The 115,343-nt window shown below is 66.9% G+C and carries 94 protein-coding genes and 2 tRNA genes (2 of these 96 cut by a window edge); 52 read left to right on the plus strand and 44 right to left on the minus strand.

All coding sequences use genetic code 11. The features are described 5' to 3' along the window. Window positions 1-126, minus strand: partial view of a penicillin-binding protein 1A gene (locus AC3XQU_RS08890; RefSeq protein ID WP_489873795.1) — the beginning only. It extends 2,277 nt beyond the left edge of the window; only the first 126 of its 2,403 coding nucleotides appear in the window; it begins with the start codon at window positions 124-126; its stop codon lies off the left edge, out of view. Between the two features lie 141 nt (window positions 127-267). On the opposite strand from AC3XQU_RS08890, the gene AC3XQU_RS08895 reads away from it, so the two are divergent. Then, window positions 268-2,547: an OPT family oligopeptide transporter gene (locus AC3XQU_RS08895; RefSeq protein WP_489873796.1), complete on the plus strand. Its 2,280-nt coding sequence runs from the start codon at window positions 268-270 to the stop codon at window positions 2,545-2,547. A gap of 48 nt (window positions 2,548-2,595) precedes the next feature. Here the strand turns inward: AC3XQU_RS08895 and AC3XQU_RS08900 are convergent, their stop codons facing one another. Next, the gene (locus AC3XQU_RS08900) at window positions 2,596-3,519 is read right to left on the minus strand and encodes an NAD-dependent epimerase/dehydratase family protein (protein ID WP_489873797.1); all 924 of its coding nucleotides are present in this window, start codon (window positions 3,517-3,519) and stop codon (window positions 2,596-2,598) included. 105 nt (window positions 3,520-3,624) lie between these two features. Between AC3XQU_RS08900 and AC3XQU_RS08905 the strand changes: the two genes are divergently transcribed. Then, window positions 3,625-4,530, plus strand: coding sequence for a LysR substrate-binding domain-containing protein (locus tag AC3XQU_RS08905; protein ID WP_489873798.1), 906 nt, complete (start codon window positions 3,625-3,627; stop codon window positions 4,528-4,530). Between the two features lie 46 nt (window positions 4,531-4,576). Here AC3XQU_RS08905 and AC3XQU_RS08910 read toward each other — a convergent pair whose 3' ends face one another. Continuing rightward, on the minus strand, window positions 4,577-6,079 hold the full coding sequence (locus AC3XQU_RS08910; protein ID WP_489873799.1) for a peptide MFS transporter: 1,503 nt from the start codon (window positions 6,077-6,079) through the stop codon (window positions 4,577-4,579). 265 nt (window positions 6,080-6,344) lie between these two features. Here AC3XQU_RS08910 and ppnN point away from each other — a divergent pair, with 265 nt between their 5' ends. Next, the gene (ppnN, locus tag AC3XQU_RS08915) at window positions 6,345-7,715 is read left to right on the plus strand and encodes a nucleotide 5'-monophosphate nucleosidase PpnN (RefSeq protein WP_489873800.1); all 1,371 of its coding nucleotides are present in this window, start codon (window positions 6,345-6,347) and stop codon (window positions 7,713-7,715) included. 64 nt (window positions 7,716-7,779) lie between these two features. On the opposite strand, the gene lysS is transcribed toward ppnN, so the two are convergent. The 3 genes from lysS to prfB all read right to left on the minus strand — a co-directional run bounded on the left by lysS (window position 7,780) and on the right by prfB (window position 11,113). Next, a complete protein-coding gene (lysS, locus tag AC3XQU_RS08920) occupies window positions 7,780-9,315 on the minus strand; it encodes a lysine--tRNA ligase (protein WP_489873801.1) in 1,536 nt (511 codons plus the stop codon). Between the two features lie 28 nt (window positions 9,316-9,343). Then, on the minus strand, window positions 9,344-10,003 hold the full coding sequence (locus tag AC3XQU_RS08925; RefSeq protein WP_489873802.1) for an HAD family hydrolase: 660 nt from the start codon (window positions 10,001-10,003) through the stop codon (window positions 9,344-9,346). Continuing rightward, a protein-coding gene (gene prfB, locus AC3XQU_RS08930) for a peptide chain release factor 2 (protein WP_489873803.1) occupies window positions 10,003-11,113 on the minus strand; the annotation gives its coding sequence in 2 pieces (ribosomal slippage) (window positions 10,003-11,031 and window positions 11,033-11,113; 1,110 coding nt in all). The genes AC3XQU_RS08925 and prfB overlap by 1 nt, the downstream gene beginning before the upstream one ends. 154 nt (window positions 11,114-11,267) lie before the next feature. Between prfB and AC3XQU_RS08935 the strand changes: the two genes are divergently transcribed. From AC3XQU_RS08935 to AC3XQU_RS08945, 3 genes are all read left to right on the plus strand, one after another. Then, entirely contained in the window at window positions 11,268-13,280 is a 2,013-nt protein-coding gene (locus tag AC3XQU_RS08935; protein ID WP_489873804.1) for a bifunctional 2',3'-cyclic-nucleotide 2'-phosphodiesterase/3'-nucleotidase, read from the plus strand. Then, on the plus strand, window positions 13,277-13,666 hold the full coding sequence (locus AC3XQU_RS08940) for a tetratricopeptide repeat protein (protein ID WP_489873805.1): 390 nt from the start codon (window positions 13,277-13,279) through the stop codon (window positions 13,664-13,666). The genes AC3XQU_RS08935 and AC3XQU_RS08940 overlap by 4 nt, the downstream gene beginning before the upstream one ends. 102 nt (window positions 13,667-13,768) lie before the next feature. Next, window positions 13,769-14,587: a hypothetical protein gene (locus AC3XQU_RS08945; RefSeq protein WP_489873806.1), complete on the plus strand. Its 819-nt coding sequence runs from the start codon at window positions 13,769-13,771 to the stop codon at window positions 14,585-14,587. A gap of 38 nt (window positions 14,588-14,625) precedes the next feature. Here AC3XQU_RS08945 and AC3XQU_RS08950 read toward each other — a convergent pair whose 3' ends face one another. From AC3XQU_RS08950 to AC3XQU_RS08960, 3 genes are read right to left on the minus strand one after another with little or no spacing between them, the layout of a single operon-like run. Further along, window positions 14,626-14,946, minus strand: coding sequence for a DUF2288 domain-containing protein (locus AC3XQU_RS08950; RefSeq protein WP_489873807.1), 321 nt, complete (start codon window positions 14,944-14,946; stop codon window positions 14,626-14,628). A gap of 12 nt (window positions 14,947-14,958) precedes the next feature. Beyond that, window positions 14,959-15,642, minus strand: coding sequence for an RES family NAD+ phosphorylase (locus AC3XQU_RS08955; RefSeq protein ID WP_489873808.1), 684 nt, complete (start codon window positions 15,640-15,642; stop codon window positions 14,959-14,961). Between the two features lie 2 nt (window positions 15,643-15,644). Next, complete coding sequence (locus tag AC3XQU_RS08960; protein WP_489873809.1) at window positions 15,645-16,082, minus strand: MbcA/ParS/Xre antitoxin family protein; 438 nt, start codon at window positions 16,080-16,082, stop codon at window positions 15,645-15,647. 130 nt (window positions 16,083-16,212) lie between these two features. Between AC3XQU_RS08960 and AC3XQU_RS08965 the strand changes: the two genes are divergently transcribed. After that, window positions 16,213-16,671: a YybH family protein gene (locus AC3XQU_RS08965; protein ID WP_489873810.1), complete on the plus strand. Its 459-nt coding sequence runs from the start codon at window positions 16,213-16,215 to the stop codon at window positions 16,669-16,671. A 17-nt stretch (window positions 16,672-16,688) separates the two neighbouring features. On the opposite strand, the gene recJ is transcribed toward AC3XQU_RS08965, so the two are convergent. Together recJ and AC3XQU_RS08975 are read right to left on the minus strand one after the other, a co-directional pair. Next, entirely contained in the window at window positions 16,689-18,383 is a 1,695-nt protein-coding gene (gene recJ, locus AC3XQU_RS08970; protein ID WP_489873913.1) for a single-stranded-DNA-specific exonuclease RecJ, read from the minus strand. A 35-nt stretch (window positions 18,384-18,418) separates the two neighbouring features. Then, the gene (locus tag AC3XQU_RS08975; RefSeq protein ID WP_489873811.1) at window positions 18,419-19,444 is read right to left on the minus strand and encodes a hypothetical protein; all 1,026 of its coding nucleotides are present in this window, start codon (window positions 19,442-19,444) and stop codon (window positions 18,419-18,421) included. Between the two features lie 146 nt (window positions 19,445-19,590). On the opposite strand from AC3XQU_RS08975, the gene AC3XQU_RS08980 reads away from it, so the two are divergent. From AC3XQU_RS08980 to AC3XQU_RS09015, 8 genes are all read left to right on the plus strand, one after another. Next, window positions 19,591-20,868: a lipoprotein-releasing ABC transporter permease subunit gene (locus AC3XQU_RS08980; protein ID WP_489873812.1), complete on the plus strand. Its 1,278-nt coding sequence runs from the start codon at window positions 19,591-19,593 to the stop codon at window positions 20,866-20,868. A 72-nt stretch (window positions 20,869-20,940) separates the two neighbouring features. Beyond that, entirely contained in the window at window positions 20,941-22,206 is a 1,266-nt protein-coding gene (locus AC3XQU_RS08985; RefSeq protein WP_489873813.1) for a lipoprotein-releasing ABC transporter permease subunit, read from the plus strand. Then, complete coding sequence (gene lolD / locus AC3XQU_RS08990) at window positions 22,199-22,900, plus strand: lipoprotein-releasing ABC transporter ATP-binding protein LolD (RefSeq protein ID WP_489873814.1); 702 nt, start codon at window positions 22,199-22,201, stop codon at window positions 22,898-22,900. The genes AC3XQU_RS08985 and lolD overlap by 8 nt, the downstream gene beginning before the upstream one ends. A 3-nt stretch (window positions 22,901-22,903) precedes the next feature. After that, window positions 22,904-23,716: a TatD family hydrolase gene (locus AC3XQU_RS08995; RefSeq protein WP_489873815.1), complete on the plus strand. Its 813-nt coding sequence runs from the start codon at window positions 22,904-22,906 to the stop codon at window positions 23,714-23,716. Between the two features lie 128 nt (window positions 23,717-23,844). Next, complete coding sequence (locus AC3XQU_RS09000) at window positions 23,845-26,637, plus strand: type VI secretion system Vgr family protein (protein WP_489873816.1); 2,793 nt, start codon at window positions 23,845-23,847, stop codon at window positions 26,635-26,637. A gap of 25 nt (window positions 26,638-26,662) precedes the next feature. Next, window positions 26,663-28,396 carry an esterase/lipase family protein gene (locus AC3XQU_RS09005; RefSeq protein WP_489873817.1) on the plus strand — a complete coding sequence of 578 codons (1,734 nt, stop codon included), beginning with the start codon at window positions 26,663-26,665 and terminating at the stop codon, window positions 28,394-28,396. Beyond that, window positions 28,393-30,129 carry a T6SS immunity protein Tli4 family protein gene (locus AC3XQU_RS09010; RefSeq protein ID WP_489873818.1) on the plus strand — a complete coding sequence of 579 codons (1,737 nt, stop codon included), beginning with the start codon at window positions 28,393-28,395 and terminating at the stop codon, window positions 30,127-30,129. The genes AC3XQU_RS09005 and AC3XQU_RS09010 overlap by 4 nt, the downstream gene beginning before the upstream one ends. Window positions 30,130-30,312: 183 nt before the next feature. Then, a complete protein-coding gene (locus tag AC3XQU_RS09015; RefSeq protein ID WP_489873819.1) occupies window positions 30,313-32,667 on the plus strand; it encodes a DNA internalization-related competence protein ComEC/Rec2 in 2,355 nt (784 codons plus the stop codon). A gap of 3 nt (window positions 32,668-32,670) precedes the next feature. Here the strand turns inward: AC3XQU_RS09015 and AC3XQU_RS09020 are convergent, their stop codons facing one another. The 3 genes from AC3XQU_RS09020 to AC3XQU_RS09030 all read right to left on the minus strand — a co-directional run bounded on the left by AC3XQU_RS09020 (window position 32,671) and on the right by AC3XQU_RS09030 (window position 37,039). Further along, entirely contained in the window at window positions 32,671-34,092 is a 1,422-nt protein-coding gene (locus tag AC3XQU_RS09020) for a sensor histidine kinase (protein ID WP_489873820.1), read from the minus strand. Window position 34,093: 1 nt separating this feature from the next. Beyond that, entirely contained in the window at window positions 34,094-34,780 is a 687-nt protein-coding gene (locus AC3XQU_RS09025; protein WP_489873821.1) for a response regulator transcription factor, read from the minus strand. Between the two features lie 117 nt (window positions 34,781-34,897). Beyond that, window positions 34,898-37,039: a DUF4214 domain-containing protein gene (locus AC3XQU_RS09030; protein WP_489873822.1), complete on the minus strand. Its 2,142-nt coding sequence runs from the start codon at window positions 37,037-37,039 to the stop codon at window positions 34,898-34,900. Window positions 37,040-37,235: 196 nt separating this feature from the next. Between AC3XQU_RS09030 and AC3XQU_RS09035 the strand changes: the two genes are divergently transcribed. The 3 genes from AC3XQU_RS09035 (at window position 37,236) to AC3XQU_RS09045 (ending at window position 39,418) form a co-directional block, all read left to right on the plus strand. Continuing rightward, complete coding sequence (locus AC3XQU_RS09035) at window positions 37,236-38,072, plus strand: alpha/beta hydrolase (protein ID WP_489873823.1); 837 nt, start codon at window positions 37,236-37,238, stop codon at window positions 38,070-38,072. 37 nt (window positions 38,073-38,109) lie between these two features. After that, entirely contained in the window at window positions 38,110-38,676 is a 567-nt protein-coding gene (gene dcd / locus AC3XQU_RS09040; RefSeq protein WP_091876457.1) for a dCTP deaminase, read from the plus strand. A gap of 76 nt (window positions 38,677-38,752) precedes the next feature. After that, window positions 38,753-39,418 carry a cation efflux transmembrane domain-containing protein gene (locus AC3XQU_RS09045; protein ID WP_489873824.1) on the plus strand — a complete coding sequence of 222 codons (666 nt, stop codon included), beginning with the start codon at window positions 38,753-38,755 and terminating at the stop codon, window positions 39,416-39,418. A gap of 49 nt (window positions 39,419-39,467) precedes the next feature. On the opposite strand, the gene AC3XQU_RS09050 is transcribed toward AC3XQU_RS09045, so the two are convergent. The 13 genes from AC3XQU_RS09050 to wrbA form a co-directional block, all read right to left on the minus strand. Next, window positions 39,468-41,729, minus strand: a complete 2,262-nt coding sequence (locus tag AC3XQU_RS09050) for an Orn/Lys/Arg family decarboxylase (RefSeq protein WP_489873825.1) — start codon at window positions 41,727-41,729, stop codon at window positions 39,468-39,470. A gap of 186 nt (window positions 41,730-41,915) precedes the next feature. Next, window positions 41,916-42,554, minus strand: a complete 639-nt coding sequence (locus AC3XQU_RS09055; RefSeq protein ID WP_489873826.1) for a DUF4337 domain-containing protein — start codon at window positions 42,552-42,554, stop codon at window positions 41,916-41,918. Further along, a complete protein-coding gene (locus tag AC3XQU_RS09060) occupies window positions 42,555-43,055 on the minus strand; it encodes a dihydrofolate reductase (protein WP_489873827.1) in 501 nt (166 codons plus the stop codon). Between the two features lie 140 nt (window positions 43,056-43,195). Continuing rightward, entirely contained in the window at window positions 43,196-43,990 is a 795-nt protein-coding gene (locus AC3XQU_RS09065; RefSeq protein ID WP_489873828.1) for a thymidylate synthase, read from the minus strand. A 73-nt stretch (window positions 43,991-44,063) separates the two neighbouring features. Next, window positions 44,064-45,149 carry a threonine aldolase family protein gene (locus AC3XQU_RS09070; protein ID WP_489873829.1) on the minus strand — a complete coding sequence of 362 codons (1,086 nt, stop codon included), beginning with the start codon at window positions 45,147-45,149 and terminating at the stop codon, window positions 44,064-44,066. Between the two features lie 63 nt (window positions 45,150-45,212). Beyond that, on the minus strand, window positions 45,213-47,267 hold the full coding sequence (locus tag AC3XQU_RS09075) for a methyl-accepting chemotaxis protein (RefSeq protein WP_489873830.1): 2,055 nt from the start codon (window positions 47,265-47,267) through the stop codon (window positions 45,213-45,215). 142 nt (window positions 47,268-47,409) lie between these two features. Next, on the minus strand, window positions 47,410-49,245 hold the full coding sequence (locus AC3XQU_RS09080) for an ABC transporter transmembrane domain-containing protein (protein ID WP_489873831.1): 1,836 nt from the start codon (window positions 49,243-49,245) through the stop codon (window positions 47,410-47,412). Window positions 49,246-49,284: 39 nt separating this feature from the next. Further along, window positions 49,285-50,355 (minus strand): lipocalin-like domain-containing protein, encoded by a 1,071-nt coding sequence (locus AC3XQU_RS09085; RefSeq protein ID WP_489873832.1) that lies wholly within the window; start codon window positions 50,353-50,355, stop codon window positions 49,285-49,287. After that, on the minus strand, window positions 50,355-52,904 hold the full coding sequence (locus AC3XQU_RS09090) for an FtsX-like permease family protein (RefSeq protein ID WP_489873833.1): 2,550 nt from the start codon (window positions 52,902-52,904) through the stop codon (window positions 50,355-50,357). The genes AC3XQU_RS09085 and AC3XQU_RS09090 overlap by 1 nt, the downstream gene beginning before the upstream one ends. Next, on the minus strand, window positions 52,892-53,311 hold the full coding sequence (locus AC3XQU_RS09095) for a DUF4124 domain-containing protein (RefSeq protein ID WP_489873834.1): 420 nt from the start codon (window positions 53,309-53,311) through the stop codon (window positions 52,892-52,894). The genes AC3XQU_RS09090 and AC3XQU_RS09095 overlap by 13 nt, the downstream gene beginning before the upstream one ends. 29 nt (window positions 53,312-53,340) lie before the next feature. Then, window positions 53,341-54,750: an FAD-binding oxidoreductase gene (locus tag AC3XQU_RS09100; protein WP_489873835.1), complete on the minus strand. Its 1,410-nt coding sequence runs from the start codon at window positions 54,748-54,750 to the stop codon at window positions 53,341-53,343. After that, on the minus strand, window positions 54,743-55,144 hold the full coding sequence (locus tag AC3XQU_RS09105) for a DUF2069 domain-containing protein (protein WP_489873836.1): 402 nt from the start codon (window positions 55,142-55,144) through the stop codon (window positions 54,743-54,745). Before AC3XQU_RS09105 ends, AC3XQU_RS09100 begins: the two co-directional genes overlap by 8 nt. Further along, window positions 55,141-55,752: an NAD(P)H:quinone oxidoreductase gene (gene wrbA / locus AC3XQU_RS09110; protein ID WP_489873914.1), complete on the minus strand. Its 612-nt coding sequence runs from the start codon at window positions 55,750-55,752 to the stop codon at window positions 55,141-55,143. The genes AC3XQU_RS09105 and wrbA overlap by 4 nt, the downstream gene beginning before the upstream one ends. 76 nt (window positions 55,753-55,828) lie before the next feature. Here wrbA and AC3XQU_RS09115 point away from each other — a divergent pair, with 76 nt between their 5' ends. Then, entirely contained in the window at window positions 55,829-57,202 is a 1,374-nt protein-coding gene (locus AC3XQU_RS09115; RefSeq protein ID WP_489873837.1) for a YihY family inner membrane protein, read from the plus strand. A gap of 9 nt (window positions 57,203-57,211) precedes the next feature. Here AC3XQU_RS09115 and AC3XQU_RS09120 read toward each other — a convergent pair whose 3' ends face one another. From AC3XQU_RS09120 to AC3XQU_RS09130, 3 genes are read right to left on the minus strand one after another with little or no spacing between them, the layout of a single operon-like run. Further along, complete coding sequence (locus AC3XQU_RS09120; protein WP_489873838.1) at window positions 57,212-57,517, minus strand: Mpo1-like protein; 306 nt, start codon at window positions 57,515-57,517, stop codon at window positions 57,212-57,214. A 14-nt stretch (window positions 57,518-57,531) separates the two neighbouring features. Further along, window positions 57,532-58,341: an alpha/beta fold hydrolase gene (locus tag AC3XQU_RS09125; protein ID WP_489873839.1), complete on the minus strand. Its 810-nt coding sequence runs from the start codon at window positions 58,339-58,341 to the stop codon at window positions 57,532-57,534. Window position 58,342: 1 nt separating this feature from the next. Beyond that, on the minus strand, window positions 58,343-59,653 hold the full coding sequence (locus tag AC3XQU_RS09130) for an O-acetylhomoserine aminocarboxypropyltransferase (RefSeq protein ID WP_489873840.1): 1,311 nt from the start codon (window positions 59,651-59,653) through the stop codon (window positions 58,343-58,345). Between the two features lie 190 nt (window positions 59,654-59,843). Here AC3XQU_RS09130 and AC3XQU_RS09135 point away from each other — a divergent pair, with 190 nt between their 5' ends. After that, window positions 59,844-60,296 carry a CBS domain-containing protein gene (locus AC3XQU_RS09135; protein ID WP_489873841.1) on the plus strand — a complete coding sequence of 151 codons (453 nt, stop codon included), beginning with the start codon at window positions 59,844-59,846 and terminating at the stop codon, window positions 60,294-60,296. Between the two features lie 220 nt (window positions 60,297-60,516). Here the strand turns inward: AC3XQU_RS09135 and AC3XQU_RS09140 are convergent, their stop codons facing one another. Then, entirely contained in the window at window positions 60,517-62,823 is a 2,307-nt protein-coding gene (locus AC3XQU_RS09140; RefSeq protein WP_489873842.1) for a GGDEF/EAL domain-containing response regulator, read from the minus strand. A gap of 215 nt (window positions 62,824-63,038) precedes the next feature. Here AC3XQU_RS09140 and aroC point away from each other — a divergent pair, with 215 nt between their 5' ends. Continuing rightward, on the plus strand, window positions 63,039-64,133 hold the full coding sequence (gene aroC / locus AC3XQU_RS09145) for a chorismate synthase (RefSeq protein WP_489873843.1): 1,095 nt from the start codon (window positions 63,039-63,041) through the stop codon (window positions 64,131-64,133). An 82-nt stretch (window positions 64,134-64,215) separates the two neighbouring features. Here aroC and AC3XQU_RS09150 read toward each other — a convergent pair whose 3' ends face one another. Next, a complete protein-coding gene (locus AC3XQU_RS09150; RefSeq protein ID WP_489873844.1) occupies window positions 64,216-65,709 on the minus strand; it encodes an HDOD domain-containing protein in 1,494 nt (497 codons plus the stop codon). Further along, the gene (locus AC3XQU_RS09155; protein ID WP_489873845.1) at window positions 65,706-67,451 is read right to left on the minus strand and encodes a putative bifunctional diguanylate cyclase/phosphodiesterase; all 1,746 of its coding nucleotides are present in this window, start codon (window positions 67,449-67,451) and stop codon (window positions 65,706-65,708) included. The genes AC3XQU_RS09150 and AC3XQU_RS09155 overlap by 4 nt, the downstream gene beginning before the upstream one ends. 360 nt (window positions 67,452-67,811) lie before the next feature. On the opposite strand from AC3XQU_RS09155, the gene AC3XQU_RS09160 reads away from it, so the two are divergent. The 4 genes from AC3XQU_RS09160 (at window position 67,812) to AC3XQU_RS09175 (ending at window position 71,154) form a co-directional block, all read left to right on the plus strand. Continuing rightward, complete coding sequence (locus AC3XQU_RS09160) at window positions 67,812-69,494, plus strand: isovaleryl-CoA dehydrogenase (RefSeq protein WP_489873846.1); 1,683 nt, start codon at window positions 67,812-67,814, stop codon at window positions 69,492-69,494. Window positions 69,495-69,609: 115 nt separating this feature from the next. Further along, window positions 69,610-70,260 carry a uracil phosphoribosyltransferase gene (gene upp, locus AC3XQU_RS09165; RefSeq protein WP_489873847.1) on the plus strand — a complete coding sequence of 217 codons (651 nt, stop codon included), beginning with the start codon at window positions 69,610-69,612 and terminating at the stop codon, window positions 70,258-70,260. Between the two features lie 2 nt (window positions 70,261-70,262). Next, a complete protein-coding gene (locus tag AC3XQU_RS09170) occupies window positions 70,263-70,610 on the plus strand; it encodes an Hpt domain-containing protein (RefSeq protein WP_489873848.1) in 348 nt (115 codons plus the stop codon). Between the two features lie 340 nt (window positions 70,611-70,950). Next, window positions 70,951-71,154: a cold-shock protein gene (locus AC3XQU_RS09175; protein ID WP_027867533.1), complete on the plus strand. Its 204-nt coding sequence runs from the start codon at window positions 70,951-70,953 to the stop codon at window positions 71,152-71,154. A 162-nt stretch (window positions 71,155-71,316) separates the two neighbouring features. Here the strand turns inward: AC3XQU_RS09175 and AC3XQU_RS09180 are convergent, their stop codons facing one another. Next, entirely contained in the window at window positions 71,317-72,222 is a 906-nt protein-coding gene (locus AC3XQU_RS09180; RefSeq protein WP_489873849.1) for a LysR family transcriptional regulator, read from the minus strand. Window positions 72,223-72,381: 159 nt separating this feature from the next. On the opposite strand from AC3XQU_RS09180, the gene aceB reads away from it, so the two are divergent. Beyond that, on the plus strand, window positions 72,382-73,971 hold the full coding sequence (aceB, locus tag AC3XQU_RS09185; protein ID WP_489873850.1) for a malate synthase A: 1,590 nt from the start codon (window positions 72,382-72,384) through the stop codon (window positions 73,969-73,971). Between the two features lie 158 nt (window positions 73,972-74,129). Here aceB and gloB read toward each other — a convergent pair whose 3' ends face one another. After that, window positions 74,130-74,930, minus strand: a complete 801-nt coding sequence (gene gloB / locus AC3XQU_RS09190) for a hydroxyacylglutathione hydrolase (protein ID WP_489873851.1) — start codon at window positions 74,928-74,930, stop codon at window positions 74,130-74,132. 23 nt (window positions 74,931-74,953) lie between these two features. Between gloB and AC3XQU_RS09195 the strand changes: the two genes are divergently transcribed. From AC3XQU_RS09195 to AC3XQU_RS09230, 8 genes are all read left to right on the plus strand, one after another. Continuing rightward, window positions 74,954-75,727 (plus strand): class I SAM-dependent methyltransferase, encoded by a 774-nt coding sequence (locus tag AC3XQU_RS09195; RefSeq protein WP_489873852.1) that lies wholly within the window; start codon window positions 74,954-74,956, stop codon window positions 75,725-75,727. Window positions 75,728-75,730: 3 nt separating this feature from the next. After that, entirely contained in the window at window positions 75,731-76,195 is a 465-nt protein-coding gene (rnhA, locus tag AC3XQU_RS09200; protein ID WP_489873853.1) for a ribonuclease HI, read from the plus strand. Between the two features lie 74 nt (window positions 76,196-76,269). Next, on the plus strand, window positions 76,270-76,977 hold the full coding sequence (dnaQ, locus tag AC3XQU_RS09205; protein WP_489873854.1) for a DNA polymerase III subunit epsilon: 708 nt from the start codon (window positions 76,270-76,272) through the stop codon (window positions 76,975-76,977). 37 nt (window positions 76,978-77,014) lie between these two features. Continuing rightward, window positions 77,015-77,089 (plus strand) — tRNA-Val (locus AC3XQU_RS09210). Window positions 77,090-77,209: 120 nt separating this feature from the next. After that, complete coding sequence (locus AC3XQU_RS09215) at window positions 77,210-78,136, plus strand: LysR family transcriptional regulator (protein WP_489873855.1); 927 nt, start codon at window positions 77,210-77,212, stop codon at window positions 78,134-78,136. Window positions 78,137-78,223: 87 nt separating this feature from the next. Further along, window positions 78,224-79,009 (plus strand): dioxygenase family protein, encoded by a 786-nt coding sequence (locus AC3XQU_RS09220; protein WP_489873856.1) that lies wholly within the window; start codon window positions 78,224-78,226, stop codon window positions 79,007-79,009. 41 nt (window positions 79,010-79,050) lie between these two features. Beyond that, window positions 79,051-79,473 carry a DoxX family protein gene (locus AC3XQU_RS09225; RefSeq protein ID WP_489873857.1) on the plus strand — a complete coding sequence of 141 codons (423 nt, stop codon included), beginning with the start codon at window positions 79,051-79,053 and terminating at the stop codon, window positions 79,471-79,473. Between the two features lie 65 nt (window positions 79,474-79,538). Continuing rightward, window positions 79,539-79,613, plus strand: a tRNA-Val gene (locus AC3XQU_RS09230). Window positions 79,614-79,683: 70 nt separating this feature from the next. On the opposite strand, the gene AC3XQU_RS09235 is transcribed toward AC3XQU_RS09230, so the two are convergent. Beyond that, window positions 79,684-80,733: an AI-2E family transporter gene (locus AC3XQU_RS09235; protein WP_489873858.1), complete on the minus strand. Its 1,050-nt coding sequence runs from the start codon at window positions 80,731-80,733 to the stop codon at window positions 79,684-79,686. A gap of 250 nt (window positions 80,734-80,983) precedes the next feature. Beyond that, window positions 80,984-81,235 (minus strand): helix-turn-helix domain-containing protein, encoded by a 252-nt coding sequence (locus AC3XQU_RS09240; protein ID WP_489873915.1) that lies wholly within the window; start codon window positions 81,233-81,235, stop codon window positions 80,984-80,986. A 240-nt stretch (window positions 81,236-81,475) separates the two neighbouring features. Between AC3XQU_RS09240 and AC3XQU_RS09245 the strand changes: the two genes are divergently transcribed. From AC3XQU_RS09245 to AC3XQU_RS09255, 3 genes are all read left to right on the plus strand, one after another. Continuing rightward, window positions 81,476-83,518 (plus strand): hybrid sensor histidine kinase/response regulator, encoded by a 2,043-nt coding sequence (locus tag AC3XQU_RS09245; RefSeq protein ID WP_489873859.1) that lies wholly within the window; start codon window positions 81,476-81,478, stop codon window positions 83,516-83,518. A 96-nt stretch (window positions 83,519-83,614) separates the two neighbouring features. Beyond that, window positions 83,615-84,574, plus strand: a complete 960-nt coding sequence (locus tag AC3XQU_RS09250) for a diguanylate cyclase domain-containing protein (RefSeq protein ID WP_489873860.1) — start codon at window positions 83,615-83,617, stop codon at window positions 84,572-84,574. Window positions 84,575-84,814: 240 nt separating this feature from the next. Continuing rightward, window positions 84,815-86,797, plus strand: a complete 1,983-nt coding sequence (locus AC3XQU_RS09255) for an MHYT domain-containing protein (protein WP_489873861.1) — start codon at window positions 84,815-84,817, stop codon at window positions 86,795-86,797. A gap of 15 nt (window positions 86,798-86,812) precedes the next feature. Here the strand turns inward: AC3XQU_RS09255 and AC3XQU_RS09260 are convergent, their stop codons facing one another. Beyond that, on the minus strand, window positions 86,813-88,870 hold the full coding sequence (locus AC3XQU_RS09260) for a tetratricopeptide repeat-containing diguanylate cyclase (protein ID WP_489873862.1): 2,058 nt from the start codon (window positions 88,868-88,870) through the stop codon (window positions 86,813-86,815). A gap of 342 nt (window positions 88,871-89,212) precedes the next feature. Between AC3XQU_RS09260 and bcaP the strand changes: the two genes are divergently transcribed. The 4 genes from bcaP (at window position 89,213) to cphA (AC3XQU_RS09280) (ending at window position 95,703) form a co-directional block, all read left to right on the plus strand. Beyond that, window positions 89,213-90,613, plus strand: a complete 1,401-nt coding sequence (gene bcaP / locus AC3XQU_RS09265; protein WP_489873863.1) for a branched-chain amino acid transporter BcaP — start codon at window positions 89,213-89,215, stop codon at window positions 90,611-90,613. Window positions 90,614-90,764: 151 nt separating this feature from the next. Beyond that, entirely contained in the window at window positions 90,765-91,382 is a 618-nt protein-coding gene (locus AC3XQU_RS09270) for an isochorismatase family protein (protein WP_489873864.1), read from the plus strand. Between the two features lie 162 nt (window positions 91,383-91,544). Beyond that, on the plus strand, window positions 91,545-92,993 hold the full coding sequence (locus tag AC3XQU_RS09275) for an iron-containing redox enzyme family protein (protein ID WP_489873865.1): 1,449 nt from the start codon (window positions 91,545-91,547) through the stop codon (window positions 92,991-92,993). A gap of 79 nt (window positions 92,994-93,072) precedes the next feature. Continuing rightward, on the plus strand, window positions 93,073-95,703 hold the full coding sequence (cphA, locus tag AC3XQU_RS09280; protein ID WP_489873866.1) for a cyanophycin synthetase: 2,631 nt from the start codon (window positions 93,073-93,075) through the stop codon (window positions 95,701-95,703). A 165-nt stretch (window positions 95,704-95,868) separates the two neighbouring features. Here the strand turns inward: cphA (AC3XQU_RS09280) and AC3XQU_RS09285 are convergent, their stop codons facing one another. The 5 genes from AC3XQU_RS09285 to AC3XQU_RS09305 form a co-directional block, all read right to left on the minus strand. Then, on the minus strand, window positions 95,869-96,399 hold the full coding sequence (locus AC3XQU_RS09285) for an outer membrane beta-barrel protein (RefSeq protein WP_489873867.1): 531 nt from the start codon (window positions 96,397-96,399) through the stop codon (window positions 95,869-95,871). A gap of 201 nt (window positions 96,400-96,600) precedes the next feature. Beyond that, window positions 96,601-99,189, minus strand: coding sequence for a cyanophycin synthetase (cphA, locus tag AC3XQU_RS09290; protein WP_489873868.1), 2,589 nt, complete (start codon window positions 99,187-99,189; stop codon window positions 96,601-96,603). Beyond that, window positions 99,186-100,067 carry a cyanophycinase gene (locus tag AC3XQU_RS09295; RefSeq protein ID WP_489873869.1) on the minus strand — a complete coding sequence of 294 codons (882 nt, stop codon included), beginning with the start codon at window positions 100,065-100,067 and terminating at the stop codon, window positions 99,186-99,188. Before AC3XQU_RS09295 ends, cphA (AC3XQU_RS09290) begins: the two co-directional genes overlap by 4 nt. Further along, window positions 100,064-100,975 (minus strand): isoaspartyl peptidase/L-asparaginase, encoded by a 912-nt coding sequence (locus AC3XQU_RS09300; RefSeq protein ID WP_489873870.1) that lies wholly within the window; start codon window positions 100,973-100,975, stop codon window positions 100,064-100,066. The genes AC3XQU_RS09295 and AC3XQU_RS09300 overlap by 4 nt, the downstream gene beginning before the upstream one ends. Window positions 100,976-101,103: 128 nt before the next feature. After that, window positions 101,104-101,559, minus strand: a complete 456-nt coding sequence (locus tag AC3XQU_RS09305) for a DUF2244 domain-containing protein (RefSeq protein WP_489873871.1) — start codon at window positions 101,557-101,559, stop codon at window positions 101,104-101,106. Between the two features lie 174 nt (window positions 101,560-101,733). Between AC3XQU_RS09305 and AC3XQU_RS09310 the strand changes: the two genes are divergently transcribed. From AC3XQU_RS09310 to AC3XQU_RS09345, 8 genes are all read left to right on the plus strand, one after another. Then, complete coding sequence (locus AC3XQU_RS09310; protein WP_489873872.1) at window positions 101,734-102,999, plus strand: Hsp70 family protein; 1,266 nt, start codon at window positions 101,734-101,736, stop codon at window positions 102,997-102,999. Window positions 103,000-103,037: 38 nt separating this feature from the next. Further along, entirely contained in the window at window positions 103,038-103,700 is a 663-nt protein-coding gene (locus AC3XQU_RS09315; protein ID WP_489873873.1) for a 3'-5' exonuclease, read from the plus strand. A 49-nt stretch (window positions 103,701-103,749) separates the two neighbouring features. Next, window positions 103,750-104,091 carry a hypothetical protein gene (locus tag AC3XQU_RS09320; RefSeq protein WP_489873874.1) on the plus strand — a complete coding sequence of 114 codons (342 nt, stop codon included), beginning with the start codon at window positions 103,750-103,752 and terminating at the stop codon, window positions 104,089-104,091. Window positions 104,092-104,171: 80 nt separating this feature from the next. Further along, window positions 104,172-105,569 carry a porin family protein gene (locus AC3XQU_RS09325; RefSeq protein ID WP_489873875.1) on the plus strand — a complete coding sequence of 466 codons (1,398 nt, stop codon included), beginning with the start codon at window positions 104,172-104,174 and terminating at the stop codon, window positions 105,567-105,569. 10 nt (window positions 105,570-105,579) lie between these two features. Beyond that, entirely contained in the window at window positions 105,580-106,503 is a 924-nt protein-coding gene (locus AC3XQU_RS09330; RefSeq protein ID WP_489873876.1) for a metal ABC transporter substrate-binding protein, read from the plus strand. 2 nt (window positions 106,504-106,505) lie between these two features. Further along, window positions 106,506-107,270 carry a metal ABC transporter permease gene (locus AC3XQU_RS09335; protein WP_489873877.1) on the plus strand — a complete coding sequence of 255 codons (765 nt, stop codon included), beginning with the start codon at window positions 106,506-106,508 and terminating at the stop codon, window positions 107,268-107,270. A 146-nt stretch (window positions 107,271-107,416) separates the two neighbouring features. Then, on the plus strand, window positions 107,417-108,802 hold the full coding sequence (locus AC3XQU_RS09340) for a tetratricopeptide repeat protein (RefSeq protein ID WP_489873878.1): 1,386 nt from the start codon (window positions 107,417-107,419) through the stop codon (window positions 108,800-108,802). Window positions 108,803-108,949: 147 nt separating this feature from the next. Beyond that, the gene (locus tag AC3XQU_RS09345; RefSeq protein WP_489873879.1) at window positions 108,950-111,121 is read left to right on the plus strand and encodes a prolyl oligopeptidase family serine peptidase; all 2,172 of its coding nucleotides are present in this window, start codon (window positions 108,950-108,952) and stop codon (window positions 111,119-111,121) included. Between the two features lie 95 nt (window positions 111,122-111,216). Here the strand turns inward: AC3XQU_RS09345 and AC3XQU_RS09350 are convergent, their stop codons facing one another. Then, window positions 111,217-111,792, minus strand: coding sequence for a helix-turn-helix domain-containing protein (locus AC3XQU_RS09350; protein WP_489873880.1), 576 nt, complete (start codon window positions 111,790-111,792; stop codon window positions 111,217-111,219). 191 nt (window positions 111,793-111,983) lie between these two features. Between AC3XQU_RS09350 and AC3XQU_RS09355 the strand changes: the two genes are divergently transcribed. The 3 genes from AC3XQU_RS09355 to AC3XQU_RS09365 all read left to right on the plus strand — a co-directional run. Further along, window positions 111,984-113,189 (plus strand): glycine C-acetyltransferase, encoded by a 1,206-nt coding sequence (locus AC3XQU_RS09355; protein ID WP_489873881.1) that lies wholly within the window; start codon window positions 111,984-111,986, stop codon window positions 113,187-113,189. A 34-nt stretch (window positions 113,190-113,223) separates the two neighbouring features. Beyond that, on the plus strand, window positions 113,224-114,180 hold the full coding sequence (locus AC3XQU_RS09360) for an NAD-dependent epimerase/dehydratase family protein (RefSeq protein WP_489873882.1): 957 nt from the start codon (window positions 113,224-113,226) through the stop codon (window positions 114,178-114,180). A gap of 65 nt (window positions 114,181-114,245) precedes the next feature. Beyond that, window positions 114,246-115,343, plus strand: the 5' portion of a protein-coding gene (locus AC3XQU_RS09365; RefSeq protein WP_489873883.1) for an L-serine ammonia-lyase. 291 nt of this gene lie beyond the right edge of the window; only the first 1,098 of its 1,389 coding nucleotides appear in the window; its start codon is at window positions 114,246-114,248; the stop codon falls past the right edge of the window.

Here is a 115,343-nt window from a genome sequence, read left to right on the forward strand (position 1 = left end):
CATCAGGTAGATCGCGGCGCCCGCGCCGAACAGGAGCGCGGCGGCGAGGACCAGGAGGAGGGCGTTGCGCAGGCGGCGCAGGCGCCGGCCGGGTGGTGTGGCGGTGTTGTCGACTTGCTTGCTCACTGCTTGACTCTCGAGGTAAGGCCGGTGCCGCGGGTGGCCGTCGGGGCCAATTCTACCCCCTTAAACCGCTTTCATTCCATTTCGGCATGTGCGATAGTCACGGATTCAGCCCCCTGCCAGTCAGCATTCCGAAGGAAGCCCATGCCTTACGATCCACCGCCCGATCACGCCACCGCCGCGTTCAAGCCGTATATTCCGGCCAGCGCGCAACTGCCCGAGATGACGCTGCGCGCCCTGCTCATGGGTGTGGTGCTGGGCATGATCTTCGGCGCTTCCTCGCTCTACCTGGTGCTCAAGGTCGGCCTGACGGTGAGCGCCTCGATTCCGGTGGCGGTGATCGCCATCACGCTGTTCCATACCGCGAGGAAGTTCGGCGCGCGCGAATCGACCATCCTGGAAAACAGCATCACCCAGACCGCCGGCTCGGCCGGCGAGTCGCTCGCCTTCGGCCTCGGCGTGACCATGCCGGCGATTATGATCCTCGGCTTCGACCTGGAGATATCGCGCGTGATGCTGGTGGGTGTGCTGGGCGGCCTGCTGGGCATCCTGATGATGATCCCGATGCGCCGCACCATGATCGTCGACGCCCACCGCGAACTGAAGTACCCGGAAGGCACGGCCTGCGCCGAAGTGCTCAAGGCCGCCGCCACCGAAACCTCGCGCGAAGCGGCCGGCGAAGTGCGCGAAGCCGGTTCAAGCGCCGCTCTCGAAGCCAAGCGCCGCGCCATGATCATTTTCGGCGGTTTCGGCATCGGCCTGCTGTACAAGACCCTCAGCGTGTCCTTCAAGGGCTGGCGCGACTACGTCAACTTCGAATTCGCCGCCCCGCTCAAGGGCGGGTCGGCCGGCGCCGAAGTCTCGCCGGAACTGCTGGGCGTGGGCTACATCATCGGCCCGCGCATCGCCTTCACCATGGCTGCGGGCGGGGTGCTGTCCTACCTGCTCATGATCCCGATGATCAAATTCTTCGGCGAGCTGCTCACCGTGCCGCTGTCGCCGGGCACGATGCTGATCAAGGACATGGGCCCTGACGACATCCGCAATGCCTACGTGCTCTACATCGGCGCCGGCGCCGTGGCCGCGGGCGGCCTGATCTCGCTGGTGCGCTCGATGCCCACCATCTGGAAGGGGCTCACCGGCGGCCTGTCCGGCATGGGCAAGGGCAGCGCTGCAGGCACGGCTGGCGGCGCGGTCCTGCGCACCGACCGGGACATCCCGCTCAAGTGGGTCGTGATCGGCTGCCTGGCCATCATCGCCATCATTACGGTGGCGACCCCGCTGCACATGAACCTGCTGGGCGCCTTGCTGATCCTGGTGTTCGGCTTCCTGTTCGCGACCGTGTCTTCGCGCCTGACCGGCGAAGTCGGTTCCTCGTCGAATCCGATTTCGGGCATGGCGGTGGCGACATTGCTGTTCACCTGCCTGATCTTCCTGCTGATGGGCTGGACCGGCGGCCAGTATTACGTCACCGCGCTGTCGGTAGGCGCGATCGTCTGCATCGCCGCCAGCAACGCCGGCACCACCTCGCAAGACCTCAAGACCGGCTACCTGGTCGGTTCGACCCCGCGCATGCAGCAGTACGCGATCCTGTGCGGCGCCTTTGCCTCGGCGCTGATCCTCGGACCGATCCTGCTCAAGCTCAACGACGCGGGCACGGTCTATGTGCCGGCGGCCCAGGTGGCCCCCGGCGTCACGGTCGACGCCTCCAGGCTGACCCAGACGGCCCAGCTCCAGGGCCCGCAGGCGGCAGGCGATCCCAATACCTACAAGGTCTGGCAAAAGCGCGACACCGTGGGCGGGCCGGCCGGCAAGTACCTGGTGCGCGACGACGGCAAGCTGGCCTACCTGGTCGATCCGGGTATCAACGGCACCCACAAGACCCGTCCCGACGGCACCGAAGTGAAGAAATACGATGCGCCCAAGGCGGTGCTGATGTCCTATATCATCAAGGGCATCCTCGACCGCGAACTGCCCTGGACCCTGGTGCTGTTCGGCGTGACGATCTCGGTGGTGCTGGAGATGGCGGGCGTGCAGGCCCTGGCCTTCTCGGTTGGGGTGTACCTGCCGCTGGTCTCGACGCTCCCGATCGCCGTCGGCGGCCTGGTGCGCTGGCTGGCCGACCGCGGCAACAACAGGCTGCCGCAGAACCAGAAGATGAGCGACGAGGAGCGCCAGGCCGCGGGCGACCGCAGCTCGGGCACGCTGCTGGCATCCGGCTATATCGCCGGCGGCGCGCTGGCCGGCATCATCATCGCCATCACGGCCGGCGTACTGACCGATTTCGACAGCACCATGGTGAAATGGGCCGAGGCGTCGAACCCGTTCTTCGCGGGCGAGAGCGCGAACCTGCTGACCCTGATCCCGTATGCACTCATCATCGCGCTGCTGTACTGGGTGGCGCGGGAAAAAGCCAAGCGCTAAACGGCAACGGCCCGGAGATCCCGGGCCGTTTCTTTATCCATTGCGCGTTCAGACGTGCGCCAGGTCGTGATGGCGGATCGCGTCCTCCATCCACTCGTCCGTGTGCCCGAAACGGTAGCCGAGCGCCGTGGCGCGCGAGGTATCGAGCACCAGCGGCGCGGCGAAATCGAAGGGCGACAACACGCCTGGCTGCGCGGGCTCGGCGACCCTGAGGGAGCGCGGCGCCTCGTCCAGCACCCGCGCTACCCGCGCATGCAGGTCCAGCGCCGACAGCGCGCCATCGTCCGCCGCATTGACCGCGCCGGTGAAATCCTGCGCCCCGGCCCAGGCCAGGAAATCCGCCGCGCCCGAGGCTTCCATGAACGACACCTTCGCCGCGGCATTGGCGTAGCGCAGGGGAGCGCGCAGCCGCACCAGGTCGACGTAATGCGCGAGCCTGCCGGTAAAGTCTTCGGGCCCGCCCAGCACGTGGGCCAGGCGCACGGTCGCCAGCGGCAGGCTGCCGTCGCGCACCAGGTAGGCCTCGGCCTGGACCTTGCCCGCCACATAGCTCTCGATGGCCAGCGCCGGGTCGTGCCAGGGATAGGCGGTATCGATCCGCCGGGCCTGCACCTGCAGCGCGTCTTCGGGCAGCGCCCCTTGGGTACAGGCCAGCCCGCGGTAGGCATCGATGGTCGACGTCATTACATAACGCCCGACCTTGCCGGCAAAGACCCGCACCGAGATGGCGGCGTCCAGCGGCGAATAGCACATCTGGTCGTAGACCAGGTCGAAGGAGGCGTCGCGGAAGGCGTTGCGCATCGCCGCTTCGCTGCGGCGGTCGACGCGCACGCGGGCGATGCGCGCGCCGAAGGGGTCGGGTGCATAGCCGCGCGTGGCGATGGTCACGCAGTGGCCGGCGCGCAGCAGGCGCTGGACCAGGAGCTTGCCGATAAACCGGGTACCGCCTATCACCAACGTATTCTTGGGCATGACTTTTCCTTGTAGGATCGAGTATATTTTCTGCAAAGCAGCAAAATTCATCAACCGAGAAAAAGCAGTAGCATTGAATAAGAAAAACTTATGCATGGAGGGCGCATGAAGCCCCTGCGCAGCCTGTCCGGGCTCATCGATTTCGACTGCGCTGCCCGCTGGGGCAGTTTCAAGCTTGCTGCGCGCGAGCTGCACAAGACCCCCGCGGCGGTGAGCCTGCAAGTCAAGCAGCTCGAGGAAAACGTCGGTTTCGCGCTGTTCGTGCGCCATCCGCGCCATATCGCGCTGACCGAGAAAGGCCAGGAACTGGCCATCGCCACCAGCCGCATGCTGGGCGAGCTGCGCGCCAAGCTGGCGGCGCTGCAGTGCGGCGACGAGGAAGCGGTGCTGCGGATCTCGACCACGCATTCCTTCGCCATCAAGTGGCTGGTGCCGCGCATGCACCGCTTCACCAAGCTGTACCCGGAACTGGACATCCGCATCGATTCGAACGACGCGCCGGTCGACCTGCAGGCCGACAGCACCGACGTGGCGGTGCGCTATGGGCCGGTGAGCGTGGGCGACCCGTCGGTGCTGTTCCACGAGCGCCTGGTGCCGGTGTACAGCCCCGAGCTGCTGGCGCCCGGGCAGGATGCCTTGACGCTGGCCGACCTGGCCGGGCACAGCCTGCTGGTGGTGCAGTCGCCGCAGGCCTGGCTGCAGCTCCTGAACGAGAACCGCGCGCTCAAGGGCAAGTACGATTTCTCGCGCGGCTATTCGCATTGGGGCGTGCTGGTGCAGGCCGCCGTGGCGGGGCAGGGCGTGGCCCTGGTGCCTTACGGGATCGCCTTCCAGGACATCGAATCTGGCGCCCTGCGCCGGATTCCCTGCCGCAACGCGCCCTTTGACAGCGGCTACCGCTTCCTGGCCAATCCGCACAAGGAGCACATGCTCAAGGTGCAGCGTTTCAAGCAGTGGATGGTGGCCGAGATGGATGCCTTGCGGGCCACGATGGATCGCGACAGTCCATGAAAAACGGCGGCCCGCAGGCCGCCGTTTTCATTAGCAGGTCGGACGCTTACTTCACGCCGTGCATCAGTTTCTGGATCAGCGGTGCGAGCAGGAACAGCAGCACGCCGCCGATCAGCAGGATCCAGAAGCCCGAGGTGTAGCCGTCCAGGGCCGAAGCCACCGACATGCCGGCGTCGCCCGAGACGTGCGAGGCGAAGATGCCCGACAGGTTGTTGCCGATACCGGTCGACAGGAACCAGCCGCCCATGCCCAGGCCCACCAGGCGGGTAGGGGCCAGCTTGGTGACCATCGACAGGCCGATCGGCGACAGGCAGAGTTCACCGATCGACTGGATCGTGTACACCGCCAGCAGGGTCCAGGCCGGGATCTGGCCGACCGGGTCGAGCAGCTGCGACAGTGCGTACATCAGCAGGCCGAAGGCCAGGCCGTTGATGATGATTCCTAAGCCGAACTTGCGTGGGATCGACGGGTTGACGTTGCGCTTGCCCAGCATGACCCAGACCGCGGCGATGATCGGCGCGAAGATGATGATCGCGACGGCGTTGACCGACTGGAAGTAGGCGACCGGGATCGAGAAGCCCAGGAAGTCGCGGTTCACGATCTGGTCGGCCAGGAAGGTGAACGAGCTGCCCGCCTGCTCGAAGAAGCACCAGAACAGGATGTTGAAGAAGAAGATGATCATCATGGCGATGGTCTTGTCGCGTGCGACCTTGCCTTCGCGGACGCCTTCGACGATCAGCATCAGCGCCAGGACGACGAACATCACCGACAGCACGATCTGCAGGGTTGCCGCGCCCAGGCGCAGCAGCAGGTAGACCACCGGGATCACGACCAGCGAGCCGACGATCACGCCGATCAGGCGCTTCGGGCTGGCCAGTTCGCCGACCGGTGCGCCGATGCCCTTGAGCTGCTTGCGGCCGATGAAGAACCACACCAGCGCCAGCAGCATGCCGACGCCGGCAGCGGCGAACACCACCTTGTAGGCAGGGGTCGTGCCGTCGCCGAATTCCTGCGCCAGCAGGCCGGTCACGATCGGCGCGAAGAAGGCGCCGGCGTTGATGCCCATGTAGAAGATCGTGAAGCCCGAATCGCGGCGGGTGTCGTGCAGCGCATACAGCTGGCCGACCATGGCCGAGATGTTCGGCTTGAACATGCCGTTGCCGACGATGATGGTGGCCAGGCCGAGCTTGAAGATGTCTTCGTTCGGCAGCGTGATCATGAACAGGCCGGCCGCCATGAAGACGGCGCCCACCAGGATCGAGCGCTGGTAGCCGATGACGCGGTCGGCCACATAGCCGCCGAAGACGGCGCCGGCGTACACCAGTGCCAGGTAGGAACCGTAGATCAGGTTGGCCTCTTGCTGGCCGCTGGTGGCGCCGCCGTGGAACTGGGCGACGATGTAGAGCACGAGGGCCCAACGGATGCCGTAGAACGCGAAGCGCTCCCAGAATTCCGTCATGAACAGCATCCACAGTGGCGCCGGATGGCCCATGATCTGTTTGAACTCTGGAATGGCTTTGTTGCCAGGTGTAGCAGCTGCACCGCTCATGCGGGTCCTCCCGAAATAGTTATCTGAATAGACGTTTTTTAATGGAGCGATCGGTTGCCCGAAAATTCCAACTGGCACGCATTTTAGTGTAAATCGGTCATCGCAAGCGAACTTTTTCGGGTTGTGGTATTGACGGCCTAAACGCGCGGTGCGGCGCCTGCGTATCGCACCGGGATTGCCCATATCGTGGGGGCAAAAGCTTGCGCTTTGGCGTATATTGGCGATTAGCCAGACTGTTACATCGCCAGATAGGGAAAATAAAATCATGACCCATGAAGTAGTCGATATCCTCATTTCTCCGGAAGGTCGCCTCGAAGTCCTGTCGAAAGCAGAAGTCACCAAGCTCCTGGACACCAGCAAGGCCGGCCTGTACGACATATTCCGCAAGTGCGCGCTGGCGGTCCTCAATAGCGGCAGCTCGACCGACGACGGCAAGGAACTGCTGGAGCGCTACCGCGACTTCGAGATCAACATCCTGCAGCGCGAGCGCGGCATCAAGCTCGAGATCCGCGGCGCCCCCGGCATTGCCTTCGTCGACGGCAAGATGATCCGCGGTATCCACGAGCACCTGTTCTCGGTGCTGCGCGATATCGTGTACGTGCATTTCGAAGTCACCGACAATCCGCGCTTCGACCTGAACCGCCCGGATGGCATTACCGACGCGGTCTTCCATATCCTGCGCAATGCCAACGTGCTGCAGCCGCAGCGCAGTCCAAACCTGGTGGTGTGCTGGGGCGGACACTCGATCAGCCGCATCGAATACAACTACACGAAGGAAGTCGGCTATGCGCTGGGCCTGCGCGAGCTCGATATCTGCACCGGCTGCGGTCCCGGCGCCATGAAGGGGCCGATGAAAGGCGCGGCGATCGGCCACTCCAAGCAGCGCATGAACGGCGGGCGCTACCTCGGGATTTCCGAGCCGGGCATCATCGCGGCCGAGTCGCCGAACCCGATCGTGAACGACCTGGTGATCATGCCGGACATCGAAAAGCGCCTGGAAGCGTTTGTCCGCACCGGTCACGGCATCATCGTGTTCCCGGGCGGCGCGGGCACGGCCGAGGAAATCCTGTACATCCTCGGCATCCTGCTGCATCCGGAAAACGCCGAAATGCCTTTCCCGCTCATCTTCACGGGACCGGCGACCTCGCGCGCCTATTTCGACCAGATCGACGCCTTCATCGGCCTCACGCTCGGTCCGGCTGCGCAGCAGCGCTACCAGATCATCATCGACGATCCGCAAGCGGTCGCGCGCGCGATGTCCGCCGGGATCGCCGAAGTGCGGGCCTTCCGCAAGGCGCACAGCGACGCCTATTACTTCAACTGGCGCCTGAAGATCGATCCGGAGTTCCAGAAGCCCTTCCGTCCCACGCACGAGAACATGCGCAACCTGAAGCTGCACCGCAACCAGGAAGCGCACATCCTGGCCGCGAACCTGCGCCGCGCGTTCTCGGGCATCGTTGCCGGCAACGTGAAGGAAGAGGGCATCCGCGCGATCGAGCAGTTCGGCAAGTACGAGATCCAGGGCGAGAGCGCGATCATGGGGCCGATGGATGCGCTGCTGGCGTCCTTCGTGGAACAGAGCCGCATGAAGCTGCCGGGCAAGGCCTACACGCCTTGCTATACCGTGGTCCAGTGAAGTAAAAAGGCGGCTCCGCTTGCGCGGGCCGCCTTTTTTTGCCTGGGCGTTTGCACGCCCTCGATCAGTCTTCCTTGCGCAGGTGCGGGAACAGCAGCACGTCGCGGATGTTCGGCGAATCGGTGATGAGCATCATCAGGCGGTCGATGCCGATGCCGCAGCCGCCGGCCGGCGGCATGCCGTATTCCAGCGCGCGGATGTAGTCGGCATCAAAGAACATCGCCTCCTCGTCACCGGCATCCTTGGCCGCGACCTGCGCCAGGAAACGCGCTGCCTGGTCTTCCGGATCGTTCAGCTCCGAGAAGCCGTTGGCGATCTCGCGGCCCACCATGAACAGCTCGAAGCGCTCGGTGATGCCTTCGCGGGCGTCCGAGGCGCGCGCCAGCGGCGAGACTTCCACGGGATAGTCGATGATGAAGGTCGGTTCCCACAGCAGGGCTTCGGCGGTTTCCTCGAACAGGGCCAGCTGCAGCGCGCCCAGGCCGGCGGTGGCGAAGGGCTTGACGCCGAATTTCTTCAGTTCCTGCTTGATGAATTCCGGATCGTTCAGCTGCTCCGGCGTATAGCCCGGCGCATACTTGTCGATCGCTTCGACGATGGTCAGGCGCTGGAAGGGCTTGGACAGGTCGAGCTCGCGCCCGCCGTAGCTCAGCACCGCGCTGCCGTTCGAATCGATCGCCGCCTGGCGGATCACCTGCTCGGTGAAATTCATGATCCACTTGTAGTCGGTGTAGGCCGCATAGAATTCCATCATCGTGAATTCCGGGTTGTGACGGACCGACACGCCTTCGTTGCGGAAGTTGCGGTTGACTTCGAACACGCGGTCGAAGCCGCCCACCACCAGGCGCTTGAGGTAGAGCTCCGGCGCGATGCGCAGGTACATTTCCATGTCCAGCGCGTTGTGGTGGGTGACGAAAGGCTTGGCCGCGGCGCCGCCCGGGATCGGGTGCAGCATCGGGGTCTCGACTTCCATGAAGCCGTTTTCTTCCATGAAGCGGCGCATCGAGCTCATCGCGGCGGTACGCGCCTTGAAGGTGCGGCGCGTCTCTTCGTTCATGATCAGGTCGACGTAGCGCTGGCGGTACTTGGTCTCCTGGTCGGCCAGGCCGTGGAACTTGTCCGGCAGCGGGCGCAGGGCCTTGGCGATCAGGCGCAGCTTCGTCACCTTGACGGTCAGCTCGTCGGTCTTGGTCTTGAACAGCGCGCCTTCGACGCCCAGGATGTCGCCCAGGTCATAGGTGCGCAGCGCATCCATGGCCGCTTCGCCGGCCGAGTCGAGCGTCACGTAGATCTGGATGCGGCCGGAAGCGGCCGGGCCCGAGCTGTCCTGCAGGGTCGCGAAAGCCGCCTTCTTGCCGGCTTCGCGGCGCAGCATCATGCGGCCGGCCATCACGACAGGAACCGGTTCGGCTTCCAGCTCTTCGCGGCTCTTGCCCTCGAAGCTGGCGGCCAGGTCGGCAGCCTTGTGCTGGGGGACGAAGTCGTTCGGGAAGGCGATGCCCTGCTGGCGGATGGTGGCCAGCTTGGCGCGGCGCTCGGCCATGATCTTGTTTTCGTCGAAGGCCGGAGCTGGCGACTGGTCTTGGTTTTCCGTAGTCATGATGAAGTGGTGATTCTGATAGGGTTATTCAGGCGAACAGCAGCTCTGCCGGCAGTTCGGAGAAATTGGCGGCAATCGCAATGACGTTGTCGAAGTCGGCGAAGCTCGACGCCGGCAGGGTGGTGGTGAGCACCACGCAGCGCATGCCGGCGCGGCGCGCCGCTTCCACGCCCAGCGGCGCGTCCTCAAAAACGATGCAGTCGGCTGGTAGGACGCCGCACAGTTCGGCCGCTTTCAGGAACACGTCCGGATGCGGCTTGCCGCGCGCCACGTCGGCCGCGCCGACCACCACCTTGAAATGGCGGCGCAGGTCCAGGCCGTCGAGGGTGAACTCGATGTTCGCCGGCGGCGCCGCGGTGGCCACGGCCAGCTCGACGCCCTCGGATTGTGCGCGCGCGATGAGCGCGTCGAAACCGGCGACGGTCTTGCGGTGCGGCGCATAGATCTCGCGGTAGACCGATTCCTTCTCGTGGTTGAGCACCGCGACGTCCTCGTCGCTGAGATCCTCGCCCATCTCGGCGCGGATGATTTCCTTGCCCTGGCGTCCGGCCGTGGCGCGGAAGAATTCGTCCGCATCGATGGCCTTTCCGCGGCGCTCGAAGAAGGTGATCCACGAGCGCGTGTGGAAGTCCATGTTGTCGACGATGGTGCCGTCCATGTCGAACACGAAAGCGCGTTTGGCCTGCATCACGCGCCCACGCCCTGCTTGAGCGACGCCGAGATGAAGTCGTCCAGGTCGCCGTCCAGAACGTTCTTGGTGTTGCCGGTTTCGAAACCGGTACGCAAGTCCTTGATGCGGGACTGGTCCAGCACGTAGGAACGGATCTGGTGGCCCCAGCCGACGTCGGTCTTGGAGTCTTCGAGCTTCTGCTGCTCGCTCATGCGGTTGCGCATCTCGAGCTCGAACAGCTTGGCGCGCAGCATGTCCCAGGCTTCGGCCTTGTTGCGGTGCTGCGAACGGTCGTTCTGGCACTGCACCACGATGCCCGACGGGCCGTGCGTCAGGCGTACCGCGGAGTCGGTCTTGTTGATGTGCTGTCCACCCGCGCCGGATGCGCGGTAGGTATCGATGCGCACGTCGGCCGGGTTGATCTCGATCTCGATCGAATCGTCCACTTCCGGATACACGAACAGCGAAGTAAAGGACGTGTGGCGGCCGTTGGCCGAATCGAACGGCGACTTGCGCACCAGGCGGTGCACGCCGGTCTCGGTGCGCAGGTGGCCATAGGCGTATTCGCCGTCGACCTTGATGGTCGCGGTCTTGATGCCGGCGACTTCGCCGTCGGACTGCTCCAGGATCTCGGCCTTGAAACCCTTGCGTTCGCAATAGCGCAGGTACTGGCGCAGCAGCATCGAGGCCCAGTCCTGGGCTTCGGTGCCGCCGGCGCCGGCCTGGATGTCGATGAAGCAGTTCGCATGGTCCATCGGATTGCTGAACATGCGCCGGAATTCCATCTGCTCGATGATCTTGCCCACGGCTTCGACGTCGCTGCTGACCGCTTCCATGGTGTCGTCGTCGCCTTCTTCGCGCGCCATGCCGAACAGGTCCGCCGCGTCCGCGAGATCGGCCTTGGCCTTCTCGAGCGTGTGCACGACGCCTTCCAGCGCCTTCTTTTCTTTACCGAGATCCAGCGCCCGTTTCTGGTCGTTCCAGACGGTCGGATCTTCGAGTTCTTCGTTGACCTGCTCTAGTTTCTCCGACTTCCGATCGAAGTCAAAGATACCTCCGAAGTTCGGCTTCGCGACCGGTCAGGTCGTTGAGCAGGGCGGAAATGGCGTTGATGCGTTCAGCTTCCATGGTCTGGGCAATCCGGTAAGTAGGTTAAATCGAACCTTCGATTATACCCCAGGACGTCCACAGGCAGGCAGTGCGGGAGGCCCAGCGGGAGCGCGCCTTGCTGGAAGGCCCGGCACTGCCTTATCATCGCCCGGTTCTCCACCCTGGAACCGCCATGGCCACCTTCCTGCGTTATCAAACCTGCATCGCGCTGCTGTCCGCGCTCGTCTGCGTGCCGGCTCTCGCTGCCACGCCTCCCAAGGCCGGCGCCACCGCGCTGCTCGCCGTGCTGGAAACCACCGATCTCCACGCGAATGTGGTCGGCTACGACTACTACAAGCTGGTCGCCGAGCCCTCGCATGGGCTGGATCGCACCGCCACGCTGATCCAGCAGGCGCGCCAGGAATTCGCCAACACCCTGTTGCTGGACAATGGCGACACGATCCAGGGCAATGCGCTGGCCGACTACCAGGCCCTGGTCAAACCGCTGGGCTGCGGCGAGACCCTGGGCATCTACAAGATCATGAACCGCCTCAAATACGACGGGGCGGCGGTCGGCAACCACGAATTCAATTACGGGCTGGCTTTCCTCAACCAGGTGACGGGCAGCCGCTTCCAGGTCGCCGGCATCGGGCAGAAGAAACGCTGCGCCGGCCCGGCCTTCCCGCTGGTGCTGGCCAACGTCTACAGCAGCAAGACCAGGAAACCGCTGTTCAGCCCCTACACGATCATCGACAAGCGGGTCAGCGCTGTCGATGCGAACGGCAAGCCGGTCATGTCGACGGTGCGGGTCGGGATCATCGGGTTCACGCCGCCCACCATCATGTCCTGGGACAAGCGCTGGCTCGAGGGGCGCGTCTACACCACCGGCGTGCGCGAGGCGGCGCAAAAATTCATTCCCGAGATGCGCAGGCAGGGCGCGGACCTCGTCATCGCGATCTCGCACGGCGGCCTGGATAACGGCCCGTACACGCCGGCGATGGAAAACGCCAACTGGCACCTGGCGCAGGTGGCGGGCATCGACGCCATGCTGCTGGGCCACGCGCACCAGCTCTTCCCCAATGCGTCCAGCACCGTCCCGCAATTCAACCTGCCGGGCGTGGACAAGGCCAGGGGAACGGTGCATGGCGTGCCGACCGTGATGGCCAACCTGTGGGGCAAGCACCTGGGTGTGATCCAGCTGCAGCTCAGGCATGACGGCAGGCGCTGGGTGGTCCAGAAGGACAAGACGGTGGTCGAGGCGCGCGCCGCGCAGACGGGCGCCAAGGCCTTTGTCGAGGCCGACCCGGCCGTGATGGCGCTGGTGAAGGAGGAGCACGAGGCAACTATCCGCTATGTGCAGACGCCGGTGGGCGCGACCGATTTCCGCATGGCCAGCTATTTCGCCGACGTGGGCGACGTCTCGGCGATCGAAGTGGTGAACCAGGCGCAGGCCGCCTATGTGGCGGACTATGTCGCCGCCAACCTGCCGCAGTACAAGCACCTGCCGGTGTTGTCGGTGTCGGCGCCGTTCAAGAGCGGCGTGGCCGGCCCGCTCGATTACACCGATGTGCAGCCGGGCGCCCTGGCCTTGAATCACGCGGCCGACCTGTACCTGTACCCGAACGCGCTGTATGCGGTGAAGGTCAATGGGGCCGAGCTCAAGGCGTGGCTGGAAAAGGCGGCGCAGCGCTTCAATACGATCGACCCGGCCAAGACCGAACCGCAGGCGCTCGTCAATGCCGCGGTGCCGAGCTATAACTTCGATACGATTACCTCGCCCGACGTGTCCTACGAGATCGACGTGACGCGCCCCCCGGGCGAGCGGATCCGCAAGCTGTCCTGGCGCGGCAAGCCGGTCGCAGGCGCGCAGGAATTCCTGGTCGCGACCAATAATTACCGCGCCAGTGGCGGCGGCAACTTCCCCGCGCTGGACGGCAGCCGCACCGTGATCGCGTCGCAGGACAATAACCGCGACATCCTGATCGCCTACGTAAAAAAGGCGAAGCAGCTCACGCGCGCAGCGAACGGGGCGGCGCGCAGCTGGCGGTTTGCGCGGGTCGACACCAGCGGGCCGGTGGTATTTTCCTCGGCCCCCGGCATGGTGGGCCTGGCCCGCGACGCGGGCCTGCACAACGTGTCGCAGCTGGCGGCCGACGACGGCCGCGGCAAGGGCATGGCGCTGTACGCGCTGGACCTGTCGAAATGAAGCGCAGCCTGATCGTGGCGCTGGCGGCGCTGGTGCTGGCCCAGCCCGTCATGGCCCAGCCCGTCATGGCCCAGCACGGCGACGAAGGCGATATCGCTTTCCGGCGCGGCCTTGCTTATCGCGGCAACGACCCGGCGCTGGCCGTGCACTGGCTGGGCGTGGCGGCTGCGCGCGGCATGCCGGAAGCCATGTTCCTGCTGGCGAACATGCTGCTGGACGGGCAGGGCCTGCCGCGCGACGAAGCGGCGGCCCGGCGCTGGCTGGAGGCCGCGGCCGAGCTGGATTATCCCGAGGCCTGGCAGCAGCTGGCCTTGATGGAGCCCGATCCGGTGCGCGCCGCGCAGCTCATGCGCAGGGCGGCCCACGCACTCGGCCATCGCAAATAAGTTCCCGCAAACGCCGTTCGCTCCATTGACGGTGGGCGGTGTGGTGCAGGCTGCCGGCCGCTAAGCTGGAAGTTCCAGGGGGCTTGCCGACGGTGGGCGCACATGAACGATGCTGGCGGAAACAACGAGATCCCCATCCTGAAAGAAGGGTCGGTCGACCCTGTCTTCGGGAGAAAGGTCAAGCTGCTGATCCTGCAGACGGAGTCGTTTTTCGTCTACATCGACGAATTCTTCGTCATCCAGTGGGGCTGGGACAGGCCGGCAGGCAAGCAGACCGATATCGGCAAGGTGCTCAACCGCCAGGCCCAGCTCGAAAGCATGGCGCGCTTCATCACCGAGGATGGGCACAGGCTGCACATCCAGCGCATGATCGCCGAGGGTGTGGCCAGGTATATGGACTCGCTGTCGGTGGAGCGCGCCCGCGAGATCCACGACGTGGTCGAGAGCGAAATACGGGAATGCAGCGTCCGGACCTCGTGGCAATGGTATTTCAGCGGCGCGTACATGCTGGCCGCGACTTCCATTGTCCTCATGCTGCTAGGCTGGCTGTTGCGTACCGACCTGCGCGGACTGCTCGGGCCCGCCGCCTTCGACGTCGTGTTCGGCACCCTCATGGGCTCGGTCGGGGCGCTGCTGTCGATCGCCTCGCGCGGCGACCGGATCACGCTGGACGCCAATGCCGGGCCCTTGCTGCATCAAACCGAAGGGCTGGCCCGGGTGCTGGTGGGCATGGCAGGCGCCTTGCTGGTGGCGCTGGCCTTCAAGGGCGGGCTGCTGCTGACCAATTTCGACGCCCGGGGCAGCAGCTTTGCGACGCTGCTCTTCCTGTGCTTCGTTGCCGGTGCGAGCGAACGACTGGTGCCCAGCCTGATCGCCAAGGTGGACGCCGCGCATGTGGGTAACAGGGAAAAAGAAAAATAAGCGCCATCGGCGGGCCGGTCAAGGCCGGCCCGCATGCCTCAATGCAGCTGCTTTTTCTCCGGCTGCACCAGCACGAACGGGCTGACTACCGATGCCCACAGGGTCGCATCCGACGCCGTCCAGGTCTGCGCCTGCAGGTCGCTGACCTTGGCCACGCTGCCGGCCGCCATCCACTTCGCAATACTGTCCTTGTCGTCGTGCGCCACCCGCAGCGCGACATCGATCAGGTCCAGTTCCTCGCTCACGTAGATCACCGAGCCGCTGGCAAAATGGCGTTCCAGCTCGCTCCATTTCACACGGCCGGTTTCGCGGTTGATCTTGTCGTGCAACTCCAGGTCTTTTTCGGGATTGGTCTTCATGCGTGTGCTTCTTCAAATGATCTCGACCGCCGGGTGCGGCGAACCCGCCCATGTTAACCGATAGGTCTGGGCCTTGCGCACATTGCCCACCAGGGCGGGACGGAAGCAGGCGAGGTTGATGCCGCCCGGATGGCGCACGCTCGGGTAGATGATGCCCATCGAGCCGGCCTCGAGCAGCTGGCTGGCCAGGGCCTGCGAGGCGATATAGCTGTCCGGGTCCAGGCAGGCCTTGTGCACTTCCACGCCGCGCAGGTCGTGGAAGGCGGCGCTGAAGTCCGCCAGCAGCGACTGGTAGGTGACGCTGTCGTCGAAGCGGTTGATTTCCTGGTATTCGACGGTCTTGTGGAAGATGACTTCGCACAGCGCCGTCTCGGCCGCGAAGGCGCAATACCAGGCGCCACGCTCGCCGTCGTTGAAGCGGCTGCCTTCGGGGCGGGCATAGGTGTAGGCCGCATTGATGATGCGGAAGTTCGGCACGCCGAACACCAGCTCGTCCATGCCGATGCCGGCCAGCTGTCCGGATTCGCCGCGCAGGCGCTCGTTGGTGGCGTTGTCGAGGTCGAACAGGTCGCGCAGGATGTCGTTGTTCTCCGCCAGCGGGGCGAGGACGGAATCCTCGACGTCGGCAAAGCGCGACGGAATCAGGCGGCAAGTGTCGATCTGGCGCAGCTGGGTCAGTTTATGCAGCACAGGCAAGATCAAAGGCCTCCGCGGCGCGCGTCCAGCAATTTACGCACGGTCTGCATGGCGATCAGGCCGCCCCCCAGCATATAGGCCAGCGGTGTGCGGCCGGCGAAGACGGGATTGGTATTCGGGAGATGGATCCATTCGTCGGCGAGCTTGTCGCCGTACAGGATGTGCAGGGCCTTGTAGATGCCCAGCAGGTAGGAAACACGGGTAATGCGGTCGACCTCGAGCACCCGCTCGGGGTGCTTCTTCCAGTCGTAATACGAAGAGGACGACAGGCCGCCGAGCAGCTCGCGCGCATCGTCGTCGCGCACGCCCCAGGCCGCTGCCAGCTTGAAAAAGCCTTTCAATGCGGAGCTGGACAGCCGCTCGCGCTCGCTGCGCGAATTCAGGTCGACCAGCACCGCCGTTTCAAACCGGCTTTTTGGGTAGCAGTAAGCTAGGCTCATGGAATCCTCCGTAATTGGACTCTTTATACTCCGATTCCGAAATCATTGCAACTACCGGTTGTCATGCGCGTGCACCGGTGACAGAATTATTAATCTTGCAAATTAGAAACGCACTAACAAGGATGAGGCCATGCGCCTGCGTTTGCTGTCTGTTTTTTCCGCTTGCCTGATGCTGCTGGCCGCAGCGTCGGCAGGCGCGCGCGAATCGAACGGCGAATTGAAAAAACAGGTCATGGATGCCGAGCGGGGATTTGCCGCAACCATGAAAATGCGCGATATCGACGGTTTCGCCCGTTTCCTGGCCGACGAAGCCATTTTCATCTCGGCCCAGGGCAACTTGCGCGGCAAGGCTGCGATCGTCAAGGGCTGGCGCCAGTTCTATGCCGGGCCGCGCGCGCCCTTCTCGTGGGAGCCGGAAGAGGTCGAGGTAGTGGAATCGGGCACGCTGGCCTATAGCGGCGGACCGGTCTTCGATGCCGCGGGCAAGCGCATCGGGCGCTTCAATTCGATCTGGCGCTTGAAAGCGCCGGGACAATGGGAAGTCGTATTCGACCGCGGATCGGATTTCGGGCCGCCGCCGAAAAAATAAGGAAACGACGCCGCGTTTTACAGCGATTCGGCGTGCTCGACCAGCAGTTGCACTTTCGTCACGCCATTGTATTCGTTGGCATCAAGCCGGAACGCCACGCGCGCCCGGTCCGCCAGGCTGTCGGTATGGCCGAACCAGATCGCGTCGTAGCGCCGGCCGTTCTTTTCCAGCAGCAGCTTGAGGTGCCGCTCTTTCAGGATGCGCTGGCTGACCACGCGGAATTCGTCGCAGAACACCGGCGGCGCAAAGCCCTGGCCCCAAACCTGGCTGTCCATCTGCTCGATGAAGTGCGTCGAGTAATACTCGTCCTCGAGCGGGCCGTCGGTCTCGACGATGCGCTCGAGCTGGGCCGCGCTCAGCCAGGCATTGCCGACCGCTTCGAAGGCCTGCGAGAAGGTGTCGAAATGGTCGGCGCGGATGGTCAGGCCGGCCGCCATCGCGTGCCCGCCGAACTTGTCGATCAGGCCCGGCACGCGCTTGGACACGAGGTCGAGCGCGTCGCGCAGGTGAAAGCCCGGAATCGAGCGCCCCGAGCCCTTGATCCAGCCTTCCATGCCCGGCGCGAAGGTGATCGTCGGGCGGAAGAATTTTTCTTTCAGGCGCGAGGCGACGATGCCGATCACGCCCTGGTGCCAGCCCTGGTCGAACACGCTGATGGTGCTGCTGCTGGCCGGCTCGAAGCTGTCCAGGTGCAGCAGGGCGGTGTCCTGCATGTCCGCTTCGATCTCGCGGCGCTTGAGGTTGATGTCGTTGAGCTGCTGGGCGATCGCCCAGGCGCGGCCCGGGTCGTCCGTGACCAGGCATTCGATCCCGAGCGACATGTCTTCGAGACGGCCGGCGGCGTTCAGGCGCGGGCCGAGTGCAAAGCCCAGGTCGAACGGCGAGGCGCAGCGCGCTTCGCGTCCCGCCACCCGGAACAGCGCCGCCACCCCGGCATGCATGCGGCCCGCGCGCATCCGCTTGATGCCTTGCGCGACCAGGATGCGGTTGTTGGCGTCCAGCCGCACCACGTCGGCCACGGTGCCCAGCGCCACCAGGTCGAGCAGGCTGTCGAGCTTGGGCTGGGTCTGGGCATCGAACACGCCGCGCCGGCGCATCTCGGCGCGCAGCGCCAGCAGCACGTAGAACACCACGCCCACGCCCGCCAGGTGCTTGCTGGGGAAGCCGCACTCGGGCTGGTTCGGATTGACGATCACGCGCGCCGGCGGCAGCGCCTCGCCCGGCAGGTGGTGGTCGGTGACCACCACTTCGATGCCGCGCCGGTTTGCCTCCAAGACGCCGTCGATGCTCGCAATGCCGTTGTCGACGGTGATGATGATGTCGGGCGCCTTTTCGCGCGCGGTGAGCTCGACGATCTCGGGGGTCAGGCCGTAGCCGTACTCGAAGCGGTTCGGCACGATGTAGTCGACGTTGGCGCCCATCATGCGCAGCCCGCGCAGCGCGACCGCGCAGGCGGTGGCGCCGTCGCAGTCGTAGTCCGCGACGATGGTCATGCGTTTTCCCGCCGCGATGGCGTCGGCCAGGAACACGGCCGCGGCATCGATCTGCATCAGGGCGCCGGGCGGCACCAGCGAGGCCAGCTCGCTGGAGAGCTCGCGCGCGTCGACCAGGCCGCGCGACGCATAGATGCGCGCCAGTACCGGGTGTACGCCGCCCTGGCGCAGCATCTCGGAGGTGCGGAACGGGCAGGGGCGGGTGGTGATGCGGGTCATGGTGCCGGTGGTGCGTTTTTCGGTGCTTGCAGGGTTCAAATCAGTCGATCCAGGGTCGGCCGGCGCCAGAACTTGCGTTGCGCCATGGCGGTGGTGGTGAATTCGGCAAGCGCGTCGCGGTGGCTCAGCACCAGGTGCAGGCGCTTGACGCGGCCCTGGACCAGTGCCGCATGCAGCGGCGCGAACAGCTTGTCTTCCAGTTGGTGAACCTGCTGCAGCCACACGCCCCAGTCGGCGGCGATGGCCGCGTCGGCCAGGGTGCCGACATAGAGCAGGCCGTCCTGGCCCAGGGCGTTTCCAACGTCGTCGAGCGAGCCGGTCTTGCGCTGCGAGAGCGCGCCGATCCAGCCGGGCGCCCCGACGCTGGTGACAGGGGTGAAAGGGGTGGCAGGGCGGGCGCCGCCAGCGGCGGCGCCCCACAGCCAGAAGGCGTTCACGGCCGGCAGGCGCCTGGCTTCGCGCGCGGCGTTCACCGGATGGGTGTGCCAGGCCATCTGCACTTCGTTCTGCAGCTTGCGGTAGGCCAGCGCCCGCGGCCCGCGCGGCACGAAATCGGTCAGGTCCATGCCCACCACGGTGTCCGGGGTCGCGGTGTCGATATGCGCCCAGTCGTCGGCGCGCAGGAACCAGGTGTGGGCGTCGCCATAGCGCAGGGGCCGGTCGATGTCCTCGCACAGCGGCCGGGCCGCCTCGAACAGGGCGCGGCCTTCGTCTTCTTCCAGGCCCAGGTGGCGCAGGTCGGCCATCATCGAGTGGCTGCGCGCGATCTGCACGTGGGCGGGGTTGACGATGAACCAGGCGCCGTCGCCGGGATCGAGCCCGAAGCCGCGCATGGCTGCGGCGGCAAAGGCCGGCTGGCCGTCCTGGGCCAGGCCGAGACTGCGCGCCAGCCATTGCTCGTGTGGCAAGGCGCGTGCGGTATCCACCGCCGCACTGCGCTCGTGCGAACTGGTGCGGGTGAGCAGGGAGGCCAGCATCGGGGTCTGCATGGCGCGCACCAGGTCGGGCGCGAATTCGGGAAACGGGAGCAGGTGGGGCAGGACGAGCGTTATGTGGGACATGCCGCCATTTTAAGGCAAATACGCGCATCGCGAACGGTCGTGCACCCGTTTGACGCAGCCCGGCGGCAGGCCGGCGACATGTTTTTGCGACAGGAAGCGCCGATGTCTGGCAAACTGTCGGGTTGGCAAACCAACAACCGGATTTCATGAGCATCACCCACAAGCTGCCCTACGAGTGGCAGGTCGGCCTGCGCTACACCCGCGCGGGCAAGCGCAGCGGGCGCAACAGCTTCATTTCCTTCATTTCGATGGCCTCGGTGGCCGGCATCGCGCTCGGCGCGGCCGCCCTGATCATCGTGCTGTCGGTAATGAACGGCTTCGAGAAGGAAGTCACGGCGCGCATGCTGTCGGTGCTGGCCCATGTGGAAATATTCGACGCCAGCGGCGCCATGCCGGGCTGGCGCGCGTCGCGCGAGCAAGCACTGCGCAACCCGGAAGTGCGCGCCGCCGCGCCTTTCGTCGAGGCCCAGGCCATGCTGCTCAGCGACGGCGTGATGAAGCCGGTGCTGCTGCGCGGCGTCGACCCTGCCCAGGAACCGACCGTGTCTGATGTTGCCAAGCACATGCGCGAAGGGCGCTTCGACGCGATCGCACCGGGCTCGTACCACATCATCATCGGCCGCGCGCTGGCCACCTCGCTCGACGTGGGCGTGGGCGACCGCATCACGCTCCTGATGGCCTCGGCCAGCGGAGCCATTCCAGGCCAGGCCGCCGGCATGATGCCGCGCACCCGCCCGCTTACCGTGGCCGGCATCTTCGAGGCCGGCCATTTCGAATTCGACTCGACCCTGGCCTTTGCCAACATCCAGGATGCGCAGGAGCTGGCCGGTGCTTCCGCCCCGGGCGGCCTGCGCCTGCGCCTGGCCGACATGCAGCGCGCCCCGCAGGTGGCCAGCCAGCTACAGGCGAGCATGACGGGCGAACTGTTCATCCGCGACTGGTCGAAGGTCAATGCGATGTGGTTCGCGGCCGTGCAGTCGCAAAAGCGCATGATGTTCATCATCCTGACCATGATCGTGGCGGTGGCCGCCTTCAACCTGGTCTCGACCCTGGTGATGACGGTGCGCGACAAGCAGTCCGACATCGCCATCCTGCGCACCCTGGGCGCCTCGCCGCGCTCGATCATGACCATCTTCATGGTGCAGGGCACGCTGGTGGGCGTGCTGGGCGCGCTGCTGGGCGTGGGCCTGGGCGTGCTGGTGGCGCTCAATATCGACGTCATCGTGCCTTTCATCGAACGCAGCTTCAAGGTGCAGTTCCTGTCGCAGGAGGTCTACCTGATCAGCGAGATCCCGTCCGAGCTGCGCTGGCTCGATGTCGGCTGGATCGGCGGCGTCGCGGTACTGCTGGCCTTCCTGGCCACGCTCTACCCGAGCTGGTCGGCCTCGCGCACCAAGCCGGCGGAGGCGCTGCGCTATGAATAAGCCCGCATTTGCCCCTGTCGCTGGCGCGGCGCGTATGGCACACTGCGGCCTCGAACAACAAGGCTGCACAGCATGAGCATCGCCCAGAACCTGCCCTACGAATGGCTGGTCGGCCTGCGCTACACGCGCGCCGGCAAGGGAAGTAGCCGCAACAGCTTCATTTCCTTCATCTCCCTGATTTCCGTCTCCGGCATCGCGCTGGGCGTGGCGGCCCTGATCATCATCCTGTCGGTGATGAACGGCTTCCAGAAGGAAGTCACCGACCGCATGCTGTCGGTACTGGCCCATATCGAGGTCTTCGACAACCGCGGCAGCATGCCGGACTGGCGTGCCGCCGCCCAGGCCGCGGCCCGTAACCCGGCCGTGCGCGGCGCCGCGCCCTTTGTCGAGACGCAAGGCATGCTGGTGGGCGAAGGCGTCATGCGCCCCTCGGTGATCCGCGGCATCCTGCCTGGCCAGGAAGACCAGGTCTCCAGCATCGCCAAACAGGTCAAGGCAGGCAGCCTGGACGCCCTGCAGCCCGGCTCGTTCAACATCGTGCTGGGCTATGCGCTGGCGCGCTCGCTCAATGTGGGCATCGGCGACAAGGTCACCATGCTGCTGGCCAAGGGCCAGGTCACGCCGGCCGGCCTGTTGCCGCGCAGCCGCAGCTTTACCGTCGCCGGCATCTTCGAGGCCGGGCATTTCGAATTCGATGCGGCGCTGTCCTTCGTGCACATCGAAGACGCCCAGCGCATGGAGCGGCTGGATGCGCCCATGGGCCTGCGCCTGCGGGTCGAGGACATGCATGCGGCGCCCATCGTCGCCGCCGAGCTGAAAAAGAGCATGCCGGGCGACCTGGACATGCGCGACTGGTCCAAGCTCAATGCCAACTGGTTCGCTGCCGTACAGACCGAAAAGAAGATGATGTTCATTATCCTCACCCTGATCATCGCGGTGGCCGCCTTCAACCTGGTGTCGACCCTGGTGATGACGGTGACCGACAAACAGGCCGACATCGCCATCTTGCGCACCCTGGGCGCCTCACCGCGCTCGATTCAAAAGATCTTCATGGTGCAGGGCGCGCTGGTGGGCATCCTCGGGACCGTGCTGGGCGTCGGCGGGGGCGTGCTGGTGGCCCTGAACATCGATACCATCGTCCCGTTTATTGAACATTTGTTGGGAGTGCAGTTCTTGTCGAAAGATATCTACCTGATCAGCGCCGTGCCGTCCGAACTGCGCTGGCCGGACGTGGCCAAGATCGGCGGCGTCTCGGTGCTGCTGGCGTTCGCGGCGACCATCTACCCGAGCTGGTCGGCTTCGCGTGTGAAACCGGCGGAGGCCCTGCGTTATGAATAACCCATCCAGCAACGCCCCGGTGCTGTCCTGCCGCGGCCTCGGTAAAACCTTCAAGCAGGGCGACTATACGGTCAAGGTGCTCGACGGGATCGATTTCGCCATCCACCGCGGCGAGCGCGTCGCCATCGTCGGCGCCTCGGGCTCGGGCAAGTCGACCCTGCTGCACCTGCTGGGCGGGCTGGATACGCCATCGACCGGCAACGTGACCCTGCTGGGCGAAGACTTCGCCACCCTGTCGGAAACCCGCCGCGGCGACCTGCGCAACTCGTCGCTGGGCTTCGTCTACCAGTTCCACCACCTGCTGCCGGAATTCTCGGCGCTGGACAACGTCATGATGCCCCTGATGATCCGGCGCGAAGCGCGCGAGTCGGCGCAGCAGAAGGCCGAAGCCATCCTGGGGCGCGTGAACCTCGGCAAGCGCGTCGTGCACCGCCCGGGCGAACTGTCCGGCGGCGAACGCCAGCGCGTGGCCCTGGCGCGCGCCCTGGTCACCCAGCCGGCCTGCGTGCTGGCCGACGAGCCGACCGGTAACCTGGACCACAGTACCGCCCAGACCATCTTCGATCTGATGCTGGAACTGTCGCGCACCCTCGGCACGGCCTTTGTCATCGTCACCCACGACATGGAGCTCGCCCGCCGCTGCGACCGCGTGCTGCGCCTGACCGAACACGGACTGCAAGCGGCCGAAAGCTGAACCATGTGGATCGACACCCACTGCCATCTCGATGCCCGTGAATTCGGCGCCCAGTCGCTCGACGTCGCGGCGCAGGCGGCCAGGGCAGGGGTGTCGGTGATCATGGCGATGGCGGTCGAGCGCGGCAACTTCGGCGCCGTTGCCGAGCTTGCTGCGAACGCCCCGAACGTCGCCTATGCGCTGGGCATCCACCCGATCTGCGTGCCGCAGGCGCAGGACGAAGACCTCGAGGCGCTGCGCGCCGCCGTCGAAGCGGCCTTGGGCGACCCGAATTTCGTGGGCATCGGCGAAATCGGCCTGGATTACTTCATCCCGCTGCTGTGCGAGCCGGCCATGCGCGAGAAGCAGGAGCGTTTCTTCCGCGCCCAGCTGCGCATCGCCCGCGACTTCGACCTGCCCGTAATGACCCATGTGCGGCGCTCGCAGGACCAGGTGCTCAAGCACCTGCGCCAGATCCGCCCGCCGGGCGGCATCGCCCACGCCTTCAACGGCAGCTTCCAGCAGGCGCACACCTTCATCGACCTGGGCCTGCACCTGGGCTTCGGCGGCGCCATGACCTTTACCCGCGCCCTCCAGATCCGGCGCCTGGCCACCGAGCTGCCCCTGTCCTCGATCGTGCTGGAAACCGACTCCCCGGACATCGCGCCGAGCTGGATCCACCCGGGCCGCAATACCCCCGACCAGCTGCCGCGCATCGGCGCCGCCCTGGCCGAACTGCGCGGGATCGCCGAGGCCGACGTGCGCGAGGCGGTGCACCGCAATTGCCTGGCCGCGATTCCGCGGCTGGCGGCCCTCGCGAAACTAGCGCCCGGCTGACCGGTTCCCGACCGTCTCTCGGTCGGGAAGTTCGTTTTTCTTGATGACGGGCCGCAATGCCCGGGCTCTTCCGTTCTGCCAATATGCATTCTTCGCTGCGACGCAGCCACGAGAACAGGGAGACGGACTTGGACAGTGCGAGCGAATTCCTGCGGATGCTGAGGCACGAGAAATCGCTGACCACCGCCCATCGCCCGATCCGGCTGCGGCTGGGCCACGCCGACCACCTCTCCGACGAACTGCTGCTGCCCCAGCGCGTGCAGGGCCACGAATCGGTCTGCGGCGGCTTCGAATACATCATCACCTGCGTCGCCGATACGCCGCGCATCCCGCTCAAGGAACTCATCGCGCTGCCCGCCGAACTGCAGCTGGTGACCGACCGCGGCCAGCTGCGCAGCATCTGCGGCATCGTGGCCGAGGCGCGCGCGGGCGACCACGACGGCGGCCTGGCCGTCTACCAGCTGGTCATGCGCGATGCGCTGGCCATCATGGAAAAGCGCGTCAACAGCCGGGTGTTCCGCTACCAGAACGAGCTCGAGATCGTGCAGGTCCTGTTCGACGAGTGGCGCCAATCCAACAGTGTCATGGCCAGCGCATTCGACTACGAACTCGACCCGCTGTTCGACATGCGCCAGTTCCCGCCGCGCGAACAGACCATGCAGTACAACGAATCCGACGCATCGTTTGTCAGGCGCCTGCTCAAGCGGCGCGGCATCGCCTGGACCTTCCGCCCGGGACGCGCCCGCGCCGGCGCCGCCGAGCAGGAGTCCGACGACACCCCGGTGCACACCCTGGTGATGTTCTCCGACGGCGCTTCGCTGCCGCGCAGCGCGGCCGGCAGCGTGCGCTACCACCGCACGGATGCCACCTCCGAGCGCGACACCGTGGTCTCCTGGTGCGCCGCCCGGCGCCTGCAGCCGGGCAGCATCGGCCGCCACAGCTGGGACTACCGCAACCCCTCGGGCACCCAGTTCATGACCGCCACCGCGCGCGGCATGGCCGACCAGGGCCGCAGCGGCAATGCGCTGGCCGCCACGCTCGACGACTACCTGGTCGAGATCCCGCATGCCGGCAACGACGTCGAAGACCACTGGCGGCTCGGCCAGGTGCGCATGAACCGCCACGAATTCGACACCAAGTGCTTCCACGGCGAAGGCAGCGTGCGCGACCTGTGCGCCGGCGAATACTTCACCCTCGCCGGGCACCCCGAGATCGACACCCATCCGGAAAGCGAGCGCGATTTCGTCGTCACGGCCGTCTGGATGGAAGCCGAGAACAACCTGCCGGCCGATCTTTCCAGCCGGGTGCGCCGCCTGATGGGCCCCTACAGCCCGGAGCGCGCCATGCTCGCTCCCAACGAGCACCCGGTGGCCGGCGACGGCGTGCGCGTGCGCATGCGTTTCGACGCCGTGCGCCGCGGCATCCCGCTGGTGCCGGCCTTCGATCCGCGCCTCGACCTGCCGCATCCCGAGCTGCAAAGCGCGATCGTCACCGGGCCGCCGGGCGAAGATGTGCATTGCGACGCGCTGGGGCGGGTCAAGATCCGCTTTCCCGGCATGCGCACGGCCGACCACAAGCATGCGCATGGGGCGGGGGTGTCGGACACCCCGGCCGATTCGGCCTGGGTGCGGGTGTCGTCGAGCTGGGCCGGAGCCGGCCCTGGATCGAAGCAGCAGTGCGGGACACTCGCACTGCCGCGCGTCGGCACCGAAGTCCTCGTGGCCTTCCTCGGTGGCGACCCGGACCGTCCAGTCATCCTTTCCCAGGTCTTCAATCAACGCGGCGAGCCGCCGCAACTGAGCGCCGGCGGCAGCCTGCCGGGAGACCGCTACCTGTCCGGAACCAGAACGCGCGAGATCGGCGGCCAGCGCGGCAACCAGCTGCGTTTCGACGACACCCGCGGCGAGATCGGCGCGCAACTGTCGAGCGACCACGGCGCGACCCAGCTCAATCTCGGATGGCTGAGCCATCCGAGGGCCAACGCAAGCGCAAGCCCGCGCGGAGAGGGCGCCGAACTGCGCACCGACCATGCCGTGGCAATTCGCGGGAAAAAAGGCGTGCTGGTGAGCGCGGAAGCGTCGCCCGTGGAGGAGGGAAACCAGTTGTCGCGCACCGGCCTGGTAAGCATTGCCGAACTTCTGCACAGCGTCGTCGACGAGATGGCGAAGCTGGCGGAGCAGCATACCGGCGACGAAGCGGGCGCGCGCCGGCTGGCGGAATTGTCCGACAAGCTCAAACGCTGGGACCAGGGTTCCAACGGTGCTGGCGGCGACATGGCTGGCGAGCCGCTGGTCGCCATCTCCGCGCCCGCCGGCATCATGATGGCCAGCCCATCCAATGTCGCGATCGGCTCCGAAAGCCAGGTCGACGTGGTGAGCGGCGGCGACGCGCAAACGACCGCTGGCGGAAACCTTTTCTTGCGGGCGGCACGCGGCATCAGCGCGTTTGCGCAGTCGCTCGGGGTAAAGCTCGTCGCCGGGAGCGGCAATATCCTCGTGCAGGCGCACCAGGGCGCGGTCGAGGTGAAGTCTTCGCGACGGATCAGCCTGATCTCTTCGGAAGCGATCCATATCGAAGCCCCCCTTGTCCGGATTGTCTCGAAGGGTGCGCAAACGGAGTGGGCCGACGGGAAAATCACGCAACAGAGCACCGGCGAGCACCTGATCAAGGCGCGGACGGTGGCGCATGTGGCCCCCGCAGGCGCAGGCCCCTCGGAACTCGATCTGGCCAGCACGCCCTTGCGTACCGACGAGCGACTGGTATTGCGGCACCTGCAGACACGCGAGCCCATCCCTTCCCAGCGCTATATCGCCCATCTGCAGGACGGCAGGACGGTCACAGGCGTCAGCGATGAGCTCGGGCGTACGGCGCTGGTCAAAGGCGACATGACCGGGCCCGTCCATTTCGAGCTTCTCCCGTGAACTTCGCTGAACAGGCTTTGCCGTCATGAGTGAATCAACCAGGCCGCTTCCGTCGCTCATCCCCTTGCCGCACGGCGGATGGCAAGCCGATTCGTTCATGTCGTCGCCGGAATTTACGCTGCGCGGATTGGGGCTCATGCCTCCCAATAACGTTGTCCCCATCATTGTTGTGCCGGGCATCATGGGCACCAATCTCAGGGCGAAACAGAAGCCCAGCCTGGGACGCATCGACGATGAAAGGAACAAGCTTGCCAGGCCCGGCCAGCCCATCTGGCGTCCTCCCAATGGTCCCGGCGAAGGACTCCGGGCTTCCAAGACCTGGGACAGTTATTCCGCGATAGAACGCCAGCGGTTGTTCGATCCTGCCACGCTCGAAGTCGACGATGGCGGCCCGGTGGTCATGCCCGATCCTGTCGACGGCTATATCCTGACCGAGCGCGAGGTGCGCGAGCGCGGCTGGGGAGAAGTGCACGCCGATTCCTATGGCCCTCTGCTGCATGCCTTGCAGATGCGCCTGAACCAGACTTTCGGGTTCGACGACCAGGGAAAAAGACGCTTCATCAAGCCACACTGGAAGGAGGTGATGGCCTGCGATCCCCAGAAATGGGGGCTGCGCGAGTTTGCCCCGCTGACCGAGCAGCACCTCGAAAAACATGCCCGCTACTATTTTCCGGTCTATGCAGTCGGTTATTGCTGGCTATCCGACTGCAAGACGTCGGCGGCGCTGCTGGAAAAGCGCATTCTTGCCATTATCGACTCCTGGACCAGGGCAAAACGGCAGTGCAGCAAGGTCATCCTTGTGACCCACTCGATGGGCGGGCTGGTGGCCAGGGCCTGTGCCAAGCGCATTCCGGGGAAGATCGCCGGTGTCATCCATGGCGTGATGCCGGCTTTGGGCGGGCCGGTGGCTTACCGGCGCATTGCCTGCGGTACCGAGCAATCGAGCCCAAGTAACAATCCTGCCGAGAATTTCTCGGCGTCGAGGGTCGCCAAGATCCTGGGAACCAGCGCCGAGAAGACGACGCCGGTCCTGGCGACCTCGCCGGGCGCACTCGAGCTGCTGCCGAATCATCTCTATCCCCACGCATGGCTCCATGTCCGTGTCGTGAAGCTGGGGGGCGGCGCGCGCACGCCTGCGGAACCGGCTGCCCTCTCCGGGTACCAGGCCAAGCCCTACGACGCCTTGCATTTTCCCAGCGCGAACCTGCAGAACCCGTACGACCTGTACCGGGACACGAAGTCGTGGTTCCGCCTGATCAACCTGTCACTTGCCGACCCCGCAAAAAAATACCGCGAAAAAATCGGGGGCGTGGAAAAAGCCGTGAGGGCTGCCGTCGACACTGCGGAAAAATTTCATCGCTCGCTGGAGAATTACTACCACCCCAATACCTACGCATTTTATGGCGACGACAACGAAAAGCTGTCCTTCGGGAACATTCGGTGGATCGCGCTCCAGCAAGCTGGATCGGCCACGGCCCTGACACCCGCGAACCTTGCTGCTGCTCAGTACATCGGCGATACCGATACCGGCCAACGACGCGTACTGGTCGAGGGGAAGACCGAGTTGCGTTTCGCGCCCGACCAGCAGGAATCCCGTGGCGACGGGACTGTTCCCCATCAATCCGGCGCCGGGCCAGTCGGGCGAGTGAAACAGGTGTTTGCGATGAGGGGATTCGATCACCAGGAGTCGTATGACAATGAGGACGTACTCATGTTAACACTCCGATTGATCACCCAGATTGTCCAGGAGATTTCGTGAAGCAATGGATCCAGACCAGGCTGGCAAGCATGCTGGCCGGGATCCTCTGCGCCGCATTGGCGGCCACCTGGGCTGCGGGAAAAGTCCTGGATAGGCAAGAGGAAGCCCGCCGGGACCAACACGAGGTAGCGCGAATGACCCAGAAGATGAAAACGGTGTGTGTCGGCAGGTTGCTGATCGATTTGCCGGAAGAAGCAGAGGCAGAGCTGACACGGGCCCGCATCGGCGGTTTCGATATCGTGGCGTTCAATGAAACTGCCGATGCATTCGAAAAGCGCGTCCGGGATCGCGAAGCCCAGCTCCGGGCAAAGCCGGATCAACTCGGCGGGAACAGGAATCTCGAATGGGCCAGGAACATACAAACCGACAGTGGGCTGACAGGCAAAATCTTCGTACACGCCCGCACGGTCACCGAAGGTACGGCGGCGAACGGTCTCGAACTGGAACGCTACCGCTACGAAAGCGTCACGGCCGAAGCCCTTGTACACGCCGCTGGCGTCAGCATCGACCTGGAAGCGGACGATTACGACCCGGGCAAGGTCGATGCCTTGGCAAAGCTGCTCACGCAACTCGTTGCCAATCCCGGGAACGCCATTCCCAGTGAACCCGGGTATTGCATCGCCCACGCATACTTCCGGGATCCGCTCACGGCCAGCCAGGGCGAACAAATCATGATGCTCGCCCGCTTGCCAAGTCATCCGGACATCGACCTGATGCTGGTGCTTTCGGCTGGACTCAAGCCGGACAAGCATGGTCTTCTCGCACGATCCGAAGCGGCGGTCGGGCGCCTGTCGATGGCGGAGAAAGCGCGCGTGTCGACCTTGCGGGCAGCGCCGCGCGAGATTGGCGGACTGCCCGGCGAGGAACTGGTCGAATTGTTTGTCGAGGAAAGCGACGCGCGTGTCCACAGCTTCTGGTGGGAAGTGAGCGGGACGGAGAACAACGTGTTCCTGCCCCATCTGGTGTTCAAGATGAATACCGGGATCGGCGCCAACGGACCCGTTCCATCGTCCCTGTCCGAAGGCAGCGCACTGGGCTTGTGGGACAAGCTCGCTTCCAGTATCCGCTTGCGGCCGACGGGCCTGCCGGCAAGTACGCGCGTCGAAGTGCCGCCAGTACCGATCGGTACCTACGCGTCTGCCGGCGAAGAGTGCCCTGAAAGTGGATGGTGGCATTGCGGTGACGGCGGCAAGGGTGTGAACGTCCAGGGCGGCCAGCGCCAATACATCAGGAAGGGCGAGCCGATGCCGCAGGCCCTGTTGCTGCCTCCCCCGACCCTGTGGGACAAGATGCGCGGACTGCAGCCAAGTTTCGAATCGAAGAACCGCACTCCCTGGAAACTTGTCGACAAGCGTGCACGCAAGCGCTCGCCTCCGGCACTTCCACTGGCAATGCCCGTCCTCCCTTCGAACACGGCCGCAGCCGGCAGCAGCCCCAGCCTGGAGGAGGCCCGCCACGTGGCCGTCGGCAGTTTTGCGGCAACGGGTTTTCCTTGCCCGGCCAGTGGCTGGTGGCAATGTGAAGCATCGCATGCGCTCGACGGTACACGTTGGTTTGCCCAAGGCGTCCTGCTTCCACCCGCCACCTTCGCCGTCCCACCCGGCGTCTTCGGCCGCTCCGCCAATACGCCCAAGTCGATCCAGCGCCGCGGCGAGTGGCGCCTTGTCCGCCTGGCCGAGGCCTCCAGCCACGACACTGCCGATCCTGCCACTCAAGACGCGAACAAGGCTTGAGCAGCGGCGCAGCGGGGACGATACCGATTCTGAAGGACAGCCAGTGGTTTGCATTCGTCGCGAGAGATCGGTAAACGTGTTGCCCGGGCTTGCCTGTACCGCAGGTTCAACTAGTGCGTTTATCGAGATGCGCCGGGCCGGTGCGCCGCCAGTTGCGGCCTGCATGCTTGAGCGCCGCTGACCATGCGCTGCGCCTCCCTGGCATTGCTGAGCGGCGTGTGCTGGGTCCAGACCCTCGCCGCGCTGCCGTCGCCGAGAGCGATCCTCGCCGCTGCCGCCATCGCTTGCCTGCTGTTGGTCCTCAAGCGCCGCATTGCCAGCCTGTGCGCCGCCGCCTTGTTCGGTGCTGCCTGGGCCGCATGCGTCGCGACGCTGGCGCTCGCCGATGCATTGCCGCGCGAGCTCGAAGGCAAGGACATCACGGTGATCGGCACCGTGGCCAGCCTGCCGCATGCATTCGACGGCGGCACGCGCTTCCATCTCGACGTCGAGCAGGTCGCCACACCCGGCGCCACGGTCCCCAGGCGCATCGCCCTGTCATGGTATGGCCGGATGACGGGAGCAAACGAAACGGCTCAGGTGGAACCGGGCGAGCGCTGGCGCCTCGTCGTGCGGCTCCAGCGCCCGCACGGCAACGCCAATCCGCATGGCTTCGACTACGAAGCCTGGCTGCTGGAGCAGGGCGTGCGCGCGACCGGCTATGTGCGTCCAGCCGGGGGCGGCAACCGGCGCCTCGAGCGCTTCGTGCCGTCCGCCGGCCATGTCGTGGAACGTGCGCGCGCCGCGCTGCGCCGCCACATCCTGGCGCAATTGGAGGGCAAGCGCTACGCAGGCGTCATCGTTGCATTGGTCATCGGCGACCAGCGCGGCATCGAGCAATCGGACTGGGACGTCTTCAACCGCACCGGCATCGGCCACCTGGTGTCGATCTCGGGCCTGCACGTGACCATGGTGGCAGGCCTGGGCGCATGGGCGATGTCGTGGCTGTGGCGCCGCTCCTGCTTCATCGCGGGCGCCGCGCTGCCTCTGCTGCTGCCGGCGCAGAAGGCGGCGGCCCTGGCCGGCGCGCTCACCGCGCTGCTGTATGTGCTGCTGGCCGGCTTCGGCGTGCCGGCCCAGCGCACCTTCTACATGCTCGCCACCGTCGCCGTCGCACTCTGGAGCGGGCGCATCGTGGCGCTGTCGCAGGTGCTCTGCCTGGCGCTCGCCGTGGTGGTCGTGATCGATCCATGGGCGGTGCTCTCGCCCGGTTTCTGGCTCTCGTTCTGCGCGGTGGCCGTCATCCTGTATGCGAACCTCGGGCGCGTACAGGGTGCTACGGGCTGGCGCCGCACCCTGGGCATTGCCGCCCGGACCCAGTACGCCGTCACACTCGGCCTGGCGCCGCTGACCCTGCTGTTGTTTTCGCAGGTGTCGATCGTGAGCCCGATCGCCAACGCCGTCGCGATTCCGGTGGTCAGCCTGGCGGTGACCCCGCTGGCGCTCCTTGGCGCGCTGCTGCCGGCGCCGCTGGCGGGATGGGTGCTGGGGCTGGCGCACCTGATGGTCGAGCTGCTGGCGCAAGCCCTGGGCTGGCTGGCGGCCGGACCGTTGGCCGTGTGGACGGCGCCGGCGCCGCAGCCCTGGGTGTTGGCACTGGCCCTGGCCGGCACGGCCTGGATGCTGGCGCCGCGCGGCTGGCCGCACCGCTGGGCCGGACTGGCAGCCTGGGCGCCGATGCTGGCCCAGTTGCCCGAGACGCCCGATGCCGGCAGGTTCACGGTCACGGCCTTCGACGTGGGGCAGGGCATGGCGCTGCTGGTCGAAACCGGCACGCACCGCCTGCTGTATGACGCCGGCCCGCAGTATGCGCCGGGCACCGACGCCGCCGGCCGCATCATCCTGCCCTACTTGCGCGGGCGCGGCATCCGCGACCTCGACGCGCTGGTGGTCTCGCACAGCGATACCGACCACGCAGGCGGGGCGCGCACGCTATTGCAGGGAATCGAGGTCGGCGAAGTGCAGTCCTCGCTCGCCGCCGGCCACGCGATCGTGCGCGCAGCGCGCAGCCACGTCCGCTGCGCGGCCGGCCAGGCCTGGACCTGGGACGGCGTGCGTTTCGAGATGCTGGGGCCCGCGCCAGGCAGCTACGCCGAAGCGGCCCTCAAGGCCAATGCGCGCAGCTGCGTGCTGCGCATCAGCGCGGGCGGCAAGGCGATCGTGCTGGCGGGCGATATCGAGGCGGCGCAGGAAGCGCAACTGGTGGCGCAGGCGCCAGGCGCGCTGCGTGCCGACGTGCTGCTGGCCCCGCACCACGGCAGCGGCACCTCGTCCACCGCCGGCTTTCTATCGGCCGTCAATCCCAGCGTCGGCATCTTCCAGGTCGGCTACCGCAACCGCTACCGCCACCCGAAGGCCGAGGTGCTTGCGCGCTACCAGGCGCTCGGCATTCGCCGCATCCGCACCGATGAATCGGGCGCGCTCACGATCCGCTTCGGCGAGGCGATCCAGGTGGAGCAATACCGTAGCAGCCACCCCAGGTACTGGCACGGCCGCTAGGCGTCAAGCGCCCGTCGGCAGGGTGACCGTCACCTGCAGCCCGCCGCCGTCGCGGTTGGCCGCGCGGATCTGGCCGCCGTGGGCCAGCACCACGCGCTGGGCGATCGCCAGGCCCAGGCCGTGGCCATCGACGCTGGCGCCGGCCGGGTTCGAGCGGAAGAAGGGCTCGAACACCGAGGCCAGGTCGGCCGGGGCGATGCCGGGGCCGCGGTCGAGCACCTCGACCTGGGCCGCTTGGCCGTCGCAGCGCAATACCGCGCGCAGCTCGCCGCCGCTGCCGCCATGCCGCACCGCGTTGCGCACGATGTTTTCCAGTGCGCTCCACAGCAGGTCGGGGTCGCCCTGCACGATCACCGGGCCGGGCGCCTCGACGCTCATGCGCAGGGGGCCAGCGCCGGGCAGGCCGCCACCGGCTTCGAAGCGTGCATCGGCGACGATTTCGTCCATGAGCTCGGCCAGGTCGAGCTGTTCGCGCCGGACCAGGGCGGGCGAGGCCTCGAGGCGCGACAGGGTCAGCAGGCCGCCGACCAGTTTGTCCATGCGCATGCTCTCGCGCTCGATGCGGTCGAGCGAGGACGCGATCTTGTCCGGCTGCTGGTGGGCCAGCCCGACCGCGGCCTGCAACCGCGCCAGCGGCGAACGCAGCTCGTGCGAGACGTCGTGCAGCAGGCGGCGCTGGCCATCCATCAGGGCGCGCAGTTGGGCGCTCATGCGGTCGAAGTCGCGCCCCAGGTCGTTCAGTTCGTCGCCGCCGCGCGCCGCTCCGCGGCCGCCGCCGGTAAAGCGCGGCGCCAGGTCGCCCGCCGATGCCGCTTCGAAGGCGCTGCGCAGGGCGCGGATCGGGCGCGAGAAATACCAAGCGAGGAGGGCGGCGAACAGCAGGCTGGCCAGCGTGCCGGCGACGATGCCGGCCACCTGGCCGACGCCGCGGCTCAGTCCCCGCCCCGGGCCGAAGCCGGGAGACGGGCGCCCGCCCGTACTCACCAGCACCGGGGAGGTGGCGACACGCGCGGCCATGCCCATCCTGTGGTTGGGCCGCTGCACGAAGGCCAGGTAGCGCGCGCCGGACGGGTCCTGGAGATGGCGGATGCCGCGCAGGGCTTCGCCCGAGGCCAGCTTGCGGTCGACCTCGGCCAGCAGCTCGGCCGGCACCACGCGCCCGAGCAGTTCGCGGCGGCTAGCGTCGAGCACGAAGACCTGCGGGCGTTTGAGTTCGCCGATCATGCCGCGCAGCGCCGGCATGCCGCCGTGCTTGAGCGTGGCGCTTGCCGCGTCGAGCGCAACGAAGGCGGGCGGGCCGGTGTCGAGTTCGGCCGCGCGGCTGCGGGACTGGTCATACAGCCAGAAGGCGCCGCCGATGCCGATGGTGGCGGCCACCTGCGCCAGCAGGATACACAGGAAGAACTTCCAGAACAGGCGCCCCATGCTAGTCCCGGATCAGCTGATAGCCCTGGCGGTAAATCGTCTGCAGGCAGGAGCGCCCGTCCGGCAGGGGGCCCAGCTTGTGGCGCAGGCTGCTCAGGTGGACGTCGATATTGCGGTCGAAGCGCGCCAGCGGCCGCCCCAGTCCCTGCTCGGACAGCTCGTTCTTGCTGACCGGACGTCCGGCCTGGCGCGCCAGCACTTCCAGCAGGTTGAATTCGGTGCTGGTCAGCTCGACCGGTGCGCCGTCCCAGGTGACGCGGCGCTGTTCCGGGAACATGGTGAGCTTGCCGACCGTGATGACCGCGCCTGGCCCCTCGCCCTGGGAAGCCTGGGTGCGGCGCAGGATGGCGCGCACGCGGGCGGTCAGTTCGCGCGGGGTGCAGGGCTTGGCGACGTAGTCGTCGGCCCCCAGTTCGAGGCCGAGGATGCGGTCGGCGTCGTCGCCGCGGGCGGTGAGCATCAGCACCGGGATGCGGCTGGCGGCGCGGATCCGGCGCAGCGCCTCGATGCCGTTCGTCCCCGGCATCATCACGTCGAGGATGGCGATCGCATGCTCGCCGCCCAGGGCGGCGCGGGCGCCGTCGTCGCCGTTGTGCACGCAGGTGACACGGAAACCCTCTTGCTCGAGGTATTCGGAAAACATCCCGACGAGTTCGACGTCGTCGTCGATCAGCAGCACATGGTTCATGAGACGCAGGATAGCAAACCTGCGGCCCCAGCCACTTGTGCCGGAGAAAGATTTACCGGTTTTTACACCGGAGACACGCCGCGTCTGGCGCGGACGTGTCGCTCCGGCGGCGCCGGGTCAGCCGAAGGGCAGGTAGGCGATGCCGCCTTCGAGCACGCCGGCCAGCGCGGCGATGTTCTCGCCGCTCTCGCTGAACTGCGCCAGCACGTCGGTGGCGCTCAGGCCGGCGTTCATCACGCCCAGCCAGTAGTCGAATCCGGCCTGGTCGGGCGCACGGTGCAGGATGTTCTGGTAGACCTTGGACAGGAAGTCGCCGTGGGTGGGCTTGGCGCCATACATGCCGATGAATTCCTGCGAGCCGATGAAGGCCGCCGCCACGTCGAGCAAGCCGGTGCCCAGCTCCATGCGGCCGATCCAGTAGCCCAGGCCGGCCAGGTCGGGCGTGCGGTTGAACGCCGCCTGGTAGAGCCGGTAGGCCTGTCCTGCGATGCCGTCGACCTCGAGGCTCACGCTGGCGTCGTCGAACGTCAAGCCTTCGACACCTGCCAGGCTGTCGACGTCCAGCTGGCCCCGGGCCGCGACCGTGCTGCCGTCCTTGCCGACCTTGACCGCGTAGTCGGCGAACTTGCCCGCATAGACCGCGACGTCCCGTCCCAGGCCGCCGTCGAGCGCGTCGCTGCCGGCGCCGCCGGTCATCTGGTCGTTGCCGGCGCCGCCTTCGATGCGGTTGGCCACCTCGTTGCCATTGAGCCGGTCGTTGCCGGCGCCGCCGCGCAGGTTCTCGATGACCGTGCCGAAGTTGACCGTCACCTGGCCCGCCTTGACGATCGAATCGGCCAGGGTGCCGAGATGGCCCCAGTAGCCCGGACGCAGGTCGACCACCACGCCGCCGCCGAAGGCGCTGGCGTCGAGCGTGTCGCGCCCGCTGCCGTCGCCGATGATGTTGGCGCGCTGCGCGCTGAGCACCCAGTTGGTGTCGCCGGCCGCCACTTGCTGGGCCGGGCCGTACATGTACTGCAATGCGGCCAGGTCGAGCGGGCTGTAGGCCAGCTGGTAGGGGGTCTCGTCGGTGTTGTACGACATCAGGGTGTAGCGCCCGTCGTCCTCGAAGCCGCTCAGGTAGGGGCCTTCGCCGATGTCGCCGTCGGCGTCGCCGTGGTCGAACGGGTGCTTCAGGCCGAGCACGTGGCCCAGTTCGTGCAGCAGGATCTCGACGCCGGCATTGCTGGTGGTCGGCGCCATGTTGCCGCGGATGTCGGTGGTGAGCATCAGGTGGCGGTTGCTCGCATAGCCCGATGAAGAAGGCTGCAGGTTGTTGGCCAGGACCAGCACGTCGTCGTCGTTCAGTCCACCAGACTCGCGGAACTGCACGTTGACCACAGTGCTGACGTAGTCGAACACCTGGCGCGCGAACACGCGCTGGGCCGCGTTGAAGGGCTCGAAGCCGGCCTTGTCCTCGTCGGTGAAATAGTCCGCCGGGGTCTGGGCGAAGTGGTAGTCGATGACGCGGGTCTCGCCGCTGGCGCGGGTGCCGGGCGGCTCGCTCGCAAGCGCGGCGATCCAGTTCGGCAGCTTCTGCACGCCCGGGGCCCAGGTCCAGCTCTCGATACTGCCGATCGGCAGGACCCAGTCGGCGTAGATGGTGCCCTTGTCGATGCCGCCCTTGTCCCAGACATGGTCCAGCGCGCTGCGCACCATGTAGGTGTCGTTGCCGTCGCCGCCGATCAGGACGTTGGCGCCGCTGCCGCCGTCGAGCAGGTCGTCGCCGCCATCGCCGAACAGGATGTCGTCTCCGGCGCCGCCCAGCAGCGTGTCGCCGGCGGCGTCGCCGTACAGGGTGTCGTTGCCGTCGCCTCCGTCGAGCAGGTCGCCATGGACGTCGAGCTCGAATTTGTCGGTCAGCGGGTCCCAGGGCGGACCGTTTTGCAGGATGTCGTCGCCGGCCCCGCCGAACAGCTGGTCGCGCCCGCCGCCGCCATACAGGTCGTCGTCGCCTTCGCCGCCGAGAAGGATGTCGTCGCCGGTGGCGCCGGAGAGCTCGTCGTTGCCCTTGCCGCCGTCGAGGGTGTCGCCCTTGTCGTCCTTGACATAGGTGCCGCTGGCCGCATCGAGCATCAGGCCGCTGTCGATGGTGTCGTTGCCGTCGAGGCCGAACAGGAAGTCCGCACCGCCCGCGCCGATCAGTTCGTCGTCGCCGCTGTCCCCGGTCAGGGTCTCATTGCTCCGGGTCCCAGTCCTCTTGAGTGCTGCAGCCGCCATGCTCTTGCCTTGAAAATGAAGTCGAACCAAATGTTAGCACGGAGATGCTCTGGAGAAACATTCGGTACGCATAATCGCACCGGGATGTGGCTTTCTTCACAGGCCGCTGCCTTAGGTGTTTCCCTCTAAACAAAGTTCTGGGGACGGGTTCTTTCATTACAATGGAAATCCGTTGTCATCCAGGCCAGAACCGTTCATGAGCAAACCACTGCTGCACTTCTCCCATGGGAACAGCTATCCAGCCGGCACCTATAACCGGCTGTTCCAGGCGCTGGGGACGCATTACGAAGTGCATGCCCACGACATGTACGGCCACGACCCGCGCTTTCCGGTGGGCGACGGCTGGCATGCGCTGGTGGACGAACTGATCCATCACCTCGAAGACTACGAGCAGCCGCCGATCCTGGTCGGGCATTCGCTGGGCGGCATGCTCAGCATGATGGCGGCGCGCGAGCGCCCGGAACTGGCGCGCTGCGTGATCATGCTCGATTCGCCCGTGGTGGCCGGCTGGCGCGCTTTCCTGTGGCGCATGGTCAAGAAGCGCGGCATGGGCTCGCGCTTCTCCCCGGCGAAATTCTCGGAGCGCCGGCGCAACGTCTGGCCGGACCGCCAGGCCGCCTACCAGCATTTCGCGTCCAAGCCGATGTTCCAGGCCTGGGCGCCGGGCGCGCTGGACGACTATCTCGACCACGGCCTGGCGCCGCATCCCGACGGCGTGCAGCTGCGTTTCGACCGCGCGGTGGAAACCCTGATCTACAACACGCTGCCGCACCACATGGGCGATTTCCTTCGCGAGCCGTATCCGCTGCCGATCGGTTTCATTGCCGGCACCAATTCGGAAGAACTGCGCCAGGCCGGGCTCGATGCCACGCGCAAGCTGGTCGGGGACAACCTGGTGATGATCGAGGGCGGCCACCTGTATCCGCTGGAAAAACCGGAAACGACGGCGCGCCTGACGCACGAGATGGTCCAGCGCCTGCTGGGCTCGAGTTTGCCGACAAGCATCGATACGGCACCAGAGGCGGTCAATTAGTTTAAAATCTCGGAATTGATTTCTTGGAATTTCGACAATGGCCATCAAAAGCGATAAATGGATCCGCCGCATGGCGGAATCAACCGGAATGATCGAACCCTTCGAGCCGCAGCAGGTGCGCTCGGTCGACGGCCGCAAGGTCATTTCCTTCGGTACCTCTTCGTACGGCTACGACATTCGTTGCGCCGACGAGTTCAAGATCTTCACCAACATCAACAGCACCATCGTCGATCCGAAGAACTTCGATTCGAACTCCTTCGTCGACGTGAAGAGCGATGTCTGCATCATCCCGCCGAATTCCTTCGCGCTGGCCCGCACCATCGAATACTTCCGCATCCCGAGGAATGTCCTGACCGTCTGCCTGGGCAAGTCGACCTATGCGCGCTGCGGCATCATCGTCAACGTCACCCCGTTCGAGCCGGAGTGGGAAGGCTATGTGACGCTGGAGTTCTCCAACACCACGCCGCTGCCGGCCAAGATCTATGCCGGCGAAGGCTGCGCGCAGGTGCTGTTCTTCGAATCCGACGAAGTCTGCGAGACCTCGTACAAGGACCGCGGCGGCAAGTACCAGGGCCAGCACGGCGTCACCCTGCCGAAAACCTGATTCATTTTTTCGTGCTAGGCTGTCGATACTGAATCATATTGATGGGTTCGCTCGAACCCATGACGAGGAAGGCCCGATGTCCGATTGCTGCGGCGGCGGCTGCTCTTCCAGCAAGCCGCCCGTCGATCCTCGCTACCGGCGCATTTTGTGGATCGCGCTCTGGATCAACGCGCTGATGTTCGGCGTGGAGATCGTCGGCGGCTGGGCCGCCGGCTCGGTCGCGCTGCTGGCCGATGCGGTCGACTTCCTCGGCGACGCGGCCAACTACGGCATCTCCCTGTTCGTCCTCGGGCTCGCCCCGGTCTGGCGCTCGCGCACCGCGCTGCTCAAGGGCGCGACCATGGGCGCCTACGGCGTCTTCGTGCTCGCCAGCGCCTTCTACCACCTGCGCACCGGCACCGTGCCGCAAGCCCACACCATGGGCCTGATCGGCTTTGCCGCATTGGCCGCCAACTGCCTGGTCGGCGTGCTGCTCTACGCCTACCGCAACGGCGACGCCAACATGCGCTCGGTGTGGCTGTGCACCCGCAACGATGCGATCAGCAACGTGGCCGTGCTGGTCGCGGCGCTGGGCGTGTTCCAGACGGGTAGCGGGGTGCCTGATTTGCTGGTGGCGAGCGTGATGGGCGTGCTGGGGCTGTCGTCGGCGTTCACCGTGATCACGCACGCGCGGCGCGAGCTGCGCGAGGCCGCGCTGCCGGCGCCGGCCAGCGCGGGGCCGGTCGAACTCAAACGCCGCTAGGCGAATGCGGCGTGGATGAAAAAAGGGGCCGAGGCCCCTTTTTGCTTTCTTATGCCGCGTCCTGCATCACGCAGTCCACGAAGTAGCCGCGCTTGCCGTCGACCTCGCGTTTGACCAGTCCGTGCACGTCGGTCTCGAAGCCCGGGAAGCGCTCGTTGAAGTCGCGTGCGAAGCGCAGGTAATCCACGATGGTGCGGTTGAAGCGCTCGCCCGGGATCAGCAGCGGGATGCCCGGCGGGTAAGGCGTGAGCAGGATGGCGGTGATGCGGCCTTCCAGCTCGTCGATCGCCACGCGCTCGATCTGGCGGTGCGCCATCTTTGCGAACGCATCCGACGGCTTCATGGCAGGCACCATGTCCGAGAGGTACATCTCGGTGGTCAGGCGCGCCACGTCGTGCTGCTTGTAGATCAGGTGGATCTCGGTGCACAGGTCGCGCAGGCCGCGGGTTTCGTAGCGCGGGTTGGCCGCTGCGAACTGCGGCATCACGCGCCACATCGGCTGGTTGCGGTCGAAGTCGTCCTTGAACTGCTGCAGCGCGGTGACCAGGGTGTTCCAGCGGCCCTTGGTGATCCCGATGGTGAACATGATGAAGAAGGAGTACAGGCCGCACTTCTCGATGATCACGCCATGCTCGGCCAGGTACTTGGTCACGATCGAGGCCGGGATGCCGGTTTCGCCGAACTTGCCGTCCAGGGACAGGCCCGGGGTGACGATGGTCGCCTTGATCGGGTCGAGCATGTTGAATCCTTCGGCCAGCTTGCCGAAGCCGTGCCAGTCGTCGTCGGCATGGATCATCCAGTCCTTCTGCTCGCCGATGCCTTCTTCGGACAGCACGTCCGGGCCCCAGACCTTGAACCACCAGTCGTCGCCGAATTCGGCGTCGACCTTCTTCATGGCGCGGCGGAAGTCCAGCGCTTCCAGGATCGATTCTTCCACCAGCGCGGTGCCGCCCGGCGCTTCCATCATGGCCGCGGCGACGTCGCAGGAGGCGATGATCGAATACTGGGGCGAGGTCGAGGTGTGCATCAGGTAGGCCTCGTTGAAGGCGTCCTGGTCGAGTTTCACGCTTTCCGATTCGCGCACCAGGACCTGCGAGGCCTGCGACAGGCCGGCCAGCAGCTTGTGGGTCGACTGGGTCGAGAAGATCATCGACTCCTTGGCGCGCGGGCGGTCGCGGCCGATCGCGTGCATGTTCTTGTAGAAGTCGTGGAAGGTCGCGTGCGGCAGCCAGGCTTCGTCGAAGTGCAGGGTGTCGATCTTCCCGTCCAACATCTCGCGCAGGGTCTCGACGTTGTACACCACGCCGTCGTAGGTCGACTGGGTGATGGTCAGGATGCGCGGCTTCTTGTTGACCGCTTCGCGCGCGAACGGATTGGCCTCGATCTTGCGGGCGATCGATTCGGCGGTGAATTCTTCGAGCGGAATCGGGCCGATGATGCCCAGGTTGTTCCGGGTCGGCATCAGGAACACGGGGATCGCGCCGCACATGATGATCGAGTGCAGGATCGACTTGTGGCAGTTACGGTCGACCACCACGATGTCGCCCGGCGCGACGGTGCTGTGCCAGACCATCTTGTTCGAGGTCGAAGTGCCGTTGGTGACGAAGTAGCAGTGGTCGGCGCTGTAGATGCGCGCGGCGTTGCGCTCGGACTTGGCCACCGGGCCGGTGTGGTCGAGCAGCTGGCCGAGCTCTTCCACCGCGTTGCAGACGTCGGCGCGCAGCATGTTCTCCCCAAAGAACTGGTGGAACATCTGGCCGACGGGGCTCTTCAGGAAGGCCACGCCGCCCGAGTGCCCGGGGCAGTGCCACGAGTAGGAGCCGTCGTAGGCATAGTTGACCAGCGCGCGGAAGAAGGGCGGCGCCAGGCCGTCCAGGTAGGACTTGGCTTCGCGGATGATGTGGCGCGCGACGAATTCCGGGGTGTCCTCGAACATGTGGATGAAGCCGTGCAGCTCCTTGAGCACGTCGTTCGGGATGTGGCGGCTGGTGCGGGTCTCGCCGTAGATGTAGATCGGGATGTCCGAGTTCTTGTGGCGGATCTCCTTTACGAAGGCGCGCAGGCGGGTCAGCGCGGTATCGGTCTCTTCGATCGAGCCGCCGCCGAATTCCTCGTCGTCGATCGAGAGCACGAAGGCCGAGGCGCGCGACTGCTGCTGGGCGAACTGGGACAGGTCGCCGTAGCTGGTCAGGCCGAGTACTTCCATGCCTTCCTGCTCCATCGCGGCTGCGAGGGCGCGGATGCCGAGGCCCGAGGTATTCTCGGAACGGAAGTCCTCGTCGATGATGATGATGGGAAAACGAAATTTCATGGACAGCTCCAAAGCGAAGCGCCGTGGAAGCGGCCGGCCTGGTTGGGTCGATCCGCCGGCCACGGCACCGGGAAAAAGAGGAAACGGATTTTCGCAGAAATCGCGTGCGCCGGTGCGATTATTTTTGCAATCTTGTTCTACAAGCCAGGCCTCAGACTAACGGCTGCGCGGCAATAGCGGCGCACTCTAGCTGGTCAGCTTGCGGCCCAGGCGCCGGAACACCTCGGTCAGGCCGGCGGCGCCCAGCGCGGCCAGCAGCGGCACCGCCGAGAAAGGCATGGGATCGGCCTTGATCGTGGCGAAGAAAGCCAGCGTGACGCCGAAAGCGGCGACCGCGCAGGTCAGGGTGAGCAGCCAGGTGCGGCGCGACAGCAGGGTGATGGCGGCCAGCGAGATCGCGATCTGCTGGGCCACCGAGGCCGCGGCCCACTGGCGGTGGCGGTGCAGCTCCTGGTCCGACAGCTCGTTCCATTTGGCCGATGCCGCCTCGAAGGCCTCGGCCTCCTTGCGGATGCCATCCTTCTCGACCCCGTAGCGCCGGATCTCGTCGCGGTAGTGGGCCTGGTTCACGCCCGGCAGGTTCGAGGCCAGTTCGGCCAGGTTCTGGCGGCTGGACTTGGCCTGGTAATGGGCCCAGGCGTTGGCGGCGCTGGTCTTCTCGATCGCCGCATTGCTCTTGTACAGGGCCGCATTGTTGTGCGAGGCGCTGCCGATGAAGCCGAACATGGTGCCCAGCGTGGCCAGGATCGCGATCAGGACCGCCACCTTGCCCGCGAACCCGTCGCCCCCGCGCGTACCCGGGGTACGAATTGCCTGTTCCGTCATTTAGCGCTGCTCCTTGCGTGCATAGGTCACGAAAGCGTAGCCGTAGCCGGCGCTCTCGGAATGGTGGGTCTCGCGCGCGGTCTCGACCCACACGGCCGGGTCGATCGGCGGGAAGAAGGTATCGCAGGCGAAGCGGTGGTCGATCTCGGTGACGATCATGGCGTCGGCTACCGTCATCGCTTCGTTAAAAACCTGGGCGCCGCCGATGATGCTGGCCGGTTCGCCCTGCAGCAAAGCGATCGCGGCCTGCAGCGAGCCCGCGGTGTCCACGCCCTCGTGCGACCAGTCCGGGTTGCGGGTAATGACGATGTTGCGGCGCTTCGGGAGGGGCCGGCCGATCGAATCGAAGGTCTTGCGGCCCATGACGATCGGCTTACCCAAGGTGACGCGCTTGAAATGGGCCAGGTCTTCCGGCAGGTGCCAGGGCAGCTGGTTGTCGATGCCGATGCCGCGCCCGGCATCGATCGCCACCACCAGCGTCAGCTGCGCTTGGGCCGTCATGCGGACACCGGGAGACGGCAGGGGGGAGAAACGAGGAAACGCATCGGTGTAACTGTCCCGGCTAGGAATTGTAATTCTAAGTTTGAAATGTTGTCGTTTTGCAAGGCATCTGTCAAGCGATATGTACGCAAGAACAGTCTTTATACGGCGACCGGCGCCCGGATGGCCGGGTCCGGGTCGTAGCCGGTGACCTCGAAGTCCTCGAAGCGATAGTCGAACAGCGACGGCGGCTTGCGGTGGATGACCAGGCGCGGCAGGTTTTTTGGTGTGCGCGAGAGCTGCAGCTCGACCTGTTCCAGGTGGTTGCTGTACAGGTGGCAGTCGCCGCCGGTCCAGATGAACTCGCCCACTTCGAGGCCGGCCTGCTGGGCCATCATGTGGGTCAGGATCGCGTACGAGGCGATATTGAAGGGCACGCCCAGGAAGATGTCGGCGCTGCGCTGGTAGAGCTGGCAGGACAGCTTGCCGTCGGCCACATAGAACTGGAACAGCGCGTGGCAGGGCGGCAGCTTCATGTTCGGCACGTCGGCGACGTTCCAGGCGGAGACGATCATGCGGCGCGAGTCCGGCGTGTTGCGGATCTGGTCCAGTACCTGCGCGATCTGGTCGATGTGCTGGCCATTCGGCGCGGGCCAGCTGCGCCACTGGTAGCCGTAGACCGGACCGAGGTTGCCGTTCTCGTCGGCCCACTCGTCCCAGATGCTGACCTCGTTCTCCTTCAGGTAGGCGATGTTGGTCGAGCCCTGCAGGAACCAGATCAGCTCATGGATGATCGACTTCAGGTGGACTTTCTTGGTGGTCAGCAGCGGGAAGCCGGCAGCCAAATCGAAGCGCATCTGGTGGCCGAAGACCGACAGGGTGCCGGTGCCGGTGCGGTCGGTCTTGACGGCGCCATGTTCTTTCACATGGCGCATGAATTCGAGATATTGGTGCATTGCGATAGCGAATGGGTGCAGTGCGATATTGTAACGTAGCCCGCCCGATAATTCTGGCGGACGCGGGAAAGTTTCAGGCCGCCAGTGCCTGGGCAAACCGGGCCAGCGCCGCGCGCACCTGTTCATCGGATGCCGCCACCAGATTGTCGCCCACATACAGCTCGAACGAACTGGTGCCGGGCAGCGCGCTGCTCGCAATCCGGTTGAACATCCAGATCCCGTGCTGCTCGGCCAGCTCCTGCCGGACCGCCAGCGCGCGCTCGGGCGACACAGGCAGATGCAGGTGCAGCATGTTGACCTGGGGCGCGGCCGGATTCACGCGGATGTCGGGGTGCGCCCCCAGCGCCTCGTACAAGAAGCGGGTGCGCGCCAGGTAGTCCGGCATGGCCGCCAGGCGCTGTTCGAACTGCATCGCCGCCGCCACCACATAGGGCGAGCGGTGGATCACGTTGCCGCCTTCGCGCCGGAACCATTCCGCTGCGCGGTCGATGAATTCGCGGGTTCCGGCCAGCATGGCGCCACCGAGCCCGCCGATGCCCTTGTACAGCGACACATAGGCCGAATCGAAGCCGCTCGCCACCTCGCTCAAAGGTTTGTCGTAGCCGCAAGCGGCTTCCCACAGGCGCGCCCCATCCATGTGCAGGTGGGCACCGCGCGCCTTGCAGTGGGCCTTGATGGCCGCGAGCTCGTCCCAGCTGGAGAGCTGGCCGCCGATTTCGCGCAGCGGCAGTTCCAGGCCCACCGCGCCCAGGCGGTCGGGAATGGCGGCCAGGTCGGCCTCGGTCCAGGGCCGATGGCGGTCGCCCGCCTGCAGCGCCTTGAAGTGGCCGAGCAGCTGGTAGTTGGAGCGTTCGTGCACGAAGATGTGCGAGGTTGGATGCAGGGCCACCAGGTCGCGGCCGCGGTCCTGGCAGGCCAGGCGCAGCGCGGTGACTTGCGCCATGGTGCCGCTGATGCAGAACACCGCGGCCTCGAAGCCGAGCAGGCGCGCGAGCTTCGCTTCGAATTCCTGCAGCAGGCTGCCGGCGCCGTAGACGTCGTGCTCGACCTTGTTCTCTTCGCACCACGCCGCCATCGCCGCAAACAGTTCTGCGGGAGGGCGGGCGCGGTGGCCGGGAAAGATGGTGTGGCAGCGGCGTTGCAGGTCGATGTCGGTCAAGGCAGGCTCCATTTTCAGAGCCTGCTACTTTACACCGAAGGGCGCCGCTTCGGGCGCCCGGGGTCAGCCGTGGGTAAGGGCCGGGCGGCGCGCCGGGGCGGCGACTTGCGGTGCTTCGTCGCCGATGCGGAACAGGCGCACGGCGCGCGCCAGTTCGGCCGCCTGGTCCTGCATTGCCTGGGCGGCGGCGCTGGCTTCCTCGACCAGGGCGGCGTTCTGCTGGGTCGCTTCGTCCATCGCACTGACCGAGCGGTTGACGTGCTCGATGCCGCTGGTCTGTTCCTGGCTGGCGGCGGTGATCTCCGACATGATGTCGGTCACGCGCGCCACGCTGTCGAGCACTTCGTTCATGGTCACGCCGGCTTCGGCCACCAGCTTGCTGCCGGCGACGACTTCGACGTTCGAGCTGTCGATCAGGGCCTTGATTTCCTTGGCCGCGGCGGCGCTGCGCTGGGCCAGGTTGCGCACTTCGCTGGCGACGACCGCAAAACCGCGCCCCTGCTCGCCGGCGCGGGCCGCTTCCACCGCCGCGTTCAGCGCCAGGATATTGGTCTGGAAGGCGATGCCGTCGATGACGCTGGTGATTTCCGAGATCTTGCGCGAAGACAGGTTGATGGCGTCCATGCGCTCGATCACCTGGGCCACCGTGCTGCCGCCTTTCTGGGCCACGGTCGATGCGCTCATGGCCAGCTGGTTGGCCTGGCGCGCGTTGTCGGCGTTCTGGCGCACGGTGGCGGTGAGTTCGTCCATCGAGGAAGCGGTGCCGGCCAGGTTGACGGCCTGCTGCTCGGTGCGCTGGCACAGGTCCATGTTGCCGGCCGAGATCTGCTCGGAAGCGCTGGCGATCTGCTCGGCGCCGTCGCGCACCTTGCCCACCACGGTCGACAGGCTGGCGCCGACGGCATTGATCGACTCGGTCAGCAGGCCGATCTCGTCGTGGCGCTTGCCTTCCATGCGGGCGGTCAGGTCGCCCTCGGCGATGCGGCGGGCCACTTCGCGTACTTCGGCCAGCGGACGCGAGACGCTGCTGCGCACCAGGGCGTACAGGACCGCGGCCAGCACGGCCATGGCCAGCAGGCCGAGGACGATGAAGCGGTTGCGCAGGGCGGTGGCGGCAGCCGTGATCTCGTCGCGGTAGGTGCCGCCGGCGATGATCCAGTTCCACTCCTTGACGTGGGTGTAGGCCACGAATTTCTGGCGCGGCGAGGTCTCGCCCGGATTCTGCCAGTCGTAGGTGATCGTGCCCTGCTTCTTTTCCAGTATCTCCTTGATGAACAGGCGGCCATCGGCATCCTTGCTCTCGAGCAGGTTGGTGCCTTCCTTGGCCGGGTGGACGACCAGGTCGCCGTAGGCCTTTCCGGGCGCCGCGTTCAGCACATAGAAGTAGCCGGTGTCGCCGACCTTGATCGCACGGATGCGGTCCTTGAGCACCTTCAGGTCTTCGCTGATGTCGACGCCCACGTAGAGCACGGCCACCACCTTGCCCGCCGCGTCGCGCGCCGGTTCGTACTGGGTGATGTACTGCTTGCCGAACAGGGTGACCAGGCCGACATAGGTCTGGCCGGCGCGCAGCGCGGCGTAGGCCGGGCTCTTGCGGTCGAGCTGGGTGCCGACGGCGCGCTCGCCGTTTTCCTTCTTCACCGAGGTCGTCACGCGCACGAAGTCTTCGCCGTCTGCGGCGAAGATGGTGGCGTTGCCGCCGGTTTGGGCCGTGAAGTTGTCGGGGGTGGTGAAGTCGAGGTTCAGCGGCTTGCCGTCGAGCTTGAGGGTCGGCGTAGCCTTGCCGCCGATGTCCACCGTGGTGGTGGCGTCGAGCTCGAAGGCGCCGGGCACGGTGCCCTTGAAGATGCGCCCGAAGCTCTTGGCCGAAGTGCTGACGGTCTTGTTGAAAAGCTCCACCGTGTTGGCGACGCTGTGCAATTCATTCGACACGCTCAGTGCGGCGCGTTCTTCCAGCATGCTGGAAGTCGACATGGTGATCGTGGCGATCAGCGCGGCGACGATGGCGCCCATCAGGGCAAAGGTGATGGCGCTGATACGGGTGCCGACATTCCAGTTGGCGGGGTGGTAGGTGCTGCCGGACATGAGCGACTCCAGGATGTGAACACTGGACATCATAGCGTCGGATTTTTCCTACATGCAACTCAAAGCAGACAAATATGCTGGCAGGCGGGGTTAGTGAACAACAAACCTGCCATTAAATCAACGAAAAGCGTAGGATATTGCTACGCTTTTCGAGGCCCTATGCGTGGCGAATGATTCACCCGAGCTGCTCCGCCGGGGCCGCAGGCTGGAACTGCAGCGCCGCCAGGTTGGCATACACGCCGCCGTGCGCCACCAGCGAAGCATGGGTGCCCGATTCGACCACCCGGCCGTCGTCCAGCACGACGATGCGGTGGGCGCGCTGCACGGTGGCCAGGCGGTGGGCGATGATGATGGTGGTGCGCCCGACCATGGCCGCCTCCAGCGCGCGCTGCACCAGGCGTTCTGACTCGGCGTCGAGCGCGCTGGTGGCTTCGTCCAGCAGCAGCAGCGGGGGATTCTTCAGCAGCGCGCGCGCGATCGCGATGCGCTGGCGCTGGCCGCCCGACAGGCGCACGCCGCGCTCGCCCAGGAACGACGCATAGCCTTCGGGCAGGCGCTCGATGAATTCGTGGGCCGCGGCCATTTTGGCGACCGCGATCACTTCCTCGTCGCTGGCCTCGGGACGGCCGTAGCGGATGTTTTCCATCGCATTGGCCGAGAAAATCACGGTGTCCTGCGGGACGATGCCGATCGCATCGCGCAGCGTGTGCAGCGCCAGGTCGCGGATGTCGACGCCGTCGAGCAGGATGGCGCCCGATTGCGGGTCGTAGAAGCGCAGCAGCAGCTGGAACAGCGTGGTCTTGCCGGCGCCCGAAGGGCCGACCAGGGCCACGGTTTCGCCGGCGCGGATATCGAGCTTCAGGTGCGCCAGGGCAGCGGTCTGCAGGCGCGAAGGATAGCTGAAGCTCACGTCGTCGAGCGTCACGCGCGCGCCGTTGGCGGTGCGCGGCGGCAGCTGGCGTGCAGTAGCCGGGTCCTGGATGTCGGAACGGGCGGCGAGCAGCTCCATCAGGCGCTCGGTGGCGCCGGCGGCGCGCTGGGCTTCGCCCATTACTTCCGACAGTGCGCCGACCGAGCCGGCCACGATGGCTGCGTACAGGATGAACTGTCCCAGCTCGCCGCCGGTCATGCTGCCCTGCAGAACGGCGTGGGCGCCCAGCCAGAGCACGAACACGATCGAGCCGAACACCAGCACGATGGCCAGCATGGTCAGGGTGGCGCGCGCGCGGATGCGGCGGATCGCGGTCTGGAAGGCGCTGTCGACCGATCCCTGGAAGCGCCCGGATTCGATGTCTTCGTGGGTGAAGGCCTGCACCGTCGGCATCGCGTTGAGGATCTCGCCGGCCATGGCCGACGCGTCCGCGATGCGGTCCTGCGAATCGCGCGAGAGCTTGCGCACGCGGCGGCCGAACAGCACGATCGGCAGCACCACCAGCACCAGCATCCCGAGGATGATGGCGGTGAGCTTGGGGCTGGTCACGAACAGCATCACCAGGCCGCCCACGAACAGCAGGGTATTGCGCAGCGCCAGCGAGATGCTGGTGCCGACCACGCTCTGGATCAGGGTGGTGTCGGTGGTCAGGCGCGACAGCACTTCGCCGGTGCGGGTGGTCTCGAAGAATTCGGGACTCTGGTGCACCACGTGGCGATAGACGGCGGCGCGCACGTCGGCCGTCACGCGCTCGCCCAGCCACGACACCATGTAGAAGCGCGCGGCGGTGGCCACCGCCAGCACCGAGGCCACGGCGAACAGGGCCAGGAAGGTGGCGTCCACGTGCTCGATGCTGGTGATGGCCGAACCGGCCCCGAAACCGAGGTCGATCATGCGCTTGAAAGCGGCCGGGATGGCCAGCGTGGCGCCGGCCGCCAGCAACAGCGCGATGCCGGCGAACAGGAACTGGCGGCGGTAGGGCCGCAGGAAGGGAAGCAGGCCCTTGAGGGCCGGCAGGCTGCCTTTGCGGGAGGTGTCGGTATCGGTAGGTCCGGTGCTGCCGGTGGAGCGTGAGGTCATCGTCTGCTTGCGCGTTCTTGTTCGGTTTCTAGCGTTCGTCTAAAGCTTCATCGGGCGGACATAGCCCGTCATTTCCAGGTAGCCGCGGCCCAGGCGCTTGCCGTCGCGGCCGATCGTCACCGCGCCTTCCCAGTACACCGCGCCGGTCGAGCGGCGCGAATCGAGTTCCTGGTCCTGCTGCAGGGGACGGAGCTGCCAGCGCAAGCCGCCTGTCGTAATATCCATCGCGACCGGGTACACGGCTTTGGTGCGCGGGGAGGTCCAGTGCGCGGTGGGCGTGAACACCACCTGGTCGGGCGCGTAGCGGGTGACCCTGCCGGCGCCGTCGCGATGGGTCGCGTGCGCCCATAGTTTACCACCTCCCTCCTTGCGGATCTGGAAAGCCATCAGGGCGCCGCCGCCGTCGAGGTTGGCGCCGACCCAGTCCCAGCCCTGGGCTCCGGGCTCGAGCGCTTCGCTCGACCATTCGTGGTCCAGCCAGGCGCTGCCCGTGACCGCCACAGGCGCGCTGCCCGAGCGGCCCACGCTGCCGCTCACCGCCAGGTGCGGCTCGCTGTAGTAGTGGCTGGCGTGCTGGGGGCTCGCGCCCTTGCGCGAATAGCCGCCTTCGCCCTGCACCAGCACCGCCTGGGTCGGCCGCAGGCGCAGTTCCAGCGTCAGTTCGCTCGAGCGGATGGTGACCCGGTAGCTGCCCGAACTCTCGCGCACCATGCGCCAGTCGTCCAGTTTCAGGTCGGTGTTGCCGGTGCGCGCCCAGGCCAGGCCGAAGCCTTCGCGCGCGCTGCGCTGGTCGTGCACCAGGCGACCCAGCTCGGGGTCGGACAGGGCCGCATGGCCGATCACCAGCTGGCGCGGCGCGAAGGCGCTCGGGTTCTTCGGGTCGTGCTCGGTACGGCTGCGGAAGAAGGTCACCTGGAAGCCGAGCGGCTTGCCGTCGGGCGTCTCGATCCAGCCGGTGGCGTACCACCATTCGGTACGGAATTCCGGATGGGCGCCGTAGTCGCGCGGGAAGGACAGCTTGGTCCCCGGCGTGACGGGCGCGAACTGCGGCGGCGCGGCGACGCAGTACTGGCAGATCAACAGCAACAGGCTCACGAGCGCAACGCGCATTACCAATCCTCCCTGACCGCGCGCACCGGACCGCCCGACAGCGCATAGCGTCCCGACACCAGCGCCGTGGCGACCGACGCCGCCACCAGCACCGCCGCCACGCTGCCCAGCAGCGTCCAGGGCAGGTGCAGCTGCATGGTCCAGTGGAAGGACTGCGGGTTCACAACATAAACCAGGATCAGGCTGATGACCAGCCCCAATGCGAATCCGCAGGCCACGCCCAGCAGCGTGAGCAGGCCGCCCTCGAAGGCCAGGATCTGCAGCACCTGGCCGCGCGTAACGCCCACGTGCCTGAGCATGCCGAATTCCTTCGAGCGCGCCAGCGTCTGGGCCGAGAAGCTGGCCGCCACGCCCGACAGCCCGATGGCGATCGCAATGGCTTCGAGCAGGTAGGTGACGGCGAAGCTGCGGTCGAAGATCTTCAGGCTCATCGCGCGGATGTCGCCTGCCGACATGGTCTGCAGCGAAGCGCCGAAGGGCAGGGCGCGCACCGACTGCTCGAGCTGCCCCGGGTCGGCGCCGCGCGCCGCATACAAGGCGGCGTCCGTGACCTCGGCTTCGCCGGTGAGCTGGCGATAGTCGCCCAGGCGGATCACCACCGAGCCGCTCTGGTTGGCATAATCGCGCCAGACGCCGGCCACGAAGAAGGGCGCCCGGCCGCCGCCCAGCGGCAGCGTCAACACCTGCCCGACACGCGCGCCGTACAAATCGACCATGGCCTCCGACACCCAGGCCGGCCTGGCCCCCGGGGGCGCCGCGGCCGTCTCGCCGACCAGGGCCAGCAGCTCGCCGGGCGCGCCCGCGTCGATGTCGCGCGCAATGACGATCACGTTGGGCCGGTCCGGCAGCAGCGATACCGGCCGGGTGCGCAGGAACTGGGCCTGGGCCACGCCGGGCGCGGTGCGCAGCGCGGCCTGCTGCGCCGGGCTGAGGAAACCGGTATTGCCGCCCAGCGAGGTGCGCACATACAGGTCGGCCGGCAGGATATGGCCCATCCAGTCGTCCACCGAGACCCGGAAGCTCGACACCATGATTCCCATCGCCACCATCAGGCTGAAGCTGGCCAGCACGCCGCCCAGTGCGATCGAAGCCTGGCCCGGGGCATTGGCCAGCCGCGACAGCGCCAGCGGCAGCACCGGCGGCGCGCGGCGCATGCGCAGCGCCACGCCCTCCAGGCGCCGGAACGCCACGGCGGCCAGGCGCGGCATCAGGCCGATGCCGCCGATCAGCAGCAGGGCGATGGAAACATAGCCGAACAGCGGCAGCTCGAACACGGGCGGGGCAAAGGCCAGGATCGCGGCCAGCACCAGGCAGGCGATGGCGGGCCAGATGCGGCCAAGGCGTGAGAGGGCCGCTTCGTCCGCGCCCGATTTGATCGCCACGGCCGGGCGGGCCCGCGCCGCCTCCAACGCCGGCGCCAGGCAGCCGAGCAGGGCGACGCCCAGGCCCAGGACGAAGAAGACGGCGGCTGCGACCGGCGTGAACTGGACTTGCGGCCGGATGCCCGGAAAATAGCCGGCGCCCAGGTCGCCGCCAAAAAAGCGCAGGGCCAGCGCCGCCAGAGCGTAGCCTGCCGCGATGCCCAGCGCCGCACCGACCACGCCCAGGCTCGCCCCTTCCAGCAGCACCTGTCGCAGCAACTGGCCGCGCTCCAGGCCCAGCACGCGCAGCAGCGCGAACTGGCCGCGGCGCCGCATCACCGACAGCGCCTGGGTCGAGAACACCAGGAAGGCGCCGGTGAACAGGGCCACCAGGGCCAGCACGGTCAGGTTGACGCGGTAGGCGCGGCTGAGGTTGGCGTTGCGCTCTTCCTGGTCGCGGTCGTCCGGCTGGCGCACCACGAAGCGGCCTGGGTAGGCGGCTTCCAGTTCGCGCTTGAGCGAGGCCAGGAAAGCAGCGCGGTCGACGCCGTCGCGCAGCTTCAGGTCCACCCGCGACAGTTTGCCCAGCTGGCGGAAGCGCCACTGCGCCGCGCCGATGTCCATCACGGCGATGCGCTGGCCGGCGCGCGCCCTGGCCACCGGCCCGGCCACGCGAAGCAGCACGTCCTCGGTGCCGGCGCGCAGCACGACCGTGTCGCCGCGCCGCTTGCCCAGCCAGCTCTCGGCCGCGGGCGAGAGAAAAATCGCATCGTCGCCCAGCACGTCCGTCATGCGGCCTTCGCCAGGCACGCCGGTCAGGTCGGGCGAAATGTAGCCGGCGCGGAAAGGATCGATGCCGACGATGCGCAGCGAACCGGCCGCCTGGGCAACGCCGGCCGAGAGTTCAAGCACGGGCGAGGCCACCACGACATCCGGGCGCCCGGCCAGGCGCGGATAGATCGCTTCGTCGAACAGGGGCTCGGTGCCCAGCACCTGGACGTCGGCCTGGCCGGACAGGCTTTTGACGGCGGCGGAAAATTCGTTGAAGGCGGCGGCATTGATCAGGTGGATGGCGAAACCCATCGCCACCCCGACGGCGATGGCGGCCACCGCGAGCAGGGCGCGCACCGGATGGGCGCGCCATTCGCCCAGCAGCAGCCAGCGCGACAGGAGGCTCAAGCCGGGCATTCCACCGCCAATGCCTCGCCCTGGCGCCTGGCCTTGATGCGCGCGCGCTCGGCTCCGTCGCGGCCGGCGCGTGCGATGTCTTCGTCCGCCCATTTGCGCTGCAGGCGCAGCTTGTCGCAGCGCCGGCGCTCGGCCGCCGCGGCGCGCTGCACGCGCGCGGCTTCACGCGCCTGCAGGTCTGCCTGCGCGGCGCGTTCTTTCTCGATGTCTTGCAGCAGGGCGCGCTCGCGCGCCAGGCGATCGAGCGCCTCGGCGCCATCCGGCGCAGGCTGCGCGGCCAGCACGACGGCCGTGCTGCCGCAGGGCCGGTCGTGGTAACTGACCTTGCCGCCGTCGGTGCATTTATAGATGCTGGCCCCGGATGCCACGCCGGAAACCGACCCGGCCAGCAGGCAGAGCACTGCCATGGAAACCTGCTTGAGCATTGCCGTCTCCCTCACAAAATTTTGCCAGGGTTCATAATGCCGAGCGGGTCCAGCGCGGCTTTGACGGCACGCATCATGTCCAGTTCGACGGCGCTCTTGTAGCGCGGCAGTTCATCGCGCTTGAGCGCGCCGATGCCGTGCTCGGCCGAGATCGAGCCATGGAAGGCGGCCACGCTGTCGTGCACGATGCGGTTCACCGCTTCCTGGTGGGCCAGGAAGGCGTCGTGGCCGATGCCCTCGGGCGGGGCGACGTTGTAGTGCAGGTTGCCGTCGCCCAGATGCCCGAAGCACACGAGCTGGCAGCCGGGGAAGGCCGCCTGCAGCGCCGCGGCGGTCTGCTCGATGAAGGCGGGAATGCTCGAGACCGGCAGCGAGATATCGTGCTTGATGTTCTTGCCGGCCGCCGCCTGGGCCAGCGGGATGTGCTCGCGCAGCTTCCACAGGCCCAGCGATTGGCTGCTGGAGGTCGCGAGCACCGCGTCGAGCGCGATGCCGGCGTCGAGCGCCGCGCCGATTGCCGCCTCGACCAGGTCGGCGGCGTGGTCTTCGGATTCGGTGCTCGACACTTCCACCAGCGCATATTGCGGGTAGTGGGCGGCGAAGGGCCGGGGCAGATCGGGAAACTGGGCAGCCACCAGACGCAGGCAGAAGTCGGACATCAGCTCGTAGCCGGTGAGCGCGGCGCCGCAGCGCTCCTGCATCAGCGCCAGCAGGTTCAGCGCGCCATGGGGCGAATCCAGCGCCACCAGCGCGCTCAGGACCGCCCTGGGCTGCGGGTAAAGCTTGAGCACGGCCGCGGTGACGACGCCGAGCGTACCTTCGGCCCCGATGAACAGCTCACGCAGCGCATAGCCGGTATTGTCCTTGCGCAGGCCGCGCAGGCCATCCCATACCTGCCCCTGCGCGGTGACCACTTCCAGGCCCAGGCAGAGCTCGCGCATGTTCCCGTAGCGCAGCACGGCGGTGCCGCCGGCATTGGTCGACAGGTTGCCGCCGATGGTGCAACTGCCCTCGGCCGCGAGCGAGAGGGGAAACAGCATGCCCGCTTCCATGGCGGCCTGCTGGATGTCGACCAGGATGCAGCCGGCTTCCACCGTCATGGTGCGGTTGAAGGGATCGATGGCGCGGATGCGGTCGAGGCGCCGCAGCGACAGCACGATGGCCTCGCCGCTGGCGTCGGGCACGCTGCCCAGCACCAGGCCGGTGCGCCCGCCCTGGGGCACGATGGGCACGCGCGCCGCGGCGCAGGCGGCGACGATACGGGCGACTTCGGCGGTATCGGCCGGCAGCACGACGGCGCGCGCGCGTCCGGTGAAGCGGCCGCGCCAGTCGGCCAGGTAGGGCGCCATGGCAGCCGGATCGGTGACCAGGTGGGCCTCGCCGACGATCTCTCGCAGCGAACCCGGCAGCGAGTCAGTCATGCGGTACTTTGACCTTGTCGAGCAGTTCCTTGGCCAGGCGCTTGGCTTCTTTCTTGTACGGGTGCAGGAACAGCAGCGCGCAGGCGAAATACACCAGCACCAGCGCGACTTCGCCCAGCGCCATCATGCGCGAGGCTTCCTGGGTATCGGCCCAGGCCCGCACCGCGCCTTCGGCGAAATAGATCAGGATGACCATCGACGACCATTGCAGCGTGTACAGGTCGCGCTTGATCACGCCGCGCAGCGGCAACAGCAGGGGCAGCGCCTTGAGCGCGAGCAGCGAGCCGCCCGGGCGCAGCGGCGCGACGAAGACTTCCCAGGCCACCAGCCAGCAGATCAACCAGATCAGGCTGGCAATGGCCCCGGCGTGAAAGACTTTTGCGGTATCCATCATTGCATCCCGTGCAGTTTGACCGCGGCAGTGGCCAGGCGTTTCCCGAGCGCGACGGCAAGCACGCGCTCGTCTTCGGTGAGGCCGCGCTTGCCGTCGGCGCCGGACCAGTGCGATGCGCCGTAGGGGCTGCCGCCGCTGGCCGTGTTCATCAGTTCCGGATGCGAGTAGGGCAGGCCCATCACCAGCATGCCGTGGTGGAGCAAGGGTAACATCATCGACAGCAGGGTCGATTCCTGGCCGCCGTGCAGGCTGCCGGTGGAGGTGAAGACCACGGCCGGCTTGCCCGACAGCGTGCCGTTGACCCAGTCGGCGGCAGTGCCGTCGAGGAAATACTTGACGCTGGCAGCCATGTTGCCGAAACGGGTGGGCGAGCCCAGCGCCAGGCCGGCGCACTCGCGCAGGTCGTCCAGCTCGACGTAGGGCGCGCCGTCGAGCGGGATGTCGGGGGCGGTGGCCTCGGCCACGGTGGACACGGCCGGCACGGTGCGCAGGCGCGCCTCGGCGCCCGGCACGCTCTCGATGCCCTGTGCGACCAGTTCGGCCAGTTTGCGGGTGGCGCCGTGGCGCGAGTAGTACAACACGAGGATGGTCAGGTTGGTGGGCTTCATCATTGGTATTATAGGGCGCTTTGCTCAAATGACATGCCCCCGCGAGGGGAAATCGACACCGCCTTCTCCTGATCCGATGCTTTCAAAAACCGTGCACTCGCTGTCGCGCTCCACCTCCGACATGTTCGCCCTGGGGGTGGAAAGGGCCCGCTGGCTCACGCTGGGCGAGGCGCGCGACCTGGTGCGCTTCGCGCGCCGCCGCCTGCGCGAGGAGCGGCTGCCCCAGGTCGCCGGCAGCCTGACCTTCACCACCACGCTTGCCCTGGTGCCGCTGCTCACCATCGTGCTGGCCATCCTGACGGTCTTCCCGGTATTCGGCCAGCTGCGCAGTGCCCTGGACACCTGGTTCATCCAGAACCTGATGCCCAAGGCAATCGCCAACACGATCAGCTACAACCTGACCCAGTTCGCCAGCAAGGCCAAGGGACTGTCGCTGCTGGGCGCGGTGCTGCTGCTGGTGACGACCACCACCATGATGGGCATGATCGAGCGCGCCTTCAACCAGATCTGGGGCGTGCGCCGCCCGCGGCCGTGGTCGCAGCGGGTGCTGGTCTACTGGGCCCTGATCACCCTGGGTCCGATCCTGTTCGGGCTGTCGCTGAGCGCGACCTCGCAGCTGTTTACCGCCACCGGCGGCCTGGCCAGGTCGATGCCCTTGCTTGGCACGCTGTTCTATACCCTGGTGTCGGTGCTGCTCACCACCGGGGCCTACACGCTGCTCTACATGGCGGTGCCGAACCGCCGCGTGTCCTGGCGCGACGCGCTCTGGGGCGGCTTGGCGGCGGCGCTCGCCTTCGAGCTGGCCAAGCGCCTGTTCGCGCTCTTCATCCGCCAGTTCCCGACCTATGCGCTGATCTATGGCGCGCTGGCCGCGCTGCCGCTGTTCCTGCTCTGGATGTACATCTCGTGGCTGATCACGCTGGTGGGCGCCGTGCTGGCGGCCGCCTTGCCGGTTGTCAAATACGAGCGCTGGTGGCACCAGCCGGTGCCGGGCAGCGCCTTTGTCGATGCGATGGCGGTGCTCAAGGTGCTGCACGGCAGTTCGCAGGCGACCGGCACGGCGCTGGTGCCGAGCGCCGCCATCCGCGCCCATACGCGCATCGGCTATGACGAAATGACGATGCTGCTGGAGAAAATGGTGGAGGCCGGCTGGGTCGGGCGGGTGCAGGACGAGCTGCACGCGCGTTCGCGCTGGAGCATCGCGGCGCAGGCGAACGCCGACAACTGGGTGCTGCTGGCCGATTCCGGCACCATCCGGCTGGCCGACGTCTACCGCCTGTTCGTGTTCGACGCGGCCGGCGCCGACGGCATCAGCCGCAACGAGCCGGCCCTGGCGGTTCCGGACACGCCGCTGGCGCTCGACACGTCAGCGCTGGCGCGCCAGGTGGAAGGGGCGGTGGAGCAGGGCCTGGAACAGACCCTGGCCCAGCATTTCAGTCAACCGGCCTGAACCGGGTTTTTACCAGCTCAGCTTGCCCGTCAGCATCTGCCAGTACATGACCCAGTCGGCACGGAAGGACAGCCAGGGCTGGGCGAACGAGGCCGGGCGGTTCTTCTCGTAGAAAAAGTGCCCGACCCAGGCGCCGCCGTAGCCGCTGACCACCGCGAACAGCAGCCACCACGGGTTCAGGCTGTCGATGTACTGGGCGATCGAGGCGATCGCCGACGAGGTGCCGATGAAGTGGGCGCGCCGGCAGCGGCGGTCGGCATGCTGGGTCAGGTAATAGGGATAGAACTGCGCGAAGCTCGTATACCGGACCGTCATGGCAACTCCTTTCGTTAGGTGATGGTGGCGGCGAACCCGGCCAGGGCGTCGAGCACCGCATCGGGCGCTTCGGCCATCATCTGGTGGCCGGCGTCCACGCTGACGATTTTGCCATGGGCGAGGGCGCCAGTCAGCAGTTTCGTCGAGCGCGGCGGCGTCATCATGTCTTTTTTGCCGAAGACAAACAGCACCGGGCAGTGCACCGCGGCAGCGGCCGCTTCGCCGCCGCCGTAGCTGTTGCAGGCCGCAAAGTCGGTATGGAACAGGTGGTCGGGGTTGCGTGCCGACATCCGCTGCATCAGCCGGCGCGCCCCGCCCATCACCGAGAAACCCGGTCCCGGGCAGGACGGCTTGTGCGCGATCGAGGAATGCGACCAGATGTTGACCATGTCGATGGCGGCCTGTTCGTCGCTGCGCGAGGTCTCGAGCAGGGCGTCCGACACCTTCATCGGATAGGTCGTGCCGAGCAGGGCCAGGCCCACGACGAGCGCCGGCGCGCGCTGCACGGCTTCCAGGGCGATGAGCGAACCCATGCTGTGGCCAACCAGGATCGCGCGCTGCACGCCGGCGGCTTTCAAGAGCGCAATGACCCAGTCGGCCATCGCTTCGACGCTCCCCAGGGCCGGGCCGCTGCTACGGCCATGGCCGGGCAGGTCGACGGCCAGCACCGCGTAGCCGTGGTGCGCCAGGTAGCGGCTTTGCAGCGCCCAGACGGAATGGTCGTTCTGGGCGCCGTGGATGAAGACCACGGTGGTCAGCGCAGGGTCGAAGCCCTTGCCACCGGTATAGGCATAGGCGGGGACGCCATCGACGTCGAGCAGCATCTCAGGCTCCCTTCTGCGCAAGTTTGAGCGCGCGCTTGAGGTCGTCGATCAGGTCGTCCGCATCTTCCAGGCCCACCGACAGCCGCATCGTGCCCTCGCTGATGCCGGAGGCGGCCAGCTGGTCCGCCGGGACCCGGAAGTGGGTGGTGGAGGCAGGATGGATCACCAGCGACTTGGCGTCGCCCACATTGGCCAGGTGCGAGAACACCTGCAGGCCGTCGGCGAAACGGCGGCCCGCGGCGCGGTCGCCTTTCAGGTTGAAGGTGAACACGGCGCCGCAGCCCCTGGGCAGCAGCTTCTCTGCGAGCGCATGGTCGGGATGCGATTCCAGCTCCGGGTAGGACACCGATTCGACCGCCGGGTGCGACAGCAGGAACTCCACTACCCGGCGGGTGTTGGCCACGTGCCGGTCCATGCGCAGGCCGAGCGTCTCGACGCCCTGCAGGATGGCGAAGGCGTTGTGCGGGCTCATGGCCGCCCCGAAGTCGCGCAGGCCCTCGCGGCGGGCGCGCAGCGCGAACGGGGCCACGGTCGATTCTTCGGCGAACACCATGCCGTGGAAGCCCTCGTAGGGTTCGCACAGTTCCGGGAAGCGGCCGCTGGCCGCATGCGCGGCATCCCAGTCGAAGGTGCCGCCATCGACCAGCAGGCCGCCGATCGCGGTGCCGTGCCCGCACAGGAATTTGGTGGCCGAGTGGAACAGCAGGTCGGCGCCCAGGTCGAACGGTCGTTGCAGGTAGGGCGTGGTGAAGGTGGCGTCCACCATCAGCGGCAGGTGGTGCTCGTGCGCCAGGGCGCCGATGGCCGGGATGTCCAGTACATCCAGGCCCGGATTGCCGAGCGTCTCGCCGAACAGGATTTTCGTGTTCGGGCGGATGGCGGCGCGCCAGGCATCGAGGTCGCGCGGGTCGACAAAGGTGGTCTCGATGCCGAAGCGGCGCAGCGTGTAGTGCAGCAGGTTGTGCGAGCCGCCGTACAGCGCGCGCGACGCCACGATGTGGCTGCCCGCACCGGCAATGGTCGCCAGGCCCAGGTGCATCGCGGCCTGGCCGCTGGCCGTCGCAATGCCGGCCGCGCCGCCCTCGAGGGCCGCGATGCGTTCTTCCAGCACCGCATTGGTCGGGTTCGAGATGCGCGAATACACATGGCCGGCGCGCTCCATGTTGAACAACGCCGCCGCGTGGTCCGAATCGCGGAAGGCGAACGAAGAAGTAAAGTGGATCGGCGTGGCGCGCGCGCCGGTGGCCGGGTCGGGCGCGCTGCCCGCGTGCAGGGCCAGCGTGTCGAAGCCGGGGTACTGGGGACCGCTCATGGGTGAACTCATCCATCAATCGAGATGGGCGGCATCGTAGCATTGTTTTAAGTTTGCGCAACGCCCTGGGGACCCTGGATTGGTGCAAGGCTGGATTTTTTGGTGGGCATCGGCTACAGTCGGCGTTATGCGTAATACAAATATTCCAGATATTCCAGGCATTACAAACCAACCGGACGGGGTGGCCACCATGAAAGTCTCCGAGATCCTGCAGGTGAAAGGCGAAATCCTCTATACCGTCACGCCCGACCAGCCGCTGGTACAGGCTGCCGCGACGATGGCGGAGAAGGACATCGGCTCGCTGGTCGTCATGGAATACGGCGACCTGGTCGGCATGCTGACCTTCCGCGAGGTGATCAAGGAGCTGCACGCCCAGGGCGGCACGCTCGGCGCCGGCACGGTGCGCAAGGTGATGGACGACAGCCCGATCACCGTCACCCCCGACACCGAAGTCAACGAGGTGCGCCGCATCATGCTGGAAAAGCATGCGCGCTACCTGCCGGTCATGAATGCCCGCACCCTGCTGGGCGTGATCTCGTTCTACGACGTGGCCAAGGCGGTGCTCGAGGCGCAGCAGTTCGAGAACCGGATGCTCAAGGCGTATATCCGCGATTGGCCGGCCGAGCAGGCGGCCGAGGATTGACGTGGTGGTGGGCGGATCTCGCCCGCACTGCCAGCATTGAACAAACTCGTAGCGTGGGCGGGTTTCCCGCCCACGCGTTCAGATCACGCGTGCGTTGCGTCGACGTTTGCTTTTTCCGGACAACCCTTTTACCGCTCTTGCACGCCTCGCGATGACGCTAAGGCGTGCTGACCGCGTGGGCAAGGAACTTGCCCACCCTACGGGTTGATGGCTGTTCCAATCAGGCAGCCTCGATCAGCGCCTGCTTCCCCAGCCACTCCAGCAGCGCCTCCGGCGTCAGGGGCCGCGAGAACAGGAAACCCTGCGCCAGCGGGCAGCCCAGGCTGCGCAGGATGTGGGCCTGGCGCTCGTCCTCGACCCCTTCCGCGATGACCGACAGGCCCAGGTTGCGGCCCAGCTGGATCACCATCTCCGCAATGCTGCTGCCGCGCGCCGAGCCGGTAATCTCGGTAACGAACGTGCGGTCGATCTTGAGCCGGTCCACCTGCAGCCGCTGCAGGTGCGACAGCGACGAGAAGCCGGTGCCGAAATCGTCGATCGCGATCGATACCCCGGTGCGCTTGACCTGGGCCAGCTTTTCCACCAGCAGGGCCGGCTCTTCCATCGCCATCGATTCGGTGATTTCCAGTTCCACGTATTCGGGCGGCGCGCCCGTGTCGTCGAGCGCGCGGCGCAGCATCTCGACGAACAGCGGGTGGCGGAACTGCACCTGTGAGACGTTGACCGACATCGTGAAATTCCGGTGGCCGGCCGCGTGCAGGCGCACCAGCTCGGCCAGGGCCTGGCGCAGCACCCACTCGCCGATATCGACGATCAGGCCCGAGTATTCGGCGATCGGGATGAAGCGGTCCGGCCCGATCAGGCGCCCGTCCTCGGTGCGCCAGCGCAGCAGCGCCTCGGCGCCGAAGGCGGCGTTGGTGGCCAGGTCGACCTGCGGCTGGTAAGCCAGGAACAGTTCGCCGCGCTGGAAGCCGCTGCGCAGGGCGTGCATCATGCGCACGCGCTCGCGGATCTCGACGCCCATGCTGCGCGAAAAATAGAAGTGGCCGGCGCGCTGCTGCGACTTGGCGCGCTTGAGCGCGATGTCGGCGTCCTTGAGCGCGTCGGCGCCGCTGCCGTCGTGTTCAAGCAGGCGCACCAGGCCGAGCGTGGCCGAGACCTGCACGTCCTGGCCGTCGATGTGGAAGGGCTCGCGGAACAGCGCCTGGATCGGCGCCGGCTGCACGCTGCCTGCGTCGCCCAGCACGCAGAAGATGTCGCCGCCGATGCGCGCCACCTGCAGGCCCGGATTGCCGGCCCCAAGGCGCGAGGTCAGGCGCTTGCCCACGGCGGCCAGCAGCAGGTCGCCGAAATGATGGCCCAGCGCGTCGTTGGTCTCGGCAAAATGGTCGAGGTCCACCAGCGCCAGCGTGACTGTATCGCGCCCGGCGCCGGCCAGCAGGGCGTCGAGCAGCTCGACCGCGCGGGTGCGGTTGGGCAGGCCGGTGAGCTGGTCGCGGAAGGCGGCCTGGTTCAGGTGGGTCACCAGTTCGACGTTTTCCAGGCCGACGGCGACCATGCTGGCGAACACGTCCAGCAGGCGGCGCTCGATGTCGCCCAGCGGGCGACCGAACGGGATGCAGGCGGCGAAATCGCGGCCAGCCTTGCCGGGGAAATGCAGGGTCAGCCAGCCGCCGCCATCCATGGCGCAGCGCTCGCGCAGGGTGCGCGCCGCGGCCGCTGCCAGGGCAGGATCGCGCTGCGGGCTCAGTTCCCCGCCGGCGAGATGGCCTTGTTCGCCGGCGGCCGCCACCACGCGCAGCACGTCTGGCCGGGCGTGGCCCGACTCGCGCACGCACAGCACGCCCGCGAGCGGCTGGCCGAGCAGGGTGGCCGCCTGCTGCAGCACGCCCTGGGCCACGTCCGGCACGCCCTGCAGGGCCATCAGCTCGGTGCCGGCCGACAGGATGTGCTCCAGGCCCGCGCTGCTGGCCTGGATGGCGCGCAGCTGCTGGTAGGAGCGCACGGCGGCCGCCACCGCTGTATACAGCTTGGTGCGGGTCAGTTCGGACTTGGTGCGGTAATCGTTGATGTCGTAGCCGCGGATCGCCTCGAGTTCCGGCGCGTAGCCGGGCTGGCCGGTGCGCAGGATGATGCGCACCTCGTGCATGCCCAGCTCCTCGCGGATCTGGCGCACCAACTGCAGGCCGGCGTCGGGACGCTCCATCACCACGTCGAGCAGGACCACGGCGATCCCGGCCTCGCGTTCGAGCACGGCGCGCGCTTCCATGGCGGTGTAGGCATGCAGGAATTCCAGCGGGCGGCCCTGCATCTCGACATTCTTCAGCGCGAACAGGGTCGTCGAATGCACGTCGGCGTCATCGTCCACGACCAGGATGCGCCAGGTCGGCTGCGGATGTGCGTCGCCGGGCGACGCTGCGCCGGTCCGGGCCTGGCCGGTGGCGGGGGGCGCGGGCGCTTCGTCGACGAAGAGCAGGTCGTCGTGCGCTTCGGTCGGGTTGCCTGGTGGCGTCATCGAGGCAGGCATGTGCTACGTCTCCAGTTGAGCTGGGCTTTGATATTCCCCAGTATATATGCAATTGCCAACACAAAACCCCCGGGGCCTGCCTTAAGGATAAAATATATATCCGTACGGAAACTATTTAATGGATATCTGGCGAATATGCGACAAGCCGGTGGCCGATGGCCCGGCGGTGGGACTGGTAGAATGCCAAGTCCACCATTTTGCACGCAGAGCAATCCATGTCCGGCAACTCCTTTGGCAAGCTGTTTTCCGTTACCACCTTCGGCGAGTCCCATGGTCCGGCCATCGGCTGCGTCATCGACGGCTGCCCGCCCGGCATGGCCCTGAGCGAAGCCGACATCCAGCCGGAGCTCGACCGCCGCAAGCCCGGCACCTCGCGCCACGTGACGCAGCGCCGGGAAGCGGACCGGGTCCAGATCCTGTCCGGGGTCTACCAGGGAGTGACCACCGGCACCCCGATCGCGCTCCTGATCCCGAACGAAGACCAGCGCAGCAAGGATTACGGCAACATCGTCGAGACCTTCCGCCCGGGGCACGCCGACTACACCTACTGGCACAAGTACGGCGTGCGCGACCCGCGCGGCGGCGGACGCTCGTCGGCGCGGCTGACCGCGCCGGTGGTCGGCGCCGGCGCGGTCGCCCGCAAGTGGCTGCGCGAGCAGCACGGCACCGAGTTTTTCGGCTGCATGCGTCAGCTGGGCGATATCGAGGTGCCGTTCCAGGGTTACGAACACGTGCACGCCAATCCCTTCTTCGCCGCGACTGCGGACGCCGACCTCCTGGCACGCATGGAAGCGGCGATGGACGACTTGCGCCGCGCCGGCGACTCGATCGGCGCGCGCATCGACGTGGTGGCGCGTGGCGTGCCGGTGGGCTGGGGCCAGCCGATCTACGACAAGCTCGATGCCGACATCGCCTACGCCATGATGGGGATTAACGCGGTCAAGGGCGTGGAAATCGGCGCGGGCTTCGGGTCGGTGGCGCAAAAGGGCTCCGAGCACGGCGACGAGCTCACGCCGGACGGCTTCATCGGGAACAACGCCGGCGGCGTGCTGGGCGGGATTTCGAGCGGGCAGGACATCACGGTGTCGATCGCGATCAAGCCGACGTCCTCGATCCGCACCCCGCGCCGTTCGATCGACAAGGACGGCAATCCGGTGATGGTCGAAACCTTCGGCCGCCACGACCCCTGCGTGGGCATCCGGGCTACGCCGATCGCCGAGGCGATGCTGGCCCTGGTGCTGATCGACCACGCGCTGATGCACCGCGCGCAGTGCGGGGATGTGAAGGTAGGGACGCCCCGGCTGGGGTGAAGCTGGAAAGAGTTCACCCGCTACGCCCGATGAATGTCGTCGCGGCGAAGGCCGCTATCGGCAGGGCTTGACTCTACTGGCTTCACACCCGCGTCGCCACCGCCTCCTGCTGGTGCCGCCGCTCCACGGTGCGCACCACCAGGCCGCGCAAGTCGTTCAGCAGCGAGAACTCGGTCTGGCTCAGCACCACCGACGGGAAGCTGCCGTCCCATTCGCCGTAGATGAAGCCGGCCGGCTGGCCGTGGGCGCACAGCGGGATCACGACGAAGCACCTGGCCTCGCCGAGCGTGCCTTTCCACCAGCCCGGCAGCTTGGTGGCGAAGCGTTCGTCCTGCGCGTTCTCGATGAAGATCACGCGGTCGCTGCCCAGCGCGGCGTGGAAGACGTTCGGCTCGTAGGCATCGTCGAACACCAGGTTCGGCAGCAGCGCCTTGCTGCCTTCGCCCAGGCCCAGCCGGGCCGCATACCGGGATTCGCGGCGGTTGCGCAGGAAGGCGAACGAACGCGTGAACGACAGGCCCTTGTGCATGGTTTCCAGCGCCATCGACATCATCTGGCCCGGCGTCGCGGCCAGGCCGGCGTCGCGCATGTCGGCCACGCCGCTCATCAAGACCTTGTTGCCGGCCATGCGGCTGCGGTTCGCCGCCACCTGCTGCTCGCGCTTTTCCAGCGGCTTGGCCAGCGGGGCGATCGACAGGTCGGCGGCGGCGGTTGCGCGCGCCTTGTCGATGGCGCCCATCAGGCTGGCCGCTTCGACGCCCAGCATCGGCGCGAAGCTCGCCGCCAGCTCGGCGACGCGCTCGGCGCCGGTATCGTCGTCGTTCCACAGCGCCTCGGCGGCCTGGGTCGACATGGTGCCCAGCGCCGCCAGCCAGTCGTCGTGGCCGAAGCCGTCGAAGCGCTCGCTCGGCTCGACCCGGCGCATGCCGGCGATCAGGTTGCGCGGCAGTCCCCAATGCTCGGCGGTCGCGCGGCCGACGGCTTCGAGCGTCATGCCAAGATGCGCTTCGGCGGCTGCTTCCTCGCGCCCTTCGCCGGCGGCCGCGCGCATCTGGCTCCAGCGCTCGGGCATGTAGAAGGTGATCATCATGCGGCCCAGCGAATGCAGGATCGAGCACACCACGGCTTCTTCCGGGTCGCGCGAGACCGCGCTGGCGGCGACCTGCTGCGCCACCATCCCGGCCAGCACGGCTTTTTCCATCTCGACGTGGGCGCTCTCGGTGTTGGGCGTGGACTTGGCCAGTTCCTCGATGAGCTTCAGGCCCAGCGCCAGGTGGCCGATGGCTTCGGTGCCGAGCACCAGCACCGCCTTGGACACGGTGTTGATGCGCTGGCCGAAGGCCGAGTACATGCCGCTGTTGGCAAGGCGCAGCACCTTTTGCGTCAGGACCGGGTCGGACAGCACCGTCTGCGTCATCGAGAACTCGCGCTCGTCCTCGCCGCGCATGGAGGCGAGGATGGCGTTGATGGCCTTGGTGAAGCCCGGCATGTCGCCCTGGCGGCGGATGCGTTCCCACAGCAGGGAGAGGGTGGCTTCGGCCCGGGGCGGGCGAGTGGCGTCGGGGATTGTCGTCATGGTGTGCCCGTCCGTTTGTCGGCCGGCAGTAATTCCGTGTAGAGATTTTCTTTCAGGGCGGCCAGCGCCACATGCGCCGGCATCGGCTTGCCGGTCAGGTAGCCCTGTACGTAATGGCAGCCCAGGTTGTCGAGCCAGGCCAGCTGCTCTTCGGTCTCGACGCCTTCGGCGACCACCGACAAGTCGAGGTGACGGGCGATGTCGAGCACCGCGCTGCAGATCGCTCCGTCCTTGGCCGCTTGCGGCAAGTCCTTCACGAAGGCGCGGTCGATCTTCAGCACCGAGATCGGGAAGCGCTTGAGGTAGGCGAGCGACGAATAGCCGGTGCCGAAGTCGTCGATCGCGATGCGGGCGCCGCGCTCGGCCATCTTGCCCAGCACGCTCTCCGCATGCACCGGGTCGACCATCAAGGTGCCTTCGGTGATCTCGAGCACCAGCTGGCGGCCCTTGGTCCCGGACAGCGCGAGCGCATCGTCCAGCACCGTCAGGAACTTGTCGCTCCTGAACTGGCGCGGGCTGATGTTCACCGAGATGTAGAGCTCGCGGCCGGCCACTTCCTCGAACTGGCGGATCTGCATGCAGGCCGCCTTCAGCGCCCAGGCGCCGAGCAGGTTGATCAGGCCATTGGTCTCGGCGATCGGGATGAAGCGCACCGGCGGCACCATGCCCAGGGTAGGGTGCTTCCAGCGCATCAGGGTCTCGAAGCCCTCGATGGTGCGGTTGCGCGCGTCGACGATCGGCTGGTAGTAGAGCTGGAATTCGCCCTCGCGCACCGCATTGAACATGGCCGCCTCGAGCGAGATGTCGTGCTCGGGCGGGCCCTGGTCGGCCGGGCTGTAGGTGACCGTGCGCGCCTTGCCGGTTTCCTTGGCGCGCGACATGGCCGTATCGGCCAGGGTCACCAGCCGCACCTCGTCCTCGGCATGCTCGGGATAGGTGGCCACGCCGATCGAGCCGGCCAGGTAGATCGTGTGGCCCTCGATCTCGAAGGGCGACTGCAGGGTCGCCATCAGGCGCCCGGTGACCAGCTTGATCTGGGCCTCGCCGGCGGTGCCCGGCAAGACCGCGACGAACTCGTCGCCGCCGACGCGGGCCAGGGTATCGCTGTCGCGCAGGGTGCGGCGCAGGCGGCTGGCCGCCATGCGCAGCACCGCGTCGCCCACGCCGTGCCCGAGGCCGTCGTTGACCTTCTTGAAGCCGTCCAGGCCGATGGTGGCGACCGAGAAGCCCTGGCCGGAGCGGCGCGCATTGGCGATGACCATGCGGATGCGGTCCGACAGCAGGACCCGGTTGGGCAGCTCGGTGAGGGCGTCGTGGGTCGCCATGTGGCGCAGGCGTTCTTCGGTCGCGTGCTGGCCCGACATGTCGCGGCCCACCACCAGCAGCGGCGCATCGTCGCCGCTGGGGATCACGGCAATGCGCAGCTCGAACCAGACATCGCGCTCGCCGAGGCGAAAACGCGCCTCGACCACTTCGGGCTTGCCGCTCGCGGCCGCGCTGGCCAGGGCGTCGCGCAGCGCTGCCTGGTCGACGTCGTGCACCAGCGATACCAGCGAACCGCTGCCCGAATCGAAGCCGGCAAAGGCTTGGGCGCGCTGGCTCGCTGCGCGCAGCTGGCCGCTGCGCGTGACGCGGAACACGGCGTCGCCGGCCGCTTCCAGCAAGCTGTCGAGCAAGCCCGGCGCCGGCCGGCGCGGGTCTTGCGGGTTGGGCTGGTGAGCAGCGATGGAACTGGTGTGCATTCTCGGGGTTCTGCCTTGGGTTCTGCCTACTGTTCGCTGGCCCGCGCTTCCTGCGCGGCGGGCGCCAGCCTTGTGTAAACCATGCAAGTCTATCAAACCAACGGCGACTGGTGCATCGAAAGATTCCAAAAGGCACTAAATCACACAATGGCCTGCCATGACCTGTCCATCCTTGCGCTGGCGCAGCCGCTTGTGTTGATGTGTCCTTTGCGCTAGCTTACTTGTTGCGAACTGCTAGCCTGGACAAGCATACTGCCATCCAGCATTGTCGCCGATCCTTGCAAGAAAGCAAATTTCTGCAGGCGAGATGGGGTGATTCTGATGCTGGGCTGCAACATCATCCAACGAGAGACGAAAGACATGAACGGTTTCGATACCCATGAGGTGCTCAACCAGGCTGCGCCGTTCGCGGACGTCAACCTGTTCACCTGCGACCCGGCGCTGCGCGAGGCGCTCGAGCGCGAAGGCGCCGGCTGGGCCGCGCCGCAGCTCGACGCCCTGGGCGCGACCCTCGGCCGCGCCGACGTGCTCGACCTGGCGCGCCAGGCCAATGCCAACGGCCCGCGCCTGGTGAGTTTCGACCGCGCCGGCCGGCGCGTCGACGAGGTCGAATTCCATCCGTCCTGGCATACCCTGATGGCGCTGCTGATCGGCGCCGGCGCGCATTCGGGTCCCTGGCAGGACCCGCGGCCCGGCGCCCAGGTGGCGCGCGCCGCCCAGTACCTGCTGTTCGGCCAGGTCGAGAACGGCGTGCAGTGCCCGGTCACCATGACCTTCGCCTCGGTGCCGGCCCTGCGCCGCCACCCGGTCCTGGCCGCCGAGTGGCTGCCCAAGGTGCTGTCCAACGAATACGACCCGCGCTCGCTGCCGGTCGCGCACAAGCGCGGCGCCCTGGTCGGCATGGGCATGACCGAGAAGCAGGGCGGCAGCGACGTGCGCGCCAATACCACCCGCGCCAGCGCGTTGCCGCCATCCGAAGCCCGCGAGCGCTTCGGGGAGGCAGGCGAGGGCGCCCACCGCATCGTCGGCCACAAGTGGTTCTTCTCGGTGCCGCAGTCGGACGCGCACCTGATCCTGGCGCAGCTCGACGATGCCGGCAGCAGCGGCCTGTCCTGCTTCTTCGTGCCGCGCTACCTGCCCGACGGCAGCCGCAACGCGATCCGCGTGCAGCGCCTGAAGGACAAGCTGGGCAACCGCTCGAACGCCTCGTCCGAAGTCGAGTTCCAGGATGCGGTGGGCTGGATGATCGGCGCGCCGGGACGCGGTATCCCGACCATCCTCGAGATGGGCGGCTATACCCGGCTCGACTGCGTGCTGGGCAGCGCAGCCATCATGCGCGCGGCGCTGTGCCACGCGCTGCACCACGCGCGCGGACGCAGCGTCTTCGGGCGCCTGCTCGGCGAGCAGCCATTGATGCAGAACGTGCTGGCCGACCTCGCGCTCGAATCGGAAGCGGCGACTGCGTTTGCGCTGCGCCTGGCGCGCTGCTTCGATGCCGGCGACGACCCGGCGCAGGCCCTGCTGGGGCGCATCCTGACTGCGGCCGGCAAGTACTGGATCTGCAAGCGCGGCCCGGCCTTCGGGGCCGAGGCAATGGAAGTCATGGGCGGCAACGGCTATGTCGAGGATGGGCCGCTGGCGCGCATCTATCGCGAGCTGCCGGTCAATTCGATCTGGGAGGGCTCGGGCAATGTGATGTGCCTGGACCTGCTGCGCGCGCTCGGCAAGTCGCTGCCTGACGCGCATGCGACGCTGGCGGCGGAGCTGGCGCCGGCGTATGGGCTGGATGCCCGCTTCGACGACTTCGCGGCGCGCCTGCTCCATGACCTGCCGGCGCAGGTAGCCGAGGAGGGCGGCGCGCGCGTGCTGGCCGAGCGGATCGTGCTGGCCGTGCAGGGCGCGCTGCTGCTGCGCCATGCGCCAGGATACGTCTCGAGCGCCTTCGTCGCCTCGCGCATTGCCGTGGCGCCGGGCGGAGCGTTCGGGCGGCTGCCCCCTGGGTGCGACTGCGCGGCGATCCTGGCGCGCGCGCTGGCTACCTAGGGTTCGGGGCCGGCATCGACTTTATTGTCGAAATGTGCAGAAAAAAAGGACAAACCGGCGCGTGGCTGGGATAATGCCGGTCTACCGCACCACACCCATTGCCTTGATACCGACCATGAAACAAGACCCGCGTTTCCCCAACCTCTACATCCTGAACCACCCGCTGATCCAGCACAAGCTGTCGCACATGCGCGAGCACGACACCTCGACGCGCACCTTCCGCGAGCTGCTGCGGGAAATCACGCTGCTGATGGGGTACGAGATCACGCGCGACCTGCCGCTGACCACCCGCCCCGTGCAGACGCCATTGGTGACGATCGATGCGCCGGTCATCGCGGGCAAGAAGCTGGCCATCGTGCCGATCCTGCGTGCCGGCATCGGCATGAGCGACGGCCTGCTGGAACTGGTGCCGTCGGCGCGCGTCGGCCACATCGGCGTCTACCGCGACCCGGAGACCCACGAACCGGTCGAATACCTGGTGCGCCTGCCGGACACCAACGAGCGCACCTTCATCCTGTGCGATCCGATGGTCGCCACCGGCAATTCGGCGGTGCACGCCGTCGACGTGCTGAAAAAGCGCGGCGTGCCGAGCGAGCACATCATGTTCCTGGCCCTCGTGGCCGCGCCGGAAGGCGTCGAGGTGTTCCAGAAATCGCACCCGGACGTGAAGGTGTATGTCGCCTCGCTCGACTCGCACCTGAACGACGACGCCTATATCGTGCCGGGCCTGGGCGACGCGGGCGACCGCATCTTCGGCACCAAGTAATCATGCACGCGGCCGACAAGGGATTCTTTTCGCGACTGGCGTCCTTCAACGACAGCTTCGCCAGCAATCTGCCCGCCACGCTCGAGCGCATGGCGGCGGTTGCGGCCGGCCTCGACCCGCGCGAGCCGGCGATCGCCGCCAGCGAATTGCAGGCCATGCTGCATACCGTGGCGGGGTCGGCCGCCACATTCGGCTACCGGGGCCTGGGCCACCATGCGCGCGCGCTGGAGCAGCGCCTGCGCGTCCTGATGACCTTCGACGCGGTCGCCGCCAGCGACTGGGCCAGCTGGACGGCGGAGCTGGAACAATTCGTCGAAGCGGGGCGGCGCGATCCGCGCGGCTTCGCTTGATTGCTGCATCAAATTTGCCTGCGGCATAATGCCGTAACGCAATCAGCCATTCATGGAACGTTTGATACCGCGCAAACTTACGTCCAACCATTGCCCTATATTTTCTCTACTACCGAATGCAAAGCAGGTCCGTAAAAGTTGAAGCAAGGAATTTTTATCGACTTAAATGGCTGTGTAAGAATTTTTATTTTGCAGACATGGTGTTTATTTGTTTTTATTCGGTATAATGCAGGATCGTTGGGTTGTAGGTAGTAGTGCAGTCTGTCTGTCATTCCTTTCTTGCTTCTTCAAACGATCTTAAACGGGCGCAAGCCCAACTTAACTGAAATAGGAAATTGTAATGGCAACTGGCATCGTAAAATGGTTCAATGATTCGAAGGGTTTTGGCTTCATCACCCCTGACGAAGGCGGCGAAGATCTGTTCGCTCACTTCTCGGCGATCCAAAGCAATGGCTTCAAGTCGCTGCAAGAGAACCAGCGCGTTTCGTTCGATGTGACCACTGGCCCTAAGGGCAAGCAGGCCGCGAACATTCAGCCGCTGTAATCGCTCTCCAGCGATAGCAAAAATCCCCGGACTGCCGGGGATTTTTTTCGCCTGATGGTTTGTGGCGAAGCGAGCCTTGCTGTTGCTTGCACCGCATCGGTGGATTGGCCAGTGACCCCTAGGTGGGCAAGTCCTTTGCCCACGCGTCCAACCAGTGCCCGTTTAGCGCACCTGCCAATACTCCGGCTGCGCGTAGCTCCTGCGCAAGAAATCCACGAAGGCCCGTATCCGCAGCGGCAAATGCTGCCGCTGCGCGAACACCGCATGGATGTCGTTGCCCGGCGCCGCGAAGTCGTCCAGTACCGTGCACAGCTCGCCCGCGGCGATCTGCGCACCCACTTCCCACATCGAGCGCCAGGCCAGGCCCTTGCCGGCCAGTGCCCAGGCATGCAACACCGCGCCATCGTTGCACTCCATGTTGCCGCCCACCTTGAGCGCCACCGGCTTGCCCGCGTCGAGGAAAGTCCAGCCGCGCTGGCTGCCTTCGCTGCTGATCGCCAGGCAGTTGTGCCTGGCCAGGTCCGCCAGGGTGCGCGGCGTGCCGTGGCGTTTCAGGTAGGCGGGCGAGCCCACCACCACGCGGTGGTTGTCGGCCAGCTTGGTGCCGACCAGGCTCGAGTCGCTCAGGCTGGCAATGCGGATCGCCACGTCCACCCCTTCGCCCACCACGTCCACCAGCCGGTCCGTCAGGTTCAGGTTGACGGTTACCTCGCGGTGCTCGGCCAGGAAAGAGGGCAGGAGCGGGGCCACGTGCTGGCGCCCGAAGCCGGCCGGCGCCGACACCAGCAGGTGTCCGCTGGCGCGTACGCTGCGTTCGGCCGCCGCCGCTTCGGCCGCTTCGAGTTCGGCCAGGATGCGCTGGCAATCCTCCAGGAAGGCGGCGCCTTCGTCGGTCAGCACCAGGCGGCGCGTGGTCCGCTGCAGCAGCTTGACGCCAAGCCGGCCCTCCAGCGCATCGAGCCGGCGGCCGATCATGGCCGGCGCAATGCCCTCGGCCCGCGCCGCCGCCGACAGGCTGCCGCGCGCCACCACTTCGACGAAGGTCGAGATCTGCCGGAACTTCCCCATCCATCCTCCTCATTTGATACAAAAACGCACAGATGTAGTGAGAAAATGTATCGTTTAGCTATCTTCAAGTGAATATACTTGATGCTTAGACAAACGCCAAGGCGCGGCTCACGGCCGCCCGCCGCGCATCGGTTTTCGACTACCCAAGGAGAATGTGCAATGACGATCGCCACCCCCGCCGGCATGCAAATCACGGGCGCCATCCAGCCCGGCTACGAACAAGTCTTGACGCCGGAAGCACTTGCCCTGGTCGCCAAGCTCACGCGCGCCTTCGAGCCGCGCCGCCAGGAGCTGCTGGCTGCCCGCGTCGAGCGCGCGCGGCGCCTGGATGCCGGCGAGCGCCCGGACTTCCTGGCCGAGACCGCCCATATCCGCAGCGGCGACTGGAAGATCGCGCCGATCCCGAAGGCCCTCGAATGCCGCCGTGTGGAAATCACCGGCCCGGTCGAGCGCAAGATGGTGATCAATGCGCTGAACTCGGGCGCGGACAGTTACATGACCGACTTCGAGGATTCGAATACCCCGAACTGGGACAACCAGATCACCGGCCAGATCAACATGGTCGATGCGGTGCGCCGGACGATCTCGCTCGAGCAGAACGGCAAATCCTACAAGCTGAACGACAAGGTCGCGACCCTGGTGGTGCGCCCGCGCGGCTGGCACCTGGACGAAAAGCACGTGCTGGTCGACGGCAAGCGCGTCTCCGGCGGCATCTTCGATTTCGCGCTGTTCATGGTGCATAACGCAAAGGAGCAGCTGGCGCGCGGCGCCGGGCCGTACTTCTACCTGCCGAAGATGGAATCGCACCTGGAAGCGCGCCTGTGGAACGACATCTTCGTGATGACCCAGGAAGAACTCGGCCTGCCGCGCGGGACCATCAAGGCGACCGTACTGATCGAGACCATCCTGGCCGCCTTCGAGATGGACGAGATCCTGTACGAGCTGCGCGAGCACAGCGCCGGCCTGAACGCGGGCCGCTGGGACTACATCTTCTCGTGCATCAAGAAGTTCAAGCTGGACAAGGAGTTCTGCCTGGCCGACCGCGCCAAGGTGACCATGACCGCGCCCTTCATGCGCGCCTACGCGCTGCTGCTGCTGCAAACCTGCCACAAGCGCGGCGCCCCGGCCATCGGCGGCATGGCGGCCCTGATCCCGATCAAGAACGACCCGGAGAAGAACGAGGTGGCGATGGGCGGGGTGCGCAACGACAAGGCGCGCGATGCGACCGACGGCTACGACGGCGGCTGGGTCGCCCACCCGGGCCTGGTCGAGCTGGCGATGACGGAGTTCACCAAGGTGCTGGGCGAGAAGCCCAACCAGATCGACAAGCAGCGCCCGGATATTCAGGTCAGTGCAAAAGACCTGCTCGACTTCAAGCCGGAAGCGCCGATCACGGAAGCGGGCCTGCGCTACAACATCAACGTCGGCATCCATTATCTCGGCGCCTGGCTGGCCGGTAACGGCTGCGTGCCGATCCATAACCTGATGGAAGATGCGGCCACCGCCGAGATCAGCCGTTCGCAGGTGTGGCAGTGGATCCGTTCGACCAAGGGCGTGCTCGAAGACGGACGCAAGGTCACTGCCGAGATGGTGCGGGCGATGATCCCGGAAGAGCTGGCAAAGGTGAAGGTCGATGCCGCCAACGGCGATAACCCGAGCTATGCGCGGGCGGCGCAGATTTTCGAAGAGATGTCGACGTCGGAGACGTTTGCGGAGTTCCTGACCTTGCCGCTGTACGAAGAGATCTGAGCGGCTGGCCTGCTAGTTACACCGTAGGGTGGGCAAGTCCCTTGCCCACGCGTTCAACGAACCGATGCCGACCACGGAGCGTGCTCCTTGAGGTGATTTGAACGCGTGGGCAGGTGAAACAGTCCAGTGGACTGTTTTACGCCCACCCTACGGCCGCGTCAGAACACGTTCTTCCATTCTCTCAGCGCGGCAAATGCCTGTACCGGCGACGCATCAGGAGACAGGCGCCCCGCATCCACCAGGCTCTGCACGATCCCCGGCTCGGTGTAGCGCAGGAACGGATTCGTCCCGCGCTCCAGCCCGATCGTCGAGGGCACCGTCGGCAGGTGCGTCGCGCGCTTGTCCGCCGCATCCTGCATCCGCAGCGCCAGCCCCTGGTTATCCGGCTCGACCGCCTGCGCGAACTTCAAATTCGCCACGGTGTACTCGTGCGCGCAATACACCAGCGTATCGTCCGGCAGCGCGGCCAGCTTGGCCAGCGAGTCCGCCATCTGCCTTGGCGTTCCTTCGAACAGCCGCCCACAGCCGCCTGCAAAGAGCGTGTCGCCGCAGAACAGCCAGTTGGCGCCCGGCGCGCGCCGCACATAGGCAATATGTCCGCGCGTATGCCCCGGCACATCGAGTACCTCGAATGCCAGGTTCAGGCCCGCGACCTGGATGCGGTCGCCTTCGCCGAGGGCCTCGGTAACAAACCCGATTCCATCGTTGCGCGGCCCGTACACCGGCACCGGCCAGTCGGCCAGCAGGCTGGCGACACCGCCGATGTGGTCAGCATGGTGATGGGTGAGTAAAATGGCGGTAAGGGACAGCGCATGCGCGCCCAGGGCTTCACGGACCGGTCCGGCATCGCCCGGGTCGACCACCGCGGCGTGGATGCCGTCGTGAATGATCCACAGGTAGTTGTCGTTGAAGGCGGGGACGGTCAGGACCGCCAGGTCCGGGTGAGAAGTGGTCGTCATAAAGTGTGAACCGAAGGGATGGCATGGACAGCGCAGTATCCGAGAAATCCATTATAGCGCTCGACCAGTGGCTGCAATCGCCGGCGGGGGCCTACGTGCGCGCCTTCGAGCAGGCCTGCCTCGACGAGCTCACCGCGGACATCTTCGGCTTCAATGCGCTGCAGGTCGGCGTGCCCCAGCTCGATGCACTCGCCGCCAACCGCATGCCCAACAAATGGCAGGCCGCCACCCGCACCTCCACCAGCGACGAGCTGATGTTTGCGGCCGGCGGCAAGCAGATCGCGGTCGCGCTCGACTTTGCCGAGTTGCCTTTTGCCTCGCACAGCATCGACCTGGTGGTTCTGCCGCACGTGCTCGAATTCGCCACCGAGCCGCACCAGGTGCTGCGCGAAGTCGAGCGCGTATTGATCCCGGAAGGGCAGGTGATCATCTGTGGCTTCAACCCGGCCAGCCTGTGGGGCATGCGCCAGGGCGTGGGCCGGGTGACGAATAACGGCTACCTGCCTGCGTCAGGCGAATTCATCTCTATGCCGCGCCTGAAAGACTGGCTAAAATTGCTCAATCTCGGCGTGACGCGCAGCCATTTCGGCTGTTATGCGCCGCCGTGCCGGACGGCCCACTGGCTGAGCCGGTTCGCCATGATGGAAACGGCGGGACAACGCTGGTGGCCCTACCTGGGCGCCGTCTACGTGGTCCACGCCATCAAGCGGGTCAAGGGCATGCACATCATCGGACCTGCATGGAACAAGAAAACGAGCAAGCGACCGCAGGCAGTGCCGGCGGCAAACAGAGAATGAGACATGCAAGACACTGAAGCAAACGCGGGCACGACCAAGGTCGACATCTTCACCGACGGCGCCTGCAAGGGCAATCCGGGTACGGGCGGCTGGGGTGCGCTGCTGGTGGCCAACGGCCACGAAAAAGAGATTTTCGGCGGCGAGCCGAACACCACCAACAACCGCATGGAATTGCGCGCCGTGATCGAGGCGCTGGGCGTGCTCAACCGGCCGTGCGAAGTCGTGCTGCACACCGACAGCCAGTACGTGCAGAAGGGCATCTCCGAATGGATCCACGGCTGGAAGGCGCGCGGCTGGAAGACCGCGGCGAAAGAGCCGGTGAAAAACGACGACCTGTGGAAGGCGCTCGACCTGGCCCAGCAGCAGCACGCCGTCGAATGGCGCTGGGTGCGCGGCCACAACGGCCATCCGGGCAACGAGCGGGCCGACGTGCTGGCCAACCGCGGCGCGGCTTCCGTGCGCCGTTAAGCCATCCTGGGCGGTCGCCGGCTGTTATACTTCGGCCCGCCTGCATCACCGATCCACCTACTCACGTACCGCCCATGCGCCAGATTGTCCTCGATACCGAAACCACCGGCCTGAACCCCAGGACGGGCGACCGCGTCATCGAGGTCGGCTGCGTTGAAATCTTCAACCGCAAGCTGACCGGAAATAACTTCCACCGCTATATCAACCCGGAACGCGATTCGGACGAGGCCGCGCTGGCCGTGCACGGCTTGACCACCGAATTTCTGCGCGACAAACCGAAATTCCACGAGATCGCCGAAGAGCTGCGTGAATTCGTGCAAGGCGCGCAAGTGATTATCCATAATGCGCCCTTCGACCTGGGCTTCCTGAACGCCGAGTACGCGCGCCTGGGGCTGCCGCCATTCACCACCTATTGCGCCGGTGTGATCGACACCCTGGTGCAGGCCAAGGAACTTCATCCGGGCAAGCGCAATTCGCTGGACGCGTTGTGCGACCGCTACGAAGTGTCGAACGCCCACCGCAAGCTGCACGGCGCGCTGCTGGACTCGGAGCTGCTGGCCGACGTCTACTTGTCGATGACGCGCGGGCAGAATTCGCTGACGATGGATGTCGCGGCCGAAACCAGTGCCGGCGGCGAGCTGGTCGAAGCGGGCCCGCTGGGCGAGATCATCGTGGTGGCGGCCAGCAGCATCGAGGAAGCCGCGCATGAAGTGGTGCTCGCCGGCCTGGACAAGAACGTGAAAGGCAGCTGCATCTGGCGCAATTATTCTCCGCAGGGGTGACGACGGCGTGATTCTGTGCCATAATACGCCTCGTTTTGGGAGGTTAGCTCAGGGGTAGAGCACTGCATTCACACTGCAGGGGTCGCAAGTTCGAAACTTGCACTTCCCACCAAGGATTCGGCGAAAGGCCGGCAGAGATGCTGGCCTTTTTGCATTCCGTTTCCGTTTTGATCTGTTGCTGGTGGTGAGATAAACTCGGTTAGACGAGCTTACTGTCATACAGGTCGGAACAATGGATAAATTTCTCGAGATGAAGGTGTTCGCCGGCGTGGTCGAGGCGGGCAGCTTCACCGGCGCCACGCGGCTGCTCGGCATGTCCAAGGCAGCCGTCTCGCGCTACGTCGCCGAGCTCGAAGAGCGCCTCGGCGTGCGCCTGCTGCACCGGACCACGCGCAAGCTCTCCGCCACCGGCGAGGGCGAGATCTTCTATGCGCGCTGCCGCGAGCTGCTGGGCAACCTCGACGAAGCCGAAGCCGAGATCACCGCGCGCAGCGGGCAAGCCAGCGGCCTGCTCAAGCTCAATGTGCCGGTGACCTTCGGCCTCATGCACCTGGCCAGGCTGTGGCCGGCATTCATGGCGCTGCACCCGAAGCTGGGCCTGGACATCACGCTGTCCGACCGCGTGGTCGACCTGGTGGAGGAGGGCTACGACCTGGCCGTGCGCATCGGCCAGCTGCCCTCGTCCTCCCTGATCAGCCGCAAGCTCGCTTCCACCCGCATGGTCCTGTGCGCTTCGCCCGACTACCTCGCGCGGCGCGGCGCGCCCACCCAGCCGGCCGACCTGCCGCAGCACGACGTGATTGCCTACAGCCTGTCGTCCACGGGCGACCAGTGGAGTTTTACTGGTCCGGATGGCGACGCCACGGCCAGGGTGACGCCGCGGGTGCACACCAACAGCGGCGACACCTGCCGCGCGGCCGCCCTGCAGCACCAGGGCCTGATCCTGCAGCCGAGCTTTATCGTCGGCGAAGACCTGGCGCAGGGCTTGCTGGTCGAAACCATGGACCCGTGGCGCGCCGGCGTGCTGGGCATCTACGCCGTCTACCCCTCGCGCAAATTCGTCTCGCCCAAGGTGAGGCTGCTGATCGACTTTCTTGTCGAGGCCTTTGCCGAGCCCGCATGGGAGCAGGACATTGTTCCTAAGAGCGAGACAGTCTAGATCGGAAGCGCGTCTTTATCTCGGCCGATAACGAGAATAAGATGGCCCCTGTCATCGCAGCCGATGCTGCTCTTGGAAGGATGCGACATGTCTCGATTGCCCACCATTTTTCTCTCGCACGGCTCGCCCATGCTGGCCCTGCAGGACAGCCCGGCGCGGCGTTTCCTGCAAGGGCTGGGCCAATCGCTTGGCCGTCCACGTGCCATCCTCGCCGTCTCGGCGCATTGGGAAACCCGCGGCAGCACCGCCGTCAGCCTGGCGGCGCAGCCCGACACCATCCACGATTTCGGCGGCTTCCCGCGCGCACTGTTCGAGATCCAGTACCCGGCCCCGGGTGCGCCATGGGCCGCCGAGCGCGCCGCGGCATTGCTCGAGGCGGCCGGCCTGCCGGTTGCGCGCAGCCTGGGCCGCGGCCTGGATCACGGCGCCTGGGTGCCGCTGAGCCTGATGTATCCGGAGGCCGATGTGCCCGTCACCCAGCTCTCGCTGGTGCACGGCGCCGGCCCGGCCGAGCACGAACGATTGGGCGAGGCCCTGGCCACCCTGCGCGACGAGGGCGTGCTGATCGTCGGTTCCGGCGCACTGACCCATAACCTCGGCGAATTCCGGGGCCAGGGCATCGATGCGCCGGTGCCGCCCTGGGTCAGCGAATTCGAGTCCTGGATGAAGGCGAAGCTGGAAGCGGGCGACCGCGCAGCCTTGCGCGACTACCGCCGCCTGGCGCCCACCGGCGCGCGCAATCACCCGAGCGAAGAACACCTGCTGCCGCTGTACGTGGCGATGGGTGCGGCCGGGCCTGGCGCGCAGACAACCCAGCTGCATGCCAGCTACGAGCACGGCGTGCTGGCGATGGACGCCTACGCCTTCAACTGATTTCACACACGAATCAACCACCACAAGCACAAGGACCGACCATGACTACCACCACTTTCCAAGCCGCGCGCGACGACCAGGGCAAACTCCTGCTGCGCGTGCTGCTGGCCAGCCTGCTGCTGTTCCATGGCGTATCCAAGCTGTTCGGCGGCGTCGGCTTCATTACCGGCATGCTGGAGAAAATCGGGCTGCCTGCGGCGCTGGGCTATCTGGTCTACGTCGGGGAAATCATCGCGCCGCTGCTGATCCTGGCAGGCTTGTACACGCGGGCGGCGGCCCTGGTGGTGGCGATCAACATGGTCGTGGCCATCCTGCTGGTGCATGGCGCGGAATTCTTCACGATTAACAATACCGGCGGCTGGGCGCTCGAGCTGCAGGGCATGTACCTCGGCGCGGCACTGGCGGTAGCCCTGCTGGGCGCCGGCCGCTACAGCATCGGCGGCGCGGCAGGGCGCTTCAACTGATTCATACCCGGCCGAGGCGTTTGATATTGATAATTCTCAATAGCTGAGGCATAATACGGGCCACCGGGAGGTTAGCTCAGGGGTAGAGCACTGCATTCACACTGCAGGGGTCGCAAGTTCGAAACTTGCACTTCCCACCAGGATTCGTCGTCGAACAAAAGGGCTTGCACCAGATTGGTGGCAAGCCCTTTTTTCGTTCTGGAGGCGGCTTCAGTTCGCGGCCGGCTCCGCCCGCAGCCACCCATACAGTACCGCCATCATGAACGGCCCGACGAACAGGCCGATCACGCCCAGGGTCGACACGCCGCCGAGCAGCCCGAACAGCACCGCCAGGAAGGGCAGGTTGACGCGGTGCCCGATCAGCTTGGGCCGGATGAATTTGTCGACCATGAACAGCTCGACCGCGCCCCAGGTAAACAGGCCGAGGGCCGCGCCCGGATGGCCCTGCCCGAGCAGCAGGAGCGAGACCATGGTGAAGGAAAGCGGCGCGCCGCCCGGGATCAGGGCCAGGTAGCCGGTGATCACCCCCAGCAGTGCGGGCGCGGGCGCGCCGGCGACCGCGTAGGCCACGCCCAGCACCAGGCCTTCGAGCACCGCAATCGAGCACAGCCCCAGCGCGGTGCCGCGCACCGACAGCGGCAGGATGCGGCGCAGGTTGCCGTAGTACGCGGGCAGCAGGCGCTCGCCGGCGCGGTCGACATAGCGCACCACGGTCGGTCCGTGCAGGTAGAGGATGAACAGGGTCAGCAGCGTCAGGAACAGGTAGAGCGCATTGGCCAGGATGGTCGAGCCCCAGAAGCGCGCCGCGCCGGACAGGTGGGGCAGGACGTCGCCCAGCGTGGTCTGGATCAGGGCCTTCAGGCCGCCGGGGATGGCAAGGTGCTCGTTCCACCAGGCGATCACGCGCTCGGACACCAGGGGCAGCTGGGCCAGCCAGGCGGGCGCCTCGACCCCGACGTCGTTCAGGCGCGCCAGCAGGCGCTGCACGCCGACCAGCTCGTGGCCGAGCGCCTTGACCAGCAGGAGCGACGGCCCGAAGAAGCACACCAGCAGCATCGCCAGCAGCATGGCGGCGCTGGCCAGCGGCGGAAAGCCGCGCGCCACCAGCCGTTCGCGCAGCGGCCAGGTGATCACGGCCAGCAGGCCTGCCCAGGCGAGCGAACCGATGAAATGCTGGAGCAGCAGTCCCAGCGCAATGGCGAACAGTACGGGAACGACGAGCGGGGCGTAGCGCGTCCCGGTTGCAGGGCCGAGGTCCATCTCAAGCGTGCGCCATGGGCGATGGGTGGAGGCCGGGATCGGGTAGCTGCGCGCGACGGGGCGCGGGTGGAAATGCTATGCGTGTCATGGTTCCGAAGTGCTTTATCCAAAGGGACAGGGCGGGCGCGCGGGCGCAGGTGCCGATGCTGAAGGATAAAGCAATGAGCTCGTCCGGTAAAAGCGAATAATACCGAAAGATTACTTCGGAAAAACAGGAGGGGGGCTGAGGCGGCGCAGGGGCCGCCGTGCATCAGCCGTGCAGGTCGTCGTCGGTGAGGGTGCCGTTGGCGTACAGGCGCAGCAGGATTGCCACCGGCGGCGGGATCATGACGCCGGTTTCGAAGCGGCTGCCGCTGGACTGGGTGACGCCGAAGCGGCTCCAGAACTTTTCCTGGCTTTCGCGCTTGCGGATGCGCAGACGGCGCAGGTCGTGCGGCGCGGCCGGCCAGGGTGCGGCCTGGGCGGGAGCCGCCGGGATTTCCATGCCGAATTCTTCTTCCATCATCTTGCCAGCCATTGCGCCATCCTTCCGTTGTGCCATCGTGTTCTTCGCTTGCGGCCAGGGCCCTTGCCCCGACAACGCGGTAAAGACTGGATCGTAATCGGAAAGGGGTGGTCCAAGGCTCTCGAAATGTCACTGCCGAGCAATTCTTCTAATAAAGTTTTGCTACAGCTAATTGCCGGAAATGCTAAGGTGGCGGGGCCGCGGAAACCGCCGCCCCCGAACGCCATGCCTGCCCCTATGCCTACAGACTTTTCCCCGACCGGCCCCGCGCTGCCGGACACCCTCGATCCCGCCGCCATGTTCCGGGCCTTTTTCGAGCAGAGCACGTCCTATGCCGCCATCCTGGCGCCGGACGGCACCGTGCTCGACGTGAACCGGCGCGCCCTCGAGCCCTGGGGCGGGGCGCGCAGCGACGTGGTCGGACGCCTGTTCTGGGAATGCATGTGGTGGGACGGGGAGGCGGGCACGGCCGACGCGGTACGCGCCGGCACCATGCAGGCGGCAGGCGGTGCGGTCTTCCGCAGCCAGCTGCCTTACCGTACGCCGGACACCCGTAGGCACTACACGGATATCGTGATCTCCCCCCTTCACGGCGCCGACGGCGGCATCGCGATGCTGTCCGCGACCGGCACCGACGCCACCGAACGGCGCCGCGCGGCCGAACGCCTGCAGCTGCACGACGCGATCGGCGAAGCCACGCGCATCGCCGCCGATCCCAAGGCCATCCTGGAGGGCGCCACCCGGCTGCTGGGCGAGCACCTGAACGTCACCCGGGTCGCCTACGCCGACCTGGAACCGGACAACGACCGCTTCACCATCCGCCACGACTGGACCGTGCCGGGCCAGTCCAGCACCGTGGGCGTGTATTCGCTGGACCTGTTCGGCTCGCGCGCCACCTCGAACCTGCGCGCCGGACGCACCCTCTCGATCAGCGACGTCGATACCGAACTGGCCGAGGACGACGGCGCCGCCATGTTCAACGCGATCGGCATCAAGGCCATCATCTGCTGCCCCCTGGTCAAGCAGGGCAGCCTGGTGGCGATGATGGCGGTCCACCAGCGCGAGCCGCGCGCCTGGTCGGCCGACGACGTGGCCCTGGTCGAGGCCGTGGTCGAGCGCTGCTGGGCCCACATCGAGCGGGTGCGCTCGACCGAGGCGCTGCGCGCGGCCGACCGCCACAAGTCGGAATTCCTCGCCACGCTGGCGCACGAACTGCGCAATCCCCTGGCGCCGATCCGCAGCGGCCTGGACCTGCTGCGCGTCAGCGCGGGCAAGCCGGCCATGATGGACACGGTGCGCCAGATGATGGGGCGCCAGCTCGGCCACATGGTCCACCTCATCGACGACCTGCTCGACATCGCCCGCGTCTCGACCGGCAAGGTCGTGCTCAAGGTCGAGCGCACCGACCTGCAGTCGGTAGTGGGCAGCGCGGTCGAGACCAGCATGCCGCTGGTGGAAGCGGCCGGCCATACGCTGGCCCTGCGCCTGCCCGAGGCGCCGGTTCCGCTCGACGTCGACCTGGTGCGCATGAGCCAGGTGCTGAGCAACCTGCTGTCCAACGCCGTCAAGTACACGCCCGGAGGCGGACGCATTTCGGTCGAGGGCGCGCTCGAGGGCCAGCAGGTCGTGATCCAGGTGGCCGATACCGGCATCGGCATCGCACCGGAGGCGATGGGCTCGATCTTCGACATGTTCACCCAGGTCTCGCGCAGCCTGGACCGCTCGAAAGGCGGCTTGGGGATCGGATTGTCTCTGGTGCGGCACCTGGTGGGCCTGCATGGCGGGACGGTGGCGGCCGACAGCGCCGGGACGGGGCTGGGGAGCCGGTTCACGGTGCGGCTGCCTCTGGCATCGGGCGCGGCCACGCCGGCGGCGGCCGCGGCGCCCGCGCCGGCCGGCGCGCCCGCCAGCCTGGACATCCTGGTAGCCGACGACAATGTCGACGCGGCCGATTCGCTGGCGGCGCTGCTGCGGGCCGGCGGCCACACGGTGCGCACGGCCTACGACGGCGAACAGGCCGTGCGGGTGGCGCGGGCGTTTATGCCGCAGCTGGCCTTCGTGGATATCGGCATGCCGCGCATGGATGGCTACCAGACGGCGCGGGCGCTGCGCGCGCTGCCCGAACTGGAGGGACTGCGCCTGGTGGCGCTGACCGGCTGGGGCGCGCAGGAAGACCGGGCGCGTTCGCAGGCGGCGGGTTTCAACCACCATTTGCTCAAGCCGGCGGCGCCGGAGGAACTGGCGGGGATATTGGCGGCGACGGGCTCGGGCAGGGCGTAGATTTATCTGCGAAAACCCGGCCACCGTCCCGACCGGACCGCCCGGATCTCGGGTATGATCGTTAAGTTTCTTTTCGACATCAGTTCCCTTCTAGCAATGAATCAAAAGACCGAACCTGCGAGTCCTTTCGCCTCGCGCGCCGTCAACCTGGCCAACTCCGGCCTGGTCGTGCTCGATGCGGCCCAGGAGATCGTGTTGTGGAATAGCTGGATGGTGCCGCGCTCGGGCTATTCGGCCGCGCGGGTGCGGGGCCAGGCGCTGTTCGAGGTCTTCCCCGAGCTGCGCGGCTCGCGCGTCGAAGCGGCGGTGCTGGCCGCGCTGACCGAAGAGGTCGCTACCACGGTCCCGGCCTCGACCGGGCGCGCGCCTTTCCCCTTGCGCGAAGCGGGCAGTTTCGACGGCGAGCGCATCGACCAGGCCATCACGGTCGCCCCCTTCCTGGAGGATGGCGAGCGTTATTGCCTGGTCGAGATCCGCGACGTCAGCGGCACGGTCGACCGCGAGCGGCGGCTGCTCGACCATGCCGAGTCGCTGCGCGCGCGCTCCTATGTCGATGGATTGACCGGCATCGCCAACCGCCGCCATTTCGACGTGGCCCTCGACCGCGAACTGCGCCGCTCCCAGCGCAGCAGCGGGGCGTTGTCGCTGCTCCTGATGGACATCGATTCCTTCAAGGCCTACAACGACCACTTCGGCCACCAGGAAGGAGACGCCTGCCTGACGGGCGTGGCGCAGGCCCTGGCCGGCATGCTCAAGCGCGCGGGGGATGTGGCGGCGCGCTACGGCGGAGAGGAATTCGCGGCGATCCTGCCGGACACCACGGCGCAACAGGCGCGCGTGCACGCCGAGGCGATCCGCGCCCATGTCGCCTCGCTGGCCATGCCCCATGCCCCCGGCGCCGTGCATCCTTACGTGACCCTGAGCATTGGTGTGGCGACCTTCGACCAGCAGCGCCTGAACGATGCCGCCTCCCTGATCGACGCGGCCGACAAGGCCCTGTACGCCGCCAAGCGCGGCGGCCGCAACCGCGTGGTGGCGGACGGCGACGCACTGTAGGCCGCGCAGGCCCCGGGCGCGCAATCGGGTGTGGCGTGCGTGCATCGCGGGCACGCACTGCCGTCCCCATCCTGTAGAATTGCCGTAGGGAAATGAGTCCCTGCGGCGGCGTCCACCGGCCCGCCCGCGATTGGCCTCGCAAAGTGTGTAGCGCCGGGCGCGGCAGTGCTCGTGTACACTCGGCCTGCCAGGACACCGCCGCGCTGGTGTGTACTACAACGGGAAACGCGACCCTTTTCTATGCTCAACGGCCATTACGAACCGACGCTGGTGCTGCTCTCGATCCTGGTCGCGATGTTCGCGTCCTATACGGCGCTGAGCCTGGCCGTGCGGGTCAAGCAATCGCACGGCCACGCTCCGCATGCCTGGATGGCCGGCGGCGCCTTCGCCATGGGCAGCGGTATCTGGGCCATGCATTTCATCGGCATGCTCGCCTTCCGCCTGCCGCTGCCGGTCGGCTACGATCCCCTGATTACCTTCGTCTCCTGGCTGCTGCCGGTGGTCGTGTCGGGCCTGGCCCTGTGGCAGCTGCGCCACCGCCGGCTGGGCCGGCGCCACCTGGCCTGGGGCGCGCTGCTGATGGGCCTGGGCATCAACACCATGCACTACACCGGCATGGCCGGCATGCGCATGGACCCGGCGATCACCTACGATCCCTGGCTGTTCCTGGCCTCGGTCGCGATCGCGATCGGCGCGTCCGCCGGCGCGCTCTGGATCGGCTTTCGCCTGAGCGAGCACCTGCGCCACCCGCGCCTGCTGCAGCTTGGCGCCGCCGCGGTCATGGGCGGGGCCATCGCCGGCATGCACTACACCGGCATGGCCGCCGCCCATTTCGATGCGGGCAGCGTCTGCCGGGCAGCCAGCGACGGCGTCAACCAGGACCACCTGGCCATCCTGGTGGCGGTGGCGACCTTCGCGGTCCTGAGCATCGCGCTGCTGGCGGCGGTCTTCGACACCCGGCTGGAGTCGCGCAACCGCACCCTGGCCGCCTCGCTGGAAACGGCCGCCGCGCGCCAGGCGCTCTACCTGCGCGAGCAGAAGGCCCGGGTCGAAGCCGAGCACCTGAGCCAGCTGAAGGACGAGTTCCTGGCCACGCTCTCGCACGAACTGCGCACGCCGCTCAATGCCATGCTGGGCTGGTCCCAGCTGTTGCTGCAGGGCGCGCGCGACGAGGCCATGCTGCGCCGCGGCCTGGAAACCATCGAGCGCAACGCGCGCGCGCAGTCGCAACTCATCGAGGACATGCTCGACATGAGCCGCCTGATCACCGGCAAGGTGCGGGTCGAGGCGCGCCCGGTCAGCCCGAGCGAATTCGTGGGCGCGGCGCTCGAGACCGCGCGCCCGGCGGCGCTGCTCAAGCAGATCTCGCTGGGCGCCGAGATCGACTACGACGCCGGCCCGGTGACCGGCGACCTGGGACGGATGCAGCAGGTGATGTCGAACCTGGTCTCGAACGCCATCAAGTTCACCGAGCCGGGCGGCCGGATCACGGTCAGCGTGCGCCGCGACGGCGGACAGGTGGCGATCGACGTCACCGATACCGGGGTCGGGATAGCCCCGGACTTCCTGCCCTATGTGTTCGACCGCTTCCGCCAGGCCGACGCGTCGTCTTCGCGCCGCCACGGCGGCCTGGGACTCGGCCTGGCCATCGCGCGCCAGCTGGTCGAACTGCAGGGCGGCACCATCACCGTGGCAAGTCCAGGGGAAGGCCGCGGCTCCACCTTCACCCTGCACCTGCCGATCCAGCAGGCGGCAGCAGCGCGCGCGCCCGGCGCGGCGCCGCTGGCGGGCAGCAAGGCCGACGAACCGGCGCAGGCCGGCGCCGCGCTGGCCGGCCTCACCGTGCTGGTGGTGGAAGACGACCCCGATTCGCTGGAACTGGTGCAGCAGGTGCTGTTCGAAACCGGCGCCGCGATCCTGTCGGCCACCAATGCGTTCGATGCGCTGCAGATCATCGAGCGCGCATCGCCCGACCTCCTGGTCAGCGATATCGGCATGCCGGCGGTGGATGGCTTCCAGTTGATCAGCCAGGTGCGCGCCCTGGGCGACCGCCAGGCGGCCGCCATTCCGGCGATCGCGCTGACGGCCTTCTCGCGCCGCGAAGACCAGCAGCGCGCGCTCGAAGCGGGGTTCGACGATTTCCTGGCCAAGCCCTTGCGCCCGGCCGTGCTGGTGCAGGCGGTCGGGGCCCTGGCCGCGCGCCGCGCGCTGGCGCGCGCCTGAGGCAACCGCCGGCCGCTACAGCGCCGGCCGCCAGTGCATGTCGGGCATCACCAGCTGCATGCGCGGCTCGGGCTCGCCGCCGGCCGGCTGGCCGGGCAGGGCGCCATCCACGATGAAGCCGCGGTTGCGGCCCGCTTCCTTGCCCTTGTAGAGCGCGCGGTCGGCCAGCGCGATCGCCTGCTCCCAGCCGAAGGCGGGGTCCGGCGAGGGCGGCAGCAAGACCGCGCCGGCGGTGGCGCTCACGGCCAGGACACTGCCGTCTTCCAGCACTACCGGCGCGGCATTGATCGCGTTGAGGATGCGCTGCACCAGCAGCGGATACTGCGCCGCGCTCACGGCCTGCGAATACACCAGGAATTCCTCGCCGCCCCAGCGCAGCACCATGTCCGATTCGCGCACGGCCTCGTTCAGGCGCCGGCCTACCTCGACCAGCACCTGGTCGCCCGCTGCATGGCCGTGCTGGTCGTTGATGCGCTTGAAGTGGTCGATGTCGAGCAGGACGAAGCAGTCCGAGGCGGCCTGCTCGGGCGCGCCCAGGCGGCGCTCGATGCACTGCCGGTCGCGCTCGCGCATGCGCTCCACGAAAGAGCGCCGGTTATAGAGGCCCGTGAGCGGATCGTGCGCCGAGCTGTGCGCCAGTTCGGCATTGAGTTCGGCCAGGCGCCGTCCGCTGCGCTGCGATTTCCGGTACAGCATGTAGATCACGCCGGACAGCACCAGGGCCAGCGCGGCGCCCAGCGAGGTCACGGCCTGGCGCAGGGTGCGGTTGCGGATCTCGGCATCCTTGACCGCGTTTTCCTGGCGCAGGCTGGCGATCTGGGCCGCGCGCTGCTTGGCATCGAACTGCTCCTGCAGCGCCGCGAAGGCCTTGTCGCGGCGCTCGACCGCCAGCGTCTCGAGGATGCCTTCGCGCTCGCGCACGGTCTGCAAGGCCTGTTTGTACAGCCCGGCCTTTTCCAGGGCCGCGCCTTTCTCGGCCAGCAGGTTGGCCACGCCCAGCATGGCGCCGGCCTTGCGCAGTTCCGCCGCGGTGCGGTCGATATAGGCGCTGCCCTCGAGCATGCGGCCCTGGCCGAACAGGGCGAAGCCGAGATTGGCGTTGGCCATCTGGAGCGCGCTCTGGTCCTTGACGCTGTCGGCCACCACCAGGGCGGCGCGGGCGGCGCGCTCGGCCTGCGGATAGCGGTGCTCCTTGAGCCAGGCGTCGGCCACGTTGCCGAGGATGTTCGCTTCCAGCCAGTTCAGTTCATGGCGGCGCGCCAGCGCCAGCGCGCGGCCGAACGCGACGTGGGCCTGGCGCAGCTGGTCGAGCGAGACGTAGGCGCGGCCATCCATGAAATGCATCGAGGCCTCCACCAGCGGCGGCATGGCGCCGCGCGCCTCGCGGTAGGCGCGGGTGGTGTCGAGCGCCTTGGCGGCGTCGCCGGTATTCACATACAGCCGCGCCAGCGCCAGGCGCAGGTCGGATTCGCGCGGAGTCCACAGCGCGGGGTGGCGCTGCACCAGTTCCAGGCCGCGCAGGTAATGGCTGAAGGCGCGGTCGTGGTGGCCCATGACATTGTAGATGGCGCCATAGGCGCTATCGACGCTGGCCGCGAATTCCAGGTTGCCCAGGCCCTGGTACTGGGCGTTGAGGCTTTCCAGCAGGGCCATGGCGGCGGCCGGGTCGTTGTCGTTGAGGAGCTTGTGCACGCGCCCCAGGCTGGCCAGCGCGACCTGCGCCGCATCCTGCTCGGCGCCCGCCAGCTTGATCAGCTGCTCATCGACCGCATAGGCGTCGCGCAGTTTGCCGGCGTCGGCATGGGTGCGGCGCAGCAGGCGCAAATAGGCGATCCGGGTGGCATAGGGCAGGGCCGGGTCGAGGGCGGCCGCTTCGCGCACCAGCAGGGCGCGCGCCTTCGGATTGCTCTTCTCGGCCAGTTGCACCAGCTCGCGCAGGCGCGCCTGCGCCGCAGCTTGCAGGGCAGGATCGGCCGCAGCCGCCCCGCAGGACGACGCCAGGGCCAGCAGCAGCCCAGGGGCGATCCGGCGCCAGGTACTCATCGCCATGCGGTGCGGCAGCGGGGTCGTCATGGTGTGGGTCGGCCGGGGCCAAATGGAAGTTCGCCGATTATGTTCTGTTGACTTACGGAAATCAAGTACGGCAGGAAGCGGGGCATGTTTACGCAACGCAATATTTATTTTGTGTCCAAACAAACGAATTGCCGGTGTTTCATGCTTTTACTTTGATTCAAAACAACAATCTGGTGATAATGTTACGGCTGCGAAATGCAACCCCCGCAGGCAGGGCGAAGTCGGGTCCATGGCCGGCATGACGATCACCATCGACATGCACGGAGCGCAAGGGCGAGAACCGCCAGGGCGACATCATTACAGCCGTGGAACCACACTATATTTTTGATTGGAGAACAAGCAGTGAGTCTTTTCAGAACCAAGAATCTCGACACGATGCTGGCGACAGCCCAGAAGCCGGGCGGCCTCAAAAAGGTGCTGGGCCCGTTCGACCTCGTCCTCATGGGGATCGGGGCCATCGTCGGCACCGGCATCTTCGTGCTCACCGGTACCGGCGCCGTCACGGCCGGCCCGGCCCTGACGCTCTCCTTCATCATCGCCGCGCTGGCCTGCGGGTTTGCCGCTCTGTGCTATGCGGAATTCGCTTCGAGCGTGCCGGTGGCCGGCTCGATCTATACCTATAGCTATTTCACGCTGGGCGAAATCGTCGCCTGGATGATCGGCTGGGACCTGCTGCTCGAATACGGCCTGGCCACCTCGACCGTCGCGGTCGGCTGGTCCGGCTATTTCCAGTCCCTGCTCAAGGGCATCGGCGTGGTGCTGCCGGAAGCGCTGCGCGCGGCGCCGGGCGCCCAACCCGGCGTGAACACCTTGTTCAACCTGCCGGCCTTCCTGATCATGATCGTCCTGACCTGGATGCTGTCGCTGGGCGTGCGCGAATCGGCCCGCATCAATAACATCATGGTCCTGATCAAGACCGGCGTCGTGATCCTGTTCATCGTGGTCGGCGTCAACTACGTCAAGCCTGAAAACTGGCAGCCCTTCATGCCCTTCGGCTTCGGCAGCGTGATGAGCGCCGCCGCGCTGGTGTTCTTCGCCTTCATCGGCTTCGACGCCGTGACCTCGGCCGCCGAGGAAGTCAAGAATCCTTCGCGCGACCTGCCGATCGGCATCATCGGTTCGCTGGCCGTCTGCACCGTGCTGTACGTGGTGGTGGCCTCGATCATGACCGGCATCGTGCCCTTCATGAACTTCAAGGGCGTCGACCACCCGGTCTCGCTGGCCCTGCAGTTCGCGGGCCAGGACTGGGTCGCCGGCTTCGTCGACCTGGCTGCGATCCTGGGCATGAGCACCGTGATGCTGGTGATGGCCTACGGCCAGACCCGCATCCTGTTCGCCATGTCGCGCGACGGCCTGCTGCCGAAGAAGCTGTCGGAAGTGCACCCGAAATACGGCACCCCGTTCTTTGCCACCTGGATGGTCGGCATCGTCTTCGGCCTGATCGCCGCGGTCGTGCCGCTGGACGTGCTGGCCGAACTGGTCAACATCGGCACCCTGGCCGCGTTCTCGCTGGTCTCGGTGGCCGTGATCATCCTGCGCAAGACCCGCCCGGACCTGCCGCGCGCCTTCCGCTGCCCTGGCGTGCCGGTGATCCCTGCCCTGGCCATCGTGTTCTGCGTGGCGCTGATGTCCTTCCTGAGCTGGCATACCTGGGTCGCCTTCATCATCTGGCTCGCGATCGGCCTGGCGGTCTACTTCGGCTACGCCCGCAAGCGTTCGCTGCTCAACGGCACCGAGCAGTAATCCCTCCCGTGGCCGCCTCGTGCGGCCACACCCGGCGCCCGGCCTGCCTCGCAGGCCGGGCGTTGTCGTACCTGGGCCCGGCGTTTGAGGCGGCCATGCTAAGCTTTCATGCATGCCGGCCCATTCCGGGCCTCCCAAGCTGGAGACAAACATGAGCGCCATCGTGCTCGGCAAGAGCGACGCCCTCCTGGTCATCGACATGCAGAACGACTTCCTGCCCGGCGGCAGCCTGGGCGTGCCGCACGGCGACCAGGTCGTCGCGCCCGTCAATGACCTCATCGCGCTCTACCACGGCCTTGGCCTGCCGGTCTACGCCTCGCGCGACTGGCACCCGGGCGACCATTGCTCGTTTGCCGCCCAGGGCGGTCCCTGGCCGCCGCATTGCGTGGCGGGCAGCGCCGGCGCGCAGTTCTCCAGCGAACTGCGCCTGCCGGACGACGCCATCATCGTCTCCAAGGCCGACACGCAGGGACAGGACGCGTATTCGGCCTTCAACGAGACCGGGCTGGCGCGCAGCATGCTGGCTGAAGGCGTCACCCGCATCGCCGTCTGCGGCCTGGCCACCGACTACTGCGTGCTCAATACCGTGCTGGACGGGATCGATGCCGGTTTCGAAGTGCTGCTGGCCATGGAAGCGATGCGTGCGGTCGAGGTCGCGCCGGGCGACGGCGACCGCGCCATCGCGCGCATGCTCAGCCGCGGCGCGCTGCCGGTGCGGCTCTCCGGCGGCCTGCTGCTCGCCGACCTGGCGCTCGGGGCCCGGCCTTGAGCTGAATAATTGTCGTTACGAAAAGGTTTTTCGGGCTCATCAATTGTTACTTTTGTAAGCTCTCTCTTACATCCTCGCAGCGCGCCTACCGATTCTCGCAAAACAGTTCAGTCTGGATAATGAATGGATCGTCTTCCCAGACCAATTTGCTATCCGAGAGACATGAATTCGATGCTGCTAGACGCCACCACCGTCGCCGACCATGCCGCCCCCGCGATCCGGGAGCGTGCCAGGGACCTGTACTTCTCGCTCTACGACAATCCGCGCGCCAGCCGGGAGGCGGCGCGCGCCTACGTGCTCGACCAGATCGCGGCCGTGCAGGCCCTGCCTGCGGACCTGCCGCCGACCCTGGCGGAACTGCCGGCCTGGGTCGAGCAGCGCACCGACGCCGTCGGCCAGCAATACCGCGACTACCTGGCCGCGCGCAAGAACGGCGCGCCGCGCCGCTATTTCTCCTGCCGCTCGCACGCGCTGTACTTCATCAAGGCCGTGGCCCCGACCAAGCTGGTCGACGGCTCCTGGCTGTATGGCCTGCTCCGGCACTGGGACAATCCGGCCTACCACGGCCTGATCAAGACCTATATCGAAGAGCTGGGCGAGGGCGCGCCAAGCAAGAACCACGTCACGCTGTACCGCAAGCTGCTGGCCACGAACGGCTGCGGCGGCTGGGAAGCGCTCAGCGACCACCATTTCGTGCAGGGCGCCCTGCAGCTCGCGCTGGGCCACAATGCCGACCGCTTCCTGCCCGAAGTCATCGGCTTCAACCTCGGCTACGAGCAGCTGCCGCTGCACCTCTTGATCACCTCGTACGAGCTGAACGAATTCGGCATCGACCCGTATTACTTCACCCTGCACGTCACGGTGGACAATGCGGCCACCGGCCACGCCCAGAAGGCGGTGCAGGCGCTCGTCGACCTAATGCCGCGGGTGGGCGACCGCGACGCCTTCTACCGCCGCGTGCTCGACGGCTACCGCCTGAACGACCTGGGCGCCAGCACCAATTCGACCATCGCCGAATTCGACCTGCAGGGCGAACTGGTGGACATCCTGGCGGCCAAGAGCAAGGTCGGTAAAAACATGCACTCGGACTACTGCCGCGTCGCCGGCCGTTCCGTCAACGACTGGCTGGCCACGCCGGCGCAAGTGCCGGACTTCCTCGCCGCGCTGGAAAAGGCCGGCTGGATCAAGCGTGGCGAAGACGTCGAGCACAGCCGCTTCTGGGGCCTGGTCAGCGGCGAGAAGGCCGAGATGTTCGGCGTTTTCAGCGCCTACGAGCTGCAGGTGCTGCGCGACTGGATCGCCACCACGCCGGACGGCAAGCGCAGCGAAGGCCAGCGCACCATGAGCTGGCGTGCGCGCCAGCGCACCCTGGACAACCTGGGCCAGCAGGCCGACCGCGGTGGCGCCTTCCCGGAGCGCGGCCTGATCCGGCGCCACCCGCGCCTGGAAGACGCCGACAACGAATTGCGCCTGCTGGAAGAGAGAATCGCGGGGGCGGCCGGCAAGCAGGACGCCATGCAGCTGCTGGGCGGCCTGATGTCGCCCGAATTGCACCACACGGCGGCGGGCCTGATGGCCACCCGCATGTACACCCAGCTGTTCGATGCCTGAACCCCGGGGAGAGTGAGACCGTACCCGCGGGCCGCATTGCGATGCGGTCCGCACCCATCATGATTACAAGGATCCATACGTGCAAATCCTGGAACAACGCTTCCTGCGCGGACCCAACGTCCACGCCGATTCACCCTGCCTGCTCAGCGTCATCGACCTGGAAGACCTGTACGGCGTCTCCTCGAAAGAGATCCCAGGCTTCAACGAGGCCCTGCTGGCGGCGCTGCCGTCGCTGCACGGGCAGCTGCTGCCGACCGGGCAACGGGGCGGCTTCGCCCAGCGCCTGCGCGAAGGCACCTATCTCGGCCGCGTGATCGAACAGGTCACGCTCGACCTGCAGACCCAGGCCGGCGCGCCCGCCAGCTATGGCCGCACCCGCCCCGTGATTGGCCATCCCGGCCAGTTCCGCATCGTCTGCGCCTACGGCCAGGAACGCCTGGCCCAGCCGGCATTCCAGCTGGCGGTGGACCTGGTCGAAGCGCTCGGCAACGAGGAAGACTTCGACCTCGCCCCGCGCCTGGAAGAACTGCGCGAGATCGTGGCGCGCTATGCGATCGGCACCAGCACGGCGGCGGTGCTGGCCGCCGCCCACGAGCGCGGCATCCCGACCCAGCGCATCACCGAAGACGCCAACCTGTTCCTGCTGGGCTGGGGCGTGAAGCAGAAACGCCTGCAGGCCACCACCACCGGCGACACCAGCTTCATCGCGGTGAAGATCGCCAGCGACAAGCAGCTGACCAAGTCGCTGCTCAAGGAAGCCGGCGTGCCGGTGCCGGAAGGCTCGGTCGTCACCAGCGTCGACGACGCCCAGCGCGCCGCGGCCCGCATGAAGGCGCCGGTCACCCTCAAGCCGCTCGACGGCAACCAGGGCAAGGGCGTCACGGTCGACGTGCGCGACCCGGAGGGCGTGGCGCGCGCCTACGATTTCGCGCGGGAGTACGGCCGCCGCATCATCGTCGAACGCTTCGTGGAGGGGCGCGACTACCGCGTGCTCGTGGCCAATGGCCAGGTCGCGGCAGCCTCCTGCCGCCGCCCGGCCCACGTGGTCGGCGACGGCACGGCCACCGTGCGCGAACTGGTCGAGCGCGAGAACGCGAACCCGGCGCGCGGCGCCGGCCATACCAACATCCTGACCAAGATCGCACTGGACGAGCACGCGGCCGACATGCTGGGCAAGCAGGGCTTCGGTTTTGACAGCGTGCTGCCCGTGGGCGTGGCCGCCGAACTGCGCGGCAACGCCAACCTGTCCACCGGCGGCACCGCCGAAGACGTGACCGACCTGCTGCCCGAATCGACCCGCCTGCTGTGCGTGCGCGCCGCCGCCAAGATCGGCCTGGACGTGGCCGGCATCGACATCGTCTGCCACGATATCGCGCTGCCGCTGGACGCCCAGCGTGGCGCCGTCATCGAAGTCAATGCCGCCCCCGGCATCCGCATGCACCAGTACCCGAGCAGCGGCACGCCGCGCGACGCCGGCGACGCCATCGTGCAGGGCCTGATGGGCGATTCCGATGGGCGCATCCCGACCATCGCGGTGACCGGCACCAACGGCAAGACCACCACCACGCTCCTGATCGGCCACACCGTGCGCATGGCCGGCAAGGTGGCCGGCGTGACCACCACCGAAGGCGTCTTCATCGACGGCAAGCAGATCGCCAGGGGCGATTGCACCGGCTACTGGTCGGCGCGCACCGTGCTCGGTTCGCCCGAGGTCGAGATCGCGGTGCTGGAAACGGCGCGCGGCGGCATCCTCAAGCGCGGCCTGGCCTTCGACCGCTGCGACGTCGGCGTGGTGCTCAATATTGCGGCCGATCACCTGGGCCTGGACGGCGTGGACACGGTCGAAGACCTGGCCCAGGTCAAGGCCGTCATTGCCTGTTCCGCCTCGAAAGCGGCGGTGCTCAATGCCGAGGACATCCTGTGCGTGGCGATGGCGCGCCGCGTGAAACCCGAGACCGAGGTGGTCTACTTCTCGATGGACCCGGAAAACCCGATCCTCCTGTCGCACCTGGAAGAGGGCGGCCGCGCCGTCTACCTGCAGGACAATGCCGTGGTCGTGGCCGACGCCAACCTGCACCAGGAATTGCTGCGGGTCGAGAGCATGCCGGTCGCCTTCGGCGGCCGTGCGCGCTTCAATATCGCCAACAGCCTGGCCGCCGCCGCCGCCCTGATGGCCTCGGGCTTTTCGAACCTGCAGATCGCGACCGGCCTGTCCACCTTCGTGTCGAATGGCCGCACCAATCCGCTGCGCACCAACATGTTCGACATCCGCGGCGTGACCGTGATCGTCGACTACGCCCACAACCCGGCCGCCTACCGCGCCATGGCGGAGATGGCCAGGGCCTTGCTGCCGGGGCAGCTGGTGGGCATCGTCACCGCGCCGGGCGACCGCCGCGACGAAGACCTGGTGGAAGTCGGGCGGGTCTGCGGCGAGCGCTTCGACGAGCTGGTGGTGTACGAGTCGCAAAGCCGCGGCCGCGAGATCGGCGAGGCGGTCGACTTGATCCTGGCCGGCGCCGAGGAAGCGGCCGGCATCAGCGACACCCTGCACCGGGTGCTCGAGGTAGGCGACGCGATCCGCCACGGCTTGAGCCTGTGCCGTCCGGGCGACGTGCTGGTATTTGCCTGCGGCTCGTCCTTGCAGGTGTTCGTGGAAGCGCTGCGGGTGAACGATCCGGAAAGCGCGGACCTGGTGGCATCGCAGGTTTAAGCTTCGTGCGCCTCTCAAAGAGAAAGCGGCCAAGAGGCCGCTTTTTTTAATTGCAACACCGGGGTCACAACACCGGGGTCAGGTCTGACATTTGGACACGGACTCAGCCGCGGTAAGGCTGGGCTCGTGTCCGAATGTCAGACCTGACCCCGAAGTGGAGTTGGGTTAAAAGGCGAAGTTGATGCCCAGCGTCCAGGCGTCGGCCTTGGCGCCGGTCTTCTTGTCCTTGCCGAAGCGCTCGTACTCGGCGCTGAGCGCCACGCCCGGCGTGATCGAATATTGCAGGCCGAAGGCGCCGTAGATGCCGGTGTCCTGGTCCTTGCGCACAACGCCCAGGGTGCTCACCTTACGCTGGTTGTGCGCGACGCCCAGCTTGGCGTAGGCCGAGAGCTTTTCGGTGAACGGGCGCATCAGGCGCGCGGCGACGTAAGTACCGAAGCCGCCCAGGTCGATGGTGCGCGCTTCCGGCGCGGCCGTGGCCTTGCGCAGGTCGATATAGCCGCCTTCGACCGCCATGCCCTCGCCGAAAGCGACGCCGCCGAAGACTTTCGGGCTGATCTTGCTGCCCGCGCCGTTGTGCTCGCTGGAGCTGGCGGCCACGCCGGCATAGGCCTGGGGCGCGCCGGCCAGCGGTGCGGCCAGCGCGGTGCCGGCAATGCCCAGGCCCAGCAGCAGGGCGGCAAATAGTTTTTGCATTCCGTGTGGTTTCATCTTCAAGTGCAAATTTACGGTTATTCAATTGCGAGTGGGCAAGTGAAGAAAGGATACACGGCTGCAACGCGGAAGTTGTAACAAAATGCTAGAAGACAGGCTTCTAGACACATATGCATCTATCAGTTTAAGTAATACCTAAGGAAAAGCCCCGCATGGGGGCTTTTTCGCTTTCACTGGCGCAGGCTAGACGGCTTCGGCCTCGATCCGGCGCGCCAGTTCCGGCCTGGTCGGACGCAGGGCCTCGGTGAGTTCGGAAATCGAGGATCCGCAGCCGAACACCAGCACGTCGCCGGGTTGGCACAGGCTCAGGCCGTGGCGGATTGCACGGTGCACGTCCAGCTCGACGGTGAGCGAATCGGCCTCGATTTTCCCTAGCTGCGCGCCGCGCACCAGCAGGGCGGCGGTCTCGCCCTCCGCACGGCCGCGGTTCTCCGACTCGTAGACCACCAGGTCGTCGAAGCCGGCGGCGCAGGTGTGCCCGATGTCGACCAGGTCGGCGTCGCGGCGGTCGCCCGGCGCGGCCACCACGCCCACCAGGCGGCCCGCGCTCATGGCGCGCGCGCTGTCGGCCAGGGCCGCATAGGCCGCGCAGTTATGGGCATAGTCGACGATCACGGTCACGCCCTCGACGTCGAACAGGTTCGAGCGCAACGGGTTGTTCTTGCTGTCCGAGACGAAGCCGCGCAGGCCGTCCGCGATTTCGCCATTGCCGAAACCGGTCGCGCTCAGGGCCGCGGCGGCGGCCAGCGCATTGGCGATGTTGTAGCGCGCCGCGCCGCCCAGCGACACCGGCATCTGGCGTGCATCGACCAGGGCTTCGTGGCGCGCGCCGTTGGCCAGCACCAGGGTGTTGTCCTCTAGGTAGACGCCGCGTCCACCGTTTTCCAGGTGGCGCAGCAGGGTCGGGTTGTCGGGGTCGAGCGAGAAGTAGAGCACTTCCACGCCTTCGCGCAAGTCCTTGGCCATCGCCACGCAATAGTCGTCTTCGGCATTGAGCACCACCGCGCGCGAGGCGCGGCGCGCCACCACGGCTTTCACCTTGGCCAGGTCGTCCAGGGTCTCGACCCCGTCCAGGCCCAGGTGGTCGCTCGAGACGTTCAGCACCACCGCCACGTCGCAGCGGTCGTAGGCCAGGCCGCGCTTGAGGATGCCGCCGCGCGCCGTTTCCAGCACCGCGAAATCCACGCCCGGGTCGGCCAGGATGCTGCGCGCCGAATGGTAGCCGGTGCAGTCGCCCTTCAAGGTCGGGGCGCCGTCGACGTACACGCCTTCGGTGGTGGTCACGCCGGTGCGCAGGCCCGCCATGCGGGTGGTGTGCGCGATCAGCAGCGAGGTCGTGGTCTTGCCGTTGGTGCCGGTGATGGCCACGGTCGGGATACGGCCGTCGCAGTCGCCGAACAGGGCGTCGACGATCGCGGCGCCGGCGTCGCGCGGGGTGCCGCGGCTCGGGTACTGGTGCATGCGGATGCCGGGCGCCGCGTTGACTTCGATGATGCCGCCTTGCTGGGTGCGAAGCGGCTGCGAGATGTCCTGGCAGACGATGTCGATGCCGGCGATGTCCAGGCCGATGGTGCGCGCAGCGCGGATGCAGATCTCGCGGGTCTCTTCCGGCAGCAGGTCGGTCACGTCCTCGGCGGTGCCGCCGGTGGACAGGTTGGCGTTGCCGCGCAGGTCCGCGCTCGCGCCCGCGGCCAGCACGGTGTCGAAGCCAAGGCCCTGCCTGGCGAGGGTTTCCTCAGCCAGCGCATCCATCGGGATTTTTGTCAGGATATTGGTGTGGCCGACGCCGCGCGCCGGGTTGCGGTTCTCCCGCTCCACCAGCTCGCGGATGGTCGAGTGGCCGTCGCCGGTCACGCCGGGCGGACGGCGCCAGGAGGCGGCTGCGACCTTGCGGCCGGTAACCAGCACGCGGTAGTCGCGACCGGCCAGGTGCTGTTCGACGATGATACGGCGGCCGTAGCGGCGCGCATGCTCGAAGGCGCGCGCCACTTCCTCGGGCGTGGCGCAATTGGTGGTCACGCCCTTGCCCTGGTTGCCGTCGAGCGGCTTGATGGTGACCGGGCAGCCCAGGCGCCGCGCCACGCGCTGCGCGTCTTCCACCGACGAGACGGTATTGCCGCCCGGGACAGGTACGCCGGCCGCATCCAGCAGGGCCTTGGTCAGCTGCTTGTCGCTGGCAATGCCGACCGCGATCGAGTTGGTCGCGCCGGTGATGGTCGCCTGCAGGCGCTTCTGGCGGCTGCCCCAGCCGAGCTGGAACAGGTTGGCTTCATCGGTCATGCGCTGGGCCGGGATGCCGCGCCGGATCGCCGCCTGCACCACGGCGCCGGTGCTGGTGCCGATGGCATAGTCTTCGGCCACTTCGTGCAGGCGCGCGAGGGCGGCGGGCAGGTCGAACGCGCGCGCGGCCGCGACGGCATCGATCAGCGCGATGGCGGTGCGCAGGGCGGCTTCGGCCACCTGCTCGGTCGTGTAGCCGCACACCACGCGGCGGGCGCGCGGGTTGCCGGCCACGGCCAGGGTGGCGCCGAAGCCGCCGGGTGCGCCGGCCAGGCGCTGGAGCTCGTTGACGACCGGCTCGACCGCCTCGGCCAGCAGCGCATCGTCGGCCAGGCGCACGGCCGCCTCGGGGGGCAGGGCCGGCAACAGGGCGAACAGGCGGGCGGCGAAGCCCAGCGTCTTGGTGCCCGCGTCTTCGATGATGGCCATCAGGCAGGGGCTGTCGGCGTACAGGTTGGGGCCGCGCAGCAGGCGTTTTTCCTTGAGTTTCATTGGATCGGGTTCCGTTTGGTGACGTTTTCTAAGAAATCGAGCAGCGGCGGCGGCAGCCCCTTGCCGGACGCGCTGTCTTCGGTGGGCAGGTCGAACTTGCTGCCGGCCGGGAGCAGGTGCAGGCGCACGTCGATCAGTTCCGGCGTGTCGCGGTCCTTGATCTGGGCGACGTTGGTGATCATGGTGCGGCCATCGACGATCGTGACCGCGCCTTCGCCCAGCACTTCGATGCCGACGCCCAGGCCCACCACCAGCGCGGTGTCCTCGTCGATGCCGATACCCTGCAAATACGGGTTCTGGGCCACGATGGTGAGCAGTCGAGAGAGGCGCTGGCGCTCCGAGAAGTGCTGGTCGATCACCACCCGGTGCAGGAAGCCCAGGCCCGCGCCGAGGCTGACCGAGCCCTTTTCGGGCAGGGTTTCGGCGCGGCCGGTCGCCAGCATGTGCCCTGACATGGCCGAAGCGCCGGCGCTGGTGCCGCCAATGGTGGCGCCGCGTACTTTCAGGGCCACGTGCATGGCCGCGTCCAGCGCGCTGCCGCCGATCAGGGCCAGCAGGCGCTTCTGGTCGCCGCCTGTCATGAAGATGCCGGTAGCGGCGTCGACCTGGCGCACGTATTCGTCGCTGTTGGCGTCCTGGCGACTCTCGATCATCAGGTGGCTGCGCGCCGTCACACCGAGGGCGCCAAAGGCTTTGTCGTAGACCTCCCACATTTCGTCCGCGATCTGGCTGGCGGCGGTGATGACGACGATGTTCGCGTCCCGGCCGCCGGCCAGCTCGACGAAGCGGGTCAGGATTTCCATGTCGTGCTTGCGGTCTTCGTGGCCGCCGATGATGACGAGGTGGCCAGCCCGGCTGTTGTTTGTTTGTTCGCTCATCGCTGGGTCATCTTCGAATAGGGCATGCCCTGGTTGGAATGGGCATAGGCTTCGGTACGGGTCACGGCAATCAGGCCGACGCTGACATCCTCGTCGAACAGGTCGATGCCGCGCGTGAGAGCCTGCTCGAGCGGCATGCCGTCCTCGATCCAGCCGTAGACGGTGCGCGCCAGCAGGTGGCGGATGATGTGTTCGCCGATTCCGGTGGCGGCGATCGCGCCCAGCGGCCCGGCATAAAAGCCACTGCCGATGATCGGGCTGTCGCCGACCCGGCCCAGCAGGGACGGGGCCGAGCCGCCGGTGGAGCAGGCCACGGCGAAGTGGCCGTCCGCCCCGCGCACTACCGCGCCGACCGTGTCGCAGGCAGTGGACTTGGGCAGCTGCAGGGGGGTCTTGTAGTTCCAGAAGCGGTCGAACAGGCGGTTGTCGATGCCCGGCATCAGCGGCACCGAGCCGGCCAGCTCCGACATCAACTTGCGGTGGTCGGCGCGCTGGCGCTCCGAGATCGGTGCGCTCTCGGGCATGCCGAGGCTGCGCGCGAAGCGCTGGGCGCCTTCGCCGGCCAGCATGATATGCGGGGTATCGGCGACCGCCCGCGCCAGGCGTACTGGATTCCTGACGTCGCGCACGCAGGCCACGGCGCCCAGGCGCCCGCGCGTGTCCATGATCGATGCATCCATCTCGATGGTGGCGCCGTCCAGGCACAGGGTCGAGCCATTGCCGGCATTGAAGCGGCCGTCGTCTTCGAGGGTGGTCACCGCTTCGATGGCGGCGTCGAGCGCGTCGCCGTTGGCTTCGAGTTGCGCCAGTGCACGGCGTGCGGCGAGCACGCAGCCGTCTTCGTGTTCGCAGGACGCGCCAGCGCCGCCGTGGACCACGACGGCGCCTGATGTTGGAGGTGTGTTCATATGCTTCGGTGTCCCGTGATGTAATGTTGCGATGCGTAAATATATTGTCACGCAGTCAATAACGCATTATCCGCAACAAGAGTGGGACACCATATCGGTAGTGTTGCCGTGCTTGTGTAAGAGGTTGCTTACAGAGAATTGCCGGGGCGCGAGTAAAGCAGCGAGCCCGCACTCAGGGCGCGGCGCAGGGCGGCGGCAAGCTCGCGCCTTGCGGAGGGTGTGAGGAAACGTCCGACTTCGACCCGAACCCCGCGCGCCTCGAGGACCACCAGGGTGCGCATCCGAAGGTCGTCCAAGCTGACCCGGGCGTGGGACGGGTCGAGGCGGACCTGGACCCGGTGCTTGCCGTCGACGTGTTCGACCAGCAGGCAGCCCTGGGCCAGGCGGATGCGCTCGTGGTCGAGCGCGTGGCGGCTGTAGTGGAGCAGGGCGGCGCCGACCGCCGCGCTTTCCAGCAGGGCGAAAGGCAGCACCATCCAGGCCCCGCGCAGCAGAAACACCAGGGCGATGCCCAGGGTCGCGCAGCACAGTAGGGCGTAGACGGCCAGCGCCTGGCGCGGCGTCATCGAACAGTTGCGCTTCATCAGCCACTCCGTCGGGAGCGGGCAGGCGCCTGGGCTGGGACTGTTGCTCATCTTTAAAGAGGCGTAAATGCCAATATTTAGCAGTTTGCCACAGCCCCGAAAATAGGCCAGCGCGGGCAGTCGATGCCGCCGGTTATCTGTTACCATACCGCCCCTTTAAAGACAAAGGTTCTTATGGCGCTCGCTTGCGGCCTTGACTTCGGCACCTCCAATTCCACGGTCGGCTGGCTGCCCGGCAGCAGCCTGCAGCCCGGCGGCCAATCGCTGCTGGTGCTGGAAGACGGCAAGCCGACCTTGCCCTCGGTCGTGTTCTTCAATGCCGACGACGAGCAGGTCAGCTATGGCCGCGCGGCGCTGGCCGACTACCTGGAAGGCTATGAAGGCCGGCTGATGCGCTCGCTCAAGAGCCTGCTCGGCACCAGCCTGATCGACGGCCAGACCGAGGTCGCCGGCCGGGCGCTGCCGTTCAAGTCGCTGCTCGGCCAGTTCATCGGCGAGGTCAAGCGCCGCGCGGAAAGCCAGGCCGGACGCGAGTTCTCCAGCGCCGTGTTCGGGCGGCCCGTATTCTTCATCGACGACGACGTCGATGCCGACCGCCGCGCCCAGGACACGCTCGAGGAAGTGGCGAGATCGTGCGGCTTTCGCGAGATCTCCTTCCAGTATGAGCCGATTGCCGCGGCGTTCGACTACGAATCGCAGATCGACCGCGAGGAACTGGTCCTGATCGCCGACATCGGCGGCGGCACCTCGGACTTTTCGCTGGTGCGCCTGGGCCCGGATCGCGCGGGACGGGTCGAGCGGCGCGACGACATCCTGGCCAACGGCGGCGTGCACATCGGCGGCACCGACTTCGACAAATACCTGAGCCTGGCCAGCGTGATGCCGCTGCTCGGCTACGGCAGCAGCATGCTGTCGGGCGCAGCCATCCCGTCGAGCTATTACTTCAACCTGGCGACCTGGCATACGATCAACCAGGCCTATACCCGCAAGAGCATCGCCCAGCTGGCCGACCTGGTGCGCGACGCCAGGGAGCCGGCCAAGCTGGCGCGCCTGCAGGACCTGATCGACGAGCGCGCCGGCCACTGGCTGGCGATGCAGGTGGAAAGCGCCAAGATCGGCTTGTCCGCCAGCCCCACCGTCACGCTGGAACTGGACCGCCTGTCGCCCGCCGAGTCGCTGCTGGTGGAGCGCACCGGCTTCGAGCTGGCCATTGCCCAGCTGGTCGACAGCGTCGGCGCCACCGTCTTGCGCCTGTTTTCGCAAGCCGGGGTGGAACCCGGCGACGTCGATACGGTATTCTTCACGGGTGGCTCGAGCGGCGTGTCGCTGCTGCGCGAGCGCATCGCGGCCGTCGTGCCGGGCGCACGCAAGGTCGAGGGCGACCTGTTCGGCAGCATCGGCGCGGGCCTGGCGCTGGACGCGCAGCGCAAGTTCGGCTGAGCGGCTTTTTTCGTGGCAGTGACCGACAAGGAAACAAGATGAGTGTGTTTGAACGCCCGATCGTGATGCTCGACTTCGAGACCACCGGCCTGTCGCCCGACATGGGCGACCGCATCACCGAAGTGGCCGCCCTGCGCATCGTCGGCGGCGAGATCCGCGAGCGCTATGTCTCGCTGGTGAACTGCGGGGTGCGCATTCCCTCGTTCATCACCCAGCTCACCGGCATCACCCAGGAGATGGTCGATTCGGCGCCGTCGGCGGGGCGCGTGGTGCCCGAGCTGCTCGACTTCATCGGCGGCGACATGCTGTCGGCCCACAACGCCAGCTTCGACGAGAAATTTCTGAAGGCCGAAGGCTGGCGCTGCGGCCGGCCCACCGCCCATACGGGCCTGGTGTGCTCGCTCAAGCTGTCGCGCCGCCTGTTCCCGGGCCTGCCGAGCTACAAGCTGGGCAACCTGTCCAGCCGCCTCGGCATCGCGTTCCGCGGCACCGCCCACCGGGCCGAGGCCGACGCCGAAGTGGCGGCCGAGGTGCTGCTGCACGCGGCGCGCCACCTGGGCGCCACCCACGGCCTGGCGCAGGTCGCGCCCGACCTGCTGGTGTCGGTGAACAAGGTGGCCGCGGCCAAGGTGCCGCTCTTTCTGGATAAATACATGAAGCTCGAGCGCCAGCGGCTGGAAGAAGCGCGCGCCGCGGCGTGATGCAAAAATCCTTACCTTGCTGACTCAATCGCATTAGAATGCGGGCATCATGATGCGCCGTTCCGTGTTCCGTGTGCTGTTGTCGCTCGTTCTGCTGCTATCGCAGCAGATGGCGATGTCGCACGCGCTGAGCCACTGGACCAGCCAGATGGGCGGCCCCGTCGCCCAGCAGGCGGCGCAAGACTCCGAACTGTCCAGCGCCTTCGCGCACGACCGCAGCTGCGCCCAGTGCCTCGGCCTGGCGCAACTGAGTGTTCCCCTCGTTAGTTCCCCTCGCCAGTTCGCGGCGCCGGAACTGGCATCCAGCCCGGCCCTGGGCGCCGGCCTGCTGCCCTGGCGCGCACAGGCGAGCCGCGCCTACGAATCACGCGCACCTCCCGTTCTCGGATAGACCCGCTACGACCTGAGCCCGTCCCGGCAAGATCGCCTGTGGACGCAGCTTGCCTATCCCGATTCGAACAGGAAGACACGATGACCAAGAAAACCGTCTTGACCGCGGCGCTGGCCGCCATATTCGCCACCTCCATCCCGGCACAGGCTGCCGACGACAAGGACCTGGCCGCGATCCGCGCCGAGATCCAGGCCATGAAGGCCAGCTACGAAGCGCGCCTGGAAGCGCTCGAGCAGCGCCTGCAGGACGCGCAGGCGGCCGTGGCCCAGGCCCAGAATGCCGCCGCTGCGGCGCCGGCCCCCGCCCCGGCAACCACGCCTGCTCCGGCGCTGGCCAGCGCGCCCGCGCCCGCCGCCGACGGCGCCAACGCCTTCAACCCGGCGATCTCGCTGGTCCTGGGCGGCAGCTTCACCAGGCTGTCGAAGGACCCGGGCGAGTTCCGCTTCCAGGGCTTCGTGCCGCCGGAGGGCGAAATCGGCCCGGGTGCACGCAGCTTCAACCTGGGCGAATCGGAGCTGACCATCTCCAGCAACATCGACCCGAACTTCGCCGGCCAAGCGACCTTTGCCATCACGGGCGAGAACGAAATCGAGGTCGAGGAAGCCTACGTCCGTACCCGGGCGCTCGGCAATGGCCTGAACGTCAAGGCCGGCCGCTTCCTGTCCGGCATCGGCTACCTGAACAGCCAGCACGCCCACACCTGGGACTTCGTCGACGCGCCGCTGGCCTACCAGGCCTTCTTCGGCGGCCAGTACAAGCCGGACGGCATCCAGGCGCGCTGGCTGGCCCCGCTCGATACCTTCCTGGAATTCGGCGTGGAAGCGGCCAGCGGCCGCAACTTCCCCGGCAACGACCGCAACAAGAACGGCGTCGGCGCTTCGACCGTGTTCGCGCACGCGGGCGGCGACATCGGCAATTCGGCCAGCTGGCGCGCCGGCCTGTCCTACCTGCGCACCCGCGCGTCCGAGCGCGAATTCGACCAGGACGGCATGGCGGCAGCCTTCAGCGGGCGCTCGCAGGTGGTAGTCGCGGACGCGGTCTGGAAATGGGCGCCAGGCGGCAACCCGACCCAGCAAAACCTGAAACTGCAGGGCGAATGGATGCAGCGCCGCGAGTCCGGCAGTCTGGCCGCGATGGACGAGTCCAGCGGCTACCGCAGCCGCCAGTCCGGCTGGTACCTGCAGGGCGTCTACCAGTTCGCACCGAACTGGCGCACCGGCCTGCGCCACGACCGCCTGTCCTCGGGCAGCACCCGCATCGGACTGGTGGACGAGGGCATCCTGGGCATGGAAGCCTTCCCCTCGCTGGCGGCGTACAACCCGCGCCGCTCCAGCGTGATGGTCGATTACAGCCCGACCGAATTCTCGCGCCTGCGCCTGCAGTTCGCGCGCGACCAGTCGCGTCCCGAGGCCAGCGACAACCAGCTGTCGCTGCAGTACATCATGAGCCTCGGCGCCCACGCCGCGCACAACTTCTAAGGAGCGCCGGATGCACCGACTTCATACCGCCATGGCCGCCGGGGCGCTTGCCATCGCCGGCCTGCTGGGCAGCAGCAGCGCCGCCGCCGCCATCAACGTGCTGGCCTGCGAACCGGAATGGCAGGCGCTGGCCCAGGAAATCGGCGGCGACAAGGTCGTCGTCACCAGCGCGACCACGGCATTGCAGGACCCGCACCGGGTCGAAGCGCGGCCCGGCCTGATCGCGCGCACGCGCAAGGCCGACCTGTTGGTCTGCACCGGGCTCGACCTGGAAGCGGGCTGGCTGCCGCTGCTGGTCCAGCAATCGGGCAACGACAAGATCGAACGCGGCCGCCCGGGCTATTTCGAGGCCGGCAGCTTCGTGCCGCGCCTGGATGTCCCGGCCCGCCTGGACCGCGCCGACGGCGATGTGCACGCCTACGGCAACCCGCACGTGCACCTCAATCCGCGCAACATCGCACTGGTCGGCACCGCGCTGGCCAAGCGCCTGGGCGAGATCGACCCGGCCAACGCCGCCTTTTATGCGTCGCGCCAAGCGGACTTCGCGGCGCGCTGGAAAACGGCGATGCGCAAGTGGGAGCAGCAGGCCGCGGCCCTGCGCGGCACGGCCGTGGTCGAGCACCACAAGAACATGGCTTATTTGCTGAACTGGCTGGGCATGACCTCGCTCGGCACGCTCGAAGCCAAGCCGGGCGTGGAGCCGAGCGCGGCCCACCTGGGCGGCCTGCTGGCCCAGCTGCAGGCGCGGCCTGCGAAAATGGTGCTGCGCGCGGCCTACCAGGACCCGCGCGCCTCGCTCTGGCTGTCGCAGCGCGCGAAGATCCCGGCGGTGGTGGTTCCCTACACCGTCGGCGCCGACGAGGCGTCGGCCAGCCTGTTCACGCTGTTCGACACCACCGTCGCGCGCCTGACGGCGGCTGCGGCGGCCAAGTGAGCATGGCCGATTTCGACTTCATGATCGTGCTGCCGGCCTTCCTGGCCGGCCTCTTGGTGCTGGCCACCCACATCCCGCTCGGCGCCCAGGTGCTCAGGCGCGGGATCGTCTTCATCGACCTGGCGATCGCCCAGATCGCGGCGCTGGGCGTGATCGTGGCCGGCGCGGGCGGGCTCGATCCGGCCGGCTGGACGGTGCAGGTCGCGGCCGGCGTCGCCGCCGTGCTCGGCGCCTTGCTGCTGACCTGGACCGAGAAGCGCTGGCCCGACGTGCAGGAAGCCCAGATCGGGGTGCTGTTCGTACTGGCGGCCACGGCCGGCCTGCTGCTGGTGGCGCACAATCCGCATGGGGGCGACCACCTGCAGGACCTGCTGGCCGGGCAGATCCTGTGGGTCAGCTATGCCCAGCTGGCGATGCCGGCGCTGGGCGCGCTGCTCATCCTGGCGCTGCTGGCCATTAGCGGCGAGCGCCTCGGCCGGCTCGGCTTCTACCTGGTGTTCGCGCTGGCCGTGACGGCATCGGTGCAGCTGGTCGGCGTCTACCTCGTGTTCGCCAGCCTGATCGTGCCGAGCCTGGCGGTGCGCCATTATCCCGAGGGACGCAAGCTCCCGTTCGCCTACCTGGTGGGCATCGGCGGCTACGGCATCGGACTGGTGCTGTCGGTGGTGCTGGACCTGCCGTCCGGGGCCCTGATCGTCTGGTGCCTCGCCGCGCTTGCCATCCTGGCGTATGCGCTCGGACCGCGTCCTCCGAACGTGCACGTGTAAAACCTATCCATCGGCACGATTGTTCCCACGCAAACCCTGGTCGCGCAACTCTCTTAAAATTTTAGCAACGACGGGAGCTTCTTGTTCGAGATGCTTCCCGCGTCGCTGGAATCGCCGAGCGTGCCGCAAGGGTGGAGGGGGAAGGGATGAATCGCCAGAACGCTGCCCGCGACGGGTACGAAGTCTACCTGTGGTTCCATCCGGCCGCCGTGCGCGGCAACGCTTACGCGCAGTACAACCTCGGCCTGCTGTACAAGCAGGGCGAGGGCGTCGAGCGTAACGACACCCTCGCGCTGAAATGGATGAAGCGCGCGGCCAGCCAGGGATTGGCGGCGGCGCAGAACCATCTCGGCGCCATGTATTGCAATGCCAGGGGCGCTCAGCGCAGCGACGAGCTCGCCGCATGGTGGTTCGGGCGCGCCGCCGCCCAGGGCGACCCCTCGGCCCAGCAAAACCTGGGCCTGCTCTACCGGAAGGGCCGCGGCGTCGAGCAGTCCGACGTCATGGCCTTCGGCTGGTTCTACCGCGCCGCCGAGCAGGGCTTGGCCAGCGCCCAGAACGTGCTGGGCGAATGCTACCTGCGCGGGCTGGGCGCGCCGGTCAGCCATCCGCTGGCCATGGCCTGGTTCCGCAAGGCCGCGCGCCAGGGCCATGCGCCAGCCCAACTCAATCTCGCCCTCATGTACCGGCGCGGCGACGGCGTCGAGGCCGACGACGCCCAGGCGCTGTGCTGGTTCCGCCAGGCCGCGGCGCTGGGCGACCCGGTGGCCCAGCGCTACCTTGGCGTCGCCTATGCACAAGGGCAGGGCGTACAGCCCGATCCCGAGCGCGCCGTCGCCTGGCTCGAGCGCGCCGCGCTGAAACACGACGCCGATGCCCAGTATGCGCTGGCCACCCTGCTGGCTGCCGGCCACGGCTCTGGCGACGACGAGCGCGCCCTGTCCTGGTTCCTGCGCGCGGCCGACCGCGGCCACGCCCAGGCCCAATACTGCGCCGGCGCCATGCTCGCCACCGGGCGCGGCGCCCCCTGCGACCCGGGGCGCGCGGTGGAATGGTATCTGCGCGCGGCCGAGCAGGGAGCGGCCAATGCCCAGTTCAGCCTGGGCGTCATGTACGCCAAGGGCGAGGGCGTAGCGCGCGACGAGGCGCGCGCGGCCGAATGGTACCGGCGCGCGGCCCAGCAGGGCGACGCCAGCGCCCAGAACAATCTCGGCGTGCTCTACGCCAACGGCCAGGGCGTGCCGCACGACGACACCCTGGCCGCCTACTGGTACCGCCAAGCCGCCGAACAGGGCCATGCCCTGGCCCAGTACAACCTCGGCGGCATGGTCAACAGCGGGCGTGGCGTGGAGCGCGACCCGCTGCGCGCCTACATGTGGATGCTGCTCGCGGCCGGCGCCGACAACCGCGCACGCCGCCCGCGCGGCACTGGCCTGGGCAAGCCGGGAACTAGCGGCGGGGCCTGGGGCCGGGCGCTGGCCAGCCGGGTGCAATCGGCGCGCCGCCAGCGCCGTCCCGGGGCCAGCCACTAAGCTGCCTTCACCGCCCCTCATGCCGCGCGGGCAAGCGCGCGCATCGCTCGTATTGACGGGCTTTCCCATGCATAGGCGGGCGTCGATTTTCGCGTTATGATGGCCTGCGGCATCTGCCGACTCCATGATTAAACGAACGAGAACAACATGACCCTGAGACACGCAACGCTCGTCACCCTGCTGGCTGCGGCCTTCGGCGCCAACGCGGCGCTGGCACAAAGCTGCCCGGCTAACGGACCTTCCCTGACCTACCCGGTCACGAAAAAGACCGCGCAAACCGACAACTACCACGGCACCACCGTCGCGGACCCTTACCGCTGGCTGGAAGACGCGAACAGCGCCGACACCAAGGAATGGGTCACGGCCCAGAACAAGGTGACCCAGGCCTACCTGGCCCAGATCCCGCAGCGTGCGGCGATCCGCGAGCGCCTGACCAAGTTGTGGAACTACGAGCGCTTCAGCGTTCCGGGCAAGGAAGGCGGACGCTATTTCTACACCCGCAACGACGGCCTGCAGAACCAGTCGGTCCTGTTCACCCAGAAGAGCCTGGGCGACACCCCGCGCGTGCTGCTCGACCCGAACACCCTGGCCGCGGACGGCACCGTCGCGCTGGCCGGTATCGAAGTCAGCCCCGACGGCAAGCTGCTGGCCTACAGCACCGCCGCCTCGGGTTCGGACTGGAACGAAATCCGCGTGCGCGACATCGAGTCGGGCAAGGATCTGGAGGACCACGTCAAGTTCGTGAAATTCTCGATCACCGCCTGGACCCGCGATGGCAAGGGCTTCTTCTACAGCCGCTATGACGAGCCGAAGGAAGCGACCAAGCTGGCCGACGTGAACTACTTCCAGAAGCTGTACTACCACCGCATCGGCACCCCGCAGAGCGCCGACACCCTGGTGTACGACCGCGCCGACCAGAAGGAATGGGGCTTCGGCGGCCAGACCACCGACGACGGCCGTTACCTCATCATCACGACCACCAAGGGCACCGCGCCGAAATACCGCGTCTCGTACAAGGACCTGAGCAAACCGGATGCGAAGGTCGTCGACCTGGTCGACAATTTCGACGCCGGCTACACCTTCATCGACAACGTCGGCAGCGTGTTCTACTTCTCCACCGACCGCAACGCGCCGAAAAAGCGCATCGTCGCGATCGACGTGACCAAGCCGGCCGAGAGCAACTGGAAAGAGATCGTCGCCGAAAACGCCGACACCCTTGCCGGCGCCGACATCATCAACAACCAGCTGGTGCTCGAATACCTGAAGGATGCGCGCAGCGTCGTGCGCGTGCACGACCTCAAGGGCAAGCCGGTGCGCGAGATCGCACTGCCGGGCATCGGCTCGGTGGGCGGCCTGTCGGGCAAGCGCGGCGAATCGGAGACCTTCTACTCGTTCACCGGCTTCACCACCCCGACCACGATCTACCGCCTGGACATGACGACGGGTAAGAGCACCGTGTTCCGCCAGCCGAAGGTCGACTTCAACCCGCCCGACTACGAAACCCGCCAGCAGTTCTACACGAGCCGCGACGGCACCAGGGTGCCGATGTTCATCGTGTCGAAGAAGGGCCTGAAGATGGACGGCTCGAACCCGACCTACCTGTACGGCTACGGCGGTTTCAATATCTCGATGACCCCGGGCTTCTCGCCGGCCAACCTGGCCTGGATGGAAATGGGCGGCGTGTATGTCGTGGCCAACCTGCGCGGCGGCGGCGAATACGGCGAAGCCTGGCACCAGGCCGGCACCAAGCTGCAGAAGCAGAACGTGTTCGACGACTTCATCGGCGCGGCCGAGTGGCTGGTCGCCAACAAGGTGACTTCGCCGAAGAAGCTGGCGATCGGCGGCGGTTCCAACGGCGGCCTGCTGGTGGGCGCGGCCATGACCCAGCGTCCGGAACTGTTCGGCGCGGCCATTCCTGCGGTCGGCGTGATGGACATGCTGCGCTTCCACAAGTTCACCATCGGCTGGGCCTGGACCTCGGACTACGGCTCGTCGGAGAACCCGGAAGAGTTCAAGGCGCTGGTGAAATACTCGCCGCTGCATAACCTGAAAGCCGGCACCTGCTATCCGGCCACCATGGTTACCACGGCCGACCACGACGACCGCGTGGTGCCGGCGCACAGCTTCAAGTACGCCGCCGCGGCCCAGGCCGCGCAGGCCGGCAGCGCGCCGATCCTGATCCGCATCGACACCAAGGCGGGCCACGGAGCGGGCAAGCCGACCACCAAGCAGATCGAGGAAGTGGCGGATCGCTGGGGCTTCCTGGCGCGCGAGCTGAAGGTGGGCGAGGGCGAGAAGGCGGTTGGCGGTAGCAACTAGGCTGTTCGCTTGAGGTAAAAAACGGCCGCCCGGGCACACCCGGCGGCCGTTGTTGTTTCGACGGGGTCAGTCGCCGGGATCCGGCGCAGCGCCGCTCAACGTTGTACAACCACCAACAAGGCCTTCGCTTCCGTCTTTCCCGCATTGCGGATCACATGGTCATGGTCCGCGGGATAACGCGCCGTCCCGCCATGCTTGATCCTGCGCTTTTCGATCCCCACCTCCAGCTCGATCGCCCCCGTCAGCACGGTCAGGTGCTCGCTGGTGCCCGGATCGTGCGCCTGGGATTTCAGCTCGCCTCCGGGCGCCAGGGTCAGCTCGTACCATTCGTACTTGCCCGCCAGGTCCATCGGCCCCAGAATGCGCAGGGAATAACCGGCATGGGCGCCGGGCAGGGTGGGCGTCTCGTGGGCGTCGACCACGCGGATCAGGTCCACGGCCCGCACCTCGGACGAGAGCAGCTCGCCGATCTCCACGCCCAGGGCGTTGGCCAGGCGCCAGGTAATGGCGATGGTCGGATTGGCCTTTTCGCGCTCGATCTGCGATAGCATCGACTTGGACACGCCCGCGATGCGCGACAGGTCTTCCAGGGTCAGGCCGCGGGCCAGGCGCATGCGCTGTAGCGTGGCGCCAACCTCGGGCGGGGCGTTATTTGTTATGGTTTTCGTCATTGCGGTGGTTGGTCACTGCGTTTGTCCCTGCGGCTTGCCAAGTGCATTAGCTAGGGGTAATATTCAATATATTGAATTTTCGTTCGACATACAGAACTTGGTTCTGCTGATCGAACGGATCCAACGGTACAACACTGCCACGCGCCGGTCAAGCCGGTCCTGGCCAAACCAGACCTTCAGGAGTGGGACACATGAGCGATCAAGCATTCTATAGCGGCCTCCAGACCAAACTCGAGACCCTGCGCACGGACGGACTGTTCAAGCCGGAGCGCGTACTGGCCTCGCGCCAGGGCGCCGAAGTCGTCGCGCAGGATGGCCGTACCCTGATCAACATGTGCGCCAATAACTACCTGGGCCTGTCGGGCGACCCGGAGACGCAACAAGCCGCCAGCGCGGCGCTGGAAAAATACGGCTACGGCCTGTCCTCGGTGCGCTTCATCTGCGGCACCCAGACCGTGCACAAGGAACTCGAAGCCAAGCTCTCGAGCTTCCTCGGTACCGAAGACACCATCCTGTACGCGGCGGCATTCGACGCCAACGGCGGCGTGTTCGAGCCGCTGTTCGACGAGAACGACGCGATTATCTCGGACGCCCTGAACCACGCTTCGATCATCGACGGCGTGCGCCTGTGCAAGGCGGCGCGCTACCGCTATGCCAACAACGACATGGCGGACCTGGAAAAGCAGCTGATCGCCGCGACCGAGGCGGGCAAGCGCCACAAGATCATCGTCACCGACGGCGTGTTCTCGATGGACGGCACCATCGCCCAGCTCGACAAGATCGTGGAACTGGCCGAACAATACGGCGCCCTGACCATGATCGACGAATCGCACGCGTCGGGCTTCATGGGCGCGACCGGCCGCGGCACCCACGAGCATTGCGGCGTTCTGGGGAAGATCGACATCATCACCGGCACCCTGGGCAAGGCCCTGGGCGGCGCCATGGGCGGGTTCACTTCCGGCCGCAAGGAAGTCATCGAGACCCTGCGCCAGAAGTCGCGTCCCTACCTGTTCTCGAACACGCTGGCCCCGATGATCGCCGGCGCGAGCCTGGCGGTGCTGGATCGCATCTCCAAGTCGACCGAGCTGCGCGACCGCCTGCACGAGAACACCGCCTACTTCCGCAAGGAGATCGAGCGCATCGGCTTCACCATCAAGCCGGGCACCCACCCGGTCGTGCCGGTGATGCTGTTCGAGGCGCCGGTCGCCCAGAAATTCGCCGCCCGCATGTTCGAACTGGGCGTGCTGCTGTCGGGCTTCTTCTACCCGGTGGTGCCGATGGGCCAGGCGCGCGTGCGCGTCCAGCTCTCGGCCGCGCACACCCGCGCGCAGCTCGACACCGTGCTGGCCGCCTTCGAGCAGGCCGGCCGCGAACTCGGCATCCTCAAGAATACTTAATCAATCACGCAGCACGCAACAGGACGGAATCTACATGGAACGCATCCTCATCATCGGCGCAAACGGCCAAATCGGCAGCGAACTGGTCACGGCACTGGCGGAGCAGCACGGCCAAGACAACGTGATCGCCTCGGACATCAGCACCACCAATGTATATGGCGCCGCGCGCTACATGCAGCTGGACGTGATGGACAAGGACCGGATGGCCAGCCTCGTCGATGCCGAGGGCATCACCCAGGTCTACCAGCTGGCGGCGCTCCTGTCGGCCACCGGCGAAAAGGCGCCGCTCAAGGCCTGGTCGCTGAACATGGACGGCCTGCTCAACATCCTGGAAGTGGCGCGCGAGCGCGGCGAGGCAGGCAAGCCGCTGAAAGTGTTCTGGCCGTCGTCGATCGCCGCGTTCGGCCCGAACACCCCGGCGGAAAACACCCCGCAGTACACGGTGATGGACCCGACCACGATCTACGGCATCAGCAAACTCGCCGGCGAGCGCCTGTGCGAGTACTACCACAGTAAATACGGCGTGGACGTGCGCTCGATCCGCTACCCGGGCATCATCAGCTACAAGTCGCCTCCGGGCGGCGGCACCACCGACTATGCGATCGCCATCTTCCACGCGGCGCTCAAGGGCGAGACCTACGACTGCTTCCTGGGACCGGACACCACCCTGCCGATGATCTACATGCCGGACGCGATCCGCGCTACCATCGAGCTGATGGATGCGCCATCCGCCAAGGTCGCGATCCGTTCGTCCTACAACGTGGCGGGCGTGTCCTTCAACCCGCGCGAACTGGCAGCGGCCATCAAGAAGGCGCTGCCGGAATTCGAGGTCGCCTACGCGCCGGACAGCCGACAGGCGATCGCCGATTCCTGGCCGAAGAGCCTGGACGACAGCCGCGCGACGGCCGACTGGGGCTGGAAGGCGAGCATCGGCATCGAAGAGATGGTCGCCAGCATGCTCAAGAACATCGACGTCGGCGTAAGTGTGTAAATGCGTGCCTGAGCGTTGAAGTCAAACCACAACAATAAAAACCAGAGAATAGTCGAGACAAACAGATGGACATGAGTGTATTTGATCTGTTCAAGATCGGGATTGGCCCATCGAGCTCCCATACCGTTGGCCCGATGGTGGCGGCGCGCCGCTTTTTGCTGGAGTGCGGCTCGCTCGAGAACGCGGTGGGCGTCGAAGCCCACCTATATGGGTCGCTGGCCCTGACCGGCGTCGGCCACGCGACCGACAAGGCCGTGATCCTCGGCCTGATGGGGGAAACCCCGCAGGACATCGATCCCGATTCGGTCGAGGACAAGCTGGCCGAAGCGGAGCTCGATGGCGTGATCAAGCTGCTGGGCACGAAGGAAGTGCCGTTCACGCAGAAAGCGAATCTCGTCTGGCACAAGGCCTCGACCCTGCCCGAGCACCCGAACGGCATGCGCTTCGTGCTGCAACTGGCGGACGGCAGCCTGATCGAGCGCGTGTATTACTCGGTCGGCGGCGGCTTCATTACCGCGGCGGGCGAGAGCCAGGCGCGTGCCGAGCAGCCGCCTTCACGCGAGATCCCGTTCCCGTTCGCGACCATGGAAGAGCTGCTGCAGCAGGGCAGGCAGCATGGCCTGTCGATCCCGCACATGCTGCGTGCGAACGAATTGGCGCGCATGAGCGAAGCCGAACTCGATGCGGGCCTGGACCGGATCTGGGCCGTGATGCGCGACTGTATCGCCCATGGCCTGGTCACGGAAGGCCAGCTTCCGGGCGGCCTGAACGTCAAGCGCCGCGCGGCCAAGCTGTGGAAAGCGGCGCACTGCGACCAGGGCAACCGCATCAACGAATTGCCGCACGACGCCACCCACCAGGTGACCTTGTACGCGATGGCGGTGAACGAGGAAAATGCCGCCGGCGGCCGGGTCGTGACGGCGCCGACCAATGGCGCGGCGGGCATCATCCCGGCGGTCGTGCGCTATTACGCCGAAGACTGCCGTCCGAGCGACGCGGTGGCCGGCATCCGCGTCTTCCTGCTCACGGCCGCCGCCATCGGCATGCTGTGCAAGAAGAATGCCTCGATCTCGGGCGCCGAAGTGGGCTGCCAGGGCGAAGTCGGCGTGGCCTGCGCCATGGCGGCGGCCGGCCTGGTGGCGGCGCTCGGCGGCTCCAACGAG

The organism is Telluria sp. AZSoR62 (assembly GCF_058111565.1).

Coding starts and splice junctions, on each gene's coding strand:
- AC3XQU_RS08900 (WP_489873797.1), bottom strand. CDS start 3,519: ATGCCCAAGAATACGTTGGTGATAGGCGGTACCCGGTTTATCGGCAAG.
- aroC (WP_489873843.1), top strand. CDS start 63,039: ATGTCCGGCAACTCCTTTGGCAAGCTGTTTTCCGTTACCACCTTCGGC.
- AC3XQU_RS09275 (WP_489873865.1), top strand. CDS start 91,545: ATGAATTCGATGCTGCTAGACGCCACCACCGTCGCCGACCATGCCGCC.
- AC3XQU_RS09175 (WP_027867533.1), top strand. CDS start 70,951: ATGGCAACTGGCATCGTAAAATGGTTCAATGATTCGAAGGGTTTTGGC.
- AC3XQU_RS08975 (WP_489873811.1), bottom strand. CDS start 19,444: ATGTCCCACATAACGCTCGTCCTGCCCCACCTGCTCCCGTTTCCCGAA.
- AC3XQU_RS08910 (WP_489873799.1), bottom strand. CDS start 6,079: ATGAGCGGTGCAGCTGCTACACCTGGCAACAAAGCCATTCCAGAGTTC.
- AC3XQU_RS09305 (WP_489873871.1), bottom strand. CDS start 101,559: ATGAAGCGCAACTGTTCGATGACGCCGCGCCAGGCGCTGGCCGTCTAC.
- AC3XQU_RS09105 (WP_489873836.1), bottom strand. CDS start 55,144: ATGATGGATACCGCAAAAGTCTTTCACGCCGGGGCCATTGCCAGCCTG.
- AC3XQU_RS08935 (WP_489873804.1), top strand. CDS start 11,268: ATGGCCACCTTCCTGCGTTATCAAACCTGCATCGCGCTGCTGTCCGCG.
- AC3XQU_RS09300 (WP_489873870.1), bottom strand. CDS start 100,975: ATGAACACACCTCCAACATCAGGCGCCGTCGTGGTCCACGGCGGCGCT.
- AC3XQU_RS09255 (WP_489873861.1), top strand. CDS start 84,815: ATGCTCAACGGCCATTACGAACCGACGCTGGTGCTGCTCTCGATCCTG.
- ppnN (WP_489873800.1), top strand. CDS start 6,345: ATGACCCATGAAGTAGTCGATATCCTCATTTCTCCGGAAGGTCGCCTC.
- AC3XQU_RS08895 (WP_489873796.1), top strand. CDS start 268: ATGCCTTACGATCCACCGCCCGATCACGCCACCGCCGCGTTCAAGCCG.
- AC3XQU_RS09085 (WP_489873832.1), bottom strand. CDS start 50,355: ATGCGCGTTGCGCTCGTGAGCCTGTTGCTGTTGATCTGCCAGTACTGC.
- AC3XQU_RS09055 (WP_489873826.1), bottom strand. CDS start 42,554: ATGACGGAACAGGCAATTCGTACCCCGGGTACGCGCGGGGGCGACGGG.
- AC3XQU_RS09180 (WP_489873849.1), bottom strand. CDS start 72,222: ATGGGGAAGTTCCGGCAGATCTCGACCTTCGTCGAAGTGGTGGCGCGC.
- AC3XQU_RS09330 (WP_489873876.1), top strand. CDS start 105,580: ATGCACCGACTTCATACCGCCATGGCCGCCGGGGCGCTTGCCATCGCC.
- AC3XQU_RS09080 (WP_489873831.1), bottom strand. CDS start 49,245: ATGACCTCACGCTCCACCGGCAGCACCGGACCTACCGATACCGACACC.
- AC3XQU_RS09170 (WP_489873848.1), top strand. CDS start 70,263: ATGCACGCGGCCGACAAGGGATTCTTTTCGCGACTGGCGTCCTTCAAC.
- AC3XQU_RS09045 (WP_489873824.1), top strand. CDS start 38,753: ATGTCCGATTGCTGCGGCGGCGGCTGCTCTTCCAGCAAGCCGCCCGTC.
- AC3XQU_RS09260 (WP_489873862.1), bottom strand. CDS start 88,870: ATGACGACCCCGCTGCCGCACCGCATGGCGATGAGTACCTGGCGCCGG.
- AC3XQU_RS09035 (WP_489873823.1), top strand. CDS start 37,236: ATGAGCAAACCACTGCTGCACTTCTCCCATGGGAACAGCTATCCAGCC.
- AC3XQU_RS09340 (WP_489873878.1), top strand. CDS start 107,417: ATGAATCGCCAGAACGCTGCCCGCGACGGGTACGAAGTCTACCTGTGG.
- upp (WP_489873847.1), top strand. CDS start 69,610: ATGAAACAAGACCCGCGTTTCCCCAACCTCTACATCCTGAACCACCCG.
- AC3XQU_RS09090 (WP_489873833.1), bottom strand. CDS start 52,904: ATGCCCGGCTTGAGCCTCCTGTCGCGCTGGCTGCTGCTGGGCGAATGG.
- AC3XQU_RS08945 (WP_489873806.1), top strand. CDS start 13,769: ATGAACGATGCTGGCGGAAACAACGAGATCCCCATCCTGAAAGAAGGG.
- AC3XQU_RS09235 (WP_489873858.1), bottom strand. CDS start 80,733: ATGGACCTCGGCCCTGCAACCGGGACGCGCTACGCCCCGCTCGTCGTT.
- AC3XQU_RS09060 (WP_489873827.1), bottom strand. CDS start 43,055: ATGACGGCCCAAGCGCAGCTGACGCTGGTGGTGGCGATCGATGCCGGG.
- aceB (WP_489873850.1), top strand. CDS start 72,382: ATGACGATCGCCACCCCCGCCGGCATGCAAATCACGGGCGCCATCCAG.
- wrbA (WP_489873914.1), bottom strand. CDS start 55,752: ATGAAGCCCACCAACCTGACCATCCTCGTGTTGTACTACTCGCGCCAC.
- AC3XQU_RS09320 (WP_489873874.1), top strand. CDS start 103,750: ATGATGCGCCGTTCCGTGTTCCGTGTGCTGTTGTCGCTCGTTCTGCTG.
- AC3XQU_RS09125 (WP_489873839.1), bottom strand. CDS start 58,341: ATGCTGCTCGACGTCGATGGCGTCCCCGCCTATGCCTATACCGGTGGC.
- AC3XQU_RS09310 (WP_489873872.1), top strand. CDS start 101,734: ATGGCGCTCGCTTGCGGCCTTGACTTCGGCACCTCCAATTCCACGGTC.
- lolD (WP_489873814.1), top strand. CDS start 22,199: ATGAATAACCCATCCAGCAACGCCCCGGTGCTGTCCTGCCGCGGCCTC.
- AC3XQU_RS08980 (WP_489873812.1), top strand. CDS start 19,591: ATGAGCATCACCCACAAGCTGCCCTACGAGTGGCAGGTCGGCCTGCGC.
- AC3XQU_RS08965 (WP_489873810.1), top strand. CDS start 16,213: ATGCGCCTGCGTTTGCTGTCTGTTTTTTCCGCTTGCCTGATGCTGCTG.
- AC3XQU_RS09155 (WP_489873845.1), bottom strand. CDS start 67,451: ATGCACACCAGTTCCATCGCTGCTCACCAGCCCAACCCGCAAGACCCG.
- AC3XQU_RS09030 (WP_489873822.1), bottom strand. CDS start 37,039: ATGGCGGCTGCAGCACTCAAGAGGACTGGGACCCGGAGCAATGAGACC.
- AC3XQU_RS09150 (WP_489873844.1), bottom strand. CDS start 65,709: ATGACGACAATCCCCGACGCCACTCGCCCGCCCCGGGCCGAAGCCACC.
- AC3XQU_RS09355 (WP_489873881.1), top strand. CDS start 111,984: ATGAGCGATCAAGCATTCTATAGCGGCCTCCAGACCAAACTCGAGACC.
- AC3XQU_RS09360 (WP_489873882.1), top strand. CDS start 113,224: ATGGAACGCATCCTCATCATCGGCGCAAACGGCCAAATCGGCAGCGAA.
- AC3XQU_RS08995 (WP_489873815.1), top strand. CDS start 22,904: ATGTGGATCGACACCCACTGCCATCTCGATGCCCGTGAATTCGGCGCC.
- AC3XQU_RS09075 (WP_489873830.1), bottom strand. CDS start 47,267: ATGATGTCCAGTGTTCACATCCTGGAGTCGCTCATGTCCGGCAGCACC.
- AC3XQU_RS09245 (WP_489873859.1), top strand. CDS start 81,476: ATGCCTACAGACTTTTCCCCGACCGGCCCCGCGCTGCCGGACACCCTC.
- AC3XQU_RS09015 (WP_489873819.1), top strand. CDS start 30,313: ATGCGCTGCGCCTCCCTGGCATTGCTGAGCGGCGTGTGCTGGGTCCAG.
- AC3XQU_RS09285 (WP_489873867.1), bottom strand. CDS start 96,399: ATGCAAAAACTATTTGCCGCCCTGCTGCTGGGCCTGGGCATTGCCGGC.
- dcd (WP_091876457.1), top strand. CDS start 38,110: ATGGCCATCAAAAGCGATAAATGGATCCGCCGCATGGCGGAATCAACC.
- AC3XQU_RS09325 (WP_489873875.1), top strand. CDS start 104,172: ATGACCAAGAAAACCGTCTTGACCGCGGCGCTGGCCGCCATATTCGCC.
- AC3XQU_RS09115 (WP_489873837.1), top strand. CDS start 55,829: ATGCTTTCAAAAACCGTGCACTCGCTGTCGCGCTCCACCTCCGACATG.
- AC3XQU_RS09130 (WP_489873840.1), bottom strand. CDS start 59,653: ATGAGCGGTCCCCAGTACCCCGGCTTCGACACGCTGGCCCTGCACGCG.
- AC3XQU_RS09345 (WP_489873879.1), top strand. CDS start 108,950: ATGACCCTGAGACACGCAACGCTCGTCACCCTGCTGGCTGCGGCCTTC.
- AC3XQU_RS09160 (WP_489873846.1), top strand. CDS start 67,812: ATGAACGGTTTCGATACCCATGAGGTGCTCAACCAGGCTGCGCCGTTC.
- recJ (WP_489873913.1), bottom strand. CDS start 18,383: ATGACCCGCATCACCACCCGCCCCTGCCCGTTCCGCACCTCCGAGATG.
- AC3XQU_RS09065 (WP_489873828.1), bottom strand. CDS start 43,990: ATGCACCAATATCTCGAATTCATGCGCCATGTGAAAGAACATGGCGCC.
- AC3XQU_RS09095 (WP_489873834.1), bottom strand. CDS start 53,311: ATGGCAGTGCTCTGCCTGCTGGCCGGGTCGGTTTCCGGCGTGGCATCC.
- AC3XQU_RS08940 (WP_489873805.1), top strand. CDS start 13,277: ATGAAGCGCAGCCTGATCGTGGCGCTGGCGGCGCTGGTGCTGGCCCAG.
- AC3XQU_RS09025 (WP_489873821.1), bottom strand. CDS start 34,780: ATGAACCATGTGCTGCTGATCGACGACGACGTCGAACTCGTCGGGATG.
- AC3XQU_RS09225 (WP_489873857.1), top strand. CDS start 79,051: ATGACTACCACCACTTTCCAAGCCGCGCGCGACGACCAGGGCAAACTC.
- AC3XQU_RS09050 (WP_489873825.1), bottom strand. CDS start 41,729: ATGAAATTTCGTTTTCCCATCATCATCATCGACGAGGACTTCCGTTCC.
- AC3XQU_RS09250 (WP_489873860.1), top strand. CDS start 83,615: ATGAATCAAAAGACCGAACCTGCGAGTCCTTTCGCCTCGCGCGCCGTC.
- cphA (WP_489873868.1), bottom strand. CDS start 99,189: ATGAAACTCAAGGAAAAACGCCTGCTGCGCGGCCCCAACCTGTACGCC.
- AC3XQU_RS09335 (WP_489873877.1), top strand. CDS start 106,506: ATGGCCGATTTCGACTTCATGATCGTGCTGCCGGCCTTCCTGGCCGGC.
- AC3XQU_RS09350 (WP_489873880.1), bottom strand. CDS start 111,792: ATGACGAAAACCATAACAAATAACGCCCCGCCCGAGGTTGGCGCCACG.
- AC3XQU_RS09140 (WP_489873842.1), bottom strand. CDS start 62,823: ATGCCTGCCTCGATGACGCCACCAGGCAACCCGACCGAAGCGCACGAC.
- lysS (WP_489873801.1), bottom strand. CDS start 9,315: ATGACTACGGAAAACCAAGACCAGTCGCCAGCTCCGGCCTTCGACGAA.
- AC3XQU_RS09135 (WP_489873841.1), top strand. CDS start 59,844: ATGAAAGTCTCCGAGATCCTGCAGGTGAAAGGCGAAATCCTCTATACC.
- AC3XQU_RS09120 (WP_489873838.1), bottom strand. CDS start 57,517: ATGACGGTCCGGTATACGAGCTTCGCGCAGTTCTATCCCTATTACCTG.
- AC3XQU_RS09020 (WP_489873820.1), bottom strand. CDS start 34,092: ATGGGGCGCCTGTTCTGGAAGTTCTTCCTGTGTATCCTGCTGGCGCAG.
- AC3XQU_RS09220 (WP_489873856.1), top strand. CDS start 78,224: ATGTCTCGATTGCCCACCATTTTTCTCTCGCACGGCTCGCCCATGCTG.
- AC3XQU_RS09100 (WP_489873835.1), bottom strand. CDS start 54,750: ATGACTGACTCGCTGCCGGGTTCGCTGCGAGAGATCGTCGGCGAGGCC.
- AC3XQU_RS09195 (WP_489873852.1), top strand. CDS start 74,954: ATGGACAGCGCAGTATCCGAGAAATCCATTATAGCGCTCGACCAGTGG.
- AC3XQU_RS08960 (WP_489873809.1), bottom strand. CDS start 16,082: ATGAGCCTAGCTTACTGCTACCCAAAAAGCCGGTTTGAAACGGCGGTG.
- AC3XQU_RS09270 (WP_489873864.1), top strand. CDS start 90,765: ATGAGCGCCATCGTGCTCGGCAAGAGCGACGCCCTCCTGGTCATCGAC.
- dnaQ (WP_489873854.1), top strand. CDS start 76,270: ATGCGCCAGATTGTCCTCGATACCGAAACCACCGGCCTGAACCCCAGG.
- AC3XQU_RS09215 (WP_489873855.1), top strand. CDS start 77,210: ATGGATAAATTTCTCGAGATGAAGGTGTTCGCCGGCGTGGTCGAGGCG.
- AC3XQU_RS08925 (WP_489873802.1), bottom strand. CDS start 10,003: ATGCAGGCCAAACGCGCTTTCGTGTTCGACATGGACGGCACCATCGTC.
- AC3XQU_RS08950 (WP_489873807.1), bottom strand. CDS start 14,946: ATGAAGACCAATCCCGAAAAAGACCTGGAGTTGCACGACAAGATCAAC.
- gloB (WP_489873851.1), bottom strand. CDS start 74,930: ATGACGACCACTTCTCACCCGGACCTGGCGGTCCTGACCGTCCCCGCC.
- AC3XQU_RS09315 (WP_489873873.1), top strand. CDS start 103,038: ATGAGTGTGTTTGAACGCCCGATCGTGATGCTCGACTTCGAGACCACC.
- AC3XQU_RS09295 (WP_489873869.1), bottom strand. CDS start 100,067: ATGAGCGAACAAACAAACAACAGCCGGGCTGGCCACCTCGTCATCATC.
- AC3XQU_RS08905 (WP_489873798.1), top strand. CDS start 3,625: ATGAAGCCCCTGCGCAGCCTGTCCGGGCTCATCGATTTCGACTGCGCT.
- AC3XQU_RS08985 (WP_489873813.1), top strand. CDS start 20,941: ATGAGCATCGCCCAGAACCTGCCCTACGAATGGCTGGTCGGCCTGCGC.
- AC3XQU_RS09240 (WP_489873915.1), bottom strand. CDS start 81,235: ATGGAAGAAGAATTCGGCATGGAAATCCCGGCGGCTCCCGCCCAGGCC.
- AC3XQU_RS09005 (WP_489873817.1), top strand. CDS start 26,663: ATGAGTGAATCAACCAGGCCGCTTCCGTCGCTCATCCCCTTGCCGCAC.
- rnhA (WP_489873853.1), top strand. CDS start 75,731: ATGCAAGACACTGAAGCAAACGCGGGCACGACCAAGGTCGACATCTTC.